This is a genomic window from Terracoccus luteus (genome assembly GCF_003635045.1).
Classification (GTDB): domain Bacteria; phylum Actinomycetota; class Actinomycetes; order Actinomycetales; family Dermatophilaceae; genus Terracoccus; species Terracoccus luteus.
On record NZ_RBXT01000001.1, the window covers coordinates 1,027,804 to 1,143,146 of the forward strand.

General features: G+C 72.9%; 96 protein-coding genes and 1 riboswitch (2 of these 97 only partly in view). Of the genes, 68 read left to right on the forward strand and 28 right to left on the reverse strand.

The features are described from left to right. The 4 genes from pyrH to rlmN all read left to right on the forward strand — a co-directional run. A protein-coding gene (pyrH, locus tag DFJ68_RS04760) for a UMP kinase (RefSeq protein ID WP_121031443.1) crosses the window boundary here: on the forward strand, nt 1–631 show its 3' portion. It extends 98 nt beyond the left edge of the window; 631 of the gene's 729 nt are visible here — the last part of the coding sequence; its start codon lies off the left edge, out of view; it ends in the stop codon at nt 629–631. A 188-nt stretch (nt 632–819) separates the two neighbouring features. Beyond that, nucleotides 820–1,377 (forward strand): ribosome recycling factor, encoded by a 558-nt coding sequence (frr, locus tag DFJ68_RS04765; RefSeq protein WP_121031445.1) that lies wholly within the window; start codon nt 820–822, stop codon nt 1,375–1,377. Nucleotides 1,378–1,407: 30 nt separating this feature from the next. Beyond that, nucleotides 1,408–2,394, forward strand: coding sequence for a phosphatidate cytidylyltransferase (locus tag DFJ68_RS04770; RefSeq protein WP_121031447.1), 987 nt, complete (start codon nt 1,408–1,410; stop codon nt 2,392–2,394). Between the two features lie 130 nt (nt 2,395–2,524). Then, nucleotides 2,525–3,736, forward strand: a complete 1,212-nt coding sequence (rlmN, locus tag DFJ68_RS04775) for a dual-specificity RNA methyltransferase RlmN (RefSeq protein ID WP_121031449.1) — start codon at nt 2,525–2,527, stop codon at nt 3,734–3,736. 18 nt (nt 3,737–3,754) lie between these two features. Here rlmN and DFJ68_RS04780 read toward each other — a convergent pair whose 3' ends face one another. Next, on the reverse strand, nt 3,755–4,594 hold the full coding sequence (locus DFJ68_RS04780) for a GIY-YIG nuclease family protein (RefSeq protein WP_245963473.1): 840 nt from the start codon (nt 4,592–4,594) through the stop codon (nt 3,755–3,757). Nucleotides 4,595–4,693: 99 nt separating this feature from the next. Here DFJ68_RS04780 and DFJ68_RS04785 point away from each other — a divergent pair, with 99 nt between their 5' ends. After that, the gene (locus tag DFJ68_RS04785) at nt 4,694–6,628 is read left to right on the forward strand and encodes an acetate--CoA ligase (protein WP_121031451.1); all 1,935 of its coding nucleotides are present in this window, start codon (nt 4,694–4,696) and stop codon (nt 6,626–6,628) included. Here the strand turns inward: DFJ68_RS04785 and DFJ68_RS04790 are convergent. Then, nucleotides 6,615–7,718, reverse strand: coding sequence for an LOG family protein (locus DFJ68_RS04790; protein ID WP_121031453.1), 1,104 nt, complete (start codon nt 7,716–7,718; stop codon nt 6,615–6,617). The two genes, DFJ68_RS04785 and DFJ68_RS04790, sit on opposite strands and share 14 nt — an antisense overlap. A 113-nt stretch (nt 7,719–7,831) precedes the next feature. Here DFJ68_RS04790 and DFJ68_RS04795 point away from each other — a divergent pair, with 113 nt between their 5' ends. Continuing rightward, nucleotides 7,832–8,770, forward strand: coding sequence for an AEC family transporter (locus DFJ68_RS04795; protein WP_121031455.1), 939 nt, complete (start codon nt 7,832–7,834; stop codon nt 8,768–8,770). Nucleotides 8,771–8,884: 114 nt separating this feature from the next. Here the strand turns inward: DFJ68_RS04795 and DFJ68_RS04800 are convergent, their stop codons facing one another. The 3 genes from DFJ68_RS04800 to DFJ68_RS04810 all read right to left on the reverse strand — a co-directional run bounded on the left by DFJ68_RS04800 (nt 8,885) and on the right by DFJ68_RS04810 (nt 11,705). Then, nucleotides 8,885–9,613: a hypothetical protein gene (locus DFJ68_RS04800; RefSeq protein WP_121031457.1), complete on the reverse strand. Its 729-nt coding sequence runs from the start codon at nt 9,611–9,613 to the stop codon at nt 8,885–8,887. Nucleotides 9,614–9,798: 185 nt separating this feature from the next. Then, nucleotides 9,799–11,238, reverse strand: coding sequence for an aspartate aminotransferase family protein (locus DFJ68_RS04805; RefSeq protein WP_121031459.1), 1,440 nt, complete (start codon nt 11,236–11,238; stop codon nt 9,799–9,801). Continuing rightward, nucleotides 11,235–11,705 carry an Lrp/AsnC family transcriptional regulator gene (locus DFJ68_RS04810; RefSeq protein ID WP_121031461.1) on the reverse strand — a complete coding sequence of 157 codons (471 nt, stop codon included), beginning with the start codon at nt 11,703–11,705 and terminating at the stop codon, nt 11,235–11,237. Before DFJ68_RS04810 ends, DFJ68_RS04805 begins: the two co-directional genes overlap by 4 nt. A gap of 289 nt (nt 11,706–11,994) precedes the next feature. On the opposite strand from DFJ68_RS04810, the gene DFJ68_RS04820 reads away from it, so the two are divergent. From DFJ68_RS04820 to DFJ68_RS04850, 7 genes are all read left to right on the forward strand, one after another. Further along, entirely contained in the window at nt 11,995–13,461 is a 1,467-nt protein-coding gene (locus DFJ68_RS04820; RefSeq protein WP_121031463.1) for a gamma-aminobutyraldehyde dehydrogenase, read from the forward strand. Nucleotides 13,462–13,619: 158 nt separating this feature from the next. Continuing rightward, complete coding sequence (locus DFJ68_RS04825) at nt 13,620–14,849, forward strand: ABC transporter substrate-binding protein (RefSeq protein ID WP_121031465.1); 1,230 nt, start codon at nt 13,620–13,622, stop codon at nt 14,847–14,849. Next, on the forward strand, nt 14,849–16,030 hold the full coding sequence (locus tag DFJ68_RS04830) for an ABC transporter ATP-binding protein (protein WP_121031467.1): 1,182 nt from the start codon (nt 14,849–14,851) through the stop codon (nt 16,028–16,030). The genes DFJ68_RS04825 and DFJ68_RS04830 overlap by 1 nt, the downstream gene beginning before the upstream one ends. Next, a complete protein-coding gene (locus tag DFJ68_RS04835) occupies nt 16,027–16,977 on the forward strand; it encodes an ABC transporter permease (RefSeq protein ID WP_121031469.1) in 951 nt (316 codons plus the stop codon). Before DFJ68_RS04830 ends, DFJ68_RS04835 begins: the two co-directional genes overlap by 4 nt. After that, nucleotides 16,974–17,795, forward strand: a complete 822-nt coding sequence (locus tag DFJ68_RS04840) for an ABC transporter permease (RefSeq protein WP_121031471.1) — start codon at nt 16,974–16,976, stop codon at nt 17,793–17,795. The genes DFJ68_RS04835 and DFJ68_RS04840 overlap by 4 nt, the downstream gene beginning before the upstream one ends. Next, the gene (locus DFJ68_RS04845) at nt 17,792–19,039 is read left to right on the forward strand and encodes a saccharopine dehydrogenase family protein (protein WP_121031473.1); all 1,248 of its coding nucleotides are present in this window, start codon (nt 17,792–17,794) and stop codon (nt 19,037–19,039) included. Before DFJ68_RS04840 ends, DFJ68_RS04845 begins: the two co-directional genes overlap by 4 nt. A 23-nt stretch (nt 19,040–19,062) precedes the next feature. Next, a complete protein-coding gene (locus tag DFJ68_RS04850) occupies nt 19,063–20,529 on the forward strand; it encodes an NAD-dependent succinate-semialdehyde dehydrogenase (RefSeq protein WP_121031475.1) in 1,467 nt (488 codons plus the stop codon). A 39-nt stretch (nt 20,530–20,568) separates the two neighbouring features. Here the strand turns inward: DFJ68_RS04850 and DFJ68_RS04855 are convergent, their stop codons facing one another. Next, the gene (locus DFJ68_RS04855) at nt 20,569–20,934 is read right to left on the reverse strand and encodes a barstar family protein (RefSeq protein ID WP_121031478.1); all 366 of its coding nucleotides are present in this window, start codon (nt 20,932–20,934) and stop codon (nt 20,569–20,571) included. Next, complete coding sequence (locus DFJ68_RS04860; protein ID WP_121031480.1) at nt 20,931–21,380, reverse strand: guanyl-specific ribonuclease; 450 nt, start codon at nt 21,378–21,380, stop codon at nt 20,931–20,933. The genes DFJ68_RS04855 and DFJ68_RS04860 overlap by 4 nt, the downstream gene beginning before the upstream one ends. Before the next feature lie 260 nt (nt 21,381–21,640). Here DFJ68_RS04860 and dxr point away from each other — a divergent pair, with 260 nt between their 5' ends. The 8 genes from dxr (at nt 21,641) to DFJ68_RS04900 (ending at nt 33,326) form a co-directional block, all read left to right on the forward strand. Then, complete coding sequence (dxr, locus tag DFJ68_RS04865; protein ID WP_121031482.1) at nt 21,641–22,882, forward strand: 1-deoxy-D-xylulose-5-phosphate reductoisomerase; 1,242 nt, start codon at nt 21,641–21,643, stop codon at nt 22,880–22,882. Nucleotides 22,883–23,087: 205 nt separating this feature from the next. Then, the gene (locus tag DFJ68_RS04870; RefSeq protein WP_121031484.1) at nt 23,088–24,434 is read left to right on the forward strand and encodes a M50 family metallopeptidase; all 1,347 of its coding nucleotides are present in this window, start codon (nt 23,088–23,090) and stop codon (nt 24,432–24,434) included. Between the two features lie 149 nt (nt 24,435–24,583). Continuing rightward, the gene (ispG, locus tag DFJ68_RS04875) at nt 24,584–25,744 is read left to right on the forward strand and encodes a flavodoxin-dependent (E)-4-hydroxy-3-methylbut-2-enyl-diphosphate synthase (RefSeq protein ID WP_121031486.1); all 1,161 of its coding nucleotides are present in this window, start codon (nt 24,584–24,586) and stop codon (nt 25,742–25,744) included. Then, a complete protein-coding gene (locus tag DFJ68_RS04880; RefSeq protein WP_121031488.1) occupies nt 25,745–26,407 on the forward strand; it encodes a nucleoside/nucleotide kinase family protein in 663 nt (220 codons plus the stop codon). It begins immediately after the preceding gene. A 250-nt stretch (nt 26,408–26,657) separates the two neighbouring features. Further along, nucleotides 26,658–30,677, forward strand: coding sequence for a Pls/PosA family non-ribosomal peptide synthetase (locus tag DFJ68_RS04885; protein ID WP_121035093.1), 4,020 nt, complete (start codon nt 26,658–26,660; stop codon nt 30,675–30,677). Between the two features lie 35 nt (nt 30,678–30,712). Beyond that, nucleotides 30,713–32,020, forward strand: coding sequence for a M1 family metallopeptidase (locus DFJ68_RS04890; protein WP_211333270.1), 1,308 nt, complete (start codon nt 30,713–30,715; stop codon nt 32,018–32,020). Between the two features lie 322 nt (nt 32,021–32,342). Next, the gene (locus DFJ68_RS04895; RefSeq protein WP_121031489.1) at nt 32,343–32,759 is read left to right on the forward strand and encodes an STAS domain-containing protein; all 417 of its coding nucleotides are present in this window, start codon (nt 32,343–32,345) and stop codon (nt 32,757–32,759) included. An 84-nt stretch (nt 32,760–32,843) separates the two neighbouring features. Next, a complete protein-coding gene (locus DFJ68_RS04900) occupies nt 32,844–33,326 on the forward strand; it encodes a nucleoside deaminase (protein ID WP_121031490.1) in 483 nt (160 codons plus the stop codon). Here the strand turns inward: DFJ68_RS04900 and DFJ68_RS04905 are convergent. Continuing rightward, nucleotides 33,292–34,065 (reverse strand): 4'-phosphopantetheinyl transferase family protein, encoded by a 774-nt coding sequence (locus DFJ68_RS04905; RefSeq protein ID WP_147431510.1) that lies wholly within the window; start codon nt 34,063–34,065, stop codon nt 33,292–33,294. The two genes, DFJ68_RS04900 and DFJ68_RS04905, sit on opposite strands and share 35 nt — an antisense overlap. A 73-nt stretch (nt 34,066–34,138) precedes the next feature. On the opposite strand from DFJ68_RS04905, the gene DFJ68_RS04910 reads away from it, so the two are divergent. From DFJ68_RS04910 to DFJ68_RS04955, 10 genes are all read left to right on the forward strand, one after another. Then, on the forward strand, nt 34,139–34,984 hold the full coding sequence (locus DFJ68_RS04910) for a GNAT family N-acetyltransferase (RefSeq protein ID WP_121031492.1): 846 nt from the start codon (nt 34,139–34,141) through the stop codon (nt 34,982–34,984). Then, nucleotides 34,981–35,424 (forward strand): DoxX family protein, encoded by a 444-nt coding sequence (locus DFJ68_RS04915; protein WP_276330690.1) that lies wholly within the window; start codon nt 34,981–34,983, stop codon nt 35,422–35,424. The genes DFJ68_RS04910 and DFJ68_RS04915 overlap by 4 nt, the downstream gene beginning before the upstream one ends. Nucleotides 35,425–35,575: 151 nt before the next feature. Further along, complete coding sequence (locus DFJ68_RS04920) at nt 35,576–36,628, forward strand: GNAT family N-acetyltransferase (RefSeq protein ID WP_170165701.1); 1,053 nt, start codon at nt 35,576–35,578, stop codon at nt 36,626–36,628. A 133-nt stretch (nt 36,629–36,761) separates the two neighbouring features. Continuing rightward, entirely contained in the window at nt 36,762–38,612 is a 1,851-nt protein-coding gene (locus DFJ68_RS04925) for a proline--tRNA ligase (RefSeq protein ID WP_121031496.1), read from the forward strand. Then, complete coding sequence (locus DFJ68_RS04930; RefSeq protein ID WP_121031498.1) at nt 38,612–39,388, forward strand: HAD family hydrolase; 777 nt, start codon at nt 38,612–38,614, stop codon at nt 39,386–39,388. Before DFJ68_RS04925 ends, DFJ68_RS04930 begins: the two co-directional genes overlap by 1 nt. Nucleotides 39,389–39,398: 10 nt before the next feature. Continuing rightward, complete coding sequence (locus DFJ68_RS04935; RefSeq protein ID WP_121031500.1) at nt 39,399–40,181, forward strand: sulfite exporter TauE/SafE family protein; 783 nt, start codon at nt 39,399–39,401, stop codon at nt 40,179–40,181. 141 nt (nt 40,182–40,322) lie between these two features. Continuing rightward, nucleotides 40,323–41,801 (forward strand): ferredoxin reductase family protein, encoded by a 1,479-nt coding sequence (locus DFJ68_RS04940; RefSeq protein ID WP_121031502.1) that lies wholly within the window; start codon nt 40,323–40,325, stop codon nt 41,799–41,801. 131 nt (nt 41,802–41,932) lie between these two features. Next, nucleotides 41,933–42,415 carry an FMN-binding protein gene (locus tag DFJ68_RS04945; RefSeq protein ID WP_245963474.1) on the forward strand — a complete coding sequence of 161 codons (483 nt, stop codon included), beginning with the start codon at nt 41,933–41,935 and terminating at the stop codon, nt 42,413–42,415. Next, nucleotides 42,412–43,209, forward strand: a complete 798-nt coding sequence (locus tag DFJ68_RS04950) for an FAD:protein FMN transferase (RefSeq protein WP_245963475.1) — start codon at nt 42,412–42,414, stop codon at nt 43,207–43,209. The genes DFJ68_RS04945 and DFJ68_RS04950 overlap by 4 nt, the downstream gene beginning before the upstream one ends. Before the next feature lie 189 nt (nt 43,210–43,398). After that, entirely contained in the window at nt 43,399–44,214 is an 816-nt protein-coding gene (locus DFJ68_RS04955) for a class I SAM-dependent methyltransferase (protein WP_121031506.1), read from the forward strand. On the opposite strand, the gene DFJ68_RS04960 is transcribed toward DFJ68_RS04955, so the two are convergent. Together DFJ68_RS04960 and DFJ68_RS04965 are read right to left on the reverse strand one after the other, a co-directional pair. After that, nucleotides 44,201–46,306: a thioredoxin domain-containing protein gene (locus DFJ68_RS04960; protein WP_420823650.1), complete on the reverse strand. Its 2,106-nt coding sequence runs from the start codon at nt 46,304–46,306 to the stop codon at nt 44,201–44,203. The two genes, DFJ68_RS04955 and DFJ68_RS04960, sit on opposite strands and share 14 nt — an antisense overlap. A 44-nt stretch (nt 46,307–46,350) precedes the next feature. After that, entirely contained in the window at nt 46,351–47,739 is a 1,389-nt protein-coding gene (locus DFJ68_RS04965) for an MATE family efflux transporter (protein ID WP_245963476.1), read from the reverse strand. A 323-nt stretch (nt 47,740–48,062) separates the two neighbouring features. Between DFJ68_RS04965 and DFJ68_RS18650 the strand changes: the two genes are divergently transcribed. Continuing rightward, a complete protein-coding gene (locus DFJ68_RS18650; RefSeq protein ID WP_121031511.1) occupies nt 48,063–49,673 on the forward strand; it encodes an HNH endonuclease signature motif containing protein in 1,611 nt (536 codons plus the stop codon). 104 nt (nt 49,674–49,777) lie between these two features. On the opposite strand, the gene DFJ68_RS04975 is transcribed toward DFJ68_RS18650, so the two are convergent. Beyond that, nucleotides 49,778–50,719: an aminoglycoside phosphotransferase family protein gene (locus tag DFJ68_RS04975; RefSeq protein WP_245963477.1), complete on the reverse strand. Its 942-nt coding sequence runs from the start codon at nt 50,717–50,719 to the stop codon at nt 49,778–49,780. Further along, on the reverse strand, nt 50,716–51,861 hold the full coding sequence (locus DFJ68_RS04980; protein ID WP_147431511.1) for a DUF4439 domain-containing protein: 1,146 nt from the start codon (nt 51,859–51,861) through the stop codon (nt 50,716–50,718). Before DFJ68_RS04980 ends, DFJ68_RS04975 begins: the two co-directional genes overlap by 4 nt. A gap of 236 nt (nt 51,862–52,097) precedes the next feature. On the opposite strand from DFJ68_RS04980, the gene DFJ68_RS04985 reads away from it, so the two are divergent. The 9 genes from DFJ68_RS04985 (at nt 52,098) to DFJ68_RS05025 (ending at nt 64,960) form a co-directional block, all read left to right on the forward strand. Continuing rightward, nucleotides 52,098–52,793, forward strand: coding sequence for a ribosome maturation factor RimP (locus tag DFJ68_RS04985; protein ID WP_121031515.1), 696 nt, complete (start codon nt 52,098–52,100; stop codon nt 52,791–52,793). Next, complete coding sequence (gene nusA, locus DFJ68_RS04990) at nt 52,793–54,010, forward strand: transcription termination factor NusA (RefSeq protein WP_170165702.1); 1,218 nt, start codon at nt 52,793–52,795, stop codon at nt 54,008–54,010. The genes DFJ68_RS04985 and nusA overlap by 1 nt, the downstream gene beginning before the upstream one ends. Then, nucleotides 54,000–54,560: a YlxR family protein gene (locus DFJ68_RS18930; RefSeq protein WP_121035099.1), complete on the forward strand. Its 561-nt coding sequence runs from the start codon at nt 54,000–54,002 to the stop codon at nt 54,558–54,560. Before nusA ends, DFJ68_RS18930 begins: the two co-directional genes overlap by 11 nt. 78 nt (nt 54,561–54,638) lie before the next feature. Further along, complete coding sequence (gene infB / locus DFJ68_RS05000) at nt 54,639–57,731, forward strand: translation initiation factor IF-2 (protein WP_121031517.1); 3,093 nt, start codon at nt 54,639–54,641, stop codon at nt 57,729–57,731. 453 nt (nt 57,732–58,184) lie between these two features. Continuing rightward, nucleotides 58,185–58,670, forward strand: coding sequence for a 30S ribosome-binding factor RbfA (gene rbfA, locus DFJ68_RS05005; protein ID WP_121031519.1), 486 nt, complete (start codon nt 58,185–58,187; stop codon nt 58,668–58,670). Beyond that, nucleotides 58,667–59,716: a tRNA pseudouridine(55) synthase TruB gene (gene truB, locus DFJ68_RS05010; protein ID WP_121031522.1), complete on the forward strand. Its 1,050-nt coding sequence runs from the start codon at nt 58,667–58,669 to the stop codon at nt 59,714–59,716. Before rbfA ends, truB begins: the two co-directional genes overlap by 4 nt. A gap of 100 nt (nt 59,717–59,816) precedes the next feature. Then, complete coding sequence (locus DFJ68_RS05015) at nt 59,817–60,785, forward strand: bifunctional riboflavin kinase/FAD synthetase (RefSeq protein ID WP_121035100.1); 969 nt, start codon at nt 59,817–59,819, stop codon at nt 60,783–60,785. A 215-nt stretch (nt 60,786–61,000) separates the two neighbouring features. Next, a complete protein-coding gene (locus DFJ68_RS05020) occupies nt 61,001–62,866 on the forward strand; it encodes an AMP-dependent synthetase/ligase (protein ID WP_121031524.1) in 1,866 nt (621 codons plus the stop codon). A gap of 93 nt (nt 62,867–62,959) precedes the next feature. Further along, nucleotides 62,960–64,960 carry a TIGR03960 family B12-binding radical SAM protein gene (locus tag DFJ68_RS05025; RefSeq protein ID WP_121035101.1) on the forward strand — a complete coding sequence of 667 codons (2,001 nt, stop codon included), beginning with the start codon at nt 62,960–62,962 and terminating at the stop codon, nt 64,958–64,960. Between the two features lie 50 nt (nt 64,961–65,010). Here DFJ68_RS05025 and DFJ68_RS05030 read toward each other — a convergent pair whose 3' ends face one another. Continuing rightward, entirely contained in the window at nt 65,011–66,624 is a 1,614-nt protein-coding gene (locus DFJ68_RS05030; protein ID WP_147431512.1) for a HAMP domain-containing sensor histidine kinase, read from the reverse strand. A 119-nt stretch (nt 66,625–66,743) separates the two neighbouring features. Beyond that, nucleotides 66,744–67,415, reverse strand: coding sequence for a response regulator transcription factor (locus DFJ68_RS05035; RefSeq protein WP_121031528.1), 672 nt, complete (start codon nt 67,413–67,415; stop codon nt 66,744–66,746). A gap of 166 nt (nt 67,416–67,581) precedes the next feature. Here DFJ68_RS05035 and DFJ68_RS05040 point away from each other — a divergent pair, with 166 nt between their 5' ends. Beyond that, a complete protein-coding gene (locus DFJ68_RS05040; RefSeq protein ID WP_121031530.1) occupies nt 67,582–68,421 on the forward strand; it encodes a hypothetical protein in 840 nt (279 codons plus the stop codon). Between the two features lie 376 nt (nt 68,422–68,797). On the opposite strand, the gene DFJ68_RS05045 is transcribed toward DFJ68_RS05040, so the two are convergent. Continuing rightward, complete coding sequence (locus DFJ68_RS05045) at nt 68,798–69,331, reverse strand: NUDIX hydrolase family protein (protein WP_121031532.1); 534 nt, start codon at nt 69,329–69,331, stop codon at nt 68,798–68,800. Between the two features lie 211 nt (nt 69,332–69,542). Here DFJ68_RS05045 and DFJ68_RS05050 point away from each other — a divergent pair, with 211 nt between their 5' ends. Genes DFJ68_RS05050 through DFJ68_RS05060 form a run of 3 tightly spaced genes read left to right on the forward strand, consistent with a single transcriptional unit; the run spans nt 69,543 to nt 70,752 of the window. Continuing rightward, a complete protein-coding gene (locus DFJ68_RS05050) occupies nt 69,543–69,725 on the forward strand; it encodes a hypothetical protein (RefSeq protein ID WP_121031534.1) in 183 nt (60 codons plus the stop codon). A gap of 8 nt (nt 69,726–69,733) precedes the next feature. Beyond that, nucleotides 69,734–70,309, forward strand: a complete 576-nt coding sequence (locus DFJ68_RS05055; protein ID WP_211333271.1) for a PRC-barrel domain-containing protein — start codon at nt 69,734–69,736, stop codon at nt 70,307–70,309. Beyond that, the gene (locus tag DFJ68_RS05060; protein ID WP_121031538.1) at nt 70,309–70,752 is read left to right on the forward strand and encodes a PRC-barrel domain-containing protein; all 444 of its coding nucleotides are present in this window, start codon (nt 70,309–70,311) and stop codon (nt 70,750–70,752) included. Before DFJ68_RS05055 ends, DFJ68_RS05060 begins: the two co-directional genes overlap by 1 nt. 96 nt (nt 70,753–70,848) lie before the next feature. Here DFJ68_RS05060 and DFJ68_RS05065 read toward each other — a convergent pair whose 3' ends face one another. After that, nucleotides 70,849–72,246, reverse strand: a complete 1,398-nt coding sequence (locus tag DFJ68_RS05065) for an FAD-binding oxidoreductase (protein ID WP_121035102.1) — start codon at nt 72,244–72,246, stop codon at nt 70,849–70,851. Nucleotides 72,247–72,494: 248 nt separating this feature from the next. Between DFJ68_RS05065 and ileS the strand changes: the two genes are divergently transcribed. The 11 genes from ileS (at nt 72,495) to pelF (ending at nt 85,602) form a co-directional block, all read left to right on the forward strand. Continuing rightward, entirely contained in the window at nt 72,495–75,929 is a 3,435-nt protein-coding gene (gene ileS / locus DFJ68_RS05070; RefSeq protein ID WP_211333449.1) for an isoleucine--tRNA ligase, read from the forward strand. Beyond that, the gene (locus tag DFJ68_RS05075) at nt 75,926–76,429 is read left to right on the forward strand and encodes a GNAT family N-acetyltransferase (RefSeq protein WP_121031540.1); all 504 of its coding nucleotides are present in this window, start codon (nt 75,926–75,928) and stop codon (nt 76,427–76,429) included. Before ileS ends, DFJ68_RS05075 begins: the two co-directional genes overlap by 4 nt. After that, nucleotides 76,426–77,820 carry a bifunctional folylpolyglutamate synthase/dihydrofolate synthase gene (locus DFJ68_RS05080; RefSeq protein ID WP_121031542.1) on the forward strand — a complete coding sequence of 465 codons (1,395 nt, stop codon included), beginning with the start codon at nt 76,426–76,428 and terminating at the stop codon, nt 77,818–77,820. The genes DFJ68_RS05075 and DFJ68_RS05080 overlap by 4 nt, the downstream gene beginning before the upstream one ends. Nucleotides 77,821–77,840: 20 nt before the next feature. Beyond that, nucleotides 77,841–78,287 (forward strand): hypothetical protein, encoded by a 447-nt coding sequence (locus DFJ68_RS05085; protein WP_121031544.1) that lies wholly within the window; start codon nt 77,841–77,843, stop codon nt 78,285–78,287. Between the two features lie 65 nt (nt 78,288–78,352). Further along, nucleotides 78,353–78,859 (forward strand): DUF4233 domain-containing protein, encoded by a 507-nt coding sequence (locus tag DFJ68_RS05090; RefSeq protein WP_121031546.1) that lies wholly within the window; start codon nt 78,353–78,355, stop codon nt 78,857–78,859. Between the two features lie 9 nt (nt 78,860–78,868). Beyond that, complete coding sequence (gene ndk / locus DFJ68_RS05095; RefSeq protein WP_121031548.1) at nt 78,869–79,291, forward strand: nucleoside-diphosphate kinase; 423 nt, start codon at nt 78,869–78,871, stop codon at nt 79,289–79,291. 145 nt (nt 79,292–79,436) lie between these two features. Next, nucleotides 79,437–80,570, forward strand: coding sequence for an FUSC family protein (locus DFJ68_RS05100; RefSeq protein WP_121031551.1), 1,134 nt, complete (start codon nt 79,437–79,439; stop codon nt 80,568–80,570). A 218-nt stretch (nt 80,571–80,788) separates the two neighbouring features. Beyond that, nucleotides 80,789–81,874, forward strand: coding sequence for a putative glycoside hydrolase (locus DFJ68_RS05105; RefSeq protein ID WP_121035104.1), 1,086 nt, complete (start codon nt 80,789–80,791; stop codon nt 81,872–81,874). A gap of 325 nt (nt 81,875–82,199) precedes the next feature. Next, nucleotides 82,200–83,642, forward strand: a complete 1,443-nt coding sequence (locus tag DFJ68_RS05110; RefSeq protein WP_121031553.1) for a hypothetical protein — start codon at nt 82,200–82,202, stop codon at nt 83,640–83,642. Nucleotides 83,643–83,647: 5 nt separating this feature from the next. Beyond that, the gene (locus DFJ68_RS18225; protein ID WP_170165668.1) at nt 83,648–83,821 is read left to right on the forward strand and encodes a hypothetical protein; all 174 of its coding nucleotides are present in this window, start codon (nt 83,648–83,650) and stop codon (nt 83,819–83,821) included. Then, complete coding sequence (pelF, locus tag DFJ68_RS05115) at nt 83,818–85,602, forward strand: GT4 family glycosyltransferase PelF (protein ID WP_121031555.1); 1,785 nt, start codon at nt 83,818–83,820, stop codon at nt 85,600–85,602. The genes DFJ68_RS18225 and pelF overlap by 4 nt, the downstream gene beginning before the upstream one ends. A gap of 152 nt (nt 85,603–85,754) precedes the next feature. Here the strand turns inward: pelF and mctP are convergent, their stop codons facing one another. Together mctP and DFJ68_RS05125 are read right to left on the reverse strand one after the other, a co-directional pair. Further along, nucleotides 85,755–87,407: a monocarboxylate uptake permease MctP gene (gene mctP / locus DFJ68_RS05120; protein WP_121031557.1), complete on the reverse strand. Its 1,653-nt coding sequence runs from the start codon at nt 87,405–87,407 to the stop codon at nt 85,755–85,757. Further along, complete coding sequence (locus DFJ68_RS05125) at nt 87,404–87,778, reverse strand: DUF3311 domain-containing protein (protein WP_211333272.1); 375 nt, start codon at nt 87,776–87,778, stop codon at nt 87,404–87,406. The genes mctP and DFJ68_RS05125 overlap by 4 nt, the downstream gene beginning before the upstream one ends. 218 nt (nt 87,779–87,996) lie before the next feature. On the opposite strand from DFJ68_RS05125, the gene lpdA reads away from it, so the two are divergent. The 5 genes from lpdA to DFJ68_RS05150 all read left to right on the forward strand — a co-directional run bounded on the left by lpdA (nt 87,997) and on the right by DFJ68_RS05150 (nt 94,211). After that, the gene (lpdA, locus tag DFJ68_RS05130; protein WP_121031561.1) at nt 87,997–89,394 is read left to right on the forward strand and encodes a dihydrolipoyl dehydrogenase; all 1,398 of its coding nucleotides are present in this window, start codon (nt 87,997–87,999) and stop codon (nt 89,392–89,394) included. 118 nt (nt 89,395–89,512) lie between these two features. Further along, nucleotides 89,513–90,343 (forward strand): RAD23 family protein, encoded by an 831-nt coding sequence (locus tag DFJ68_RS18085; RefSeq protein WP_170165704.1) that lies wholly within the window; start codon nt 89,513–89,515, stop codon nt 90,341–90,343. Nucleotides 90,344–90,570: 227 nt separating this feature from the next. Beyond that, a complete protein-coding gene (locus DFJ68_RS05140) occupies nt 90,571–91,269 on the forward strand; it encodes a helix-turn-helix domain-containing protein (protein WP_121031565.1) in 699 nt (232 codons plus the stop codon). Between the two features lie 208 nt (nt 91,270–91,477). Next, nucleotides 91,478–91,747: a 30S ribosomal protein S15 gene (gene rpsO / locus DFJ68_RS05145; RefSeq protein WP_121031567.1), complete on the forward strand. Its 270-nt coding sequence runs from the start codon at nt 91,478–91,480 to the stop codon at nt 91,745–91,747. Between the two features lie 169 nt (nt 91,748–91,916). Then, on the forward strand, nt 91,917–94,211 hold the full coding sequence (locus DFJ68_RS05150) for a polyribonucleotide nucleotidyltransferase (RefSeq protein ID WP_121031569.1): 2,295 nt from the start codon (nt 91,917–91,919) through the stop codon (nt 94,209–94,211). 118 nt (nt 94,212–94,329) lie between these two features. Here DFJ68_RS05150 and DFJ68_RS05155 read toward each other — a convergent pair whose 3' ends face one another. After that, the gene (locus DFJ68_RS05155; RefSeq protein WP_170165705.1) at nt 94,330–95,328 is read right to left on the reverse strand and encodes a cytochrome c oxidase assembly protein; all 999 of its coding nucleotides are present in this window, start codon (nt 95,326–95,328) and stop codon (nt 94,330–94,332) included. A gap of 250 nt (nt 95,329–95,578) precedes the next feature. Between DFJ68_RS05155 and dapB the strand changes: the two genes are divergently transcribed. Beyond that, nucleotides 95,579–96,319 carry a 4-hydroxy-tetrahydrodipicolinate reductase gene (dapB, locus tag DFJ68_RS05160; RefSeq protein ID WP_276330718.1) on the forward strand — a complete coding sequence of 247 codons (741 nt, stop codon included), beginning with the start codon at nt 95,579–95,581 and terminating at the stop codon, nt 96,317–96,319. A gap of 3 nt (nt 96,320–96,322) precedes the next feature. Here dapB and DFJ68_RS05165 read toward each other — a convergent pair whose 3' ends face one another. The 3 genes from DFJ68_RS05165 to DFJ68_RS05175 are packed head-to-tail and all read right to left on the reverse strand — an operon-like array spanning nt 96,323 to nt 98,162. Continuing rightward, complete coding sequence (locus DFJ68_RS05165) at nt 96,323–96,637, reverse strand: AzlD domain-containing protein (RefSeq protein WP_121031573.1); 315 nt, start codon at nt 96,635–96,637, stop codon at nt 96,323–96,325. Then, entirely contained in the window at nt 96,634–97,353 is a 720-nt protein-coding gene (locus DFJ68_RS05170; RefSeq protein ID WP_211333450.1) for an AzlC family ABC transporter permease, read from the reverse strand. Before DFJ68_RS05170 ends, DFJ68_RS05165 begins: the two co-directional genes overlap by 4 nt. A 38-nt stretch (nt 97,354–97,391) precedes the next feature. Then, nucleotides 97,392–98,162, reverse strand: coding sequence for a GNAT family N-acetyltransferase (locus tag DFJ68_RS05175; RefSeq protein WP_121031575.1), 771 nt, complete (start codon nt 98,160–98,162; stop codon nt 97,392–97,394). A gap of 50 nt (nt 98,163–98,212) precedes the next feature. Between DFJ68_RS05175 and DFJ68_RS05180 the strand changes: the two genes are divergently transcribed. From DFJ68_RS05180 to DFJ68_RS05200, 5 genes are all read left to right on the forward strand, one after another. Continuing rightward, nucleotides 98,213–99,025, forward strand: coding sequence for a thymidylate synthase (locus tag DFJ68_RS05180; protein WP_121031577.1), 813 nt, complete (start codon nt 98,213–98,215; stop codon nt 99,023–99,025). Nucleotides 99,026–99,035: 10 nt separating this feature from the next. Next, the gene (locus DFJ68_RS05185; RefSeq protein WP_121031579.1) at nt 99,036–99,530 is read left to right on the forward strand and encodes a dihydrofolate reductase; all 495 of its coding nucleotides are present in this window, start codon (nt 99,036–99,038) and stop codon (nt 99,528–99,530) included. Between the two features lie 330 nt (nt 99,531–99,860). Then, nucleotides 99,861–100,748, forward strand: a complete 888-nt coding sequence (gene dapA / locus DFJ68_RS05190) for a 4-hydroxy-tetrahydrodipicolinate synthase (protein WP_121031581.1) — start codon at nt 99,861–99,863, stop codon at nt 100,746–100,748. Between the two features lie 141 nt (nt 100,749–100,889). Further along, nucleotides 100,890–102,575 carry a ribonuclease J gene (locus tag DFJ68_RS05195; RefSeq protein ID WP_121031583.1) on the forward strand — a complete coding sequence of 562 codons (1,686 nt, stop codon included), beginning with the start codon at nt 100,890–100,892 and terminating at the stop codon, nt 102,573–102,575. 4 nt (nt 102,576–102,579) lie between these two features. Then, entirely contained in the window at nt 102,580–103,572 is a 993-nt protein-coding gene (locus DFJ68_RS05200; protein WP_121031585.1) for an endonuclease/exonuclease/phosphatase family protein, read from the forward strand. Nucleotides 103,573–103,657: 85 nt separating this feature from the next. Here DFJ68_RS05200 and DFJ68_RS05205 read toward each other — a convergent pair whose 3' ends face one another. Further along, nucleotides 103,658–105,043, reverse strand: a complete 1,386-nt coding sequence (locus tag DFJ68_RS05205; protein ID WP_121031587.1) for an aminotransferase class V-fold PLP-dependent enzyme — start codon at nt 105,041–105,043, stop codon at nt 103,658–103,660. 39 nt (nt 105,044–105,082) lie between these two features. Next, nucleotides 105,083–105,213: riboswitch (SAM riboswitch) on the reverse strand. A 216-nt stretch (nt 105,214–105,429) separates the two neighbouring features. Between DFJ68_RS05205 and DFJ68_RS05210 the strand changes: the two genes are divergently transcribed. Next, nucleotides 105,430–108,468, forward strand: coding sequence for a DNA translocase FtsK (locus DFJ68_RS05210; RefSeq protein WP_121031589.1), 3,039 nt, complete (start codon nt 105,430–105,432; stop codon nt 108,466–108,468). Between the two features lie 107 nt (nt 108,469–108,575). On the opposite strand, the gene DFJ68_RS05215 is transcribed toward DFJ68_RS05210, so the two are convergent. The 5 genes from DFJ68_RS05215 to kdpA form a co-directional block, all read right to left on the reverse strand. After that, on the reverse strand, nt 108,576–109,253 hold the full coding sequence (locus tag DFJ68_RS05215; RefSeq protein ID WP_121031591.1) for a response regulator transcription factor: 678 nt from the start codon (nt 109,251–109,253) through the stop codon (nt 108,576–108,578). Then, complete coding sequence (locus tag DFJ68_RS05220; protein WP_170165706.1) at nt 109,250–111,949, reverse strand: DUF4118 domain-containing protein; 2,700 nt, start codon at nt 111,947–111,949, stop codon at nt 109,250–109,252. Before DFJ68_RS05220 ends, DFJ68_RS05215 begins: the two co-directional genes overlap by 4 nt. Nucleotides 111,950–111,996: 47 nt before the next feature. After that, nucleotides 111,997–112,569, reverse strand: coding sequence for a K(+)-transporting ATPase subunit C (gene kdpC, locus DFJ68_RS05225; RefSeq protein ID WP_121031593.1), 573 nt, complete (start codon nt 112,567–112,569; stop codon nt 111,997–111,999). 47 nt (nt 112,570–112,616) lie between these two features. Beyond that, nucleotides 112,617–114,623: a potassium-transporting ATPase subunit KdpB gene (gene kdpB / locus DFJ68_RS05230; RefSeq protein ID WP_121035107.1), complete on the reverse strand. Its 2,007-nt coding sequence runs from the start codon at nt 114,621–114,623 to the stop codon at nt 112,617–112,619. Nucleotides 114,624–114,799: 176 nt separating this feature from the next. Then, nucleotides 114,800–115,343, reverse strand: partial view of a potassium-transporting ATPase subunit KdpA gene (gene kdpA, locus DFJ68_RS05235; RefSeq protein WP_121031595.1) — the end only. 1,103 nt of this gene lie beyond the right edge of the window; 544 of the gene's 1,647 nt are visible here — the last part of the coding sequence; its start codon lies beyond the right edge, outside the window; its stop codon occupies nt 114,800–114,802.

Genomic DNA, 115,343 nt, shown 5'->3' on the forward strand with positions numbered 1-115,343 from the left:
GCACGGCATCGCCAAGCAGATCGCCGCCGCCGTCGAGAGCGGTGTGGAGATCGCCGTCGTCATCGGTGGCGGCAACTTCTTCCGCGGCGCCGAGCTGCAGCAGCGCGGCATGGACCGCACCCGCGCCGACTACATGGGCATGCTCGGCACGGTGATGAACTGCCTCGCCCTGCAGGACTTCCTCGAGAAGGAGGGAGTCGAGACGCGCGTGCAGTCGGCCATCCACATGACGCAGGTGGCCGAGCCCTACATCCCGCGCCGCGCCATCCGCCACCTCGAGAAGAAGCGCGTCGTCATCTTCGGGGCAGGCGCCGGCATGCCGTACTTCTCGACCGACACCGTCAGCGCGCAGCGGGCACTCGAGATCAAGTGCGATGCCGTGCTCATCGCCAAGAACGGCGTCGACGGGGTCTACGACTCCGACCCCAAGGTCAACCCCGAGGCGAAGAAGCTCGAGACCGTCACGTTCGGCGACGCCCTGGCCATGGGCCTGCGGGTCGTCGACGCGGCCGCCTTCAGCCTCTGCATGGACAACAAGCTGCCGATGATCGTGTTCGGCATGGAGGGCGCGGGTAACATCACCCGCGCCCTGTCGGGTGAGAGGATCGGCACGCTGGTCACCAGCGCCTGAGACGCACCACCCGACAGACGGCACGGATGCCGTGAGGTGGCCTCCCGGCATCCGGGACCCCCGCGCGGGGTACGCCGCACGACACGCCGGGCCACCGGCCACACCGCACCACCCGGCGACGCGCACGACCGCCACCACGACGCACGCCAGCACGACGCAGACGACCCACGGGACGAGGACGCACCACCATGATCGACGAGACGATGTTCGAGGCCGAGGAGAAGATGGACAAGGCCGTCGAGGTCCTCAAGGAGGACTTCGCGGGCATCCGCACCGGCCGCGCCAACCCGGGCCTGTTCAACAAGCTCATGGTCGAGTACTACGGGGCGCCGACACCACTGCAGCAGCTCGCCTCGTTCCAGAACCCCGAGCCGCGCACCATCCTCGTCATCCCCTTCGACAAGACGGCGATGGGCGACATCGAGCGCGCGATCCGCGACTCCAACCTCGGGGTCAACCCGAGCAGCGACGGCCACCAGATCCGCTGCGTCATGCCCGAGCTGACCGAGCAGCGCCGCCGCGAGTACATCAAGCTCGCGAACACCAAGGCCGAGGACGCCCGCGTCTCGGTGCGCAACATCCGCCGCAAGGCCAAGACGGACATCGACAAGCTGGTCAAGGACGGCGAGGTCGGCGAGGACGACGGCAGCCGCGCCGAGAAGGAGCTCGACGGCCTGACGAAGAAGCACACCGACCTCGTCGACGGGCTCTTCAAGACCAAGGAGGCCGAGCTGCTCGAGGTCTGACCTCGACGTCAGCCGGGGAGCCGGACAGCGATGACGACCGACCCGCCACCGTCGCAGCCGCCCGTGGGGCACCCCCGGCGGCCTTCCGACCGGCAGCCCGAGGGGCCGCTCGAGGAGCACCACGAGGGGCTGCTCGAGCCGGTGCCGTACGACCCGGCGCTCGACGACGTCGCCGGCATCCCGCCCGAGGAGGTCGTCACCCGGCGGCCCTCCCGCGCCGGGCGTGATCTGCCCGCCGCGATCGGGGTGGGCCTGGGCCTCGGCGTCGTCATCGTCGTCAGCCTCGCCTTCCGCAAGGAGGCGTTCCTCTACGTCGTCGGCGCGGCGGTGCTCATCGGCATCTGGGAGCTGCGGGCGGCGCTGCGGCAGGCGAGCGTCCACGCGCCGCTGCTGCCGGCGGCCGTCGGCTCGGTCGCCATGATCTGGGCGGCGTACACCCACGGGCCGGGGGCGCTGACCGTCGCCTGGGCCCTGACGTGCGCGGCGACGCTGCTGTGGCGCGGCGTCGGGCCCGTCGAGGGCGCCGGGCGCGACGTGCTCGGCGGCGTCTTCGTCGCGACCTATCCGACCTACCTCGTCGGCTTCGCCATCATGCTGCTGGCGCCCGAAGACGGGGTCGGGCGCATGCTCGTCTTTCTCATCACGACCGTCTGCAGCGACGTCGGCGGCTACGCCGCCGGGGTGCTGTTCGGCCGGCACCCCATGGCGCCGTCGATCAGCCCGAAGAAGTCGTGGGAGGGCTTCGGAGGCTCGGTGCTGCTGTGCATCGTGGGCGGGTCGGTGACCGTGCACCTGTTCCTCGACGCCTCGTGGGTCGTCGGCATCGCCCTCGGCATCGGTGTCGCCTGCCTCGCCACGCTCGGTGACCTCATGGAGTCGCTCATCAAGCGTGACCTCGGGATCAAGGACATGTCGAACATCCTCCCCGGCCACGGCGGCATCATGGACCGTCTCGACTCGCTCATCGTCGTCGCGCCGGTCGTCTGGGCCGTCCTGGCGCTGCTCGTCCCCGCCTGACGCGCACCCGGCGTCGGCCCTGTGAGGCGGCCACCCGGCATCCTGAGGTCGTCGGCCGCCTCGGCGCGGTGTGCGCCGGCAGGTGCGCGATTGCGTGCCCGACCCGCTCACCTGAGACACTGGAGGGGCGATGACCGAGACGCCTGACACCACCCCCGCCCCGCAGCCCGTGGCCCTGCCCGAGCCGACCACGTCGGCTCCGCGGCCGGGCCAGCTGACCTTCACGGCCCCCCGACGGGGCAAGCCGCCGAGGCACCTCGCCGACCTCACGCCGGCCGAGCGCAAGGATGCCGTGGAGTCGCTGGGGCACAAAAGCTTCCGGGCCAAGCAGCTCTCGACCCACTACTTCGAGCGGCTCGAGGACGACCCCGAGCGGATGTCCGACCTGCCCAAGGCGGTACGGGGTCAGCTCGTCTCCGACCTGCTGCCGCCGCTGCTGACGCCGATCGTCGAGCGCAAGGCCGACGACGGCCAGACGATGAAGTACGCGTGGCGCCTGCACGACGGGGCCATCGTCGAGTCGGTGCTCATGCGCTACCCGAAGCGGGTCACCATCTGCATCTCGAGCCAGGCGGGCTGCGGCATGAACTGCCCGTTCTGCGCGACCGGGCAGGCGGGGCTCACCCGCAACATGTCGACCGCCGAGATCGTCGAGCAGGTCGTGTGGGCGGCTCGGGCTCTGCGCCGGGGCGAGCTGGCCGGCGGCTCCGACGACGAGCGCGACAGCGACCGCGAGACGCCCCTGCGGGTCAGCAACGTCGTCTTCATGGGCATGGGGGAGGCGCTGGCCAACTACAAGGCGTCGATCGGCGCCATCCGGCGGCTCACCGACCCGGCGCCCGACGGGCTCGGGATCTCCGCCCGCGGCGTCACGATGTCGACCGTCGGGCTCGTCCCCGGCATGGACAAGCTGACCGCCGAGGGCATCCCGGTGACGCTCGCGCTCTCGCTGCACGCTCCCGACGACGAGCTGCGCAACGAGCTCGTCCCGATCAACACCCGCTGGTCCGTCGACGAGGCGCTCGACGCCGCCTACCGCTACTTCGAGGCGACCGGCCGCCGGGTCTCGATCGAGTACGCCCTCATCCGCGACATCAACGACCACGGCTGGCGCGCCGACCTGCTCGGCGAGAAGCTCAACCGGCGCGGTCGCGGCTGGGTGCACGTCAACCCCATCCCGCTCAACCCCACGCCGGGCTCGAAGTGGACCGCCTCACGCCCCGGGGTGGAGCAGAACTTCGTCGAGCGCCTGCGGTCGGCCGGCATCCCGACGACGATCCGTGACACCCGCGGTCAGGACATCGACGGCGCCTGCGGCCAGCTCGCCGCCTCCACCGCCTGACCTCGGCCCCCCGGGGGTTCAGTTGCGGTTGAGGCCGTGACGCCGCGTGTCGAGAGCGCGCTTGAAATGGCTCTCGGCCGCGTCGATCTCCCGCATCGGTGTCGACGGGTCGAAGACGCGGAGCAGTGAGAACCTGAAGCTGGACGGGTCGAGCGCCCGCAGCTCGACGTTGCCCCCGTGCCCGTTGGTGGCATAGGCGCCCCATCGCTGCCGGATGCTCTCTGCGCCGTCGGCCTTGCCGACGTAGTGGCGACCGTCCCTTGTGTCGGTGATGAGGTAGACACCGGCGACGGAGGCGAGCGCGGTCCGCCACGACGCGTACCGGTGCTCGCGCATGACGGCCTGCAGCTGAGCGTGTTCGAGTGTCAGAGCGTCGAAGCCGGGGAACGGGATCGGCTGTGAGTCGGCGATCTCCACCACGGGGTAGGACCCCGCGGTCGATGCACTGAGACGCCAGGTGCGCGGGGAGCGCCACCCGATCACGAGACGGTTGGTGAGGTCCTGCATCCGCTGTGACCGCGAGACGGCGAACCGTCGGCGGACACCCTCCACGCCGACCTCGCCGTGGTTGTCGACGACGCCCCAGGGACGGGCCCGGTCCCCGCCCTCCGCGAGGAAGACGACCCACGTCGACGGGGGACGTGTGGGGAAGATCCGGGGGTTCGTCGAGTGGACGGCCGTGTACTCGAGCACCTCGTCGTCGGTGGAGTCGGCGTGGATCCCGCTGGATCCGTCCGCGTGCTCGCGCACGTAGGCATGACGGATCACCAGGGCGTCGCGCGGTTCGATGCCGGCGCTCTCGAGCACTGCGGCGAGGGTCAGCGTCAGGGTCGAGGGCGACGTCTCGGTAGTCGGCATGGCCGCAACCGTATGTCGCGGAGGGCGGGCATCGCCGGCGTTCGTGTCCAACGGCGGCCAAGGGTGGTGGACGGGCCCGCCTGCGGGCACAGTGGGCGCATGAGCGACGACGCCGTCAGCCGGTACCGACAGGTCTACCGACGCAGCCTCGACGAGCCGGAGTCGTTCTGGCTCGAGGCCGCCGACGGGATCGACTGGGTGAGCCGGCCGACGCGGGCCCTCGACGACTCGAACCCGCCGTTCTACCGCTGGTACCCCGACGGCGAGCTCAACGTCTGCTTCAACGCCCTCGACCGGCACGTCGCCGCGGGGCGGGGCGGGCAGCCGGCGCTGCACTACGACTCGCCCGTCACCGGCATCCGGCGCACCTACTCGTACGACGAGCTGCTCGCCCGCGTCGCCCGGTTCGCCGGCGCTCTCTCGAGCCTCGGGGTCGAGAAGGGCGACACCGTCGTCGTGTACCTGCCGATGGTGCCGGAGGCCGTCATCACGATGCTCGCGTGCGCCCGCCTCGGCGCCGTGCACTCTGTCGTCTTCGGCGGCTTCGCCCCGGCCGAGCTCGCGGCCCGCATCGACGACGCGAAGCCCAAGGTGGTCGTGTCGGCCAGCTGTGGCGTCGAGCCCACTCGCGTCGTCGAGTACAAGCCGATGCTCGACGCCGCCCTCGGCCGCAGCGCGCACAAGCCGGAGTCGGTCATCGTGCTCCAGCGTGAGCAGTGCCCCGCAGCGGTAGGTGAGCGCGACACCGACTGGGAGGAGATGACGTGGGACGAGGTCGATGCGGACGCCGAACCCGCCGACTGCGTCACCGTCGCCGCGACCGACCCCCTCTACGTGCTCTACACGTCGGGCACGACCGGCCGACCGAAGGGTGTCGTCCGCGACAGCGGCGGGTACGCGGTGGCCCTCGCCTGGTCGATGGGCAACCTCTACGACGTGCACCCGGGGGAGACGATGTTCACCGCCAGCGACGTCGGCTGGGTCGTCGGCCACTCGTACATCGTCTACGGGCCGCTGCTCGCCGGCGCGGCCACCGTGCTGTACGAGGGCAAGCCGGTCGGCACCCCGGATGCCGGGGCGTACTGGCGCGTCGTCGACGACTACGGCGTCGTGGCCCTCTTCACCGCTCCCACCGCCTTCCGCGCCATCAAGAAGGAGGACTCCGCTGCCGAGCTCGTGGGCAGGTACGACCTGTCCAGCCTGCGCGCACTCTTCCTCGCCGGTGAGCGCCTCGACCCCGACACCTACCAGTGGGCCACCGACGCGCTCGGCGTGCCCGTCATCGACCACTGGTGGCAGACCGAGACGGGGTGGCCGATCGCCATCAACCCCAAGGGGATCGGGCTGATGCCCCTCAAACCGGGGTCGCCGACCGTCGCGGCGCCGGGCTTTGACGTGCGCGTGCTCGACGACCGGGGCGACGAGCTCCAGGCCGGGCAGGAGGGGGCCATCTGCGTGCGGCTGCCGCTGCCGCCGGGGACGCTCCCGACCCTGTGGAACGACGACGAGCGCTATGTCTCCGGCTACCTGTCCACCTACCCCGGCCACTATCTCACCGGCGACGGCGGGCACGTCGACGACGACGGCTACCTCTTCGTCATGGGGCGCACCGACGACGTGCTCAACGTAGCCGGGCACCGGCTCTCGACCGGCTCCCTCGAGGCGGCGCTGGCCGGCCATCCCGCCGTCGCCGAGTGCGCGGTCATCGGCGTCGCCGACGACCTGAAGGGACAGGTGCCCCGGGCGCTCGTCGTGCTCAAGGCCGGGGTCGACGCCGCGACCGACGGCGAGCTCATCCGGGCCGAGCTCGTCGCCCGCGTGAGGGAGGAGGTCGGCCCGGTCGCCGCCCTGCGCCGGGTCGACGTCGTCAGCGCCTTGCCCAAGACCCGCTCGGGCAAGATCCTGCGACGCACGATGCGTGAGCTGGCAGACGGCGGGTCACCCACCGTGCCCGCCACGATCGAGGATGCCGGTGTGCTCGACGCGCTCGCCCCCGTCCTGCGCGACGGCGGGGGAGCGGTCAGCCCCGGATGAGGTCGGGGACGTCCGCGACGTCGTCGACGAGGTGGACGGCATCCGCCATGGGGCGCCCGGCGGCCAGGGCGCGCAGGGCCGGCCAGACGGGGACGGTGTCGGTCCAGTGCTCGTGGCCGACGAGAACGAGCGGGGGCAGCGGCGCCTCGCCCGTGGCGTAGTAGAGCGGCGTCACCGCCTGGAAGATCTCCTGTACGGTGCCGGCCGCCCCGCCGAGCACGACGACGCCGCCGGTGCAGCGTGCGAGCAGACCGTCCTCGCGGATGGCGTTGGAGAAGTACTTCGCCACCGCGTCGCAGAAGACGTTGGGCGGCTCGTGGCCGTAGAACCACGTCGGGATGCCGAGCGAGCGGGCGGTGGAGCCCATCGCCGTGCCGACGCTGCGGTGCGGCACGCCGAGCACGTCCAGCCGCACCTCGAGGGCGCGGCGGGCCCACGGGGTGACGTCGGGGCGGAACGACGGGACGTCGGCGAGGTGGTCGAGGGCGGCGTCGAGACGGTCGGCGTCGTCGGTGAGGGCGCCGAGGTTGGCCGCCTCCATGGCGCCGGGCCCACCGCCCGTGGCCACGAGGTGGCCGTGCTCCGCCAGCCGGTGACCGAGCAGCGCGGCCGCCCGGTAGTCAGCGGAGCCCCGGTGCAGCGCATGGCCGCCCATGACCCCGACGACGCTTCGGGCGTCGACGAACTCGTCGAGCGCGTCGGTGACGGAGTCGTCGTGGATCGCCCGTACGAGGGTGGCGTAGGCGTCCGTGCGCATCGCCGCGTCGACGAACCACCGGTAGGCGCGCGCGTCGGGGGTGCCGGCGTAGCCCTGTTCGACGCCGGCGTAGAGGTCCTCGGGGGCGTAGAGACCGCGCCACGGGTCGACCGGCGCGTCGGCGAGACCGGGGAAGACGATGGCGCCGCCGGCGAGCAGCACCTCCGTCACGTCGGTCGGCACGGTACCCCCGAGCACGACGAGCCCGGTGAGGTCACGGCCGACGAGACGCGGCCCCCAGCCGGTGAGGTCGAGGTGCTGCAGCCGCAGCCCGCGCAGGGGAGCCCCGTCGGCGAGCCGGTCGTCCAGGGCGGCCAGCGACTCGATCTCCATCCCGGCATCATGCCGGTCGCCGCCGGTCCGCCCGTCGGCGCCCGCCCGGCGGGTGAGCGCACACGTGGCGGACCCGCGCACCGCGCCCCCCGGCATCCTGCGACGATCGCCCCATGGTGGGGGTGCTCGAGGGGTTCGCGACGATCGCGGTCATCGTCGCCGTCGGGTGGCTCCTCGCGCACTACCGGGTGCTCGACGAGGGCGCGCAGGTGACGCTGAGCAAGCTCGCCTTCCACGTCGCCTCGCCCGCCCTGCTGCTCACGGTCATGCAACGCACCCCACTCGACGCCGTGCTGAGTCGCAACCTGCTGGCGTCGCTGCTCGCGTTCGTCATGGTCGTCGGCCTCTACCTGCTGTTGGCCCGCTGGCGCTGGCCCACCGCCACGCTGGGCTCGCGCGTCATCGGCGGTCTCTCGGCGGGCTACGTCAACGCCGGCAACCTCGGCATCCCGATCGCGCTCTACGTGCTCGGTGACGTCGCCTGGGTCGCGCCGACCCTGCTGCTGCAGCTGCTCGTCATCACGCCCGTCGCCATGGCCCTGTTCGACAACGACGCACGGGGCGAGCGCCCGTCGCTCGGGCGCTCGCTGCGCCGCATGGCCACCAACCCCATCACCCTGGGCGCCGTCGCCGGGCTGCTCATCGCGGTGCTGGACGTGCAGCTGCCGCGTGTCATCGCGTCGCCCGTCGAGCTGCTCGGCGGCATGGCCGTGCCCTCGATGCTCGTCGCGTTCGGGATCTCGCTGCGCCGCGGTCCGCGCCCGGCGGCCGGCCGGAGCGCCGGCCATGTCTGGACCGTCGTCGGCCTCAAGGTGCTCGTCATGCCTGCGGTCGCCCTCGGCATCGGACTGGCGCTCGGGCTGCGCGGCCAAGGCCTGTTCGCCGTCGTCGTCACCGCGGCGCTGCCGACGGCGCAGAACGTCTTCACCTACGCGGTCCGCTACCGCCGTGAGGTCAACCTCGCCCGTGACGTCATCTTCATCAGCACCTTCGTGTCGGTGCCGGTCATCGTCGCGATCGCCGGCCTGTTCCACGCCGTCGCCGGCGTCTGAGCCCGGGCACGCCGACGGGGGCGGCGCGGGTGCGCCGCCCCCGTCGGAGCGCAGGGGTGGCGCACCCGCGCCAGGGCCCCGTCGTCAGGCGCCGGTACTCAGACCGGATGCCGGTCAGAACCCGCCGAAGTCCCCGCCGCCACCGAAGTCGCCTCCGCCACCGAAGTCCCCGCCGCCGAAGCCGCCCCCGCCACCGAAGTCTCCGCCGCCGCCGTCACCGGCGAAGTCGGACCCACCGGCGCCCCCGGCGTCACCGCCCGCATCGCCGCCCGCGTCACCGCCGTCGCCACCGTCTGCGCCGCCGGCGTCGCCGCCGTCACCGGCATCGCCCGCGTTGTCCTGGGCGTCGGCCGCCTCCGGCGAGTCGTTGTAGCCACCCATGAGGGCGTTCGCGATGCTCGAGCCGATGACGACACCGGCGATGGTGCCGAGCATCGAGCCGGCGATCATGCCGCCCATCCCCATGCCGCCACCGCCGCCGAAGCTGCGCTGCATGTAGCCGGGCTGGCGCAGCTCCGCGCGCGTCGCGCTGCGGGCGAGGTCGGCGGGCTGGTCGCTCGCGGGACGCTCCGACTGGGGGAGGTCCTCGTTCATCCGCTGCAGCACCTGCTGGCGCTGCTCGGGGCTCAGCTGCTGGAAGGCCTCGGCGTGCACCTTCTCGATGTCCTCGGGCGGCGCGGTGCGCAACAGGTACTTGTAGCGCGCGATGGCCTTCTCGTCCTCGACCGATGCCCCGCCGCGCGGCTCGGGCGTCGCGTACGGCTGTCCGGTCGGGGCAGGCGGTTGCTGGCGCTGGGTCTGCTGCAGTGGCTCGCGCCCCAGCAGCTTGTCGAGGAACCCCACGGTGATCTCCTTGCGTCGGCGTCGCAGGCGCCGGACGGGTGTCCGACGGCATCGTTCGTCCTACCCAACGAACGCCCCCGGTCCACCGTTCCGCCGAACGCAGCCACCCGGCATCCGTACGGTCACGGATGCCGGGTGGCCGGCGTGCGTCGGGAAGCGGCCTCTCGACGGGTGGGGGTGCGGGGTCAGAGGTGGTTCTCGGCCTCCGTCAGCACCGAGCGCAGCCGCGACTCGATGTCGTCGAACTGCTCCTGGCCCATGATGAGCGGGGGCGCGAGCTGCACGACGGGGTCGCCGCGGTCGTCGGCGCGGCAGTAGATGCCGGCCTCGAAGAGCGCCTTGGACAGGAAGCCGCGCAGCAGGCGCTCGGCCTCGTCGTCGTTGAAGGTCTCACGCGTCGTCTTGTCCTTGACGAGCTCGATGCCGTAGAAGAACCCGGCGCCGCGGACGTCGCCGACGAGCGGCAGGTCGAGCAGCTTCTCGAGCGTCTTCTTGAAGGCCGGCCCGTTCTGCTTGACGTGGTCGTTGAGGCCCTCGCGTTCGAAGATGTCGAGGTTGGCCATCGCGACGGCGGCCGACACCGGGTGACCACCGAAGGTGTAGCCGTGCGGGAAGGAGGTGTGGCCCTTCTTGAACGGCTCGAAGAGGCGGTCGCTCGCGATCATCGCGCCGATGGGGGAGTAGCCGCTCGTCATGCCCTTGGCGCAGGTGATGATGTCGGGCACGTAGTCGAAGTCGTCGCACGCGAACATCGAGCCGATGCGCCCGAAGCTGCAGATGACCTCGTCGGACACGAGCAGCACGTCGTACTCGTCGCAGATCTCGCGGACCCGCTCGAAGTAGCCGGCGGGCGGCGGGAAGCAGCCGCCCGAGTTCTGCACCGGCTCGAGGAAGACGGCGGCGACGGTGTCGGCGCCCTCGAACTCGATCGCCTCGGCGATGCGGTCGGCAGCCCAGCGGCCGAAGGCCTTCTCGTCGTCGCGCAGGTGCTCGGGGGCGCGGTACATGTTCGTGTTCGGCACCTTGTGGCCGCCGGGCACGAGCGGCTCGAACATCGACTTGGCCGCGGGGATGCCGGTGATCGACAGGGCGCCCTGCGGGGTGCCGTGGTAGGCCACGGCCCGCGAGATGACCTTGTGCTTGGTCGGCTTGCCGGTCAGCTTGAAGTACTGCTTCGCCAGCTTCCACGCCGACTCGACGGCCTCGCCGCCACCGGTCGTGAAGAAGACGCGGTTGAGGTCACCGGGGGCGTACGCCGCGAGGCGCTCCGCGAGCTCGATTGCCTTGGGGTGGGCGTAGCTCCAGAGCGGGAAGAAGGCGAGCTCCTTGGCCTGCTTGGCGGCCGCCTCGGCGAGCTCCTCGCGGCCATGGCCGACCTGGACGACGAAGAGGCCGGCCAGGCCGTCGATGTACTCGTTGCCCTTGTCGTCCCAGATCTGCCAGCCCTTGCCCTTGGTGATGATGGGCACCGACTGGCCGAGGCCGCCGTGGGCGGTGTCCTCGAAGACGGAGTGGCGGGTGAAGTGCATCCAGAGGTGGTCGCGCGCGGCCTCCGCGTGCGGCGTGCCGGCCGGGGTGCGCGAGGCACTGGCGTCGGTGGTGAGGTCCTGCGTCGTCGTGGTCATCGTGTTCCCCAGTTGTAGAGCTGTTTGTTGAGTTTCAGGTAGACGAACGTCTCGGTGGCGGTGACGCCGGCGAGGGTGCGGATGCGGGTGGTGAGCAGGTCGAGCAGGTGCGTGTCGTCCTCGCAGACGACCTCGGCCAGCACGTCGAAGCTGCCGGCGGTCGTGACGACGTAGGTCACCTCGTCCATCGCCGAGAGCGCCTCGGCCACCGGCGTCATGTCGCCCTCGACCCGCAGGCCCACCATGGCCTGGCGCTGGAAGCCGACCTGCAGCGGGTCGGTGACTGCGACGATCTGCATGACGTCGGCGTCGAGCAGCCGCTGCACCCGCTGGCGCACGGCGGCCTCGGAGAGCCCCACGTGGGCCGCGATGGAGGCGTAGCTCTTGCGGCCGTCGTGCTGCAGCAGCTCGATGATCTGCTTCGACACGTCGTCGAGGGTCGTCGAGCTGCGGCTGCCGCGGCGCATCGGCGTCGGAGTGGAGGCCGTGGACGACGGGCCCGCGGCCGCGTGGCCGACGCCGTTTCTGCCGGTGCTGCCGGTGCTGCCGGTGCTGCCGGTGCTGCCGGTGCTGCCGGTGCTGTCGAGCCGTCTCGACGGCGCGGATGTCGGCGTGGCGGGCTGGGTGCCCCGGATGGTCGCCATGTCCACATGGTGACCTGTGGATCACGTCGTTGGCAAGCCCTGTAGATGCGGATTCCGAAGTTTCTCTGCGAGAAGCCTTCCGATTCCACCAGTGCGTGTCTAGCATGCCGCCATGACCTCAGCGCCTCCCCAGACCTCGACACCCCGACGTCTTCGCAACTTCGTCGGCGGCACCTACGTCGACCCCGAGACCGAAGCGACGACCGACATCGTCGACCCCTCGACCGCCCAGGTGGTCGCCCACGCGCCGGTGAGCAGCAAGGCCGACGTCGACGCGGCCTACGGCGCGGCGGCGACGGCCTTCGAGACGTGGGGCGAGACGACGCCGAGCGAGCGTCAGCAGGCGCTGCTGAAGTTCGCCGACGCCATCGAGAAGCGCGCCGACGAGTTCGTGCACCTCGAGGCCGAGAACACCGGCAAGCCCTACGCCCTGACGGCCAGCGAGGAGCTCCCTCCGATGGTCGACCAGCTGCGGTTCTTCGCCGGCGCCGCCCGGGTGCTCGAGGGCCGGGCCGCAGGTGAGTACCTCGCCGGTCACACGTCGTTCGTCCGGCGCGAGCCCATCGGCGTCATCGGCCAGGTCACCCCGTGGAACTACCCGATGATGATGGCGGTCTGGAAGATCGGCCCCGCCCTCGCCGCCGGCAACACCGTCGTGCTCAAGCCGTCCGACACGACGCCCGAGACGACGCTGCTGCTGGCCGAGATCGCCTCGGAGTTCCTGCCCGAGGGCACCTTCAACGTCGTGACCGGCGACCGCGACACCGGCCGCCACCTCGTCGAGCACCCGACCCCCGCGATGGTCGCCATCACGGGGTCGGTGCGGGCCGGCATCCAGGTGGCGCAGAGCGCGTCGCACGACGTCAAGCGCGTGCACCTCGAGCTCGGCGGCAAGGCCCCGGTCGTCGTCTTCGACGACGCCGACATCGAGGCCGCCGTCGAGGGCATCGCGACGGCGGGCTACTTCAACGCCGGTCAGGACTGTACCGCCGCCACCCGCGTGCTGGCGGGCCCGCGGATCCACGACGACTTCGTCGCGGCGCTGGCCGAGTACGCCAAGGGCTCGGCCAAGGTCGGCCGCCCCGACGACGAGGACGCACTGTTCGGGCCGGTCAACAACGTCAACCAGATGGGCCACGTCTCCGGCATGGTCGACCGGCTGCCCGACCACGCCCGGCTCGTCACCGGCGGCTCCCGCGTCGCCGCCCTCGGTGAGGGGTTCTACTACGAGCCGACGGTCCTCGCCGGCCTGCGCCAGGACGACGAGCAGATCCAGGACGAGATCTTCGGCCCGGTCATCACCGTGCAGCGCTTCACCGACGAGGCCGAGGCGCTCGCCTGGGCCAACGGCGTGCAGTACGGCCTCGCCTCGAGCGTGTGGACCCGCGACTTCGGCCGCGCCATGCGCATGAGCAGGAAGCTCGACTTCGGCTGCGTCTGGATCAACACCCACATCCCGCTCGTCGCCGAGATGCCGCACGGCGGCTTCAAGCACAGCGGCTACGGCAAGGACCTGTCGATGTACGGGTTCGAGGACTACACGCGCATCAAGCACGTCATGGCCAACATCGAGTCCTGACGACGGGTGGTCCCGACCCGCGGGTCGGGACCACCGCCACAGGGCTGCACCACTCGGGGAGCACCACCTGCACCACCCGCCACCGACCGACGTCTGCTCGGGGGCGGGCCGCCTCCGGCCGCCCGGCTCGGGGGAGACCCCTGCACGAAGGAGCAGACGTGAGACGACGACCTCCCGCCGACCCGGCGGTGCGAGCCCTCGCCGGGCTCGGCGCCACCGGGCTCAGCCGGCGAAACCTGCTGCGCGGCGGCGCACTCGGGGCGGCCGCCCTCGGGCTCGCTGCCTGCGCGCCGCCGCTGCCCCCGGCCGGCGGCGCGGCCGCGCTCACGCTGCCGAAGGACCTGTCCGAGACGGAGAAGACCGTCGCCTTCGCCAACTGGACCGCCTACCTCGACCAGGACGAAAGCGCGACGCGCTACCCGACCCTCGAGGCGTTCCAGAAGGCGACGGGCATCAAGGCGACGTACGCCGTCGACATCGAGGACAACGACTCGTACTTCAACAAGATCGCGCCGCAGCTGAGGGCCAAGCAGGACATCGACCGCGACGTCTTCGTCTTCACCGACTGGATGGCCAACCGCATCATCCGCGACCAGCTCGTGCAGCCGCTCGAGCTCATCCGGATGCCGCACGTGGGCAACATGCGCGACTCGCTCAAGGACGTCTCGTTCGACCCGGGCCGCGAGCACTCCATCACGTGGCAGTCGGGCTTCGCCGGCATCGGCTACGACAAGTCGAAGGTGGGTCGCGAGCTGAAGTCGCTCGACGACCTGTGGGCCGACGACCTCAAGGGACGCATCGTCGTGCTCAGCGAGTTCCGGGACACCGCAGGGCTGGTCATGCAGCAGCAGGGGGTCGACATCTCCGGCGCCTTCGACAAGGCGGCCGTCGAGAAGGCCTTCGCCGAGATCGACAAGCGCGTCCGCGACGGCTTCATCCGCCGTATCAAGGGCAACAGCTACCTCGAGGACCTCAAGAGCGGCAACGCCGTGGCCGGGATCGTCTGGAGCGGAGACCTGTTCGTGCTGCGCGCCGAGACGGGAAACGACAACTGGCAGTTCGTCATCCCCGAGTCGGGCGGCACGATCTGGTCGGACAACATGATGGTGCCGATCACCTCGACGCACCGCCGCAACGCGATGGCGCTCATGGACTGGTACTACCGCCCCGACATCGCGGCGCAGGTCGCGGCCTACGTCAACTACGTCTGCCCCGTCGACGGTGCGAAGGAGGAGATGGAGAAGATCGACCCCGACCTCGCCGACAGCCCCTTCATCTTCCCCAGCGAGAGCTACATCAAGGACAACAACATCCAGGGCTTCCGGGCCCTCAGCTCCCAGGAGGACAGCGACTACAGCGCCGCCTGGGCGAAGGTGGTGGGCAACTGATGGCCGATTCCGGTTTCCGCAGCGCGACGGGCGACCTGCACCTCGACGCCGTGACCAAGTCGTTCGCGTCCTTCACCGCCGTCGACGACCTCACCCTCGACGTGCCGCGCGGCTCCTTCTTCGCGCTGCTGGGCCCCTCGGGGTGCGGCAAGACGACGACGCTGCGCATGGTCGCGGGCCTCGAGCAGCCCACGAGCGGCCGCATCCTCATCGGTGAGACCGACCTCACCGGGTCGCGCCCCTACGAGCGGCCCGTCAACACGGTGTTCCAGAGCTACGCGCTCTTCCCGCACCTGACCATCCGCGACAACGTCGCCTTCGGGCCGAAACGCCGCAAGCAGAAGGATGCCGGGTCGCTCGCCGACGCCGCCCTCGACCTCGTGCAGATGTCCCACCTCGCCGCACGCAAGCCGACACGGCTCTCCGGTGGCCAGCAGCAGCGTGTCGCGCTGGCCCGCGCGCTCGTCAACCGGCCCGAGGTGCTGCTGCTCGACGAGCCGCTCGGCGCCCTCGACCTCAAGCTGCGCCGCGAGATGCAGGTCGAGCTCAAGCGCATCCAGACCGAGGTGGGTCTGACCTTCATCCACGTGACGCACGACCAGGAGGAGGCCATGACGATGGCCGACACCGTGGCCGTCATGAACGCTGGGCACATCGAGCAGATGGGGGCGCCCGAGGAGCTCTACGACCTGCCCCGCACCGCCTTCGTGGCCAACTTCCTCGGGCAGTCGAACCTCGGTGAGGCCCGCGTCACCGGCCGCGACGGCGACCACCTCGTCGCGGAGGTCGCCGGCACGAGCGTCCGTGTGCTGCAGTCGCGTTCGTCGGCGACCGGCGACGACCTCGTGTTCGGCGTGCGGCCCGAGAAGGTGCGCATCCACGAGGACCGCCCCGAGGGGGTCGGTAACGACGTGCGCGGCACCGTGACCGACGTCAGCTTCACCGGCGTCGCCACCCAGTACCTCGTCCGGGTCGCCAGCGGCGCGACGTGGGCGGTCTACGAGCAGAACCTCGACGTCGAGCGCGGCACCATCCACCGGGGCGACGAGGTGTGGCTCGCGTGGGACCCCGGGCACGCGTTCGCCGTGCCGGCGACCGACCGGGTGCCGGCGACCGTCGGGTCGGCCGACTCGCCCGACGACGTCGACGACGAGGCGCGCGCCGTGGCGGCCGCGTCATGAGCGTCGCCCTCGCCTCGCGTCCGGCGGGGACGCCCGGCGCCCCCGGAGGACCTGCCGGCGGCCCGCCCGACGGGGGCCCGGACCCCGCAGCCACGCGCCGCGGCCGTCGCTGGCTGCCCTACGCGCTGCTGCTGCCCGGGATGCTCTGGCTCGCGGTGTTCTTCGTCTGGCCGCTCGTGCAGCTGGGTGCGGTGTCGCTGCAGTCGCAGTTCCCCGGCTACCCGGGCTACTACTACCGCGACGTCAACGTCGGCAACTACTGGAGCGCCTTCACCGAGTTCGCCGGCCACTTCGGGCGGTCGTTCCTCTTCGCCGGGCTCGCGACGTTCTTCGCCTTCGCCCTCGCCTACCCGTTGGCCTACGCCATGGCCTTCAAGGCCGGGCGGTGGCGCAACATCATGCTCATCTGCGTCGTGGCGCCGTTCTTCACCTCGTTCATCCTGCGCACCATCGCCTGGCGCCAGATCCTCGCCGACGAGGGGCCGGTGGCCAGCACGCTCAACGCACTGCACCTGCTGCCCGGCGGCCACATCACCGAGACGTGGGTGGCGGTGGTCGCCGGCCTCACGTACAACTTCCTGCCCTTCATGGTGCTGCCCATCTACGCGTCGCTGGAGCGGGCCGACCCCAAGGTCATCGAGGCCGGGGGAGACCTGTACGCCAACGGGTTCACGACCTTCCGCACCGTGACGCTGCCGATGAGCATGCCCGGGGTCATCGCCGGCACGCTGCTCACCTTCATCCCGGCGGCGGGCGACTACGTCAACGCCGAGCTGCTCGGCAGCGACCGCAGCACGAAGATGGTCGGCAACGTCATCGAGAGCCAGTTCTTCCGCGTCCTCGGCGGCTTCCCGACGGCGGCGGCCCTGTCGTTCACGCTCATGGCGATCATCCTCGTCATGGTCTTCCTCTACATCCGGCGCTTCGGGACGGAGGAGCTCGTATGACCGCCCTCACCTCGGCCAAGCGCTGGGTGGCCGACCACGTCGCGATGATCGTCGCGCTGCTCGTGCTCGTCTACCTCTTCGTGCCGGTCGCCTACACCTTCGCCTTCTCGTTCAACGACTACCGCAAGTCGAACATCACGTGGGTCGGCTTCACCTTCAAGCACTGGCAGAACCCCTGCGGGGCGCCCGGGGCGTGCGACTCCCTCGTCGTCTCGCTGCAGGTGGGGGTCATCGCCACCCTCGTCGCCACGGCGCTGGGCACGATGATCGCCTTCGCCCTCGTGCGCCACCGCTTCCGCGGCCAGTCGACGAGCAACCTCATCATCTTCATCCCCATGGCCACCCCCGAGATTGTGCTCGGCGCCAGCCTCCTCACGATCTTCGTCCAGGGCTTCGGCAGCACCGGCCTACGGCTCGGGTTCTGGACCATCGTCATCGCGCACATCATGTTCTGCATCAGCTTCGTCGTCGTCACCGTGAAGGCCAGGCTGCAGAGCCTCGACCCGCGGCTCGAGGAGGCGGCGCAGGACCTCTACGCGGGGCCGGGAGGCACCTTCTGGCGGGTGACCTTCCCGCTCGTGCTCCCCGGCATCGTCTCGGCGGCCCTGCTCGCCTTCTCGCTCAGCTTCGACGACTTCATCATCACCAACTTCGTCTCGGGCGACGAGACGACGTTCCCGAAGTTCGTCTACACCTCCTACCTGCGCGGGATCCCCGCCCAGGCCAACGTGATCGGCTTCTCGATGTTCCTCATCGCCGTCCTGCTCGTCATCGGCGCCCAGGTCGTCGGCAACCTCCGGAGGGCGAAGACCGCATGAGGGTCCTCATGGTCGGCTCCGGCGGTGTCGGCGACGCCGCCGCCCGCATCGCCGCCGAGCGCGGCTTCTTCGAGCGGTGGGTCGTCGCCGACTACGACCTCGCGCGGGCCGAGCGCACCGTCGCGGACGTCACCGACCGGCATCCGGGGGAGTCACGCTTCGTCGCCGCGCGGGTGGACGCGTCGTCGGCGGATGCCGTCACCGCGCTCGCCCGCGAGCACGGGGCCACCCACGTGTTCAACGCCGTCGACCCGAAGTTCGTCATGCCGATCTTCGAGGGGGCGATGGCGGCCGGCGCCGACTACCTCGACATGGCGATGAGCCTGTCGCAGCGCCACCCCGAGAGGCCCTTCAGCGAGACCGGGGTCAAGCTCGGTGACGAGCAGTTCGCGGCCGCGGGGGACTGGGAGGCGCAGGGCCGCCTCGCGCTCGTCGGCATCGGGGTGGAGCCGGGCCTCTCCGACGTCTTCGCCCGGTACGCCGCCGACCACCTCTTCAGCGAGATCGACGAGCTCGGCGTGCGGGACGGCGCGAACCTCGTCGTCCGCGACGACGACGGCAACGAGGTCTTCGCCCCGAGCTTCTCCATGTGGACGACGATCGAGGAGTGCCTCAACCCGCCCGTCGTCTGGGAGCAGGGCCGGGGCTGGTTCACGACCGAGCCCTTCAGCGAGCCCGAGGTGTTCGACTTCCCCGAGGGGATCGGCCCGGTCGAGTGCGTCAACGTCGAGCACGAGGAGGTGCTCCTCATGCCGCGCTGGGTCGAGGCGAAGCGGGTCACCTTCAAGTACGGGCTCGGTGACGAGTTCATCGGCATCCTCAAGGTGCTCAGCGCTCTAGGTCTCGACCGCACCGAGCCGGTGACGGTCAAGGGGGTGCAGGTGAGCCCCCGCGACGTCGTGGCCGCCGTGCTGCCCGACCCCGCCACGATCGGGCCGCGGCTGACCGGCAAGACCTGCGCCGGGCTCTTCGTCACCGGCACGGGCACGGACGGGCAGCCGCGCCGCACCTACCTGCACCACGTCGTCGACAACACCTGGTCGATGGAGCGCTACGGCGCCCAGTGCGTCGTCTGGCAGACCGCCGTCAACCCCGTCGTCGCGCTCGAGCTGCTCGCCACCGGGGTCTGGTCGGGGTCGGGTGTGCTCGGCCCCGAGGCGTTCGACGCCGAGCCGTTCCTCACCCTGCTTGCCGCCCCACAGCCGGCCGGGTACGGCTCCCCGTGGGGCCAGGACGAGCGCTGAGCGGGGATGAGTAGGGTGCGAGCATGGCAGCAGCAGTGACGCAGGAGTCGGTCCTCGAGTCGGTCCCGACGGGTCTCTTCATCGGTGGGCAGTGGCGGGAATCGGCCTCGGGCGACCGCATCGACGTGCACGACCCGTCGACGGGGTCGGTGCTCGCGACGGTGGCCGACGCGACCGTCGAGGACGGCCGCGCCGCCCTCGACGCCGCCGTGGCGGCTCAGGCCGACTGGGCGAGGACGCCCCCGCGCGACCGCGGCGAGCTGCTGCGGTCGGCCTTCGAGCTCATCTCCGAGCGGGCCGAGCAGTTCGCGCTGCTCATGACGCTCGAGATGGGCAAGACCCTCGCCGAGTCGCGGGGCGAGGTCACCTACGGCAGCGAGTTCTTCCGCTGGTTCTCGGAGGAGGCCGTGCGCATCGGCGGCCGGTACGCCACCGCCCCCAACGGCGCCACGCGCCTGCTCACGACCAAGCAGCCGGTCGGGCCCACGCTGATGATCACGCCGTGGAACTTCCCCCTCGCGATGGGGACCCGCAAGATCGGCCCCGCCATCGCCGCGGGCTGCACGATGGTCGTCAAGCCGGCGACCCAGACCCCGCTGACGATGCTCGCGCTCGCCGACCTGTTGCGCGAGGTCGGCCTGCCCGACGGCGTGCTCAACGTCGTGACGACGAGCCACACCGGCGACGTCATGGAGCCGCTCATCCGCGACCCCCGCCTGCGCAAGCTGACGTTCACCGGCTCGACCCCCGTGGGCCGCACGCTCATGGAGCAGGCGGCGGGCGGCATCCTGCGGGTCTCGATGGAGCTCGGCGGCAACGCGCCGTTCCTCGTCTTCGAGGACGCCGACGTCGACAAGGCCGTCGAGGGCGCGATGCTGGCCAAGATGCGCAACATGGGTGAGGCCTGCACGGCGGCCAACCGGTTCTACGTCCACGCCTCGGTGGCCGAGGAGTTCACGTCCAAGCTGACGCAGCGCATGGGCGCCCTCACCGTCGGTCGCGGCACCGAGCAGGGCGTCGACGTCGGCCCGCTCGTCGACGAGAAGTCGCGCGACAAGGTGAGCTCGCTCGTTCAGGACGCCGTCGGCAAGGGCGCCCGCGTCCTCGTCGGCGGGGAGGTGCCGAGCGGAGCGGGCTGGTTCTACCCGCCGACCGTCATCGCCGACGTCCCCCCGGACGCCGAGATGGCCAAGGAGGAGATCTTCGGCCCCGTCGCCCCGGTGTCGACCTTCACCGACGACGACGAGGCGGTGCGCCTCGCCAACGACACCGAGTACGGCCTCGTCGCCTACCTCTTCACCCGTGACGTGTCACGCGCGCTGCTCGTGGCCGAGGCGCTCGAGTACGGCATGGTCGGGGTCAACCAGGGCATCGTCAGCAACCCGGCCGCGCCGTTCGGCGGGGTCAAGAGCTCGGGCGTCGGCCGTGAGGGCGGCTTCGAAGGCATCGACGAGTACCTCGAGACGAAGTACATCGGCCTGCAGCTCTGAGACGGCTCTGGGACGGCTTTGAGACGGCTCTGAGGCGGGTCAGCGGGCGACGACCGTCACGGTGAGGTCGTCGCGCTCGTGCTCGACCTCGTCGAGCACGTCGAGCAGCGTGCTCCACGTGTGGGAGTCGGTGTCGCGCAACGTCTTCGCGTGGTCGACGACGAGCTCGACCGGCCGGCCCAGCCGCGCGCTGCGCCCCTCGGGACCGTCGTAGTCGCGCAGCGCGTCAGCGAGGGCGTCCCAGTTGTGGCCGAACCACGTCGGCAGGTCGAGCGCGCGGGCGAAGGCGTCGAGCGTGGTGGCCTTGTCGACGCCGGCCGTGACGACGATGACGTCGTGCCCGCGGATGCGCAGGGCCTCGAGGTGGTCGTCGACCTCGGCGTGGGCGCCGAGCAGGGTGGTCACGACCCCTCCCGGATGCGGCTGAAGGAGTCGTAGTGGTCGGCGGTCCAGTACTTCTCGCCCTCGCGTCCGGTGATGATGCGGCGCGCCCCGCGGTCGCCCTCGCCGGGGGTGATCACCGTGTACTCGCGGTAGTAGCCGCTGGGCTCGCGGGGCAGCAGCCGCTCCCGGTTGCCGAACGTCTTGTCGTCGTTGCGTGGGTAGGGGTACGGGCCGCCCGCCCGGATGAGGGCGAGCGTCTGCCGGGCCTGGGCCGGCAGGGCCGACTCGGCGATCCAGGGCAGCCCGGATGCCGGGTCGGTCGACGACGCGACCGCGCCGGGTCGCGCGTCGGGCTGGCCGGCATCCGGGCCCGACCCTCCGGCGGACCGGACGACGAGCCAGGCCAGCACGAGGACGGCGACGGCCAGCACCGCGAGCAGGGCGGGGCGGTTGCGGGTGGAGGGCACGACGCCATCCTGCCCGAGACACCCGGCATCCGCCCCGGTCGACGGCCCGGCTCCGCCCCGCCCGCCCCCCTGATTTCCCCAACCTGGCCACCCCGCCCCCGCTTACTCGAACAAACCGTTAGAGGTCGAACGCGTTGTTGGTGCTCGAACGCGTCGGTGCACGGGCGCGTTCGACGCCCGCCGGCGCGCTCGACCTCGAACGGTTTGTTCGAGGAGCAAGCCGGCGCGCGGGGGGCGGGCAGCATCGGAGCTTTCCGGGGATGCGCGAGACTGTCCGGGTGACGGATGCCGTGCAGCCCACCAGTCCCTCCGGCGAGCGCGCGCGCCGCGTCGTGCTGCTCGGCTCGACCGGCTCGATCGGCACGCAGGCCATCGACATCGTGCAGCGCAACCGCGACCGGTTCGAGGTCGTCGGGCTGTCGGCCGGCGGCAACGTCACCCTGCTGGCCGAGCAGGCCGTGACGCTCCGGGTGCCGGTGGTCGCCGCCGCCTCGGCCACCAGCGACGAGCTGGCGTCGGCGCTCGCGGCGGCCGCCGACCGTGCCGGCGTCCGCGGCTACGACCCCGAGCTGCTCGTCGGCGACCGGGCCAGCACCGAGCTGGCCGGGCGCGAGGCCGACGTCGTCGTCAACGGCATCACCGGCGCCATCGGGCTCGAGCCGACCCTCGCCGCCCTGCGCGCGGGCACGACCCTCGCCCTGGCCAACAAGGAGTCGCTGATCATCGGGGGCCCCCTCGTCAAGGCGGTCGCCGGGGCCGACCAGATCGTGCCGGTCGACAGCGAGCACTCCGCCATCGCACAGTGCCTCCGCGGGGGCCGGTCGCAGGAGGTGCGGCGGCTCGTCGTCACGGCCAGCGGCGGTCCGTTCCGGGGCCGGTCACGGCCCGAGCTGGCCGACGTCACCCCGGCCCAGGCGCTCGCGCACCCGAACTTCTCGATGGGGCGGGTCATCACGACGAACTCGGCCACGCTCGTCAACAAGGGCCTCGAGGTCATCGAGGCGCACCTGCTCTTCGACGTGCCGTTCAGCGCCATCGAGGTCGTCGTGCACCCGCAGCAGATGATCCACTCCATGGTCGAGTTCGTCGACGGCTCGACCATCGCCCAGGCCGGTCCGCCCCGCATGCTCGTGCCCATCGCCCTCGGCCTCAGCTGGCCCGAGCGGGTCGCGGACGCCGACGTCCCCGTCGACTGGACGAAGGTGCAGTCGTGGGACTTCGAGCCGCTCGACGACGAGGCGTTCCCGGCCGTGGCCCTCGCCCGTCGGGTGGGGGAGGCGGGCGGCACCTGGCCGGCCGTCTACAACGCTGCGAACGAGGTCGCCGTCGACGCGTTCCACGAGGGTCGGCTGGGGTTCGTCGACATCGTCGACACCGTGACCGCGGTCGTCGACGCGTACGGCGCCGAACCGGCATCCGACCGCGACGCCGATCTCACCCTGCAGGACGTGCTGGCCGCCGACGCGTGGGCCCGGGAAGCGGCATCCGCCCGGACGGCCTAGCCGCCTGTGAATCAGGCCCGGCGGCTGTCGAGCCGTCAGCGTGTGACGCCCCGCACGGGGGGCGCACGTCGCTGGGCGTCGCCGGGCATCGCCGGCCCCTGACGTGCGCGGCTGCGTGCGAAAGCCCGCGGGGTGCAAAGGGCCACCGCACGCACCCCCCGGTCGAGCGGATCGGTTTCACAGCGTGGCGGTGTGAGAATGGGCCGTGCTCTTCGTCCTCGGCGTCCTCATCGTGTTCGCGGGGGTCGCCCTGTCCATCGCGCTCCACGAGATCGGCCACCTCCTGCCGGCCAAGAAGTTCGGCGTCAAGGTGACGCAGTACATGGTCGGCTTCGGGCCGACGGTCTGGTCACGCCGCAGGGGGGAGACCGAGTACGGGGTCAAGGCCATCCCGCTCGGTGGCTACGTCCGCATGATCGGCATGCTGCCTCCACGACCCGGCGACCGGCCCGGCGAGCTGCGCGAGCTCTCGACCGGGCGCTTCAGCCAGATGGTCGACCAAGCCCGCAACGACTCGATGGTCGAGATCCAGCCGGGCGACGAGGACCGCGTCTTCTACAAGCTGCACCCCGCCAAGAAGATCGTCATCATGCTCGGCGGGCCGATGATGAACCTCGTCATCGCCTTCGTGCTGCTGACCGGCGTCATCACGCTGTACGGCCTGCCGCAGGTCGTGCCCAAGGTGGGACTGCTGTCGTCGTGCGTCCCGACGGCCGCCCCGACCCTGCAGGTGCCGCAGCCGAAATGCGCGACGGGCGACCCGCAGTCGCCGGCCGCGGCCGGTGGGCTGAAGGCGGACGACCGCATCGTCTCCGTCAACGGTCAGTCGATCTCGACGTGGGACCAGGTGACCGCCCTCATCCGCGACAGCGCCGGCACGCCGCTGCGCCTCGTCGTGCAGCGCGGCGACGCGCAGGTGCCGCTCACCGTCACCCCGGCGGCGCTGCAGCGACCCACCTTCGACGCCCAGGGACAGCCGGTCACCCGCGACGGCCAGCTCGTGCTGAGCCGCGTCGGGTTCCTCGGCGTCACCCCGGCGCAGGAGCTGGTCAAGAAGCCGATCTACGACGCACCCGCGTTCGTCTGGGAGCAGACGGTGCAGACGGCATCCGTCGTCGTGAAGATCCCGCAGAAGATGGTCGGCGTCGTGCAGGCCGCCTTCGGCTCGGGGGAGCGCGACCCCAACGGACCCATCTCCGTGGTCGGCGTCGGCCGCATCGGCGGCGAGGTCGCGGCGCTCGACGTGCCCGCCGACGAGGGCGGCAACTGGCTCAAGCTCGCCCAGCTCGTGCTGCTCATCGCCTCGCTCAACCTCGCGCTCTTCGTCTTCAACCTCGTGCCGCTGCTGCCCCTCGACGGCGGGCACGTCGCCGGCGCCCTCTGGGAGTCGGTCAAGCGCGCGGTGGCCCGGGTGCGCGGGCGCCCCGACCCCGGCTACGTCGACGTCGCCAAGGGCCTGCCCATCGCGTACGGCATGTCGCTCGTGCTCATCACGATGTCGGTGCTCCTCATCTACGCCGACATCGTCAAGCCGATCGACCTCTTCGGCTGACAGCGCGCCGAGCCGACCACGTGCGGATGCCGGTCGGCCCGGTCGCGTGACTCGGCTCGGGCTCGCGTGGGCGGTGACGCCTGCCACAGCGGGCTCCGTGGGGCCACCGCGGTGGGGTCTCGCGGCGACACCCGCGCCATACTGGAGGCATGAGCGTCTCCCTCGGCATGCCGCCGCTGCCCCCGCCGGTCCTCGCACCGCGGCGGCCCACCCGCCAGATCCAGGTCGGCAAGGTCGGGGTCGGCAGCGACTTCCCGGTCTCGGTGCAGTCGATGACGACGACGCCCACCACCGACATCAACGCCACGCTGCAGCAGATCGCCGAGCTGACGGCCTCCGGCTGCGACATCGTGCGCGTCGCCTGCCCGAGCCAGGACGACGCCGACGCCCTGCCGGCGATCGCCCGCAAGAGCCAGATCCCGGTCATCGCCGACATCCACTTCCAGCCGAAGTACGTCTACGCGGCCATCGACGCCGGCTGCGCCGCCGTGCGCGTCAACCCGGGCAACATCCGCCAGTTCGACGACCAGGTCAAGGAGATCGCCCGCGCGGCCAAGGACGCCGGCGTCTCGATCCGCATCGGCGTCAACGCGGGCAGCCTCGACAAGCGGATCATGGAGAAGTACGGCAAGGCGACGCCCGAGGCGCTCGTCGAGTCGGCGGTCTGGGAGGCCAGCCTCTTCGAGGAGCACGACTTCCACGACTTCAAGATCTCGGTCAAGCACAACGACCCCGTCGTCATGGTGCGGGCCTACGAGCTGCTCGCCGAGCGCGGCGACTGGCCGCTGCACCTCGGCGTCACCGAGGCCGGCCCCGCGTTCCAGGGCACCATCAAGTCGGCCACCGCCTTCGGCGCCCTGCTGAGCAAGGGCATCGGCGACACCATCCGCGTCTCGCTCTCGGCCCCGCCGGTCGAGGAGGTCAAGGTCGGCAACCAGATCCTCCAGTCGCTCAACCTGCGCCCGCGCAAGCTCGAGATCGTCTCGTGCCCGTCGTGCGGTCGTGCCCAGGTCGACGTCTACACCCTCGCCGACCAGGTGACCGCCGGCCTCGAGGGCATGACCGTGCCGCTGCGCGTCGCCGTCATGGGCTGCGTCGTCAACGGCCCGGGTGAGGCGCGCGAGGCCGACCTCGGTGTCGCGTCCGGCAACGGCAAGGGCCAGATCTTCGTCAAGGGCGAGGTCATCAAGACCGTCCCCGAGAGCCAGATCGTCGAGACCCTCATCGAGGAGGCCATGCGCCTCGCCGACGAGATGGGCGAGCCCGTCGACGAGGAGTCGGCAGGGACGCCGTCGGTCACCGTCGGCTGAGTGTCCACGACCTCACCGCAACGGGATGCCGTCGTGCGCAGTCTGCGCGACGGCATCGTCGCGCTCCGGCCCCGTGAGCGGGTGGCGGTCGCCGTCGACGGTGTCGACGGGGCCGGCAAGAGCGTGCTGGCAGCAGAGCTCGCCGCCGAGGTCGCCCCGCACCGCCGGGTGCTGCACCTGACGGTCGACGGCTTCCACCGGCCGCGTGCGCAGCGCTACCGCACCGGCCGGGGGCCCGAGGGCTTCTACCGCGACTCCTACGACTACGACGCGCTGCAGGCGCTGGTGCTGCAGCCCTTCCGGGCCGGACGGCCGGTCATGACGGCCGTGCGCGACGTCGCCACCGACCGCGCCCTGGGGCCCGAGCCGGTGCCCGTCGGGGCCGACACGGTGCTGATCGTGGACGGCATCTTCCTGCAGCGCCCCGAGCTGGCCGGCGCGTGGGACGCCGCCGTGTTCGTCGACGTCCCGTTCGCCGTCTCGGTGCCGCGGGGCAACGACCGCTTCGCCGGCGACCACGACCCCGACCCGGAGGCGGCGTCGAACCGGCGCTACGTCGAGGGCCAGCGGCTCTACCTCGCGGACGCCGACCCGCGCGCGTCGGCGACGTGGGTGGTCGACAACACCGACCTGGCCCATCCGGTCCTGCTGAGCCGCCCGTGACCGGGCGCCGCGCCGCCTGAACCGTCGAGGCCGGGAGGGTCCGAGCGGTACCCGGCCTCGGCTGGTCTGCCACCGAGGGCGCCGGTGGGCTCGTCGACCGCGACGGCGCCCACCGGCATCCGGCGACCATTCGACGAGGGCTACGCGCCCTCTTGACGGGAGGGCGGCGGGACGGGACACCGGGTGTTCACCTGCTCTCACTACACTCCGCGACGACCGCCCAGCCGGGGCGCCGGACCGAGGAGTGCGCGTGACCGACCCGCTGCTGGCCGCAGAGCGGGCCGCCGCGCCACGCACCCTCGTCGACGTCCTCGCGGCGACCGTCGCGGCACACCCCGACGCTCCGGCGCTCGACGACACCCGGTCGGTGCTCACCTACGCCGAGCTGGCCGAGCACGTCGAGGCGATGGCGTCCGCACTGCTCGCGGCGGGCGTGCGACCCGGCGACACGGTCGGGGTGCGGGCGCCGTCGGGCACCCACGACCTCTACGTGTCGATCCTCGGCATCCTGCGTGCGGGGGCCGCCTACGTGCCCGTCGACGCCGACGACCCGCAGGAGCGGGCCGACCTCGTCTTCGGCGAGGCGCGGGTGAGCGCCGTCGTCACGGCCGGGCGCACCATCGAGCGGACCAACACACGCACCGGCACCGGCACCGGTACAGAGACAGGCGAACCCCTCGACGCGGCAACGGAACCCGCTGCACCCGCCCTGCCCGACGTGCAGCCGGCCGACGACGCCTGGGTCATCTTCACCTCCGGCTCGACGGGGGTGCCCAAGGGCGTCGCCGTGACCCACCGCTCGGCCGCCGCGTTCGTCGACGCCGAGGCGCGGATCTTCCTGCAGGACAGCCCGATCGGGCCCGACGACCGCGTGCTCGCCGGCCTGTCGGTCGCCTTCGACGCGTCGTGTGAGGAGATGTGGCTGGCGTGGGCGCACGGGGCGTGCCTCGTGCCGGCGCCCCGCGCCCTGGTTCGCACCGGCATGGACCTCGGCCCGTGGCTCGTGGCCCAGGGCATCACCGTGGTCTCGACGGTGCCGACCCTGGCCGCGCTCTGGCCGGTCGAGGCGCTCGAGCCCGTGCGCCTGCTCATCTTCGGCGGGGAGGCGTGCCCGCCCGACATCGTGGCCCGTCTCGCCACGCCGGAGCGCGAGGTCTGGAACACGTACGGCCCGACCGAAGCCACCGTCGTCGCGTGCGCCGCGGTCATGACGGGCGACGGCCCCGTGCGCATCGGCCTGCCCCTCGACGGCTGGGACCTCGTCGTCGTGGGGGAGGACGAGCGACCCGTCGAGCCCGGCGCCACCGGTCAGCTCATCATCGGCGGGGTGGGCCTGGCCCGCTACCTCGACCCGGCCAAGGACGCCGAGAAGTTCGCGCCGATGCCCACCCTCGGGTGGGAGCGTGCCTACCGCTCAGGCGATCTCGTCGTCAACGACCCCGACGGCCTCGTCTTCGTCGGACGCGCCGACGAGCAGGTGAAGCTCGGTGGGCGACGCATCGAGCTCGGGGAGGTCGACGCGGCCCTGCAGGGCCTGCCCACCGTCACGGGGGCGGCGGCGGCCGTCAAGACGACCCCGAGCGGCACGCAGGTGCTCGTCGGCTACGTCGTGCCGGTCGACCCCTCCACGTTCGACGCGGCCGACGCCACCGCGCGGCTGCGTGACGAGCTGCCGGCCGCGCTCGTGCCGCTGCTCGCCGTCGTCGCCGAGCTGCCCACCCGCACCTCCGGCAAGGTCGACCGGGCCGCGCTGCCGTGGCCGCTGCCCGGCGCGGCCGGTGGCGCCGACGACGGCGACGACGACGCGCTTACCGGTACCGAGGGGTGGCTGGCCGAGCAGTGGACGAGCGTGCTCGGCGCCCGCGTCACCTCGGCCGACGCCGACTTCTTCTCGCTCGGCGGCGGCAGCCTGTCGGCCGCGCAGCTCGTCTCGCTGCTGCGCCGTCGGGCGCCCACCGTCACCGTCGCGGACCTCTACGACCGGCCGCGGCTCGCGGCCCAGGCCGAGCTGGTCGAGGCGTCGCAGCCGAGGGAGGGCGAGGGCGCACCCACGCGCCACGTCCGCCGCATCCCCCGTCGTACGCAGCTCGTGCAGACCGTCGTCTCGCTCGTGCTGCTCACCGTCAAGGGCCTGCAGTGGGTCGTGGCGCTGGTCACCGCCACCGAGCTGCTGCGACTGCTCGACCTCGCCCCCTGGGCGAGGCCCACCTCGTGGTGGGTGCTCGCCGTCGGCTGGGTCGCCTTCGTGACGCCGGTGGGGCGGATGTCGCTGTCGGCGCTGGGCGCCCGCATCCTGCTGCACGGTGTGCGACCCGGCACCTACCCCCGGGGTGGGCGGGTGCAGCTGCGGCTGTGGGCCGCCGAGCGGCTCACCGAGGCCCTCGGCGCCGTCTCCATGGCCGGCGCCCCGTGGATCCTCGTCTACGCGCGTGCCCTCGGAGCGAGGGTCGGCCGCGGCGTCGACCTGCACAGCGTGCCCCCGGTCACCGGGATGCTGACCCTCGGCGACGGAGCCAGCATCGAGCCCGAGGTCGACCTCTCGGGCTACTGGATGGACGGCGACGTCGTGCACGTCGGCGCCATCCATGTCGGGGCCGGCGCGAGCGTCGGTGCCCGAAGCACCATCGGCCCGGACGTGCGCATCGGTCGCGGCGCGCTCGTCGAGGCCGGGTCGACCGTGCTCTCCGACGTGTCGGGGGCGACCACCGTGGCCGGGTCACCGGCCCGCCGCGTCGGTGGCGGCGGCAGCGGCTCGGGCCGCTGGCCCTCGGAACGGCCGTCGCGACGCGTGGCCTGGGTGCCGGTCTACGGGGTCTCGTCGGTCGGGCTCGCCCTCGTGCCGCTGCTGTCGCTGCTGCCCGCCCTGCTCGTGCTCGCCCCGATGCTGCGCGGGGCGACGTCGTACGCCGACGCCGCCGGCACCCTGTACGCGGCCGTACCGCTCGTCACGGTGCTCGCCTTCCTCACCCTGGCTCTCGTGACGGTCGTCGTCGTGCGGCTGCTCGGTCTCGGCCTGAGCGAGGGTTTCCACCCCGTGCGCGGCCGGGTGGGCTGGCAGGTGTGGATGACCGAGCGGCTGCTCGACCAGGCCCGCACCATGCTCTTCCCCGTCTACGCCAGCCTCGCCACCCCGACGTGGCTGCGGCTGCTGGGCGCCCGCATCGGCAAGGACGTCGAGGCCTCGACCGTGCTGCTGCTGCCGCGCATGACGACGGTCGCCGACGGCGCCTTCCTCGCGGACGACACCCTCGTGGCCGGCTACGAGCTCGGCCGCGGCTGGATGCGCATCGAGCGGGCCAAGATCGGCAAGCGCGCCTTCCTCGGCAACTCCGGCATGACCGCGCCCGGTCGCCGGGTGCCGAAGAACGGGCTCGTGGCCGTGCTGTCGGCCGCGCCGCAGAAGTCGAAGGCGGGCTCGAGCTGGCTGGGCAGCCCGCCGGTGCGCCTGCGCCGCGCGGCCCAGGGCGGTGACGACGAGCGCACCTTCGCCCCGCCCACCCGCCTCAAGGTGCTCCGCGGTCTCGTCGAGCTGTGCCGCATCGTGCCCGTCATGGTCACGGTCGCCCTCGGCGTCACCGTCCTCGTCGCGCTGGCCTGGGTCGTCGACCGGATGGGCCTCGTCGTGGCCGCCCTGCTGTCAGGGGTGGTGCTGGCCGCCGTCGGCGCCGTCGCCGCGGCGGTGACGACGGCGGCCAAGTGGGCGGTCGTCGGGCCGATCCGCGCGGTCGAGCACCCGTTGTGGAGCTCGTTCGTCTGGCGCAACGAGGTCGTCGACACCTTCGTCGAGATGGTCGCCGGCCCCTGGTTCGCGTGGACGGCCACCGGCACCCCCGCCATCAACGTCTGGCTGCGCACGCTCGGCGCCCGCATCGGGCACGGCGTGTGGTGCGAGACGTACTGGCTGCCCGAGGCCGATCTCGTCACCCTCGGCGACGGCGTCACGGTCAACCGGGGCTGCGTCCTGCAGACGCACCTCTTCCACGACCGCATCATGGCGATGGACGCCGTGACGCTCGGACAGGGGGCGACGCTCGGCCCGAACGGGGTGATCCTCCCCGCCGCCGCCATCGAGCAGGGGGCGACCGTGGGGCCGGGCTCGCTCGTGCTCCGCGGGGAGTCGGTCCCGCCCGGCAGCCGGTGGACGGGCAACCCCATCGCCCCCTGGCCGCTCGACGCGACGGCCACCACGACGGCATCCGACCCGGGGGTGGGTGCACTCGGCGGCCGATCGCCGGACGGGCGGGCCACCGACGTCGGGGCCGTCCGCTGACCGCGTCCCGCGCGCCACGTCATACGCTGGGCGCCGTGTCCGCCACCCCCGCCGACCCCTACGTCCCGACGAGGGGCGACGCGTCGTACGGCGTGGAGCACTACGACCTCGACCTCGACTACCGCGTGTCGACCAACCGGCTCGCCGGGCGCGCGCGGCTCGACGTCGTGGCGCACGAGCCGGTGCGGCGCCTGCGGGTCGACCTCGTGCACCTGCGCGCGACGAAGGTGACGGTCGGGCGCACGGCGGTGAAGTGGGCCCAGCGCGGCCCGCACCTGACCGTCACACTGCCCCAGGCGCTGGCGGTGGGGGAGCGGGCGGAGGTCACCGTCACCTACTCCGGCAACCCTCGCCCGGTGCGCTCGAGCTGGGGCGAGGTCGGCTGGGAGGAGCTCGACGACGGCGTGCTCGTGGCCAGCCAGCCGACGGGCGCCCCGACCTGGTTCCCGTGCAACGACCACCCGCGGGACAAGGCGACCTACCGCATCGCCTTCGAGTGCGACTCTCCCTACGCCGTCGCGGTGACCGGCACGCTCGTCGAGCAGCGGGTGCGCGGCTCGCGCACCCGGCACGTCTTCGAGCAGCGCCACCCGATGGCCACCTACCTCGCCACGGTCCACGTCGGGCAGTACGAGCAGGTCGTGCTGGCGGACGGCCCGGTGCGCCAGGTGCTCGTCGCGCCGGTGCCGCTGCGTGCGCAGGTCACGACGGAGCTGTCGCGCCAGCCGCGGATGATGGAGCTGTTCACCCGGCTCTTCGGGCCCTACCCCTTCGACGACTACACCGTCGTCGTCACCGCCGACGAGCTCGAGATCCCCCTCGAGGCCCAGGGCATGGCGACGTTCGGCCCGAACTACCTCAGCGGTCGGCGCACCCACGAGCGGCTCGTCGCGCACGAGCTGGCCCACCAGTGGTTCGGCAACAGCCTGACGGTGAAGGCGTGGCGCGACATCTGGCTCAACGAGGGGTTCGCCTGCTACGCGGAGTGGCTGTGGTCGGAGGCGTCGGGCAGCCAGACCGCGAACGCCCTCGCGTCGCAGCACTGGCGCCGGCTCTCGCTGCTGCCGCAGGACCTGGTGCTCGCCGACCCGGGCCCGGCGACGATGTTCGACGACCGGGTCTACAAGCGGGGCGCGCTCGCCCTGCACGCGCTGCGCGCCCACCTCGGCGACCCGACCTTCTTCGAGGTCGTCGCGACGTGGGTGGCCGCCAACCGCTACGGCTCGGTCTCGACCGCCGACTTCCTCGACCACGTCGACGACCTCGACGCCGACGGGGACGCCGTGCCGCTGCTCGACGCCTGGCTCTGGCAGACGCCGCTCCCGGCGCTGCCCCGCATCTGAGGCCTGACCCGGGTCAGCCGACGGTCACGAGAGGCGTGCTTCCCGCGGTCGGTCTCACCCACCTCCACCCACCGGCTGCGCCGAACGAACCGTTCGAGGCCGAGCGCGCCGCGGGGTGACGAACGCGGTGGTGCACGGGCGAGTTCGACAGCCGGCGAGCCGTTCGACCGCGAACGACTCGTTCGACGCGGCGAGAGGGGGGCCGAGTTCGGGCCGAGGCCCTGTTTCGGCCGGGTTTCTGCGGGTAACCGACACGTGCGGCACGACTCCGTGCGCTTGCCGCCGCCGACCACGAGGCGGTGCTCGACCCGAGAAGGACCCGATGCCCGACCGCGCCACCCGCACACCCACCGGCCACTCCACCGACCGCCCCACCCCACTCGACGGCTCCGACGAGCGGGTCGGTGGCCGACGGCCGGTTCACCCGACGATGACGACCGTGCTCGACGACGGTCCGCCGCGACTGCTGCACGTCAGGGGTCGCGTGGACGGCGCGACGGCCTCCACGCTGGGTGAGCAGATCGACGAGGCGTCGCGACGCGGGTTCTACCGACTGCACCTCGACCTCACCGGTGTCGACGAGCTCGCTGACGAGGCCGTCGCTGCGCTGAGGCGGGCGCATCGCCATCATGCGGCCCACAGCACCGAGCTGTCCGTGCTGACGGCCGCGGGCACCGAGGTGGACGAGGTCGTGGCGGCCGCCGGTCTGCCCCGCACCCCGGTGAGCGTCGCCGGATGAGAGGCCCACTCGCACGTCGCGGCTGCCGACACCGAAGACCGGCGGCCTGATTCTTCTGCCGCCGTCGCCGGGTACGACCGGGCGATGACAGACGCACAGCAGACGTTCATCGACCTCGCCGTCCACCTCGCCCTCCAGAACGTCGAGGAGGGCGGCAAGCCCTTCGGCTGCGTCGTCGTGCGCGACGGCGAGGTCGTCGTCCAGGCGACCAACCACGTCGCCCAGACCGGCGACCCGACCGCCCACGCCGAGGTCATGGCGCTGCGGGCGGCAGCCGAGCAGGGCGTCACGAGCCTCGAGGGCCACGACGTCTACGTCACCGCCTACCCGTGCCCCATGTGCCTCGGCGCGCTCTACTACGCCCAGCCCGACCGGGTCTTCTTCGCCGCCACCCGTGAGCAGGAGGGCGAGCACTACGAGGACGGCAACCGCCTCATGACCCTCGCCACGTTCTACGACGAGTACGCGAAGCCGGTCGAGGAGCGCAACCTCGCCGCCGAGCAGCTGCCGGTGGCCGACCCCGCCGCGCCCTTCACCGCGTGGAAGAGCCGGCACCCCGACGAGTGAGCTCGCCTGTCGCAGAGACGTTCTCGTCCGTGTCGCGAGCGGCGGCCGCGACGAGGGCGAGGGCGCAGACGTGCCCGTCGACCGGGGTGGCGACGTCGTGCACCACGACCGTCGGTGACCTCGGCACGACCGTGAGCGGGACCCCGGCGCGCGGGGTCGTCATGGATGCCGGGTCGACGCGCAGCCCCACGCCGAGCGACTTGAGTGCCGCCTCCTTGCGCACCCACGACACTGCGTCGGCCACCCTGCCCGCAGGACCCAGCGCACCGGCATCCGGTGGGTGTCGCTCGTCCGGGTGGAGCGCGACCTCGGCGAACCCGTCGAAGGCCACGCCGTCGACCCGCTCGACGTCGACGCCGACCGGCCCTCGGCGTGTGGCGGCCACGACGACGAGCGAGGTCGTGCGTGAGAGGGACAGGTGCAGCCCCGGGTGGTCGAACAGCCGGGGCCGCCCGTGCGGTGCGGCGCAGTCGGGGCAGTCACGCGCGACGCGCACGTCACGGGGCCGGATGCCGGTCAGCCCGGCCACGAGGTCACGGGCCAGCAGGTGCGCGGTCGCGTAGGAGGCAGCGGTCGGCGGGTGCCGCAGGACGCCGAGGCGCTCCCGCTCGACCGGGTCGAGGTCGTCGAGACGGTGCCGCCAGCGGGCGGGCTCGGGCGTCGCGAAGGCGACGGCCACCCCGTCGACGACCTCGCGCGCCACACCGTCGGCGGTGGGGGAGGGCGGGGTGGGTGGCACCGGACCAGCCTGCCGCATCTCGCCACGGCGCGGCCGAGGTGACACGGCCGGTCCCGGCAGGCAGGCTGAGGGGGTGCTGCGCCAACGCTCCCCGGTACGGCCGCTGTCGTCCGCCGACCGCGACGCCGCCCTGGCGCTGTGCGCCCGGAACCGCGTGGCCAACGTGTTCGCCGCCGCCCGCATCGGCGAGGGAGCGCTGCGCGGGCACCCCAACTCCGTGCTCGGCCACTGGGGCGAGGGCGGGCTCCGCGGGCTGGCCTGGGTCAGCGCCAACGTGGTCCCCGTCGAGCTCGACGACGACGGGGTCGCCGCCGTGGCCCACCGCATCTCTCGGCAACGACGCCAGTGCGCCTCGATCTTCGGTCCGACGGAGCAGGTCGAGGGCCTGTGGGAGCGTCTCGGGCCCACCTGGGGTCCGCCCCGCTCGGTGCGTCGTCACCAGCCGCTGCTGACGACGACGACCCCGCCGTCGCGGCTCGGGGTCGAGGTCGACCCGCGCGTGCGACCCGCCCGCCCCGACGAGGTCGACCTCGTCCTGCCTGCGGCCGCGCACATGTTCACCGAGGAGATCGGCTACCCGCCCTACTTCGGCTCGGACCGGGCCTACCGCGGCGGCATCTCGGCGCTCATCCGGGCCGGGCACACCTTCGTGCGGGTCGAGGACGGCGAGGTCGTCTTCAAGGCCGACGTCGGCTCGCTCGCGCTGGGCTGCGCGCAGATCCAGGGCGTGTGGCTGCACCCGCGGCTGCGCGGTCACGGGCTGGCGCTGCCCTCGATGGCCGCCGTCGTCGAGCTGGTCCTCGACGGGATGGCCCAGGAGGTCTCGTTGTACGTCAACGACTTCAACCATGCAGCGCGCCGCCTCTACGAGCACTGCGGCTTCACCGAGGTCGGCTCGTTCACGACGGTGCTGCTGTGAGCGCACGCGCGTCGGATGCCGGATGGCGCGGCCTCGACCGCGGCGCCCGCGGGCTCGTCACCGCCTTCGCGGTCTCCGGTGTCATGCACTTCGTGCGCCCCGCGCCGTTCGAGGCGATGGTGCCGCGGGCGCTGCCCCGTCGTCGTGCGCTGGTCCACCTGTCGGGGGCGGCCGAGCTCGCCTGTGCCGCAGGTCTGCTCGTACCCCAGACCCGTCGGGTCGCGGGCATCGCCGCTGCCGCGGTGCTGGTCGGGGTCTTCCCGGCGAACGTCGAGATGACACGTCAGGCGGCGCGCCGGCTGCAGCGTCACCCGCAGGACAACGCCGCTCGCGGGTTCCTCGCCGCCACCGTCGTGCGACTGCCGCTGCAGTGGTCGCTGGTACGGGTCGCCCTGCGGGCCGCCGGCGTCACCGGGCGTCGTCGGCCCGGGCGTCGCTGACGCCTGCGACGACCGCGCTCGCGTCGAGGCGCGCGGGTGCGTCGGGGGAGGCCCGGCATCCGGTCGCCTCGTGACCACTCGACGGGGGCTACGCGCCCTCTCGACGGTTATGCGTTTGCGGGGGGTGGCCGAGACTCTGGAGGATGCCGGGGTGACCGACCTCCCCGACGAGCCCACCGCCCGTGCCGCCCTCGACTCGTTCACCGGCATCCGGTGGCGTCCGCTGGAACGGGACGACCTCCGCGCCGTCGCCGACTTCTACCGGGAGTGCGAGACCCACGACGCCAACCCCGAGCGGACCGCGCTGTCGGACCTCGAGGAGTACTGGGACTCCGAGCGGTCGGTGCCTGAGGAGGACACCCTCGTCGCATGGGACGACGACGGTGCCGTCGTCGCCGTGGCCTGGTCGGGGTGCAACCGGGCGGTGACCGAGCGGCGCGGCGTTCACCTCGGGGGAGCGGTCCACCCGCAGCACCGTGGTCGGGGCATCGGGCGGGCGGTGCTGCGGTGGCAGATCGCCCACGCCGTCGCGTGGGACCGTCGCACTCGCACCGCGGGATTCGGCCCGCTCGTCGTCCGTCTGGCCGCGCCATCCGACCAGGCCGACGTGCGCGACCTCGCCGCGCGTCACGGGATGCCCACGGAGCGCTACTTCTTCGAGATGTCCCGACCGCTGACCGGGCTGACCGGGCTGTCCGACGTACCGTCGCCCACCGGCATCCGGCTGACGGGGTGGGCACCCGAGCGCAGCGCCGAGGTGCACCACCTGCTCAACGTCGCCTTCCGTGACCACTGGGGCCACGTCGACTCGACGCCGCAGATGTGGCAGGAGCAGACGGGCTCGAGCGCCTTCCGCCCCGGGTGGTCCGTGCTCGCGGTCGACGAGGCGAGCGACGAGGTCGTGGGCGCCGCCCTCAACACGGCCTACGAGCAGGACTGGGAGCCCCAGGGCTTCACCGAGGGCTACACCGACATGCTCGGGGTGGCCCGTGACCACCGCGGCCGCGGCATCGCCTCCGCCCTGCTGCTCGCGTCGATGCACCGCTTCCGCGAGGCCGGGCTCGAGGCCGCGGGGCTCGGCGTCGACTCAGACAACCCGTCCGGGGCGCTACGGCTCTACGAGGGACTGGGGTACCGGCGCACGGCGAGCACCGTCGTGCACCAGCTCGCGGTGGACGACGCCCGCGGGCCGGGCGAGGGCTGAGCGCACCCGTCGCCCCCGGCCGATATCCTGCCGGGGGCGCGGTCGCGCGCCCGCCTGCACGCCAGTCTGCCGTCCTTCTCTGCCCGTCCGCCTGCCCTGCGACCGCCGTCGTCCCAGCCCGAGGAGCGCCCCCGTGGCCCTGCACATGTCGTCCCTGTTCCTGCGCACCCTCCGCGAGGACCCGGCCGACGCCGAGGTGCCCAGCCACCGCCTGCTCGTGCGGGCCGGCTACGTCCGGCGCGTCAGCCCCGGCATCTACACGTGGCTGCCCCTCGGCCTGCGCGTGCTGCGCAACGTCGAGCGCATCGTGCGCGAGGAGATGGACGCCATCGGCGCCCAGGAGCTGCTCTTCCCGGCGCTGCTGCCCAAGGAGCCCTTCGAGGCGACGGGCCGCTGGACCGAGTACGGCGACAACATCTTCCGCCTGCACGACCGCAAGGGGGCGGAGTACCTGCTCGGCCCGACCCACGAGGAGATGTTCACCCTCACGGTGAAGGACCTCTTCAGCAGCTACAAGGACCTGCCGCTCTCGATCTACCAGATCCAGACCAAGTACCGCGACGAGGCACGTCCGCGCGCCGGCGTGCTGCGCGGCCGTGAGTTCGTCATGAAGGACAGCTACTCCTTCGACGTCGACGAGGCCGGCCTCGACAAGAGCTACCAGGCCCACCGCGACGCCTACGTGCGCATCTTCGACCGGCTCGGCTTCCACTACGTCATCGTCGAGGCGATGGCCGGGGCGATGGGCGGCAGCAAGAGCGAGGAGTTCCTCGCCACGGCCGAGGTCGGCGAGGACACCTACGTGCACTGCGCCTCGTGCGGCTACGCCGCGAACGTCGAGGCCGTCCGCGTGCCGACGCCGGACCCCGTCCCCCTCGACGGCCTCGCCGCCGCGCACGTCGAGGACACCCCGGACACCCCGACGATCGAGACGCTCGTCGCCCACCTCAACGAGCGCTTCCCCCGCGACGACCGCCCCTGGGCCGCCGGGGACACCCTGAAGAACGTCGTCGTCATGCTCGCCCACCCCGACGGCACGCGCGAGCCCCTCGCCATCGGCGTGCCCGGCGACCGCGAGGTCGACGAGAAGCGGCTCGGCGCGCAGGTCGAGCCGGCCGAGGTCGAGGCCTTCACCGAGGCCGACTTCACGGCCAACGCGGCCCTCGTCAAGGGCTATATCGGGCCCGGCGCGCTCGGCTCGGAGGGCTCGACCGGCATCCGCTACCTGCTCGACCCGCGCGTCGTCGAGGGCACGGCGTGGGTGACGGGTGCCAACGAGCCCGGACGCCATGTCGTCGGTCTCGTCGCCGGGCGTGACTTCACCGCCGACGGCACGATCGAGGCCGCCGAGGTGCGCCCCGGTGACGCCTGCCCCCGTTGCGACGGCACGCTCGAGGCGGCCCGCGGCATCGAGATGGGCCACGTCTTCCAGCTCGGCCGCAAGTACGCCGAGGCGCTCGACCTCAAGGTGCTCGACCAGAACGGCAAGCTCGTCACCGTCGTCATGGGCTCGTACGGCGTCGGGGTCTCGCGCGCCGTCGCCTGCGTCGCCGAGGGCAACCACGACGAGCTCGGTCTCGTCTGGCCCCGCGAGCTGAGCCCCGTCGACGTCCACGTCGTCGCCACCGGCAAGGACGAGGAGGTCTTCGTCAAGGCCGAGGAGATCGCCCGCGAGCTCGAGGCGCACGGGGTGAGCGCGCTCGTCGACGACCGGCGCGGCGTCAGCCCCGGCGTGAAGTTCAAGGACTCCGAGCTCATCGGGGTGCCCACGATCGTCGTCGTCGGCCGGGGTCTCGCCGACGGGCAGGTCGAGGTCAAGGACCGTCGCACGAACGAGCGCCGCTCGGTGGCGGTCGACGACGTCGTGCCCACCGTGGTCGCCGAGGTGCGCGGGACGGCATCCGTCGCCGGGGTGTCGGGCGGCACGGGCGACACGGGCGACACGGGCGCGACGGGCGCGACGGCCACCGACGGCGAGGCCTGATGGGCGCCACGGGCACGGGGCGACCCGTCGACGCGGTCGTCTTCGACTGGGGCGGCACGCTGACTCCCTGGCACGAGGTCGACCTCCCGCAGCAGTGGCGCGTCTTCGCGCGCGAGGTGCACGGCCTGCCCGTCGACGACCCGAGGATGCCGGTCGACGAGATCGCCGAGGCCGACTCGCTCGCGCTGCGGCTGGGTGAGGCGGAGGAGCGCGCGTGGAAGCGCGGGCGCGAGAGCCACGAGAGCGCGTCGATCGCCGCCATCCTCGAGGAGGCCGGGGTCGACCCCGCCCACGACCGCCACCACCTCGCCCTCGCCGCCTACCAGCGGTTCTGGGAGCCGCACACCCACACCGACCCGCAGGTGCGGCCGCTGTGGCAGGCCCTGCAGGCCATGGGGGTGCGCGTCGGGGTGCTGTCGAACACCATCTGGACGCGGGAGTACCACCGCGAGGTGTTCGCCCGCGACGGCGTGCTCGACCTGCTCGACGGCGACGTCTACTCGTCGGAGATCCACGTCGTCAAGCCGCACCGAGAGGCGTTCCTGCTCGCGTGCGAGGCGGTCGGGGTGGCTCCGGAGCGGGCCGTCTACGTCGGCGACCGGGTGTTCGAGGACGTCTATGGGCCCCAGCAGGTCGGCATGCGGGCGGTGCTCGTGCCGCACTCCGACATCCCCGAGAGCCAGCGGGTGGCGGTCGAGGCGCAGCCGGACGCCGTCGCCCACGAGCTCATCGACGTCGCCGAGATCGTCGACCGCTGGATCAGCGCGGCACTGTGAGCGCGTCGGCGTGAGCGACCCGACCCTCACCACCCTCGCCTTCCTCGGCGCCGCCGCCTTCGTCGCGGGCTGGATCGACGCCGTCGTCGGCGGCGGTGGGCTCGTGCTGCTGCCGGCGCTGCTCGTCGGGCTGCCGGGGGCCAGCCCCGCCCAGCTGCTCGCGACGAACAAGCTGGGCTCGATCTTCGGCACCGCCACGAGCTCGGTCACGTACTACCGGCGCGTGCGCCCCGACCTGCGCACGGCGCTGCCCATGGCAGGCGTCGCCTTCGTCGGGGCGGCCGGCGGTGCCCTCATCGGGCTGCACATCCCCAAGTCGGCCTTCAACCCGATCATCCTCGTGCTGCTCCTGCTCGTCGGCGCCTACACGCTGTTCAAGCCCGACCTCGGCTCGGAGGCGATCCGCAGGTTCCACGGCGCCCGGCACACCGCCCTGGCCATGCTGACGGGGTTCGTCATCGGGGTGTACGACGGGGCGCTCGGGCCCGGCACCGGCAGCTTCCTCGTCTTCACCCTCGTCGGGCTGCTCGGCTACACGTTCCTGCAGGCCAGCGCCAAGGCGAAGATCGCCAACTTCGCCACCAACCTCGGGGCGCTGGTCATCTTCGTGCCCATGGGGCTCGTCATCCTCAAGGTCGCCGTCGTCATCGCCGCCGCCAACCTCATCGGCAGCTACGTCGGCGCCCGCACGGCGGTGGCGCGGGGGAGCGGCTTCGTGCGCGTCGTCTTCGTCGTCGTCGTCAGCGCCTTCATCGTCAAGATCGGCGGCAGCCTGATCGGCTGGTGGGCCTGACCCGCGACGCGGGACCCGGGGCAGTGAGCCGGGGCAGTGAGCCGGGGCAGTGAGCCGGGGCAGTGAGCCGGGGCGCGGCTCACACACCCCTCCTTCGGCCACCACAGGATCGGCACAGCGGGGGTCGCGACGCTCGTCGTCATGAGCGCAACCGCCGTCGCGGGCCCACCACCTGGCCCCGAGCCCGCCGACCTGCCGGACGCGGGGTACGCGGCCGTACCGACCCGCATCCCCGACCGCGTCCCCGACCGCATCCTCGGACGTCGTGGCCCCCTGCCGCGGTGGTGGCGTGACGTCACGGCCGCGGCCGCGTGGGCACTCGTGCTGTTCGTCGTCGCCCTGTGGGTCGCCGCCGGCGGGCTGCAGCTGCTCGACGGTGCGGGCGACGGGCTCACCTCCGTGGGGCGCCTCGCCGGGCTGCTCGCGTCGGTGCTCATCCTGCTGCAGGTGCTGCTCATGGCCCGCATCCCCGTCGTCGAGCAGGCGTGGGGGCAGGACGAGCTCGCCCGGGTGCACCGAATCGTCGGCTTCACCTCCTTCTCGCTCATGCTCGGACACATCGCGCTCGTCATCGTCGGCTACAGCGTCGGCACCGACGCCGGGGTGATCGGCACATTCGTCGACGAGGTGCTGCACAGCCCCGGCATGCTGCTCGCGCTCGCGGGGGCGATCGCCCTCGTCATGGTCGTCGTCACCTCGGTACGCCGCGCCCGCCGACGGCTGCGCTACGAGTCGTGGCACCTGCTGCACCTCTACGCCTACCTCGGGGCCGGTCTCGCCCTGCCGCACCAGCTGTGGACCGGCCAGGACTTCCGCTCCAGCGCGGTGGCCACGGTCTTCTGGTGGGGCCTCTACGCGGCGGCCCTCGTCGCCGTGCTGGCCTACCGCGTCGCCGTGCCGCTGTGGCGCTCCCGCCGCCACGCACTGACGGTGTCGCACGTCGTGGCCGAGTCGCCCACCGTGACCTCGGTGGTCGTCACCGGTCGCGACCTGCACCGGATGCCGGTGCGCGCCGGGCAGTTCCTGCAGTGGCGGTTCCTCGACGGCCCGGGATGGACCCGCGCCCACCCGTACTCGCTGTCGGCCGCCCCCGACGGGCGGTCGCTGCGGATCACCGCGGCCGCGGTGGGCGACGGCAGCAACCGCCTCCGCGCCCTGCGACCCGGGACCCGGGTGCTCGTCGAGGGCCCCTACGGGCGGCTGCACGGCGGCGTACGCACCCGGCAGCGGTCGGTGCTCATCGGGTCCGGCATCGGCATCACCCCGCTGCGCTCGCTGCTCGAGGAGCTGCCCGCCGCCCCCGACGGGGTGGTCGTCGTGTACCGCGTCGGGACGCTCGACGAGGCGGTGCTCGCCGACGAGCTGCTGGCCCTGACGGCCGAGCGCGGCGGCCGGGTCGTCGCGGTCGTCGGCCATCGGCACCCGTCGAGGAGCAGCTGGCTGCCCGCGAGCGCCGGGGACCTCGACGACGCCGAGGCACTGCTGCGCATCGTCCCCGACATCGCCGAGCGCGACGTCTTCGTGTGCGGTCATCCGGCGTGGATGGACACCGTGCTCGCCGCCGCGCACCGGGCGGGCGTGCCGCGAGACGCCGTGCACCACGAGCGCTTCGCGTACTGACCGCGTACCGACCGCGTACCGACCGCGTTCTGACCGCCGACACCTCTGTCCTCCTCGACCGTTCTGCAGCACCCCTGCCGGCCGCCCCACCGAAAGCGAGACCCACGATGCGTCGCATCGGCCTCTGGGCCATGAGCACCCTGACCGTGCTCGTCCTGCTCTTCAGCTACAGCACCTCCCGCGGCGCCACCGCCACCGTCGTCACGGCCGAGACGCGCAGCGTCACGGCCACGAGCCGGCAGGACGCCGCCACGTCCGACGGGTCGGCGTCGACCACCCAAAAGCCCGCCTCGGGCGGTGACGGCACCACGTCGGCATCCTCGGGCTCGTCGGGCACCACGACCTACGACGGTGACGCGGTGTCGACCCGGTACGGCGACGTGCAGGTGCGCATCACCGTCACCGACGGGCGCATCACCGCCAGCGACGTGCTGCAGGTGCCGATGGAGGACCGTCACGACCAGATGATCAACAGCCAGGCGGTCCCGGTGTACGACCAGGAGGCCGTGCAGCAGCAGTCGGCGCAGATCGACGTCGTCAGCGGGGCCACGGTGACGTGGGAGGGCTACACGCAGTCGCTCCAGTCGGCCATCGACCAGGCGCACCTCTCGTGAGCACCACGACGCGCGCCACGCGACCCGCACCATCGGAACCCGCCCGCCGCGCGTGGGTCGAGCACGTCATGGGGATGCCGGTCAGCATCCACCTGCGCGCCGCCGACCCCGGGTGCGACCCGGGGTCGCGGGCCGCCACGGCGGCCGTGGCCGGGGCCTTCCAGACCTTCCGCGAGCTCGACGCGGTCTTCTCCACGTACCGCCCCGACTCGCAGCTGATGCGGCTGCGGCGCGAGGAGGTCGGCCTCGAGGCCTGCAGCTCGCTGCTGCAGCAGGCGCTCGCCATCGGCGAGCGGGCCGAGATCGTCACCCGACGTGCCTTCACGACCCTGCTCCCCACCGGAGAGGGCGACCTCGCCTTCGACCCCACGGGTCTCGTCAAGGGCTGGGCCGTCGACCTGGCGTCCGAGCACCTGACGACCCTGCCGGGGCTGTCGTGGTGCATCAACGCGGGCGGGGACCTGCGCGTCGGCGCCCACCCGGACCTGCCTCGCACCGGGGCCGAGGCGGTCCGGTGGCGGGTCGGTGTCGAGGACCCGCGCGACCGCACCCGCATGGCGGAGACCGTGACCCTCGTCGAGGGAGCGGTCGCCACCTCCGGCACGGCGGCGCGCGGGGCACACCTCTACGACCCCACCCTCGGCAGGGCGGTCGACCGACCCGGCTCGGTGACCGTGGTCGGTCCGACCCTGCTGTGGGCCGACATCTGGGCCACCGCGCTGTTCGTCGGCTCGGCTACCACCCACGACGCCTTCTCGGTCGAGGCCCCGCAGTACCGCAGCGTCAACCTCTAGCGCTGCGGCACTGGTCAGGCACGGGCGAGCGGAGGCGCTGGCGAGGGGTGCGGGCACGGTACCGGGCGAGGGGTGGGCACAGTGCCGGGCGAGCGGTGCGCGAGAGGCCGGTGAGATGTCGGTGACCTGTCGTCGCCGCCACGTGAACGCGTCGGCGGGCGACCGAGGGCGACGGGTAGCGTCGCGCGCGTGAACGGCAGCTCCACGTCATCCGGCTACACCCACGGCCACCACGAGTCGGTGCTCACCTCGCACCGGTGGCGCACGGCCGAGAACTCGGCCGCCTACCTGCTGCCGTACCTGCGGCCCGGGCAGTCGCTGCTCGACGTCGGGTGCGGGCCGGCCACCCTCACCGCGGACCTCGCGACGCGGGTGGCGCCGGGGCGGGTCACCGCCACCGAGACCGGACCGGCACCACTGGGGCTCGCGCGCGACGAGCTGAGGCGACGGGGGATCACGGCCGACGTCGTCGTCGCCGACGTGCACGCCCTCGACCTGCCCGACGACGCGTTCGACGTCGTGCACGCGCACCAGGTGCTGCAGCACGTCGCCGACCCCGTGCAGGCCCTGCGTGAGATGGCGCGGGTCTGCCGGCCCGGCGGGGTGGTGGCGGCGCGCGACGCCGACTACGCCGGCTTCACGTGGTTCCCCCGGCTGCCCGGGCTCGACGAGTGGCTGGCCCTGTACGAGGCCGTGGCCCGCTCCAACGGCGGCGAGCCGGACGCCGGCCGTCACCTGCTGTCCTGGGCGCACGCCGCCGGGCTCGCCGACGTCGAGGTGTCAGCCTCCGTCTGGTGCTACGCCGCCCCTGACGACCGGGGGTGGTGGGGGCGCAGCTGGGCGCAGCGCATCCTCGAGTCGGACGTCGCGACAGTGGCGCTCGAGCGCGGCCTGGCCAACCGGGCTGACCTGCAACGGATCTCGGACGCGTGGCTCGAGTGGTCGGAGCACCCCGACGGGTGGTTCACCGTGCCCCACGGGGAGATCCTCGTCAGCCCTCGCTGAGGGTCGCCGCGCCTGCGTCCGCCGGCGCACTGGCCGGCGGTGTGGCCAACGCTGCGGCCAGCTCGGCGGGGTCGGTGACGGGCCGGTCGCACACGAAGCCGCGACAGACGTAGGCGGCCGGTCCGCCGTCGACGAGCGGGCGCCCCTCCAGCAGCGGGATGCCGGGGGAGTCCGGCTGGCCGTGGACGAGGACGAGACCGGGGCTCGACGATGAGCGCGCCACGGCCAGCAGCCATTCCGCGTTCACGCTGGTGGCGGCGCCAATGTAGGTGCTGGTGTCGGCGCCGGTGCTGTTCGCGGTGCTGGTGTCGGTACCGGTCTCGGGGGCCGTCGCGGCGACGACGGCCACCTGCAGGGGTCCGGCGACGAGCGCCTCGGCGACCGCGAGCGTCCAGCCCCCGAACCGCGGCTCACGCGTGGCGAGGCCGAGCCCGGCCTCGGTGGCCCGACGGCCGGCCTCGATCGCGGCGGCGGAGCCGGTCAGCGCGCCGAGGGTGACGAGCGCGCCTGCCAGCGCGGCCTGGCCGGACGGCTCGGCGTTGTCGGAGGCGCTGCGCGGCCGGAGGTAGAGCTGCTCGGCGTCGGAGCCCGAGTCGTGGAAACCGCCGTCGTCGGCGGCGAACCGCTGCGTCGCGTCGTCGAGCAGCCCACGGGCGGCGTCGAGCCAGCGCGCCTCACCGGTGGCCTGGTGCAGCGCGAGCAGACCCTCGGCCAGGTCGCCGTGGTCGTCGGCGACGGCGAGGGCGGCACCCACCCGACCGTCGCGCGACGCCCGCCGCAGCCGGCCGTCGACGACGTGGGTGTCGAGGACGAACTCGGCGCACCGCCGGGCCTGCCGCACCCACTCCGGCTCGTCGAGCAGCGCACCGGCGTCGGCCAGCGCCGCGACGGCGAGACCGTTCCAGGCGGTCACCACCTTGTCGTCCCGACCCGGCTGCGGCCGGGTGGCACGGTGCGCCGCCAGTCGCGCCCGGACGTCCGCGAACCACGGCGTGTCGTCGGGGTCGGCCTGCAGCTGCAGCGTCGAACGACCGTGCTCGAAGCTGCCCTCGTCCGTGACGCCGAACAGCTCGGCGGCGTGCCGCCCGTCCTCGTCGCCGAGCACCTCGACGAGCCCATCCGGTGTCCACACGTAGGTGAGCCCCTCGACGCCCTCGGTGTCGGCGTCGAGCGACGAGGCGAACCCGCCCTCGTCGGTGCGCAGCGCCGTGAGCAGGAACTCGGCCGTCTCGCGAACGACCCTCTGCGCCAGGGGGTTCCGCGTCAGCCGCCACCAGTGCGCGTACACCCGCAGCAGTTGCGCGTTGTCGTAGAGCATCTTCTCGAAGTGGGGGACGACCCACCGGGCGTCCACCGCGTACCGGGCGAAGCCGCCGCCGAGCTGGTCGTAGGTGCCGCTGCGGGCCATCGCCGTCAGGGTGCGGTCCGCCATCCGCAGCGACAGGTCGTGCCCGGTCCGCGCGTGCTGACGCAGCAGGAACTCGAGGACCATCGACGGCGGGAACTTGGGCGCGCCACCAAACCCACCGGCATCCGCGTCGAAGGTGCGGGACAGCACCTCGACCACCTCGTCGAGCGACCCGGCATCCACCTGCCCCGGCGCCTCGGGGCGCAGCAGGTCACCGAGGGTCCCGGCCACGTGGGCACCCGAGGCGCGGACCTGCTGCTCCTGGGTGCGCCACGCCTCCTCGAGCGCCGCCAGGACGCGGAGGAGGTGGTCGCGCGGGAAGTACGTGCCGCAGAAGAACGGGTCGCCCTCGGGGGTGAGGAAGACCGTCATCGGCCACCCGCCGTGCCCCGTGGTGGCGGCGACGGCCGACATGTAGACGGCGTCGATGTCGGGTCGCTCCTCGCGGTCGACCTTGACGGCCACGAACCGCTCGTTCACGGCGGCCGCGACGGTGTCGTCCTCGAAGGACTCGTGCGCCATGACGTGGCACCAGTGGCACGCCGCGTAGCCGACGGACAACAGCACCGGCACGTTGCGGGCCCGCGCCTCGGCGAAGGCCTCCTCGCCCCACTCCTGCCAGTCGACGGGGTTGTCGCGGTGCTGCAGCAGGTAGGGGCTGGTCGCGTCGGCGAGGCGGTTCATCACCCCACGCTAGGCGACGGGGGACGGCGGTCGGGGATGGCGGGTCAGGCCGCCTGGGCGACGAGGGCGTCCCAGCGGATGCGGCGGGCGCGGTAGCTGAAGATCGCGAGCTTGGCGAACTCCTCGACGATGCGCGCCGCGAAGATGCCGGCGAACCCCAGTGGCGTGTACAGGCCGAGCAGCACCGCGAGGGGGAGGCCGACGACGAAGGCGCCGATGACGTCACCCAGGATGACGCCGCGGACGTCGTTGCCGCTGGGCAGCACTCCGGCACCGACGATCATGTTGCGCACCTTGACGACCTGGAACGCGGCGTTCATGAGGATGCCGACCGCGGCCATCCAGCGCACGTCCGGTCCCGCCTCGCCGAAGAGCGGCTCGAGCAGGACGAGCGAGCCGGCGAAGAGGAGGCCGAACGCGACCGCGGTGCCGATGCCGGCGCGCTTGACGCGACGCACCCAGGCGACGGCGGCGACGATGTCGCCGCTGCCCACCGACCGACCGACGAGGGTCGTCGTGGCCGCCATGAGGCCGATGCTGCCGACCACGAAGATGCCCTCGAGCGTGGTGACGATCTGCGCGGCGGCCAGGGCCTCGTCGCCGAGCTGCTGGAAGACGACGTTGTAGAGGAAGGTGCCCACGGTCCAGAAGAGCTCGGTGATGCCGAGGGGGAGGGCGAGCACGAAGAGGGGCACGATGACGGCCCGCCACTGGGCGCGGCCACCCGGCAGGCTCCAACGGACGATGCGGCGGGCGTGCGAGCCGAACACCATCCACGCGAGGATGAGCGTCTTCGCGACGGCGGTCACGAGGGTGGCCCAGCCGGCCCCGGCTACGCCCAGGGCGGGCAGCGGCCCGAGCCCGGTGACGAGCGAGTAGGCGATCGCGGAGTTCGCCACGACCGTCACGGCGGTCGCGACCATCGGGCTCGACGGGCGGCCCGCGGAGCGCAGCACACCCGCGAGGACGGCGCTCAGCATCACGGGCAGGGTGGCGAGCACCGTGAGCCGGAAGTAGTCGGTCCCGGCGGCGGCGACCGAGGGGGAGGCGCCGACGAGCGAGAGGAGGTGGTCGGCGAAGAGCCACGGCACCAGGGAGACGACGGCCCCGAGACCGAGGGCCACCGTCACGGCGGCCGTCACGGTGTGGTCGAGCGTCTCGCGGCGACCGGCGCCGACGGCTCGCGCGACGAGGATGGCGACCGACGTGCCGAGGGCGCCGAGCGTCACGCCGAGGATGAACGTGAGGCTGTTGCTGAACCCGACGGCGGCGATGGCGGTGGCGCCGAGCACCCCGACGACGATCTGGTTGACGAAGTTGAGGACGAGCATGAGGACGAACTCCATGCTCACCGGGACGGCGATGCGGGCGATCTCCCGGACCGAGGACGATGCGGCCAGACGTGGGCGGGCGGGCATCGTGAGGTGGGACATGGGGTGGCTCTCTGGACGTGGCGGCGGGACGGCTGGTCCAGCGTAGGGCGATAAACCTTCGAAATCGAATTGTTTGTCGAAACGATTGATGGACGGACGGCGAACGGGGGTCGCCGGTGGTCGGGCCGCGCCTGTCGCGGCATGGCGTGGGTGTGGTGGCGTGGCGACGGTGGCGGGGCGACGGTGGCGGGGCGACGGTGGCGGTGGCGGGGCGACGGTGCCGTCGTCCACACCCCCACGGGGCGGGCTCGGCCGAGGGACCCTCGTCCACAGGGGATTTCGTGGCACCGGGGCGCGGCGGCACCCGGTCATAGCGTCGGGTCATGGAGGCAGACGGCAGCGTTCTCGACGGGCTCAGGTCGCGGTTGACCGAGCTCGAGGCGCGCCAGCGTGCCGCCGGGGGAGCGACGTCCGCCTTGGGATCCGAGCCACCCGACGCTGATGCGAGCGGTGGTTCGAGCGGTGGTTCGAGCGGTGGTTCGAGCGCGACCTCGACCGGCGAACCGGGTTGGGGCGCGACGAGCGGCGAGCACGACCGCGACCTGCTCACGGAGGTCGCCGACCTCGGGCAGGTGCAGCAGCAGCGTGAGATCGCCCTGGTCCGAGCCCTGGTGGAGATCGAGGGCAGGGGAGTGCCCTCGCCGGGTGGCCTGCGACGCTGCGACTGGTTGCGCGCCACCGACCCCACGTTGAGCGGAGGCCAGGCCAGGGCCCTCGTCACCGTGGCCACGGCGTTCACGCACTCGCGCTGGCAGTCGCTGCGTGAGCAGTTCTTCTCCTACGCGGGAGACGTCGACCCCTCGACCGACACGGATGCCGTCCGGCCGGTCGAGCGCCTGACCGTGGCCAAGGCGGCGGTCGTCATCGACTTCTACGAGCAGCTGCGGCGTGTAGCCGACCCGTCCGAGCTCGACCACGCGCTCGACCACCTCGAGGGCGAGGCGCCCACGTCCCGGGTCGAGGTTCTGGCCCGGCTGGCGCGCCGCTTCGGTGAGCAGCTGCGGCCGCCCCCGGACGCCGAGGACCGCGCGCGCAAGCAGCGCGAGTCCCGAGGCCTGTGGTGGCAGCAGCCGACGGCGGCCGGGATGGTGGGTCTGCGCGGCGTGCTCGACCCCGAGGGGGCCGCCATCGTGCGCTCGGCCCTCGAACCCCTGGCCGCGCCGGCACCACTGCTCGACGACGAGGGTCGGAAGATCGCCGACGACGAGCGGCCGGCCCACCGACGTCGCGCCGACGCGCTCATCGACATCGTCATGCGCGGGGTCTCGGCGCCCGGCGACAGCCCCACGACCGACAAGGCGCGCGTCGTCGTCACGGTCGACTTCGACACGCTCGCCGACGACCTCTCGGGCGCCGGACCGTCCGCCGGTCGAAGGTGGTCCGCCCCTGACGAGCCGCCCGCCGACGAGCCCTCTGCCGCCTACGAGCCCTCTGCCGGCGACGAGCCCTCGGTCTCGGCCTCGGGTCACGGCCACGGCGGTGCCTTCAGCCGGCCCGCGACGGGCCACGGGACGTGCGACTCGGGCGACGTCCTGTCGCCCGCCACCGTGCGACGGCTCGCCTGCGACGCCGGCATCCTGCCCGTCGTGCTGGGCCGCGACGGCGAGCCGCTCGACGTGGGACGCGAGCAGCGCCTCGTCACGCGCTCGATGCGCCACCTGCTGTGGGTCAGGGACGCCGGTTGCACGTTCCCCGGGTGCACCGCACCGCCGGGATGGACCGACGCCCATCACATCGTGCACTGGGCGCGTGGAGGACCGACGAGCGTGGCGAACCTCGCCCTGCTCTGTCGTCGACACCACCAGCACGTGCACCAGCTGGATCTCACCGCCACGGTCACCGACACGGGCGTCACGTGGCACACGTGGCAGCAGTGGCAGACGGCTCCACGTACGAGTCCCACGGCCGACGACGACCGTCAGGAGTCAGGATGACCGCCCGGTCGTGCTGTTCGGTGGTCGCGAAGCCGGACGCCCCGTCGCACGCCCCGTCGGACACCCCGTCGGTCGCCTCGTGGGTCGTCATGCCCACCGCTCCGTCAGTCGTTCATCGCCTTGATGATCATGACGGCCAGGCTGATGCGGTCGCGCACCTCCGCGACGAGGGCGTCGTCCGCGAGCTCGAGGGCGTTGTCGGCCTCGCGGACGATCGTCCAGGCCCGCGCACGGCCCTCGTCGATGCCGGCTCGCTCGCAGATGATCTCGAGGCGTCGGCGCAGCGACCACCGGATCTGCGAACCCGTTCCGAGCTCGTCGGCGCGATTCCACAGCGCCGGGGCCACCTCGAAGGCCACGTCCCCGGCCATGGGCTTGGGGTCGATGGCCAGCCACGGTGCCCGATACGCGCCGAGGACGTTCTCGTAGTGCAGGTCGGTGTGCAGCAGCCGGTCCTCGGCCGGTCGCCGGGTGACGAGCTCGGAGGCCAGCGCGGCGGCCTGGTCGAGGTAACGGCGGGGGATGACGGGAGGGGCAGCGCTCAGCTCGACCACCTGCCTCCGCGCGTAGTCGTCGAGCGACGGCAGCCGCGGGTGCGGGGGCCTCCGCAGCGCGCTGAGGAGGTCACCGATGACCCCGCAAGCGTCGTCGATGTCGACACGGGTGAGGTCGCGGTCGTGCAGTCGCTCGAGCAGCAGCGCCCACCGGCCCGGGTCGGCCCGCACGAGCCGCACGGCCCCGTGGCCGTTCCACGTCTGCAGAGCCAGGGCCTCGGTGGCGGCCTCGGGGTGTGGCCACGTCACCTTGAGCACGCCTTCGCCGCTCACTCCGACGGCCTCGCGGCCCTGCCCCGTCAGGCGCACGGGCAGTGCGACGGAGCACGAGCCGCTGGCGGCGCGACCGATGGGCTCGAGCTCCCACTCGGCCAGCAGGTCGTCGAGCAGGTCGGGCAGGTCGAGCACCCACTCCTCGCCCGACATCCACCCCTGGGGCGGGTAGCCCGCGACGCGGTGGGCGAAGTGGGCGGGAACGAGCTCGACGCTCACGACCGCATCCCCGCGAACGGTTGGAGGGCCGTTCCCCACGGCTGGGCGAGCAGGGCGACCCGGCTGCCCCAGCGGGCGAGGTCGCCGAGCGACGCCGCGTCCGGGGGACCGCTCGGGCGTGAGGTCGAGGTGGCGGATGCCGTCGGCGTCGCGGGCGCCGACGACGCGGCACCTGTGCCGGGTGCGGACGGGATGTGCCCGGACACGGTCGGCACGGCCGCGAGCGCGTTCGTCATCACCTGGCGGGCGAGCCGGGCCGCCTCCGCCGTCGACGTGACGGGGAAGGGAAGCGCCCAGCCGGTCGGTGACGCGGGCGTGTCGGCCGCGGTCTCCCTCTCGAGCTCACGCAGCCGGGCCAACGTGTCGACGGCACGTCGCCGCTGCGCGCCGGTCGACTGCGCCGCCACGACCTCGAACGCGTAGACGAGCGGCTGGGTGAGCTCGACGAGCTGAGCGCGCAGGGGCGAGGGCGCCGGCGTGTCGACGACGACCCCCAGCCGTCCTGCACACGCGAGACGGGCAGTGAGGGCGCAGGTGAGCAGGGCACGGGTGGCGGCGTCCTGCGCGCCCGACACCGTCGCCCACTCGGTGGCCGGCACCGCGGCCAGCCGTGACGCCAGCTCAGCGTCGTTTTTCGGTGCGCCCGCGCCGCCCGAGGCGGGCGCCCCGGCCGCGCCGGGGTTGTCGGATGCCGAGGGGTCCGGGGCGCGCACGGACCCGGACGTCGAGGTCGCGGAAGTTCCCGGCGTCGCGGCTGAGGCGGAGGCGGCCACCGCCGTGTCGATCTCGGCGGTGGGCACGCCGGCGTTCGTGAGCCGCCCGGTGAGCACGTGGTCCTGCGTCCGGAGAAGGCTGGCCACCGCCGGGGTCCGCGCATCGGCCGAGCCAGCGCGGACGAGGGACTCGGCGGCCGTGGCCAGCCTGCGGGCGGTGGCGACGGCCTCGAGCAGGCGCGCCTCGTCGACCGCCCGACGGCGGGTCGGCGTCGGCGCCGGGGGCGGCGGCACGTCGAGCCGCAACCCGCATCCGGTCAGGCTGCCGCCCGCAGTGAGGGCCGCGACGCCGGTGACGGCGGTGCCGACCATGGTGCGAAGGACGCTCCGCCGACCCGGGCCGCGTGGGGGCGGCGGGGTCCGGCTCATGCGGCGATCCTCGCACGCGACGGACTCCCGGCCCCGCAGCGACGTCGCCCGGGGCCTGCCGCTGCCGATACAGTGGACGAACGCCCTGTTCCGCAGGGCGGCCCTGCCGTGCATCCCGCGTGTGGTGCGACGACCCCTGAGGACGCGCCACCGACCCACCGACGTCCTCGTCGGGCGCCGGAGCCGAGGCCGCCACGGACACGGGTGACAGGTACTCGAGAAGACAGGAGGGGTCGATGAGCACGGCTCACGACATCAGGGAGGCGGTCGCGCCGGCCCTCGTCCCTCTCGGACTGGTCGTCGCCGACGTGTCGGTCTCGCCCGCCGGCCGCCGACGGGTGGTCCGGGTGCTCGTCGACCGAGACATCTCCGCGCTCGACCCGGCCGACACGGCATCCACCGTCGTGCCGCTCTCGCTCGACGAGGTCGCGGACGGCACCCGGGCGGTCAGCGACGCGCTCGACGGCCCGGGCGACTCGCCCGAGAGCGACGTCATGGGCGCCACGCCCTACGTGCTCGAGGTGTCCTCTCCCGGTGTCGGTCGGCCCCTGGTCACCCACGAGGACTTCCGGCGCCAGGTCGGACGGCTCGTCGAGGTCCACCGGCGCGGCGAGGGCGGCACGGAGACCGGCCGGCTGGTCGAGGTGACGACCGACGAGGTCGTGCTCGGGATCCCCGCGAGCAAGAAGGTGCCCGCCCGCACGGTGCGTCTCGCCCTCGGCGAGGTCGAACGCGGGGTCGTGCAGGTCGAGTTCACGCGGCGTGCGTCCGAGCCCGGCACCGACGGCGACCCACGCGACGACGACGAGGACGACCTCGCTGACGACGAGGACCTCGACGAGGTCGAGCACCACCACGACCACGAGCACGACCACTCCGGCGACGACGCCGACCACGACAGCCACACCCTGCGCGACCACGAGGAGAACTGATGGACATCGACCTGGCGGCCCTGCGCGCCCTCGAGCGCGAACGCGACATCAGCCTCGAGGTGCTCATCCCGGCCATCGAGCAGGCGCTGCTCGTCGCCTACCACCGCACCGAGGGCAGTTACCGCCTCGCGCGCGTCGAGCTCGACCGCAAGACCGGCCACGTGGTGGTGCTCGCCCGCGAGGAGGGCGACCTGCTGCCCGCCACCGACGACGACGAGCGCCCGCAGCGCGGGGAGCCCGGCCCCGAGTTCGACGACACTCCCGAGGGCTTCGGCCGCATCGCCGCCTCGACCGCGCGTCAGGTCATCGTGCAGCGACTGCGCGACCTCGAGGACGAGGCCATCCTCGGCGACTTCAAGGGCCGTGAGGGTGACGTCATCTCCGGTGTCATCCAGCAGAGCCAGGACCCGCGCAACGTCCTCGTCGACTTCGGCACGGTCGAGGGCATCCTGCCGCTGGCCGAGCAGGTGCCCGGTGAGCGGTACGTGCACGGTGAGCGGCTGCGCTGCTTCGTCGTCAGCGTCAAGAGGGGGCCCAAGGGCCCGCAGGTCGGGCTCTCCCGCACGCACCCCAACCTCGTCCGCACCCTGTTCCGCTTCGAGGTGCCCGAGATCGCCGACGGCACCGTCGAGATCGCGGCGCTCGCCCGTGAGGCCGGCCACCGCACGAAGATCGCCGTCCGCAGCAAGGTCGCCGGCGTCAACGCCAAGGGCGCCTGCATCGGCCCGATGGGCGCCCGCGTGCGCGCCGTCATGACCGAGCTGCGGGGCGAGAAGATCGACATCGTCGACTTCTCCGAGGACCCCGCGTCGTTCGTCGCCGCCGCGCTCTCCCCGTCCAGGGTGCAGAAGGTCGAGATCGTCGACGCCGCGGCGCGCGCCGCTCGGGTGACGGTGCCCGACTACCAGCTCAGCCTCGCCATCGGCAAGGAGGGGCAGAACGCACGCCTCGCCGCCAAGCTCACGGGTTGGCGCATCGACATCCGTCCCGACACCGTCGCCGACGGCGGTGACGGTGCCGCTCTCGCCCGGGCGGCCGCCGGCGGGGCCCGGGACAGCGCCCGTGCCGGTGGTGCCGGTGGTGACCGCGCCGGGTTCCGGGGCGGTCAGCGCGGTGGCGACCGAGGTGGCGACCGCAGTGCCGACCGCAGTGCCGACCGTGGCGGCGACCGTGGCGACCGTGGCGCTCGCGGCCCCGGCCGTCCGGATGCCGGCTGAGCCGGTCCGCGGCGAGGCTCGGTGGGCGCCCTCCCGGGCGTCGCGGGTACTCACCCCTCCCGGTGACCCGATCGACCCCGAGCACGCGCTAGACTGGTCTGTGACCGACCGGACTGGACTCCGCAGCGAGCCGACCCGCACCTGTGTGGGTTGTCGCGCCACGGATAGCCGGTCGGCCCTGCTGCGAGTCGTCGCGGAGACGTCACGAGAGAACCCCCGCCCCGGTGGTGGGGTCACCCTCGTGCCCGACCCGAGACACCGGATGCCGGGTCGCGGTGCCTGGGTGCACCCACGGGCCGTGTGTCTCGAGCTGGCGGTGCGCCGAAAGGCGTTCGGACGTGCCCTGCGACTGCAGGCCGCGGTCGACCTCACCGCCGTCACCGGGCACATCGACACGAAGCACGTCAGCTCGAAGCACGACGGCACCACGCACGACGGAAACACGCACGTCAGCAACCAGGACGCGCAGCAGCATCACGCACGTCACGCAACGTCAACGATCCACGAGAACGAACCACAAGGCGGGTCAAACGCGATGAGCACCCGATGAGTCCTCAGCGATGAGCAAGCCCCAGCATTAACGACGGTTCGGCCACTTCCTGTCAGGCCGGACCAAGACAGGAGAGATGTGGCTAAGGTCCGGGTCTACGAGCTCGCGAAAGAGCTCGGAGTCGAGAGCAAGGCTCTGCTCGCACACTTGAAGAGCCAGGGAGAGTTCGTCCGGTCGGCATCGTCGACCATCGAGCCCCCCGTCGTCCGCAAGATCAAGGAGCAGTTCCCCGACGAGCTGCGCAACGGTGGTGCCGGCAAGTCCGGTGCCGCGACGCCTGCTCGTCCGGCGGGACAGGGTGCACCGACGCCCGGTGCTCCCTCACGTCCGTCTGCGCCGCGCCCCTCGGGTGCGACGCCGTCGGCTCCCGGCACGTCGTCCCCCGCCGGAGCGTCCGCTCCCGTGGCGCGCACGTCCGGGTCGGCACCCACGCCCGGTCCGGCCAGGCCGGCGGCCACCCCGTCGAGCCCGGCACCGACCGGCGCGACCACCCCCGCGAACACCCCCGCGGCACCCGCCGCCGGTGGTACGTCCGCTCCCGCACGCCCGGGTTCGGCCCCGTCGTCCGCTCCGTCCGGCACGCCGTCGTCCACCTCGGGTGCGACGCCGGGCCGCCCGGCCGCACCGGGTGCCGGCTCGTCCCAGTCGTCCTCGCCGACGCCTGCGACCCCGATGTCGCCGGCCGCCCCGGCCGCGTCCGCTCCCGAGCGGGTGCAGAGCGCCCGTGACGGTGGCCAGCAGGGTCCCGGCGTACCGTCGTCGCCCCGTCCGGCCCCCCGTCCGGGTCAGCCGCGCCCCGGCAACAACCCGTTCGCGCCGAGCCAGGGAATGGGTCAGACCCGTCCGCCCCGTCCCGGTGGCGACGCGGGCCCGCGACCGGGCAACAACCCGTTCAGCCAGAACCAGGGGATGCCGCGTCCGCAGCAGCGGGCAGGGTCCCCCCGTCCCGGCGGCACCGGTGGCGCTGGTGGTCCCGGCGGGCCCCGTCCGGCCGGCCCCGGCGGTCCCCGTCCGGGTGCTGCCGCCGGTGGCGCCCCGCGTCCCGGCGGTCCGCGCCCGAGCCCGGGCATGATGCCCGAGCGCAGCACGGTCGGTCGTCCCGGGCAGCGTCCGGCTCCCGGCCGCGGTGGCCCCGGTGGCGCGCCCGGTCGTGGCGGCTTCGGCGGTGGCCCCGGTGGTGCACCCAACCGTGGTGGCTTCGGTGGCCCCCGCGGTGGTGGCGCGGGTCGTGGCTCGACCGCCGGTGCGTTCGGTCGCGGTGGCGGCCGTCCGGTCCGTGGCCGCAAGTCCAAGCGCGCGAAGCGCCAGGAGTTCGAGCAGATGCAGGCGCCGTCGATCGGTGGCGTCACCGTCCCGCGCGGTGACGGCAAGACGACCATCCGCGTGCGTCGTGGCTCGTCGCTGACCGACTTCGCCGACAAGATCAACGCCAACCCGGCCTCGCTCGTCACGGTCCTGTTCCACCTCGGTGAGATGGCCACGGCGACGCAGTCGCTCGACGAGGACACCTTCAAGGTGCTCGGTGTCGAGCTCGGCTACGACATCCAGGTCGTCTCCCCCGAGGAGGAGGAGAAGGAGCTCTTCGACTCCTTCAACATCGACCTCGAGACGGGCATCGAGGGCGAGGAGGACGAGGACCTCGAGGCGCGTCCCCCGGTCGTCACGGTCATGGGCCACGTCGACCACGGAAAGACCCGCCTGCTCGACGCGATCCGCAACGAGGACGTCGCCGGTGGCGAGTCCGGTGGCATCACCCAGCACATCGGTGCCTACCAGGTCCGCAAGGAGCACGAGGGCGTCGAGCGCGCCATCACGTTCATCGACACCCCTGGTCACGAGGCGTTCACCGCCATGCGTGCCCGTGGTGCGAAGGTCACCGACATCGCGATCCTCGTGGTCGCGGCCGACGACGGCGTGATGCCTCAGACCATCGAGGCGCTCAACCACGCCCAGGCGGCCGACGTGCCGATCGTCGTCGCGGTCAACAAGATCGACGTCGAGGGGGCCAACCCCTCGAAGGTCCGTCAGCAGCTGACCGAGTACAACCTCGTGGCCGAGGAGTACGGCGGCGACACGATGTTCGTCGACGTCTCCGCTCGTCAGGGTCAGAACATCGACAGCCTGCTCGAGGCGGTCCTGCTCACGGCCGACGCGGCGCTCGACCTGCGTGCCAACCCGGACCGTGAGGCCCGTGGTGTCGCGATCGAGGCCAACCTCGACCGCGGTCGCGGCGCGACGGCGACGGTGCTGGTCCAGACCGGCACGCTGCACGTCGGCGACTCGATCGTCGCCGGATCGGCCTACGGCCGCGTCCGCGCCATGCTCGACGAGCACGGCGAGAACGTCACCGAGGCCGGCCCGTCGCGGCCCGTCCAGGTGCTCGGTCTGTCGTCCGTGCCGCGCGCCGGTGACACCTTCGTGGTGGCCCCCGACGACCGCACGGCCCGTCAGACCGCGGAGCGCCGCGAGGCAGCCGACCGCCAGGCCGTGCTCGCCAAGAGCCGCAAGCGCATCTCGCTCGAGGACCTCAACGAGGCTCTCGCCGCGGGACGCGTCGAGACCCTCAACCTCATCCTCAAGGGTGACGTGTCGGGTTCGGTCGAGGCGCTCGAGGACGCGCTGCTCAAGATCGACGTCGGCGACGACGTGGACCTGCGCATCATCGACCGCGGCGTCGGTGCCATCACGATGAACAACATCAACCTCGCGATGGCCTCGAGCGCGATCATCGTCGGCTACAACGTCCGCGCCGAGGGCCAGAACGCCGACTACGCCGAGCGCGAGGGCGTGGAGATCCGGTACTACTCGGTCATCTACCAGGCCATCGACGAGGTCGAGGCGGCGCTGAAGGGCATGCTCAAGCCGGAGTTCGAGGAGGTCGAGCTCGGCACGGCGGAGATCCGCGAGATCTTCCGTTCGAGCAAGTTCGGCAACATCGCCGGTTCGATCGTGCGCAGCGGCGAGATCCGCCGCGGCACGAAGGCCCGCATCACCCGCAACGGTGTGGTCGTGTCCGAGAACGTCGAGGTGGCCGGTCTGCGCCGCTTCAAGGATGACGTCACGGACGTCCGCGAGGGCTTCGAGTGCGGTATCAACCTCGGGTCGTACAACGACCTGCAGCTCGGTGACCTCATCGCCACCTACGAGATGCGCGAGAAGCCGCGCGCCTGACGCGCAGCAGCACGTACCGGATGCCGGTCGCCCAGTCGGGCGGCCGGCATCCGGCGTTCTTGGCGGTCAACCCGGGGGGCCGTCGCGCCGGTCGAGGTCGATGGGCCGGAAGGGGCGCTCCACGGAGCCGACCCGGGACGGGCTGCTCCACGGTCGAGCGGAACGTGGGGACCCCGCATGAGGCTCCGGCTGCGAGATGGCATCGGCCCGTGGAGGCTCCGCGGGAGGTCGTCGTCGTCAGGACCGCGACGACCCTCCACGGGCCGTGCTGCCACCGAGCGGGAGTGGGCCTGGCCTCGTCGGGCGAGGCGGCGCCACCTCGTTAGGGTGGTGTCGAGCGGTGGCCGGGTGAGTCACCCACGCGACCGGCACAGTCCTCCGCAGTGCGTTGGTGGAGCCGTGCCGGGCGCGCGTCGCCGCTCACGACCCGTCCCGACGTCCCCGGAGGCAGCTATGGCCGACCCAGCCCGCGCCCGCAAGATCGCCGACCGCATCAAGGTCATCGTCGCGGAGCACCTCGAGTTCCGGATCAAGGACGAGCGGCTCGGCTTCGTGACGATCACCGACGCGCGCGTCACCGGTGACCTTCAGCACGCCTCCGTCTTCTACACCGTCTTCGGCTCCGACGAGGAGCGCCAGGCCACCGCCCAGGTGCTCGAGGCCAACAAGGGCCGCATCCGCTCCGCGGTCGGCAAGGGCATCGGCATCCGCCTCACCCCGTCGATCGAGTTCATCGCCGACGCCCTGCCCGAGGGTGCCGCGCACCTCGAGGACCTCGTGGCCCAGACCCGCGCCCGCGACGAGGAGCTCGCCCGTGCCGCCGCCGGCGCCCGCCACGCTGGCGACGCCGACCCGTACCGCAAGCCGGTCGACCGCGACGGCGAGGACGACGCCGACGGCACCGCCGACGCAGCCGCGACGGACGTCGAGGTCAGGTGACCCGCAGCCGGACGGCATCCGCGACTCCCGCCGCCTCGGGGCTGCTCGTCGTCGACAAGCCGGCCGGGTGGACCAGCCACGACGTCGTCGCGCGGGCCCGTCGCCTGTGCGGCACCCGTCGCGTGGGGCACGCCGGCACCCTCGACCCGATGGCGACCGGGGTGCTCGTGCTCGGCGTCGAGCGCGGGACGAAGCTGCTGACCTTCCTCGTCGGCTGCGACAAGTCGTACCGGTCCACGATCCGGCTCGGGCAGGACACCGTCACCGACGACGCCGAGGGTGACGTCGTGACCGCCACCGGCGTAACGGACCCCGACGACCTGCTGGTCGCCCTGCCGGGCCGGGTGGCCGCCCTCACCGGCGACATCGAGCAGGTGCCGAGCTCGGTGAGCGCCATCAAGGTGGACGGGGTGCGCAGCTACACGCGCGTCCGTCAGGGGGATGCCGTCGAGCTCGCCGCGCGGCCCGTGACCGTCTCGCGCTTCGACCTCCTCGCCACCCGCACCGCGACCACGCCGGACGGACTCGCGGTGGTCGACGTCGACGTCGAGGTGGACGTCTCGTCGGGCACCTACGTACGGGCGCTCGCCCGCGACCTGGGCGCGGCCCTCGGCGTCGGCGGGCACCTCACGGCGCTGCGCCGCACCCGGGTGGGACGGTTCGGCCTCGACCAGGCCGCTGACTTCGCCGCCCTCGTCGCGGCCCAGACCGCCCCGGCGGACGGTGACGCCGACCCGGCCACCGCCACGGCTCCCGTCACCGCTCCGTCACCGCTGCCGCTGATCCCCCTGGCCGAGGCGGCACGGGCCCAGCTGCCTGTGCACGAGCTGACCGAGGCCGAGGCCGTGCGCATCGGCCACGGACAGCGGGTGCCGAGCGCGCACCACGGCGCTCCCGGTGATCCCGGTGATCCCGGCGCTCTGAGAGCTTCCGGAATGGACGCGGTCGCCGCGCTCGACCCCGCCGGCCGCCTCATCGCCGTCCTCGACGAGACCGGCCCGACCGCCAAGGCGCGAGTCGTCTTCGAGACCGCACCGCCGCGCTGAGCCGGCGACCCGGCATCCGGGCACGGTCGAAGGGCGAGGTGGCCGTCGTCACGACCGTCCGGCGACATGGGCCGCGGGGGCGGCCACTACAGTGAACGACGTGCAGCGCTGGTTCGAGGTGGGCGAGGTCCCGCAGGGTCTGGGCCCGACGGTCGTCACGCTCGGCAACTTCGACGGCGTGCACCGCGGGCACCGGGAGGTGCTCGGTCGCGTCGTGCGCGAGGCCGCCGAACGCGGCGCCACCCCCGTGGCCGTCACCTTCGACCCGCACCCCGTCGCCGTGCTCTACCCCGACCGCGCCCCGGCCGCCGTCATGAGCCTCGCCCAGCGGCTCGACGCCCTCGAGACCGTCGGGCTGGGCGCGACCCTCGTCATCGAGTTCACCCGCGAGTTCGCCCAGCAGACGCCGGAGGAGTTCGTCGAGTCGGTGTTCGTGCGGGCCCTGCACGCGTCCGTCGTCGTGGTCGGCAAGGACACCCGGTTCGGCGTCCGCAACTCCGGCGACGTCGAGACGCTGCGCACGCTCGGTCGCGCCCACGGGTTCGAGGTCATCACCCTCGAGGACGTCGGCGACGGTGACGAGCGCGCCCGCTGGAGCTCGACCCAGCTGCGGGCCGAGCTGCTCGACGGGTCGGTCGAGCACGCCGCCGAGATCCTCGGTCGGCCGCACGTCGTCAGCGGCACCGTCGTGCACGGCGACCACCGCGGGCGCGAGCTCGGCTACCCGACGGCCAACCTCAGCCAGGACCACGAGGGCCTCGTGCCGAGCGACGGTGTCTACGCCGGCTGGCTGCTGCGTCGCGACCTGCCCGTCGACGCGCCCGACCGCACCCTGCCCGCGGCCGTGAGCGTGGGGACCAACCCCACCTTCGACGGCCAGCAGCGCCGCGTCGAGGCGTACGTGCTCGACCGCACCGACCTCGACCTCTACGGCGAGCGCGTCTCCGTGGAGTTCGTCTCGCTGCTGCGACCGACCCTGCGGTTCGACTCGATCGACGAGCTCGTGGTGCAGATGGAGCAGGACGTCGCGCGCTGCCGCGAGATCCTCTCGGCCATCGTCCCGTCCTGACCCGACGGCGCCGGGGCGGCTGTCCATCGGTTGACGTCGTGTGGAGCCGTGGTCGCCGCGGGTGGGCGTGGATGGCTCGGGTGGTTACCGACGGGTCACGGGACGGTCACCGTCGGGCCCGCCGGCACCCACACCGCCCTGATCTTTGACACCATGCGGCCAGGGCGGGGCCGCCGACGCCGAGGACGCGCCCCGCTGCGACGAAGGAGTCCGCCATGCCCCAGCTGTCCCTCGCCGACCGGCACGTCGACCAGGCGGTGCTCGACGGACGGGCGCCCAGCGTCGGCGCCCTCTTCCGCTCGCGTGTGCAGCGCACGCCCGACGCGCCCGCCTACCTCTACTTCGCGGGGGGCGGCACCGACCTGACCACCCTCACGTGGCGCGCCACCCACGAGCGGGTCCAGGAGTGGGCGGCCGGCCTCGTCGACCTCGGCGTCGAGGTGGGCGACCGCGTCGCCATCGCCTCGACGACCCGCGTCGAGTGGGTGCTGGCCGACCTCGCCGTCGCCTGCGCGGGCGGGGCCACGACGACCGTCTACCCGACGACGATCGCCGAGGACGTCGCCTACATCCTCAGCAACTCCGGCAGCGAGGTCGTCTTCGCCGAGGACGCCGAGCAGGTGGCCAAGCTGCAGGCCGTGCGCTCGGAGGTGCCCGGCGTGCGGCGGGTCGTCGCCCTCACCGGGCCCGGCAGCGACGACGGGTGGGTCGTCACGACCGACGAGCTCGCCGCGCTCGGCCGGCGTCGCATCGAGCAGGAGCCGGGCCTGGTCGACGCCCGCATCGACCGCCTGGGCCCCGAAGACCTCGCCGTGCTCATCTACACCTCCGGCACGACGGGGCGGCCCAAGGGCGTGCGCCTCGTGCAGGACTCCGTCGTCTACGAGGGCGCCGTCATCGAGGCGCTCGGCACCTTCACCGTCGACGACCTGCAGTTCCTGTGGCTGCCGCTGTCGCACGTCTTCGGCAAGATGCTGCTCGCCACCGGCTTGCAGATCGGCTTCCCGACCGCGGTCGACGGGCGGGTCGACAAGATCGTCGAGAACATGGGCGTCGTCAAGCCCACCTTCATGGCCGGCCCGCCCCGCATCTTCGAGAAGGCGCACGGCCGCATCGCGCTGATGTTCGCGCAGGAGACCGGCGTGAAGAAGTCGCTCATCGACTGGGCCCTCAAGGTCGGGGCCGAGATGCGCGACACCCTCGAGAACGGCGACACCCCGTCGACGGCGCTCGCGCTGCGGCACAAGGTCGCGACCAAGCTCGTGCTGCACAAGGTGCAGGAGCGCTTCGGCGGGCGGGTCCGCTTCATGATCAGCGGGTCGGCGCCGCTCAACGCCGACGTCGCCCGCTGGTTCGGCGCCGTCGGCCTGCTCGTCAACGAGGGCTACGGCCTGACCGAGACCTCGTCCGGCACGACGGTCAACCCGCCCGACCCCGGCAGCTACCGCTACGGCTCGGTCGGCTGGCCCATGCCGGGCACCGAGGTGCGGGTCGCCGACGACGGCGAGCTGCTCGTGCGCGGCCCCGGCGTCATGCGCGGCTACCACGACAACCCCGAGGCGACGGCCGAGGTGCTCACCGACGACGGCTGGTTCCACACCGGCGACATCGGCAGCATCGACGAGCGCGGCTTCGTGCACGTCACCGACCGCAAGAAGGACCTCTTCAAGACCTCGGGCGGCAAGTACGTCGCCCCGGCCGAGATCGAGGCCCGCTTCAAGGGCCTGTGCCCGTTCGTCAGCCAGTTCCTCGTGCACGGCGCGGGCCACAACTACGCCACCGCGCTTGTCACCCTCGACCCGGATGCCGTCGCCATGTGGGCTCCCACGGTCGGCCTCGAGGGCCGGCCCTACGCCGAGGTCGTGACGAGCCCGCAGGCGCGGGAGCTCGTGCAGGGGTACGTCGACCGCCTCAACGCCGGGCTCAACCGGTGGGAGACGATCAAGCGCTTCCACGTGCTCGACCACGACCTCACCGTCGAGGCCGGCGACCTCACGCCCAGTATGAAGCTGCGCCGCCGCGCTGTCACCGAGAAGCACCGCAGCGAGCTCGACGCCCTCTACGCCGACGCGGACGCCTGACGGGCGCGCACACGGCCGTCATGTCATCCCGGCCCGCTCCCGACCCCGCCCGACGTTTCGGGCGGGGCGGGGGCCCGCCGTAGCATGGTCGGCATGTCCGGTGAGTCGCTGTTCCCTGCCCTCGAGCCGCTGCTGGAACGGGTCAGCAAGCCGATCCAGTACGTCGGCGGTGAGCTCAACTCGACGGTGAAGGACTGGAACGTCGGTGGCCTCGGCGACGACGGCGTCGAGCTGACCACGCGGTGGGCCCTGATGTACCCCGACGCGTACGAGGTCGGGGTGCCGAACCAGGGCGTCATGATCCTCTACGAGGTCCTCAACGAGCGCCCCGACGCCCTCGCCGAGCGCACGTACGCCGTGTGGCCCGACATGGAGGCGCAGCTGAGGGATGCCGGCCTGCCGCAGTTCACGGTCGACGGGCACCGGGCCGTCGGCGACTTCGACCTCTTCGGCCTGAGCTTCTCGACCGAGCTCGGCTACACGAACATGCTGACCGCGCTCGACCTCGCCGGCATCCCGCTCCACAGCGCGGACCGCGGCGTCGAGCACCCGCTCGTCATCGCGGGCGGGCACGCCGCGTTCAACCCGGAGCCCGTGTCCGACTTCATCGACGCGGCCATCGTCGGCGACGGCGAGCAGGCGGTGCTCACGGTCACCGACATCGTGGGCGAGTGGAAGGCGCAGGGCCGCCCCGGCGGTCGTCGCGAGGTGCTGCTGCGCCTCGCCCGCACCGGTGGCGTGTACGTGCCCGCCTTCTACGACGTCGACTACCTGCCGGACGGGCGCATCCGACGGGTCGCCCCGGCATCCGACGCCCCCGGCGTGCCCTGGCGCGTGTCGAAGCACACCGTCATGGACCTCGACGCGTGGCCCTACCCGAAGCAGCCGCTCGTGCCGCTGGCCGAGTCGGTGCACGAGCGCATGTCGGTCGAGATCTTCCGCGGCTGCACGCGCGGCTGCCGGTTCTGCCAGGCGGGCATGATCACCCGCCCGGTGCGCGAGCGGTCGATCACGGGCATCGGCGAGATGGTCGAGAAGGGCCTGGCCGCGACCGGCTTCGAGGAGGTGGGGCTGCTCTCGCTCAGCTCGGCCGACCACTCGGAGATCGCCGAGATCACCAAGGGCCTGGCCGACCGCTACGAGGGGACGCAGACCGGTCTGTCACTGCCGTCGACCCGCGTCGACGCCTTCAACATCGACCTCGCCAACGAGCTGACCCGCAACGGGCGGCGCTCGGGCCTCACCTTCGCCCCCGAGGGCGGCAGCGAGCGGATCCGCAAGGTCATCAACAAGATGGTCAGCGAGGACGACCTCATCCAGACCGTCGCGGCGGCGTACGGCGCCGGCTGGCGCCAGGTCAAGCTCTACTTCATGTGCGGCCTGCCGACCGAGACCGACGAGGACGTGCTGCAGATCGCCGAGCTGGCCAAGCGCGTCATCGAGACCGGCCGCCAGGTGTCCGGGCGGCGCGACATCCGCTGCACCGTCTCGATCGGCGGGTTCGTGCCCAAGCCGCACACCCCCTTCCAGTGGGCCTCGCAGCTCGGGGTCGAGGAGACGGACGCACGGCTGCTCAAGCTGCGCGAGGCGATCCGGGCCGACAAGCGGTACGGCAGCTCGATCGGCTTCCGCTACCACGACGGCCAGCCCGGCATCGTCGAAGGGCTGCTCTCGCGCGGCGACCGTCGTGTCGGGCGGGTCATCGAGGCGGTGTGGCGCGACGGCGGCCGGTTCGACGGCTGGAGCGAGCACTTCTCCTACGAGCGCTGGATGCGGTGTGCGGCAGCGGAGTTCGCGGCCATGCCCTGGGACGTCGACCTCGCCTGGTACACCACCCGCGAGCGCGACCAGAACGAGGTGCTGCCGTGGGACCACCTCGACAGCGGCCTCGACAAGGACTGGCTCTGGGAGGACTGGCAGGACGCCCTCGACGAGACCGAGGTCGACGACTGCCGCTGGACCCCGTGCTTCGACTGCGGCGTCTGCCCCCAGATGGGCACCGAGATCGAGATCGGGCCCACCGGCAAGACGCTGCTGCCGCTGACCGTGCTCGGCACCGGCCGCGAGGCCCTCGTCGAGGCGCACCAGCACTGATCCGGGGCTCCCGGCGCTGACGGCTCGGCCAGTCGGCTCCGTGCGTCGGCTCAGACCTTCACCGGCACCGGATGCGAGGCGGTAATAGGCGGCGAGGTCGGCGTGCTCGGCGTGCTCGTGGCGCTGGCCACCGGGTCGGTCGTGGTTGGCGTCGTGGATGTGCCCCCCGTCGGCGCGTCGGTCGTGCTCTCGGTTGGCTGACGGGTGAGCGGCAGGGTGAGCCGCAGGCGCGCGCCCCGTCCCGTGGTCGGCTCGAGCGCGACGAGGTCGCCTCCGTGGGCCCGGGCGATGCCTCTCGCGATGGCGAGACCGAGGCCGGCGCCGACGCCCGGTCCCGTGCCAACGCCGGGTCCCGTGCCGCCCGCGGATGCCGTCGCCTCCTGCACCGCGCGGGCCTCGTCGAGGCGCACGAGCCGTTCGAAGACCCGCTCCCGGTCGCCCGGCGGGATGCCGGGCCCGTCGTCGGCGACGTCGACGACGGCGAGGGCGCGCCCACCGGCATCCGTCTCGTTCGACACCGTGACGCCGACGTGGCCGCGCGGGCCGGCGGCGCGCACGGCGTTGTCAAGGAGGTTGCCGACGACCTGCGCGAGGCGGTCGGGGTCGGCCTGCGTGACGAGCGGCGGACCGTCGACGACGAGGGTGGCGTCGGGGTGACGCAGGCGGCGGGGCTCGACGGCCGACGCGGCGACCGCGGTGAGGTCGACGGCCCGCGGGCGCAGCTCGAGGCCGCGGTCGATGCGGGCCATGAGCAGCATGTCGTCGACGAGGCGGCCGGCGCGGCGTGACTCGCGGACGAGGGTGAGCAGGGTCTGCTCACGCTCCTCGCGCGGCGGGTCGCTGCGCAGCAGGTGCTCGCTCGCCGCCTGCAGCCCGGCGATGGGTGTGCGCAGCTCGTGGGCGGCGTCGCTGAGGAACACCCGGAGCCGTCGCTCGGCCTCGAGCGCCTGGCTCTCGGCGCCCTCGACGGCGTCGAGCATCCCGTCGAGGGCGTGGGCGGTCGCCCCGATCTCGGTGTCGGTGCGTTCGGGGCGCAGCCGGCCGCCGCGGTCGCCCTCGCGGATGGCGCGGGCGAGAGCGGTCACCCGGTCGAGCGGTCGCAGGGTGCGGGCCACGACGGGGCGTACGACGAGGCCGCAGAGGGCGAGGACGGCGAGGGCCCCGACGAGCAGGGCGATCCGGGTCTGGTCGAGCACCCGGCCGACCTCGGTCGTGCTCGCCGAGAGCACGAGGGTCGCCCCGTCGCCGACCTCACGTGTCACCTCGATGCGGTCGTCGTACTCGGTGAGCTGCGACTGCGTCGACGCCGCCACCGGGGGAGCGGTGGGCGCCGGTCGCTGGGCGCGGCCGCCGCCGGGACCGGCCGGCCCGACCCGCCCGGGGTCAGCGCCGGGCGGGGGACCCTCGACGTAGGCGGTGCCGTCCTTGGCGAGGACGAGCACCGACACGGTGCCGTCGCTGAGGCGCTTGGCGAGGTTCTCCGGGTCGAGCTGGTCGGCCAGCTGGGACGCGACCTGGGCCCGGTCGAGCAGGCGCTGCTGCAGCTGGGCGTCGAGGCGGCCCCGGAGCACGACGTCGGTCGTCACGCCGAGCACACCGAGGGTCACCGCGACGAGGACGAGGACGACGACGGTCAGTCGACGCCGCAGGGACGGGGTGCGCATCACCGGCCCACCGGCATCCGACGGGGTGGGGCGGGGACGCTCCGGGCGCAGCGGCGGTCGGAACGGCAGACGGCGTGGCAGGCGCAGTGGCAGACGTGGGCGGGGTGTCACAGGGGCGCTCACGGGGCCGTCGCGCGGAGGACGTAGCCGAGGCCGCGGACGGTGTGCACGAGGCGCGGGCCGTGTTCCTCCATCTTGCGGCGCAGCGAGCTGACGTGCGTGGGCACGAGGTTGTCGGAGTAGTCGTCGTAGCCCCAGACCTGCGTGAGCAGCTGGGTGGCGGACAGGACGCGTCCCCGGTTCTCGGCGAGGTAGGTCAGCAGGCGGAACTCGGTGGCGGTGAGGGGGAGGGCGACGCCGGCGCGCGTGGCGCTGCCACCCGCCTCGTCGACGACGAGGTCGGCGACCTCGACGGTCGCGGGGACGGCGCCGAGGCGGTGGAGCAGGGCGCGGGTGCGGGCGACCAGCTCGGCCATCGCGAAGGGCTTGGGCACGTAGTCGTCGATGCCGGCGGCGAAGCCCTGGAGACGGTCGTCCACCCCCTCGCGGGCGGTGAGCATGATGATGCCCGCGCTCCCGGTGCCGCGCACGACGCGGGCCAGGGTGGGCCCGTCGCGGCCGGGCAGCATCCAGTCGAGCACGACGACGGAGGGCTTGAAGGCGGCCAGGTGGTCCTCGAGGCCCTCGCCGGAGCGCAGCGTGCGCACCTGCAGCCCGCAGTCACGGAAGGCGGCGCCGACGGCGTCACGGATGGCGGGTTCGTCCTCGACCACGAGCACACGAGCGTTCATGACTCCATTAGTGCCGCCCGTTCTCAAGAAACGCTCAAGATCCAGCCGTCAGGAGCCTGTGCTTGATCTCGTCTTGAGATGGGCCTCCCACCGTGGTCATCACACCGACGGGCCCGACCCGCCGACACCGTGACCGCACCGGTCACCGACACGAACGGAGCTCGACATGAACGGCTACCCCACGGAGGACCCCCGCGAGCAGCTGCGTCGCCTCGCCGAGAAGCAGGAGCGCGAGCGCCTGGCCGACGCCCAGCCCGTCCCCGCCACCTTCACGGCCCAGCCGGCGGTCCCGTCGTCCGCCTCGGCCGCCCGGCCGGGGAAGCGCGGCGGGCTGTGGCGCGGACTCGCCATCGGCGGCGTCGCCGGCATCGCAGTGGCGCTCGCCGTGCCCGCCATCGCCTCGCAGAACGCGTCGACGCCCACCCGGGTCGAGTCGGCGGCGGCGACGACGAGCCTGACGGCCGGAGGTGACGGCGGCGCGGGCTCGACGGGCTTGGGCTCGGGCTCGACGGGCTCGACGGGCTCGACGGGCTCCGGTGACTCGGGCACGTCGACTGGCTCGGACGGCTCGACGGCGCCCACCGGCGGCGACGCCGGCGCCGCGGGCGGTCAGGACGGCTCCGCCGTGCCGGCCCCGCCCGCAGGCGGTCCCGGCGCGGACGCCAAGGGCGGACCTGCGGGTGGCCCCGCCGGTGGACCTGGCTGTGGCCCGGCCGCCGGCGCACCGGCCCCCGAGGCCGCAGGGAAGCACGCAGCGCCGAAGGCCGGTGAGAAGCCCGCCGCGCCGAAGGCCGGTGAGGCCCCCATGCCGCCCAAGGACGGCCAGGCCCCGACGCCGCCCGCGGCGCCGAAGGACGGCCAGACGCCCACCCCGCCGAAGGCCGGCGAGGCGCCGATGCCCCCCGAGGACGGTCAGGCCCCGACCCCGCCCGCGGCGCCGAGCGACGCCCCGAGCGGCTCGGGCCAGTCCGGTCAGTCCGACCAGGGCGAGAGCTCGGGCAGCTGAGGACCCGCGTCGGTCGGGGGTCGGGTCAGGTCCGACCACCGACCGGCGCGCTCATGAGAACCACGAGGCCACGTCCGGTCCGCCACCTCCTCGGCGGACCGGGCGTGGTCTCGTCTCGCACCCACCGCCTGCCGCGGCTGGCAAAGGAGCACGGCCACGCGGCATCCGGGCTCGTGAGGCCCGCCGCGGCTGGGAAAGGGGCAGGGCCACGCGGCATCCGGGCTCATGAGTCCCGCCGCGGCTGGGAAAAGTGCAGATGCCATGTCCGGTATCGGGCCGTGGCGCGGTCCGGGACGTCGGCCCGAGCGTGAGGGTGTCCGAATTCGGGCCGTGGCGCGGTTCGTGACGGGACCGTGCGCCCGGACCCGCCGTCGGGTCAGACGGGGTAGCCGACGTGGGCGAGGGCCTGGCGGACGAGGACTCCGTGCGACCCGCCCAGCTCTCCGGTCGCGGCGAGCGTGGCCGCCTCCTGCGGGGTGACCCACGAGAGGTCGAGCGCGTCCTGCTGCGGACGGCAGTCGCCCATGACCGCGACGACGAAGGCGAGCGAGACCGCGTGCTGGCGCGGGTCGTGGAACGGGGTCACCCCGGGCGTCGGGAAGAACTCCGCCACGGTGAACGGCTGCGGCGACAGCGGGATGCGCGGGAGGGCCATGGGCCCGAGGTCGCTCTCGAGGTGCCGCACGAGCGCGTCGCGGATCTTCTCGTGGTAGAGCACGCGCCCCCCGACGACCTCCTGGCCGATGGTGCCGTCGCCGTCGGCGCGCATGAGCAGCCCGATGTGGGTGACCACGCCCTTGTCGTCGCAGCGCACCGGGACCGCGTGCACGTAGAGCATCGGCAGGCGGTCACGGGCGTTGTCGAGGTCCTCGCGGCTCAGCCACGCGCCCGTCGTCTCCACTTCGGTCATGGCCCGATCATGCCAAACGGTGTGCACGCCGCCCCGGCCCCCGTCCCACCGCCCACGCCACTGCCTACGCCACCGCCCACCCCACCGCCCACGCCACCACCCGCCCCACCGTCGTGGTGCCCGGCCCGACCGCCCCCGCTGGCCTAGGCTGTGGACACCCGGGACGGCACCGCCGCACCCGACGAGATCCCTGCGAAGAGAGCGGTGTCCGATGGAGTGGTGGGGCTGGTTGGTCCTCGTCGTGGTGGTGGTCGCGCTGCTCGTGGCCGCCGTCGCGTTGATCCAGAGCCGCCGTCGACGTGGGGGCGTCATCATCGAGCGCGGCAGCACCACCGGCGGCACCGGTGACGCGGGCGGCAACAGCACCGGCAGCAGTTCCGGCGGCTCCGCATGAGCCGCCTCATGCGCAGCAGCGAGCTGGCCAAGCGCCCCGTCGTCACCCTCGCCGGTGACGACATCGCCCAGCTCAAGGACATCGTCTACGCCGCCGACGGCGGCTCGGTGCACGGCTTCACCCTCGCCGGTCGCGGGCTCTTCGCCGGACCCCTGTCGACCGTGCTGCCGTGGTCGTCGGTCACCGCACTCGGCAACGACGCCGTCATGGTCGACGACGACACCGCCCTCGTCGACAAGAGCGTCCTCGCGCAGTCGGCCGCCGGGTCCGGGGGAGTGCGCGGCGACGTCCTCGGCTCCCGCGTCCTCACGGATGCCGGGACCGACCTCGGCAAGGTCGTCGACGTCGTCGTCGAGGTGCGCGGCAGCAGCGACCAGTGCGACGTCGTCGGCTACGAGATCGAGTCCTCGCCCGCCCTCGAGAACGCCGGGCAGAAGGTCCTCATGCCGCTGCCCGACACGATGGCCGCGTCGGGCGAGCACCTCATCGTCCCGGCCTCGGCCACGCAGTTCGTGCGCCACGACCTCGCCGGTTTCGGCGCCGCCATCGACGACTTCCGCCGCCAGCTGCGAGGAGGTGCCTGATGCTCTTCTCCCAGGCCCGCAAGCACAAGATCGTCAGCACGACCAGCGCCGAGACCGTCGGCCGCGTCAGCGGCTTCGTCGTCGACCCCGCCACCCGCGCCGTCGTCGCCCTCGAGGTGAAGAAGAACAAGGAGGGCGACACCCTCGCCTGGCGTGACGTCGCGGGCTTCGGGCCGGATGCCGTCACGGTCGGCTCCCCGGGCAGCATCCGTCACGCCGACGACGAGGTCGCAGCCCTGCAGGGCAAGAAGCACGCCGTGCTCGGCAAGCAGGTGCTGTCGAGCGACGGCGACCGTCTGGGCGAGGTCACCGACGTCGACTTCGACCCCGAGACCGGGCGACTGGTCTCGGTCCTCGTCGACAAGAACCCCGTCGACGCCGCCCGGCTGCTCGGCGTCGGTTCCTTCGCCGTCGTCGTGCGGGCCCAGGCCGCCGTCGCCTGAGCGCTACTCACCTCGGCGCCTGACGGCGCCGAACCCGTCGGCCCCGAGCCCCTCGGTCCCGAACCCCTCGGTCCCGAACCCCTCGGTCCCGAACCCCTAGGCCTCGAACACGACCCCGGGGTTCATGATCCCGCCTGGGTCGAACACCGCCTTGAGCCGTCGCTGCCGCGCGACCTCGGCGCGCCCGAGCTCCTCCTCCAGCCACGGCGCCTTGAGGGCCCCCACCCCGTGCTCGCCCGTCATCGTGCCGCCGAGGCTCCACGCCAGCCGCACGATGCGGTCGAAGGCGCGCATCGCCCGCCGCACGGCATCCGGGTCGGTGGGGTCGTAGACGATCGACGGGTGCAGGTTGCCGTCGCCGGCGTGCCCGCCCACGGGGACGAGCACCTGCTCGTCCGTCGCCACGGCCTGGATGCCGCGGACGAGGTCGGCCAGCCGGCCGACCGGGACGCACACGTCCTCGGCGATGCGGCCACCCATCGCCTCGAAGGCCGTGCTCATGACGCGGCGACCCTCGAGCAGGGCCTGCGACTCCTGCTCGTCGTCGGCCACCGCGACGTCGGTCGCCCCGGCCGCCGACAGCAGCTCCGCGTAGCGCGCCACGTCCTGCGCCACGTGGCCGGGCCGGTCGGCCTGCACGAGCAGCACCGCCTCGGCGTCGTCGGGGAACCCGTGGTCGCCGAAGGCCTGCACCGCCCGCACGCTCGTGCGGTCCATGAGCTCGAGCAGGCAGGGCCGGTGCCGGTCGGCCCGCAACGCGGCCACCCCCGCGACCGCGGCGTCGAGCGAGTCGAAGACGCCCAGCGCCGTGAGGGCCGGGTCGGGGGCGGGCCGCAGCCGTACGACCACCTCGGTGACGACGCCGAGCGTCCCCTCCGACCCGACGAGCAGGCCGGTGAGGTCGTAGCCGGCCACGCCCTTCGCGGTCCGGTGCCCCGTGCGCATCACCTCCCCGCCCGGCAGCACGACCCGAAGCGCCGTCACCCAGTCGGCGGTGACGCCGTACTTGACGCAGCACAGCCCGCCGGCGTTGGTGGCGACGTTGCCGCCGATGGTGCACGTGCGCCACGACGCGGGGTCGGGCCCGTAGAAGAGGCCGGCGGCGGCGGCCGCGGCCTTGAGGTCGGCGTTGACGAGTCCCGGGCCGACGACGGCCAGGCCCTCGAGCGGGTCGAGGTCGCGCACCCCGCCGAGGGCCTCCACGTTGAGCACGATGGCGCCGTCGAGGGCGCCCGCACCCGCGGCCCGCGAGGTGCGCGCGCCCTGCGGCACGACGGGTGTGCCGGTGGCCTGGGCGTGCTCGAGCACCGCCACGACGTCGCCCTCGTCACGGGCCCGCACGACCGTGAAGTCGTCGGGCGCCGGCCGCGGGGGAGCGGTGGCGTCGGTCGCGTACGACCGCGCCACGTCGGCATCCGAGACCACCCGGTCGCCGAGCCGCTCACGGAGGACGGCGGCTCCATCGGGGCCCGGGACGACGTGCGGCGTGCTCACCACCTCAGGCTAGACTCGCCACACAGGCGTTCGAGCCGTCATCAGCGGCGAGCCTCCGGAGGAACAGGGCGAGAGCCCCCAGTAGAACCGGACGGGTGGGCCCGTCACAGCCTTCGGCAAGAGCGGTCGGATGCCGTCACCCCTCGCGGGTGCGCCAGCCGGCAAGCGGGGTGGTACCGCGGCAGCTCCCCTCGGGGAGGGTCGTCCTCGTGGCAGACGAGACGACCGCGACCGCAGGAGAGACCGCCATGACCTACCCCAAGGTCACCATGAACGCCGCCGACGGCCAGGGCGCTGACGGAGCTGACGGCACTGACGGCACTGACGGCACTGACGGCACCCCGGGCGTGGACGGCGCCACCGGCCGGCCTGCCGGTGTCCCGTCGAACCCGCGCTTCCCTCAGGTCGAGGAGCGGGTGCTCGCCTACTGGCAGGCCGACGGCACGTTCGCGGCCTCCGTCGAGAACCGTGACGCGGGCACCGACGGCGACAACGAGTTCGTCTTCTACGACGGCCCGCCCTTCGCCAACGGGCTGCCCCACTACGGACACCTGCTCACCGGCTACGTCAAGGACATCGTCCCGCGCTACCAGACGATGCGCGGGCGCCGGGTCGAGCGCCGCTTCGGCTGGGACACCCACGGCCTGCCCGCCGAGCTCGAGGCGCAGCGCCAGCTCGGGCTCAAGACGAAGCAGGACATCGTCGACCTCGGCATCGACCGGTTCAACGACGCCTGCCGCAGCTCGGTGCTCAAGTACACCGGCGAGTGGCGCGACTACGTGACGCGCCAGGCGCGCTGGGTCGACTTCGACCACGACTACAAGACCCTCGAGCCCGGCTACATGGAGTCGGTCATCTGGGCCTTCAAGCAGCTCTACGACAAGGGCCTGGTCTACGAGGGCTTCCGCGTGCTGCCCTACTGCTGGAACGACCAGACGCCGCTGTCGAACCACGAGCTGCGCATGGACGACGACGTCTACAAGATGCGCCAGGACCCGGCCGTGACCGTCGGGCTGCGCCTCGAGACCGGCGAGCTCGCCCTCGTCTGGACGACGACGCCGTGGACCCTGCCGGCCAACCTCGGCATCATGGTCCACCCCGACATCGACTACGTCGTCGTCGAGACCGACGTGCCGACCGGCACGAGCGAGCGCTACGTCATCGGCGCCGCCCGGCTCGCCGCCTACGCCAAGGACCTCTTCGGCCCCGACGTCGACACCGCCACCCTCGACGAGCGGATCGTGCAGCGGCTCAAGGGATCTGACCTCCTCGGGCGCTCGTTCACGCCGCCGATGGGCTACTACCTCGGCCACGAGAACGCCCACCGCGTCTTCCCGGCCGAGTTCGTCACCACCGAGGACGGCACCGGGCTCGTGCACACCGCCGGCGCCTTCGGTGAGGAGGACAAGATCGTCACCGACGCCGCGGGCATCACCCCCGTCGTGCCGGTCGGCCCCGACGGCCGCTTCACCTACCCCGTCACCGACTACGAGGGCATGCACGTCTTTGACGCCAACGCCCACGTCATCGACCACCTGCGCGCCGAGACCCGCGGGTCGGGCGAGACCGGCTCGGTGACGCCGGGCACGGTGCTGCTGCGCCGCGAGACCTACGACCACAGCTACCCGCACTGCTGGCGCTGCCGCGAGCCGCTCATCTACATGGCCGTCTCGAGCTGGTTCGTCGAGGTGACCAAGGTCAAGCAGCGCATGCTCGAGCTCAACCAGCAGATCGAGTGGACGCCGTCGCACATCAAGGACGGCCAGTTCGGCAAGTGGCTCGAGAACGCCCGCGACTGGTCGATCTCACGAAACCGCTTCTGGGGCAGCCCGATCCCCGTCTGGCGATCCGACGACCCGCAGCACCCGCGCATCGACGTCTACGGCTCGTTCGCCGAGCTCGAGCGGGACTTCGGCGTCGAGGTCACCGACCTGCACCGCCCCTTCATCGACTCGCTGACGCGCCCCAACCCCGACGACCCCCGCACGCCCGAGCAGGGCGGGTCGACAATGCGCCGCGTCGAGGACGTGCTCGACGTCTGGTTCGACTCGGGCTCGATGAGCTTCGCCCAGGTGCACTACCCCTTCGAGAACGCCGACTGGTTCGAGCACCACTTCCCCGGCGACTTCATCGTCGAGTACATCGGCCAGACGCGCGGCTGGTTCTACACGCTGCACGTGCTCGCCACAGCGCTGTTCGACCGGCCCGCCTTCAAGACGTGCGTCAGCCACGGCATCGTGCTCGGGTCCGACGGGCAGAAGATGAGCAAGTCGCTGCGCAACTACCCCGACGTGTCGGAGGTCTTCGACCGCGACGGCGCCGACGCCATGCGGTGGTTCCTCATGAGCAGCCCCATCCTGCGCGGCGGCAACCTCGTCGTCACCGAGCAGGGCATCCGCGACGGCGTGCGCCAGGTGCTCATCCCGCTGTGGAACGCGTGGTCGTTCTTCGCCCTGTACGCCAACACCGCCCGGGGCGGGGAGGGGTACGAGGCGCGCTGGTCGACCGAGCCGGACGACGTCCTCGACCGCTACCTGCTCGCCAAGCTGCACGACACGGTCACCGACCTCACCGAGCAGCTCGACGGCTACGAGGTGGCCGCCGCCTGCGACACGATGCGCTCGTTCGTCGACGTCCTGACCAACTGGTACATCCGCCGCTCGCGCGACCGCTTCTGGGGCGGCGAGTCGCCCGAGTCGCACCGCGCCTTCGACACCCTCTACACCGCCCTCGAGACGGTCACCCGGGCGGTGGCCCCGCTGCTGCCGCTCGTCACCGAGGAGATCTGGCGCGGGCTGACCGGCGGGCGCTCGGTGCACCTCACCGACTACCCGCTCGCGGCCGACCTGCCGGCCGACCCCGGCCTCGTCGCGGCCATGGACCGGGCCCGTGACGTCTGCTCGGTCGGCTCGAGCCTGCGCAAGGCGCGCTCGCTGCGCGCGCGGCTGCCGTTGGCCCGCCTCACCGTCGTCACGCCCGACCCGGCCGCGCTCGAGCCCTTCCGGGCCCTCGTACAGGACGAGCTCAACGTCAAGGAGGTCGTCCTTGTCGACCTCGGCGCCACCGGCGACGACGACTTCGGCGTGACCCAGCGCCTCACCGTCAACGCCCGCGCGGCCGGCCCCCGCCTGGGCCGCGACGTCCAGAAGGCCATCAAGGGCAGCAAGAGCGGCGACTGGGAGGTCGCCGCCGACGGCACCGTCACGGCCGGGGGCCTCGCCCTCGTCGAGGGGGAGTACACGCTCGAGACCGTCGTCGCCGACGGCGCGACCGGCGCGACCGGCGCGACCGGTGCCACGGGTGCCACCGGCGCCGTAGGTGCCACGGGTGCGTCCGGCGCCGAGCGCGCGACGGCGATGCTCCCGGGTGGCGGCTTCGTCGTGCTCGACACGACGGTCACGCCCGAGCTGGCCACCGAGGGCCTGGCCCGCGACCTCGTCCGGGCCGTGCAGCAGGCCCGGCGTGACGCCGGCCTGCACGTCAGCGACCGCATCCGCCTGACGATCTCGGGCAGCGAGCCCGTCTTCGAGGCGACGGTCGCCCACCGCGACCTCATCGTCGACGAGACGCTGGCCGCCGCCTTCGCCGCCGGCGGGCCGCAGCACCCGTTGCCCGCCGGGGTGGGTACGACCGTCACCGTGGGTGACGGCCAGAGCGCCACCGTCGTGGTGGAGAAGCAGTGAGCGACCTCGAGGTCCGGCTCGCGCGCGGTGACGACCTCGCCGGCATCCTGTCGGTGGGGCACCGCACGTGGCTGGCGACGTACGAGCCGATCACCGGCCCCGAGTACGTCGCCCTCGGCCTGGCGAAGTGGTGGACGGCGGATGCCGTGACCCCCACCATCCGCTCGGGGCGCACCCTCGTCGCGGTCGTCGACGACGAGGTCGTCGGCGTCGCCACCCACGGCATGCTCGGCGAGGACGTCGTGCTGTGGAAGCTCTACGTGCTGCCGCAGCACCACGGCGCCGGTATCGGATCTCGGCTGCTCGCGGCCGTCGAGCAGCACGCCGTCGAGCACGACCACGCCCGGATCGTGCTCTCGCACATCGCGGGCAACGACGACGCCGCCCGCTTCTACGCCCGCAAGGGCTTCACCGAGACCCACCGCGAGGAAGGCGGCTCCGGCATGCCCGACCAGGTCTGGATGGCCAAGACCCTCACCGCACCCGAGGAGCAGGCATGAGCCCCAGCGGCCGCCCCGACGCCGCGGCGGTCGAGGCCGCGCACACCCTCGAGGCGATGAAGCGCATGCGCGAGGTCGAGGAGGAGATCCTCGCCCGCGCCCCGGAGAACGACATCGGGCCGAGCCTCGAGCGCATCCGGGCGGTCATGGAGCTCGCCGGCGACCCGCAGCGCCAGTACCCCGTCGTGCACCTCACGGGGACCAACGGCAAGACGTCGACGAGCCGCATGGTCGACACGATCCTCACCGAGACCGGGCTGACGACGGGGCGGTTCACCTCCCCGCACCTGCACGACATCCGCGAGCGCATCAGCATCGGCGGCAAGCCGGTCTCGCGCGAGCGCTTCGTCGCCGCCTACGAGGAGGTGCTGCCGCTCGTCGAGCTGGTCGACGCCCGCTCGCTCGAGTCGGGCGGCCGCCGCCTCAACTTCTTCGAGGTGCTCGTCGCCGTCGCCTTCGCGGCCTTCGCGGACGCCCCCGTCGACGTGGCGGTCATCGAGGTCGGCCTCGGCGGCTCGTGGGACGCGACCAACGTCGCCGACGGGCAGGTCGCCGTCATCACCCCCATCGACCTCGACCACACCCACCTGCTCGGCGACGACGTCAGGTCGATCGCCGAGGAGAAGAGCGGCATCATCAAGGCCGACGCCATCGCCGTCGTCGGGCCGCAGGAGAACGACGCCGTCGAGGTGCTCGCGACGCGGGCCGAGGAGGTCGGCGCTCGTCTCGTCGTCGAGGGGACCGACTACGGCGTCACCGCCCGCGAGGTCGCCATCGGCGGCCAGCAGGTGTCGCTGCGTGGTCTCGCCGCCGAGTACCCCGACCTCTTCCTCCCGCTGCACGGCGAGCACCAGGCCGCCAACCTCGCCACCGCCGTCGCGGCCGCCGAGGCCTTCCTCGGCGGCGGCACCCAGCCGCTCGACGAGGAGCTGCTGCGCAGCGCCGTCGGCCGGATGACCTCGCCCGGACGCCTCGAGGTGGTGCGTCGCTCACCGACCGTGCTCGTCGACGCCGCGCACAACCCGCACGGCGCCCGCTCCCTCGTCGCGGCCATGGGCGAGGCGTTCGCCTTCACGCGGCTCGTGGGGCTGGTCGGGATCGTCGCCGACAAGGACGCCGTCGGCATCCTCGAGGTGCTCGAGCCCGCGCTCGACCACCTCGTCGTCACCCGCAGCTCGTCACCGCGGGCCCTGTCGCCCACCCGGCTCGGCGAGCTCGCCACCGAGCTCTACGGCGAGGGCCGGGTGACCGTCGTCGACTCGCTGCCCGACGCCCTCGAGACCGCGGTGACGCTGGCGGAGCAGGACGGCCTCGGCGGCGGGGTAGTCGCGACCGGCTCGGTCATCACGGCGGCCGAGGTGCGGATGCTGCTCGGCACGACCGACGTCTGAGCCTCGCCTACGCTGGGCCCATGCCTCCCGTCGTCAAGGTCGTGCTCGTCCTCGCGGTCGTCGCGGTCGTCGTCATCGTCTACGGCCGCGTCGTCGGCCGACGCGACCCCGAGCGGCGGCGCACCGGCCTCACCGACGCCGTCCGCTCGGAGGTCAGCCACGAGATCTCGGCGGGCCACAAGGTGAACGCCATCAAGGTCTACCGCGACGCGACCGGCGCCTCGCTCGTCGACGCCAAGACCGCCATCGACAGCTGGTTCGTGCCGGGGCGCGGCCCCGGGGTCCGCGACGCGGCCAGCTCGTGGTCGGAGGGGCGCCTGACCGACGAGGCCCGGTCCCGCATCAGCGAGCTCGTCGTGGCGGGCCGCCGGGAGGACGCGATGCGTCTCTACGCCGACGCGACGGGGGCGAGCAGCACCGAGGCGCAGGCGATCATTCGCAGCTGGGACGTCAACCAGAACTACTGACGGGCCGCTCGCTCACCCACCCGACCCGCCCGCCCACCCGCCCGACAAAACGACCGGAGGAACCGATGCGCGGTCTCGTCTTCCACGGGACGCTCGGCAAGTTCACGTGGCGCATGCTCGCCACCGTGCTCGGCGGGCAGGCGCTCGTGCTGTTCTTCGCCACCCTCGTCGCCCGTTCGATCGCGGCCGCCCAGTCCGGCGGCGGCACCGAGGGCGGCACGGCGCAGCTCGTCATCGGCTGCGGGGTCGCCCTGCTCGCCGTGGTGGCCGCCGGCACGGTGCGCCGCCCGTGGGGCGTCAGCCTCGGCTGGGCCGTGCAGGCGCTGACCCTCCTCGGTGGCCTGTTCGTGCAGACGATGGTCGTCGTCGGTGTCGTCTTCCTCGCCCTGTGGGTCACCTGCCTCGTGCAGGGCGACAAGGTCGACCGGGCCCAGGCGGCCCGCGAGGCGCAGTGGGCCGCCGACGAGGCCACGGCCGGGGGCACGGATGCCGGTGGGCCGGGTCCCGACGGCACGGGTCCCGACGGCACGGGTGCCGACGGCGTGGGCCGCGGCGCCGGAGCCGCCCGCTAGGGTGGGCGCGTGACCACCGAACGCTCGCTCGTGCTCGTCAAGCCCGACGGTTTCCGTCGCGGACTCACGGGGGAGGTGCTGCGCCGCATCGAGGCCAAGGGCTACACCCTCGTCGCGCTGTCCGTGCTCACCCCGACCCGCGAGGCGCTCGAGCGCCACTACGCCGAGCACGAGGGCAAGCCCTTCTACGAGCCGCTCGTCGAGTTCATGGGCTCGGGCCCGGTCACCGCGGTCGTCATCGAGGGTGACGACTGCATCAAGGGCTTCCGCAGCCTCGCCGGCGCCACGAACCCCACCGAGGCCGCACCCGGCAGCATCCGGGGTGACCTCGGCCGCGACTGGGGCCTGAAGGTGCAGCAGAACATCGTCCACGGCTCCGACTCGCCCGAGTCGGCGCAGCGTGAGATCGGCATCTGGTTCCCCTCGCTCTGACCCGGTGACGGACCGGTCCTGAGCCGCTTCGCTGCCTGCTCAGGCACTTGGTCCAGCACCTGCTCGGGCACCCCGTCCGGTGTGCTGTCCGGCTCGTCCTGAGACGAGGGCGGCCCGGGCGCGGGCCGATGCGCGAGGATGAGGCGTGGACGACTACCTGAGGTCAGACGCGCCGGTCGTCGACACGCTCGACCGCGCCTGGTCGCGCAGCCGGCTGTCGGTGCGCACCCGCCTGGCCCGGCTGCGCGGCGCCGCCTTCTTCATCGTCCAGTCCGCCGTCGCGGCGGGCGTGGGCTGGTGGGTGGCGACCGACGTCCTGGGCCACCAGTCGCCGTTCTTCGCCCCGATCGTCGCCGTCGTCTGCCTCGGCATGTCGTACGCGCAGCGCCTGCGCCGGGTCGTCGAGGTCGCGATCGGCGTCGCGGTCGGGGTGTTCACGGCCGACGTCTTCGTGCAGGTGGCCGGCTCCGGGCCGTGGCAGATCGCCGCGGTCGTGCTCGTGGCCATGAGCTTCGCGCTGCTGCTCGACGGCGGACGGCTGCTCGTGACCCAGGCGGCGGTGCAGGGCATCGTCGTCGCCGCCCTCGTCGCGAGCCCGGGGCAGGCGTTCACGCGCTGGACCGACGCCCTCATCGGCGGCGCCGTCGCGCTCGTCGCGGCCACGGTCGTGCCGCAGGCGCCGCTGCGCCGCCCCCGGGTCGCGGCCGCCGAGGTGGTCCGCAAGATCGCCGAGCTGCTGCGGCGGGCCTCCGCGAGCGCGACCGACCGCGACGTCGACGAGGCGGCCGAGGTGCTCGCCTCGGCGCGCGGCACCGAGTCGCTGCTCCGTGGCCTGCGGGAGGCGGCCGACGAAGGGCTGGCGGTCGTGCGGTCCTCACCGTTCTCGCGCCACCACGCCGCCCGGGTGCGGTCGATGGCCGACCTCGTCGAGCCGCTCGACCGGGCGATGCGCAGCACCCGGGTGCTCGTGCGTCGCGTCACCATCGCCGTGGGCCGCGACGAGGCACTGCCGCCCGGCTACACCCACGCCATCGAGGCCCTCGCGGACGCCACCGACGTCGCGGGCCGGCTGCTGTCGGAGAACGGCTCGCCCGAGGGGGCCCGGCCGAGCATGCTCGTGGCCGCCCGGCTCGTGGCCGAGCTGCCGCGTAGCGGAGACCTCGCCGTCGAGACGGTGCTCGCCCAGCTGCGCTCGCTCGTCGTGGACCTGCTCCAGGTCACGGGCCTCGAGATCGACGCGGCGACCGAGGCCGTGCCGCCCGAGCGGCCCCGCGACTGACACTGGTCGACACAGACCGACACGAACGGACACCGAGCACCGGGCTGACACGGACCGACACGGAGTGACACCGGCCGACCCGGACTGACACCGGGCCCGGCATCCGACACAATGTGCCGACCGCGCCGGCGCCTCCACCGGGCCCACCGACCGCGCCGACGACACCACTGACGACACCACTGACGACACCGCTGACGAGACCGACCGAGGAGGGCGACGTGACCCGTTCGCACGGCGCGTGGGTGCGCTACCAGGACCCCGTGACCCCCGACCAGGTCGAGTTCGCCATCGATCACTACCGGGCGGCGATCCTGCAGCCGTGGGAGCAGGAGGTCGCGGCCCGCCTCAAGGACGCCCGGCCCGACATGACGGTGCTCGCCTACCAGTGCCTGAGCTCGACCCGTGACTACGAGCCGGGCCCGATCTACACCTCGGGGGTGTGCCTCGAGGAGGCCGAGGAGTCGGGGGAGCACTGGTTCGCCCACCGTCTCGACGGCAGCCGCATCCAGTGGAACGGCTACGGCGGGCACTGGCAGATGGCGACGTGGGAGGAGGAGTACCAGCAGCGCTGGTGCGACAACGTCGGCGACCTGCTCGAGGACAGTCCCTTCGACGGCGTCATGGCCGACAACGACGTGTTCGACGACTACTACGGCATCGACCCGCCCATCGAGGGAGGTCGGACGATGGCAGACCTGCGCGAGGCGCTCGGGCGGCTCGTCCCTCGCGCGGGTCGCCACCTCCAGGAGATGGGCAAGCTGCTCGTGCCCAACATCGCCGAGTCGCGGCGCGAGCCGGGCCGGTGGGAGCGCCACGCCGCGTACGGCGGCGGCTTCGAGGAGGTCTGGCTCGCCTGGGGCCCCGACGACCACCTCGACCCGCAGACGGCCCTCGCGCAGATGGCGCAGCTGCACGGGCCCGGCCTGACGATCGTGCGCGTCGCGAGCGACGGCACCGACGACCACCCCAACTTCCGCTACGGCCTCGCCGCCTACTGGGTCTTCGGCGGCGGCGAGGCGGACGCCGCGTACACGGCCACCTCGCACGACGGCTACTCGGGCACCCCGTTCGTGCCCGAGCTCGACTGGGACCTCGGGCGGCCGCTCGAGGAGCCCCGTCAGCGCGGCAACGGCTGGTCGCGGCGCTTCGCCGACGGCTTCGCCGCGGTGAACCTCAACGGGGGGAGGAGGCGCTCGGTGCGCTTCCCCGTCCCGGACGGTCTGGCCGACCGTGACGGACGTCTCGTCGAGGGCTCCGTCGTCCTCGCCCCGCACGAGGGCATCGTGCTCAGGAAGGCCCGCTGACCGGCATCCGACCGGGGGTCAGGCCGGGGGAGATCCCCTGAACGCGACCTGCCAGGGTGCTGAGTCTTTACGGTTTCTTTGCCAAAACCTGTCATCTCGTGGTCCAATCTTCTTGATCATTCAACTGGTCGACACCGCCCGTGGGGGGCGGTGCCGTGCGCTCCGGTGGCTGACCTGACGACGACGTCCTGACTCGACGGCATGGGGGCTGTGCGGCGGGTCGCACCCGGGATCCGCCGCGTCAGCATCGGCCGGACCGGGCCCAACGCAGCACGACCACCACCCACTCGTCGAGCCCTCCGACACGCATCACCGGAGGAATGACGTGCTCAACCTGATGTCCTCGTGGCGGGCCCCCGTGGCCGCCACCGTGCTGGCGCTCGCGCTGGCCCTGCTCGTGCCCGTCGAGGGCGGTGCGGCCCGGTCGGCCGCCGTCCTCGTGGCCGCCATCGCCTGCGTCGTCGCGGCGCTGGCCCTCATGGTGCTGACGCGCCGGGGCCGTCCCGGCATGCGCCACGAGCTCGCCGCGACCCAGCGTGGAGTGTCGCTGCGCCGCTCCGGTCGCTCGCTCGGCCAGCTCGCGCTGCACCTGTCGCCCGTCCTGCTGCTCACCGCCGCCTTCCCGTTCGCCGCGACGCGCTTCATCGGCCAGAGCGTCGGCGGCACCAGCCTCGGCGAGCTGCTCCTCGCGTCGTCGGTGACGGTGCCGTGGCTGAGCCAGGCGGCGGCGATGCCCATCTACCGCGGCATCGGCCACCTCATCAACAACGCGCCCATCGAGCGCGTGCGGGAGACGTTCGCCGGCCTGTGGGTCGCGACCTTCGCCCAGACGCTGCTGCTCGTGCCCGTTTTCGCGGCCGTCATGGCCCTCGTGCTCGGGTGGTCGCTGACGACCACGGCCGCCTACGTCGCGCTCAGCGTGCTGCACATCCTCTTCGCGCAGTCGCTCGTCGTCGCCAACGTCGGCCGGATGCGGTGGGCCTGGGCCAGCGCGTGGGGCGCCTACGCGGTCGCCCTCCTCGCCGCCCCCACCCTGTGGTTCCTGCCCGCCATCGCGGGCACGCTCACGCAGCTCTACGTGCTGCGTCGTGAGCTCGGCCTCCTGCGCCGGCTCCAGCGCCTCGACCTGCGTGACACGGCGGCCGACCTCGCCCGCGGGCTCCTGCTCGGCGGGGTGCTCTGGGCCGACAAGCTCGTCCTGTTCCTCGTCACCGACGGCCGCTTCGCGGTGCAGCTCGTCTTCGCCGCGCTCATGCCCGCGGTCATCGCCTACAACTACTACTTCGTCCGGCTCGCCCCGTGGATGGACGGCGCCATCGGCCGCGTGCGCAGCACGCTCGAGTCGCGTCCGTCCCGCGAGCTCGGCGCCCCGTCGCGCGAGGTCGTCAGCTCCGTCGTCGTCGCCCTGTCGCGCACCGGGCTCATCGGCGCCGTGCTCGTCCTCGCCGCCGTGTGCTTCACGCTCGCCCTCGCGCCGGCCGACCTCGGTCTCGTCGCCGCTGTCGCCTCGGCGTCCTGGGCGTTCATGATGGTGACCGTGTCGACCTACCTGCTCGACTACATCGGCGAGCGCACGTGGTCCCAGCTCATCGGCGGCCTGCACCTCGTCTTCGTCCTCGTCGCCTTCCTGACCCTCAGCGGAGCCGCGACGTACACCGCCCTGTTCGGGGTCGAGCTGCTCCTGCTCGTCGGCGCCCTGACTGTGACCATCCGCCACTGGAGCGTGCCGGAGTACACCCTCTTCTGGCGTCACGCCGTCTCGTGGTGACCTCGATGGCCACCACCCCGACCGCCGCCGTCAGCGCCGCCGTCAGCGCCACCGTCAGCGCCGCCGTGAGCGACGCCGTCAGCGCCACCGTGAGCGACGCCGTCAGCGCCACCAAGGACGCGCCGGAGGGCGCGACGAACCACGCCACCGACTTCCGCCCGACCGAGGACCGACCATGAGCACCACCCTTCCCAGCACCACCGTCGCCCCGTCCTACGAGGACGTCGACGTCGCCATCGTCATGGAGTCGACCTACCCCTACCTCAAGGGCGGGGTGTCCGCGGTCGTCCACGACATCGTCAAGGGCAACGACGACCTCACCTTCGGCATCATCCACATCTCCTGGGACCGTGAGTCCCCGGCGGAGGACCTCTACGGGATGCCGTCGAACGTCAAGTGGGTCAAGCCGGTGTTCCTCAGCATGCAGGAGCACCGCGAGGACTTCCTCAGCCTGCTGCCCCGAGACCTCGGCATGGGCCGCAAGTCGCGCAAGCGCCTGGCCACGAGGCTGTTCGACGCCCTCGAGTCCGTCGTCGCCGGCGACGTCGAGCCGCTCTGGTCGCTCTACGACGAGGGCATGAACCCGCGCACCCGCCACTACCCGATCTGGGCGGCGCTGGGGACCAAGGAGTTCATGAAGCTCTGCATCGAGCGCACCGCCGGCCTGGGCATGTCGCTGTCGGAGACGTTCTGGACGATGCGCGAGTTCTTCTCGCTCAGCGCCGCCCTGCTCGACGAGGACTACCCCAAGGCCGGCGTCTACCACGCCCACACGACCGGCTACGCGTCGCTCGTCTCGGCCGCGGCCGCCCGTCAGAACGGGACGCGGTTCCTGCTCACCGAGCACAACCTCTACGTCCGCGACACCGTCAACACGCTGCTGGGGCGCAACATGGCCCTGCCGGTCACCGCAACCGACTACCGGACCTTCGACGTCACGCCCGTCGAGCGCGCCTGGATGGCGTGGTGGACCGAGATGGGCCGCTTCTGCTACCCCAGCGCGGAGGCCATCACCTTCCTCTACCCGTCGGCGATCTCCGAGGCGGCCGACCTCGGGGCCCCGATCGACAAGGCCGTCGTCATCCCCAACGGGATGACGGTGGGCGAGTTCGAGAACGCCTACCGGCTCCGCCAGGCCCAGGTCGAGATGATCGCCGCGGGAGACCCCGACCGGGTGTGGCGTCTGGCCTACATCGCCCGCGTCGTGCCGATCAAGGGCATGCTCGACCTCATCGAGTCGATCCGACTGCTGGGGGAGCGCGGCATCCACAACGTGCGTCTCGACGCGCTCGGGCCGACCGAGCACCTGCCCGAGTACTACGAGGCGTGTCTCGCCAAGGTCGAGGAGTACGGGCTGCAGGACAAGATCACCTTCCGCGGCACCGTGAACGTGCGCGAGATGCTCTCGGACTTCGACCTGCTCGTGCTGCCCAGCTACAACGAGGGCCAGCCCATCGTCGTGCTCGAGGCCATGACGGTCGGCATCCCGACCGTGGGCACGGCCGTCGGAGGCATGGCCGAGCTCATCGGCGACGTCATCACCACACGTGAGGGCGAGTCGTGGGGTGCGGCCGGTGTGCTCACCGAGGCCGGTGACGTCGTGCAGATGGCCGACGGCATCCAGTCCGTCATCAGCGACCCCGAGGCGTACGGCCGGTACTCGCGCGCGGCACGTGGCCGGGTCGTCAACTTCTACCAGCTCGGCGACGTCGTGGCCGCCTACAACTCGCTCTACCGCGAGTTCGGCGGCCTGCCCCCGCGCCCGGACGCGGCCACCAAGGTCGTGCGCACCGGGCCGGTCCCCTCGCAGGACGAGGAGCTGCTGCGTCCGACGTCCGACCCGCAGGCGGCCCAGCACCGGGTCCGGGCACCGTGGGAGCAGGTCGGTCCGCTCGACGACGCGGACGAGGACGCCGCCTCCTACCCGTCGCGGATCGGCGACTACCGCCACGTCGGCTGAGGTCAGCCTGACGACCCGCTGACGCAGACCCGTTCACGCAGACGGTCGTGCACCCCGATGTCCGGGGTGCACGACCGTCGTCGTGTCGGTGCCGCTTCAGTGCCTGGTCTCTGCCTGACCGACGCCCTGGTCAGGGCGTGATCAGTGCGTGATCAGTGCGCCGGCGGGGCCGCGGGAGCGGCCGGGTCCAGCTTCTCGACCCGCGGGTCCCCGGCATCCGCGAAGTAGTCGGCGGGGATCGTCGCGTCCTTGCCCTCGGGCGCCTTGACGACGTAGCGCATGACGAGGGTGAGCACGACCGTCACGACGAGGTTGAGCACGAACGCCGTGATGGCGATGTAGCCCATCTGGCCCAGGCCCGGGATCTCGGCCGTCGAGCCGCCGAAGTTGGCCTTCGTCACCGGGTTGACGACGTTGTACGCGGCGACGGTGCCGTAGACCATCCCGACGGCCCAGCCGCCGAGCAGCGCCCAGCGGTGGAACCAGCGCGTGTAGAGGTAGAAGACCACCGACGGGAACGTCTGCATGATCCAGATTCCGCCGAGCAGCTGGAAGTTGATGGCGTTGCTCTTGTCGAGCAGCAGCACGAAGAGCAGCGCGAACAGCTTGACGACGAGCGAGGTGTTCTTCGAGACGCGCGCTTCCTGCTTGGCCGTCGCGTTCGGCCGCAGCCAGGCCTTGTAGATGTTGCGGGTGAAGGTGTTGGCCGCGGCGATCGACATGATGGCCGCCGGGACGAGGGCGCCGATGGCGATGGCGGCGAAGGCCACGCCGGCGAACCACGACGGGAAGAAGTCCTCGAACAGCTGCGGCACGACGAGCTGCGGGTTGGGCTTGCCGTCGAGACCGATCGGCTTGGTGCCCGCGGCGATCGCGACCCAGCCGAGCAGGGCGAGCAGCCCGAGCAGGAACGAGTAGGCCGGGAGGATCGAGGCGTTCTTGCGGATCGTGTTGCGGCTCTTGGCCGACAGGGTCGCCGTGATCGAGTGCGGGTACATGAACAGCGCCATGGCCGAGCCGAGGGCGAGCGTGGCGTAGGCCCAGTACTGGCCGGGGCCGGGGGTGAAGACGCCGGTGGGCTTGCCGGTCGCCGCGTTCGTCGTCTCCATCTTGCCCTTGGCGGCGTCGAAGATCGTGCCCCAGCCGCCGACCTTCGACGGCAGGTAGATGACCGCCACGATGATGACGATGTAGATGAGGATGTCCTTGACGAAGGCGATGATCGCCGGCGCGCGCAGGCCCGAGGTGTAGGTGTAGAGCGCGAGCACGAGGAAGGCGATGAAGATCGGCGCGTCCTTGGCGACGATGTTGTCGCCGCCCCCGACGCCCGCCACCTCGAGCACGGCCTGGATGCCGACGAGCTGGAGGGCGATGTAGGGCATGGTCGCGACGAAGCCGGTCACGGCGACGGCCAGCGAGAGCCCGCGCGAGCCGGAGCGGCCCTCGACGAAGTCGGCCGGGGTGACGTAGCCGTGGCGGTGCGAGACCGACCACAGGCGCGACATGAAGATGAAGATGATCGGGTAGAGCACGATCGTGTAGGGCACGGCGAAGAAGCCGCTCACGGCGCCGGCCGAGAACATGGCCGCCGGCACGGCGACGAAGGTGTAGGCGGTGTAGAGGTCGCCACCGAGCAGGAACCAGGTGACCCACGTGCCGAAGGAGCGACCGCCGAGGCCCCACTCCTCGAGGCTCTCCATGCTCTGGGGGCGGCGCCAGCGGGAGGCCCAGAAGCCGGCTGCGGCGACGACGACGAAGAAGAAGATGAGGACGGCGAGCGCGACGCCGTTGACGCCGGTGTTCATCGGGTCCCTCCCTGGGGGCCGGTGGAGTCAGGGTCAGAAGCGCCCGGAACGCCGGGGGCGCCGGGGGCGCCCGCGCCGCCGCGGGGGTCGGACGCGTCGGAGTCGAGGAACTCGGTGCCGTCCTGGGTCATCGGCACGTGCGGCCGCGCCTTGAGCACGATGCGGTAGGCGGTGTACGTCGCGGCGGAGCAGATGATGACCCAGAGGAACTGGTACCAGATGAAGAAGGGCCAGTCGCCGAGGCGCGGCTCCTCCTTCGCGTACGTGCCCACGAGCATGAGGGCGATGATCGGGATGGCGAGCAGCACTCCTGCGAGGGCCAGCAGGCCCTTGTTCGCAGGAGGCGCCTCGCGCCGGTGTGGACTGCTCACGGGGACCTCCGTTGGTCGTGGCGGGCGCTGGTGCGGGATCCGGGTAGGGAAGGGCGCCGGGTGCGTCGTCCCCTGTGCTGCAGCGGGGCCGGACCGGAGCGGCATCGCGTGCGACGGGGAACTTACTCCTGCAACGGGGCCGGGTGTGGCCAGCGACACGGCTCGGTCGGGTCGGACCGCTCTCCGCCGCGTGCTCGCCCACCGATAGAGTTGGACCCATGGCTGATTTCGATGTCGTTGTGCTCGGTGCCGGTCCCGGTGGCTACGTCGCGGCGATCCGCGCCTCGCAGCTCGGCAAGAAGGTCGCCGTCGTGGAGAAGCAGTACTGGGGCGGCGTCTGCCTCAACGTCGGCTGCATCCCGAGCAAGGCACTGCTGAAGAACGCGGAGCTGTCGCACACGCTGACGCACGAGAAGGCCAAGTTCGGCATCGAGGGCGACGTCACGATGTCGTTCGGCCCGACCTTCAAGCGCAGCCGCCAGGTGTCCTCGGGCATCGTCAAGGGCGTCCACTTCCTCATGAAGAAGAATAAGATTGAGGAGATCGATGGCTGGGGCACCCTCACCGGCGCCAGCTCGATGGACGTCGCGCTCAACGACGGCTCGTCGCGCAGCATCACCTTCGACAACCTCATCGTCGCCACCGGGTCGGTGACCCGCATGATCCCGGGCGTCGAGGTGAGCAAGAACGTCGTCACCTACGAGGAGCAGATCCTCGACGAGAACCTGCCCGGCTCGATCATCATCGCCGGCTCGGGCGCCATCGGCGTCGAGTTCGCCTACGTCATGAAGAACTTCGGTGTCGATGTCACCATCGTCGAGTTCCTCGACCGCATGGTCCCCACCGAGGACGCCGACGTGTCCAAGGAGCTGCTCAAGCACTACAAGAAGCTCGGCGTGAAGGTCATGCTCGGCACCAAGGTCGAGGCCGTCGAGGACACCGGCTCCGGCGTCAAGGTCACCGTCAGCCCCGCCGCCGGCGGCGACCAGCAGGTGCTCGAGGCCGACCGTCTCATGTCGGCCATCGGGTTCGCCCCGCGCACGCAGGGCTACGGCCTCGAGGCCGCCGGGGTCGAGCTCACCGAGCGCGGCGCCATCGCCATCGACGAGTACTGCCGCACGAACGTGCCCAACGTCTACGCCATCGGCGACGTCACGGCCAAGCTCATGCTCGCCCACGTCGCCGAGGCCATGGGCATCGTCGCCGCCGAGACGATCGCGGGCGCGGAGACGATGGCCATCGACTACGCCTTCATCCCGCGGGCCACCTACTGCCAGCCGCAGATCGGCTCGATGGGCCTGTCGGAGCAGCAGGCGAAGGATGCCGGCCACGACGTCAAGACGGCCACGTTCCCCTTCTCGGCCAACGGCAAGGCGATGGGCCTGGGCGACGCCGTCGGGTTCGTCAAGATCATCGCCGACGCGGAGCACAACGAGATCCTCGGCGCCGCCATGATCGGCCCCGACGTGACCGAGCTGCTGCCGGTGCTCAACCTCGCGCAGACGTGGGACCTCACGGCCGACGAGGTGTCGCGCACCGTCTTCGCCCACCCGACCCTGGGCGAGGCCGTCAAGGAAGCCGTTCACGGCATCGCCGGGCACATGATCAACTTCTGAGTCCCATCGGCCCGGGTGTCGGGGTGACGCGGTCCTCGTGACGGGGCAGCGCCACCCCGCCCCCGGGCCGCGCCATGCGCGGTGGAGGCGCAGGCTCGTTCTCACCGCCACGGCCTCGGTGTCGGCCCTCGTCCTGGTGGCCGCCTGCACCGGCACGACCCAGCGCACGAGCACCATCGCGTCCGGTGGTCCTACCGCGCCTGCCGCGTCTGCCGGCCTGACCTCGGCGTCTCGTCAGGTCTCGACCCCGCCCTCGGCGGGGGCAGCCCCGTCGCCCGGCATAGCGCCCAAGCGCTCGGCGGCGGCCAGCGAGCCGACGCCCACGGCATCCGGCTTCACCCCCGTCGCGGAAGCCGTCACCTGCGTGCTCGAGCGCCCGTCCGACCCGCTCGTCACGGTGGGTGAGCTCTGGCCCGGCGTGCTGCGCGGCGGCGCCGGGACCCGCGGCCTCGTCCGGTTCGACGGCCCCGGGTGCTCGGATCCCGCTCCGGTCGCCGACTCGTGCACCGGCGCCCTCCCATGGCGCCCCTTGTCGGGGCGTGTCCTTGTGCTCCGCTCTCGCGCCCAGCGTTGGCTCGAGGGGCGTGTCGTTGCGGACCTCCCGGCCGGAGCGGTGGGTGCCCAGGCCGACGACACGAGCCTCGACTACTCCGCCCTGCTGTACGGGTCAGCGTCAGCCTCGGCATCCGGCACCGTCGCGCCCGAGACGCTTCGGGCTCTCGAGGCGGCCGCGGTGTCATGCCTCGGCGCCCGTGAGGGACGCGTTGGCGGTCGCCCGGCGCTCGTCGGCTCGGTGCTGTCGGTGCGCGAGCCCGGCACCCGGGCCGTCGTCGCGCTGGTGCGGTCGCCGCGTGCCGTCGTCACGCTCCGCTTCGACGGCGGGGGCTGGGACGCTGCCGAGCGCAACCGGGTCGCCGCGGCGGTCCTCCCTCGGCTCCTCACCCCCTGAGCCCTCCGTCACTGCTCCGCCCCACGGAGCAGTGGGTCCCACTGCTCCGCGTGGCGGGGCAGTGGGACCCACTGCTGCGTCTGGTGGGGCAGTGGCTGAGGGGGCGGGGTGGGTTGTGGCCGGGTCGGCCGGGATGGGTGGGTTGTGGATGGCGGTCGGCGAGCTGGTGGGGCGTTGTCGGTGGGGGCTGGCAGGGTGCGTGGTGGGGGCAGGAAGGCAGTGAGCGCATGGAGTCCGAGGTCGATGTCGCCCGGATGGTGATGCGGGTACGGCGCCTGGCGGACCTGAGCCAGCGGGACCTGGCCGCGCGGGTCGGGCTCTCGCCCTCGACGATCGCGCGGATCGAGACCGGGCAGGGTGCGGTGTCGGTGGGGTTGTTCGGGCGGCTGCTGGCCGTGGCCGGGCTGCGGCTGCTCGTGTGCGCCGCCGACGAGGACGCCGGCGCCGGGCGTGAACCAGCCGGCCAGGGGGCAGGGTCACGCGGTCCGGCGCCGGGGTCGGGGCAGGACGAGGGCCCGCAGTCACGGGGTGAGCGGGTGTGGCCGGTGCCGGCGGACGGGGTCCGTGACAACGGGGGCCGCCGGTTCCCGGCGCACCTGGACGTCGACCCGCCCGACGAGGTGCCCGCGCTGCGCCGGTTGATGCCGCGCTACGACCGGCCACCGGCCAAGGGCTGGTACCGCCACCGCCCCGAACGTGACCGCCGACGCGCACGAGAGGGCACCCCGGCCGACCACCCCACCGCCGCCGAGCTGCGCGCCCGGCAGGCCCGCCGGCGCGAGAACGAACGCCGCCTGCGGGCGATGCTTGCGGCCGCGGCGCCACTCGCCCCCGAGTGCACCTGCCTCGACGGGTGCCACGAGGTGGCCGCGTGCCTGACCGGCTGTCCCTGCCAGTGCGAACCCGACCCCCACCGGCGAGAATGAGCCACGCGACCCGAGGTGTGAGGGGCTCCGTCGACATGGGGCACAAGCGCGTGCGGTGGGCGTGCACCGGGGCGGACTCGGCCGATTAGGGACGACCCGTCCCTCGCTGTTAGCCTTGGAGACGCCGTAGACCGGCCGCGGATCGACAGAGCCCAGGTGGACATGCCCTGGTGCACCGCGCAACGAGTGAGAAGGAGTCGGTGCATCCATGCCTTTGGAAGCTGACGTCAAGCAGAAGATCATGACCGAGTACGCCACCACCGAGGGCGACACCGGTTCCCCCGAGGTCCAGATCGCGATGCTCACGCAGCGCATCAAGGACCTCACCGAGCACTCCCGGGCGCACAAGCACGACCACCACAGCCGTCGTGGTCTGCTCCTGCTCGTGGGTCGGCGCAAGCGCATGCTGCGCTACCTCGAGTCGACCGACATCGAGCGCTACCGCTCGCTGATCAAGCGACTCGGTCTGCGTCGATGAAATCGTGACGAGAGGCGGTCACCGCGCATGCGGAGACCGCCTTTCGTCATAGGTGCCCCCGGGTCGGCCGCCGGCCGGCCGTGGCACCAGGACCAGATGGTCCGAAGCAGCACCACGCACACAACGACGATGTGCGCGGGAACTTGAGAAAAAGAAAGCGAGGGCCCACATGGAGGGTCCAGACATCACCTTCGCCGAGGCCGTCATCGACAACGGTCAGTACGGCACCCGCACGGTCCGGTTCGAGACCGGTCGCCTGGCCAAGCAGGCCGGCGGCGCGGTCACCGCGTACCTCGACGACGACACGATGCTCATGTCGACGACGACCGCGGGCAAGACCCCGAAGGACCAGTTCGACTTCTTCCCGCTGACGGTCGACGTCGAAGAGCGCATGTACGCCATCGGCAAGATCCCCGGCAGCTTCTTCCGCCGCGAGGGCCGCCCGTCGACCGACGCCGTCCTCACCTGCCGCCTCATCGACCGCCCGCTGCGCCCGACCTTCAAGAAGGGTCTGCGCAACGAGGTCCAGGTCGTCATCTCGGTGTTCTCGCTGAACCCCGACCACCAGTACGACGTGCTGGCCATCAACGCCGCCAGCGCCTCGACGCAGATCTCCGGCCTGCCGTTCTCCGGCCCCGTCGGCGGCGTCCGCGTCTCGCTCATCGACGGCCAGTGGGTCGCCTTCCCGAACTTCTCCGACATCGAGAAGTCGGTCTTCGACATGGTCGTCGCCGGCCGCGTCGTCACGAACGCCGACGGCGTTGACGACGTCGCCATCATGATGGTCGAGGCCGAGTCGACCGAGTCGACCTGGGACCTCGTCAAGACGATGGGCAAGCAGGCGCCGACCGAGGAGGTCGTCGCCGAGGGCCTCGAGGCCAGCAAGAAGTTCATCAAGCAGCTCTGCGACGCCCAGGCCCAGCTCGCTGCCGAGGCGGCCAAGCCGGTCCAGGACTACCCCGTCTTCCTCGACTACCAGGACGACGTGTACGCCGCGGTCGAGGCCGCCGTCTCCGACGAGACGGCCGCCGCCCTGACCATCGCCGGCAAGCAGGAGCGCGAGGACAAGCTCGACGAGATCAAGTCGTCGCTGCACCTCAAGCTCGTCGGCGACGCCGACCCGGTGCAGGGCACCGGCACCGCCGGTGAGTTCGCCGGTCGCCAGAAGGAGGTCTCCGCCGCCTTCCGCGCCGTGCAGAAGAAGCTCATCCGCCAGCGCATCCTGCGCGACAAGGTGCGCATCGACGGCCGTGGCCTCGCCGACATCCGCGCCCTCGGCGCCGAGGTCGAGGTGCTGCCGCGCGTGCACGGCTCCGCCATCTTCGAGCGCGGAGAGACCCAGATCATGGGTGTCACCACGCTGAACATGCTCAAGATGGAGCAGCAGCTCGACACCCTCTCGCCGGTGACGCGCAAGCGCTACATGCACAACTACAACTTCCCGCCCTACAGCACCGGTGAGACCGGCCGCGTCGGTTCGCCGAAGCGCCGCGAGATCGGTCACGGCGCCCTGGCCGAGCGTGCGCTCATGCCGGTCCTGCCGAGCCGCGAGGAGTTCCCGTACGCGATCCGTCAGGTGTCCGAGGCCCTCGGCTCCAACGGCTCGACGTCCATGGGCTCGGTCTGCGCCTCCACCCTGTCGCTGCTCAACGCCGGGGTGCCGCTGCGCGCCCCGGTCGCCGGCATCGCCATGGGCCTGGTGTCCGACACCGTCGACGGTGAGACCCGCTACGCGGCCCTCACCGACATCCTCGGGGCCGAGGACGCCTTCGGCGACATGGACTTCAAGGTCGCCGGCACCAAGGAGTTCGTCACGGCCATCCAGCTCGACACCAAGCTCGACGGCATCCCCGCCTCGGTGCTCGGAGGCGCGCTGACCCAGGCCCGCGACGCCCGCCTGCACATCCTCGACGTCATGGCCGAGGCCATCGACGTGCCCGACGAGATGAGCCCCTACGCGCCGCGCATCATCACGGTGAAGGTCCCCGTCGACAAGATCGGTGAGGTCATCGGCCCGAAGGGCAAGATGATCAACCAGATCCAGGACGACACGGGCGCCGACATCTCGATCGAGGACGACGGCACCGTGTTCATCGGTGCGGTCGACGGCCCCTCGGCCGAGGCGGCTCGCGCGGCGGTCAACGCCATCGCGAACCCGACGATGCCGGAGGTCGGTGAGCGCTTCCTGGGCACCGTCGTCAAGACGACGACCTTCGGGGCGTTCGTCTCGCTGCTGCCGGGCAAGGACGGCCTGCTGCACATCTCCGAGGTGCGCAAGCTCGTCGGCGGCAAGCGGATCGACAACGTCGACGACGTCGTCAAGATCGGCCAGAAGATCCAGGTCGAGCTCAAGGAGATCGACCCGCGCGGCAAGCTCAGCCTCGCCGCGGTCGTCGCCGACGACGCGAGCCAGGACGGCGCCGCCGAGGCGTCCGACGCGGCCGCAGAGCCGGCCGACGCCTGATCGCAGCCCGATCGCGCAGTGGGTCCGACCGGACCTCGCGACGGCCCGTCACCCCTCGGGGTGGCGGGCCGTCCGCGTTCCCGTCGTGCCTCGGTCGGGCCGGGCGTGGCCTGAGGCCTCAGGCCCTCGGTCGGAACCGACCCTGCAGCCTCGGGTCCGACTCCCACCACAGGACCGGGGCGGCGACGGAGTCGTCCGGGTCGGCAGCCGGACCGGTCGCCGGATCCGCCGACCTGACAGCGACCGGATGGTCGGCGGCGTCGAGGGCGCGGTCGGTCGCGGCGGCCTCGCGGTCGTCGCTGCGGACCCACTCGACGAAGACTGCGGCGATGACCGGCAGCCCCACCGCCTCCGCGACGGCGAGCAGGGCCCCGCCGCCGAGGCGTTGGTCGAGGTCCGGCGCCAGCCCCGACACGGCGCCGACCCCGCCGGCCGTCAGGTGGGTCCAGCCCGGGAAGGTCGGCGCCACCAGCCCGCTCGCCGTCATGAGCAGGATGCCGGGGATGGCGTCCGCGAGGCCGTCGACGAAGGCGAGCGCCGTGCGCACGGCCGGGGTCGCCCACCGGGGGAGCAGCCCGTCGACCATGAGCGGCAGGACGAAGAGCAGACCCGTGACGACGAGGGCGAGGTCGAGCAGCGCCTCCGCCACCGTTGAGCGGGTGGAGGCCGCGAAGGCCGGCGTCCAGAACACGGCGATGAGGGTCCCCACGGCGAGAGCCGTGCCGACGGCGGGGAACATGAGCAGGCGGGCGAGCCGGGTCGACAGCAGCCTGAGCAGCGGATGCCGGCCGGCGGGGTGGAGCGTGCGCAGCAGCCGCACGGGGTCGCCGAGCGCGAGCCCGACCGGCGTGAGCGAGGCGAGCGCGCCGACCTGCAGCGCCCCGACCCAGAACACGCTGTCGCGGTACACGGCGAGCGGACCGCACACGGCGTAGGCCAGGGTGCCGACGCCGAGCAGGAGGAACAGCGCGGTACGCCAGCGCGACCAGGCGTGACCGGAACGCCGGGCCCGGTGCACCCAGCCGAGGTAGGCGCCGCCCACGACAGCCACCGTGATCAGGCCGCCGGGCGAGAGCTCCCAGGCGGTGAGCAGTCGCGAGGCGTCGAACGGGGGCACGGCGGCATGCTCCGACACCTGCCTGAACGCCCGGTGGGAGTGGCGGACGCCCGGCGGGCGGCGCGGATGCGCTGGCTACGCTGACGCCGTGACCGACACGAGCAGCGCGACGACCTCGGCCGACGACCGCCCCGCCCCCGGAGTGGCGGGTTCCAGCTCGACCGCCGCCGCCGCGGTCGCCGACGCGGCCGCCGCCGCGTCTTCCGCCGCTCGGCCCACCGCGGCCGGGCGCGACCTCACCGTCGCCGTCATCGGTGCCGGTGGGCGGATGGGCGCCGAGGCCGTCCGCGCGGTCGAGGCGACACCCGGGCTGCGGCTCGTCGGCCGCTACGGCTCCGCTGACGAGCTCGGCGACCTCGGCGGGGCCGACGTGGCGGTCGAGCTGACGGTGCCGGCAGCCTCACCCGGCAACGTCGCCCACTGCGTCGAGCGCGGCGTGCACGTCGTCGTCGGCACGACGGGTTGGGACGAGGCCCGTCTGTCCACGTTGCGCGAGCAGCTGGCCGCGGCCCCGCCGGCGGCCACCGGCGCCGGGGTCGGCGTGCTCATCGCCCCCAACTTCGCCGTCGGCGCGCTGCTCATGATGGCCTTCGCGGCCAAGGCGGCGCCGTTCTTCGAGTCGGTCGAGGTGGTCGAGCTGCACCACCCCGCCAAGGTCGACGCCCCGTCGGGGACCGCCGCGCGCACGGCCGCGATGATCGCGGCCAGCCGCGCCGAGGCCGGGACGCCGGTTCCTCCGGACGCGACGACGAGCGACCCGGACGGGGCGCGCGGGGTCAGCGTCGACGGCATCCACGTGCACTCGGTGCGGCTGCGGGGCCTCACGGCCCACCAGGAGGTGCTGCTCGGCAACGCGGGGGAGCAGTTGACCCTGCGCCACGACTCCTTCGACCGCACGTCGTTCATGCCCGGTGTCATCGCGGCCGTGCGGGCGGTCGCCGACCACCCCGGGCTCACCGTCGGGCTCGAGCACTACCTCGGGCTCGACTGAGGCTCAGGCGAACCCGGCCGCCCGCAGCACCGCCGCGGTCAGGGCGCCCAGCACGACGACGAGCAGGAAGGGCGCCCGCAGCAGCAGCGCCACCGCCGCCACGGCGACCGCGGCGAGACGGGCGTCGACGACGAGCGAGCCACCGGCGCCGGTCGCCGTCTGGGTGACGACGAGCGCCGCGAGCAGCGCGACCGGTAGTGCGCCGGTCACCCGGCGCACGCGCGGACGCTCGAGCACGCCGGCCGGCACGAGGTGCCCGGCGACCTTGGTGCCGAACGCGATCGCGGTGGCCACGGCGATGGCCAGCCAGGCGTTCACGCCGCGGCCCTGTCGGGATTTGCGGTCGCGCGGGGCGCCCGCAGCGCCAGCAGGGCCGCCAGCGAGGCGACGACGACGGGGATGCCGGGGGGCAGGGCCGGCGACAGGAGCAGGGCCACCAGCCCGCCGAGCACGGCGACGGCCACGGCGTCGCGGCTGCGCAGGCGCGGCCACAGCAGGGCGGTGAAGGCGGCGCAGGCCGCGGCGTCGAGGCCGTAGGTGCGCGGGTCGCCGATGGCGTTGCCGACCAGGGCCCCGGCGAGGGTGGTGAGGTTCCACAGGACGAAGACGCTGAGCCCGGCGACCCAGAAGCCGAGCCGGGCGCGCGGCGCGTCGGGCTGGGCCACCGCGACGGCGGTCGACTCGTCGATCGTCAGGTGCGCCGCGAGCAGCCGGCGCACCCCGCGCACCCCGAGCAGGTGCGTCAGCTCGAGTGCGTAGAGGCCGTTGCGGATGCCGAGCATCGAGCTGGCCGCGATGGCGGACGGGGCGGCGGCGAGGCCACCCGAGGCGACGATGCCGACGAAGGCGAACTGCGAGCCGCCGGTGAACATGAGCAGGGACAGGGCGCAGGCCTGCCAGACGTCGAAGCCGGCGGCGACGGCGAGGGCCCCGAAGCTGATGCCGTAGGCGCCTGTCGCCAGTCCGACCGACAGGCCCTGGCGCGCGACGGGGCGACGGTCGGCGGGCGCCACCGGGCCCGGCGGGTCGGTCACGCCGCTCGGCTCGCTCGGCTCGCTCGGCTCCGGCACGGTCAGTCCGTCGCGATGGAGGCGCGCAGCCGCACCTCCGGCACGGCGGCGCCGTCCGTGCCGCCCGGTGCGCCCGTCTCGTCGACCGGGTCGGTCGGGTCGGTCGGGTCGGTCGGGTCGAGCAGCCGGCGCCGGGTGGCCCCGTCGGGTTCGAGGCCGGACCCGGTGAGGAAGGTGAGGGCCTCCTCGTCCGCGGCCGGCACCCAGGCGCAGACCGCGCTGCGGCCCCGCCCCCGGCTGACGTCGACGGCCGCGTTGAGCAGCCGCGAGCCGTGGCCGGCCCGTCGCGCCTCGGGGTGGACGGCGAGCACGAGCAGCTCGGTGGCGCCCTCGGACAGCGCGTCGGGATCGGGGCTCGGGCCGACGGCGGCGAGCCCGACCACCTGCTCACCCGCGCACGCCACGAGCAGGACGTGGTCAGGCGACGGGGGCCGCTCCAGCGACGCACGCCAGGCCGACGCGAGCGTCCGCGCCTCGAGCAGCCCCTCGCGCTCGAGGCTCGCGAGGCGGTCGGCGGGCAGCACCGACCCGAGCGTCTCGCGCAGGACGACCGCCTGCACGAGCCCGACCGCCGGGGCGTCGGTGGCGCGGGCCAGCCGCACGCTCGCGTCGGCGACGACGGGAGCGGGCCCACCGGCATCCGTGCCGTGGTCGTGCGGGTGGTCGTGCGGGTGGTCCTGCGGGTGGTCGTGCGGGTGGTCGTGCGGGTGGTCGTGCGCGTGCCCGCCGCCGTCCCCGTGGTCGTGAGCGGGGCCGTGAGCGTGCGTGTCCATGACCGAATCCTCGCAGCCGGGGTGTCGGCCCCCGCGGCTACCCTTGCGGCGTGCGCCAGTACCTCGACCTCCTCGACCACGTCCTGACCCACGGGCAGCAGAAGTCCGACCGCACCGGTACGGGCACGTTGAGCGTCTTCGGGCACCAGATGCGCTTCGACCTCGCCGACGGCTTCCCGGCGATGACGACGAAGCGGCTGCACCTGCGCTCGATCATCGGCGAGCTGCTGTGGTTCCTGCGCGGCGACACGAACGTGCGCTGGCTGCAGGAGCGCGGCATCTCGATCTGGGACGAGTGGGCCGACGATAACGGCGACCTCGGGCCCGTCTACGGCCACCAGTGGCGCTCGTGGCCGACTCCCGACGGCCGTCACGTCGACCAGATCGCGAAGGTCATCGACGCGATCCGCACCGACCCCGACAGCCGGCGCCTCATCGTCTCGGCCTGGAACGTCGCCGACGTCGACGACATGGCCCTGCCGCCCTGCCACACGATGTTCCAGTTCTACGTCTCCCCGGCGGGGCCCGACGGCCGGCGGCGGCTGTCGTGCCAGCTCTACCAGCGCAGCGCCGACATCTTCCTCGGCGTGCCCTTCAACATCGCCTCGTACGCCCTGCTCACGCAGATGATCGCGCAGCTCACCGACCTCGAGCCGGGGGAGTTCGTGCACACGCTCGGCGACGCCCACCTCTACCTCAACCACCTCGAGCAGGCCCGCGAGCAGCTGACCCGCACGCCGCACCCGCTGCCGACGATGCACATCACGCCCGGCAAGCCCGGCATCGACGACTTCGACCTCGACGACTTCGAGCTGCGCGACTACGTCGCCGAGCCGGGCATCCGCGCCCCCATCGCGGTCTGAGGTGACGCAGGTGGATGCCGGTCCGCGGGTCACGCTCATCGCCGCGGTCGCGCGCAACGGCGTCATCGGCGACGGCACCTCGATGCCGTGGCACCTGCCCGCCGACCTGCGCTTCTTCAAGCGCACGACGATGGGCCACCCGATGGTCATGGGCCGGCGCACCTTCGACACGATGGGCGTGCTGCCGGGGCGGCGCTCCGTCGTCGTCACCCGCGACCCCGGGTGGTCGGCCGACGGGGCCGAGCGGGCCGGCTCGCTCGAGGAGGCCCTCGCGGTGGCCGCCACGGCGCCCGACGGCTCCCGCGTCGACGAGGTGTTCGTCGTCGGGGGCGGCGAGATCTACCGGCTCGCGCTGCCGACGGCCGACCGGCTGCTCGTCACCGAGGTCGACCTCGAGCCCGAGGGGTCGGTGACCTTCCCGGCGATCGACCCGCAGCAGTGGCGCGAGACCGCCCGGGAGGCCGGCGACGGGTTCGCCGTCGTGACGTGGGAGCGCAGGGTCTGAGGCGGTTCGGCCGACGGGACGAAGAATTTTCAAAGAAATCTCCGCTCGGCTGTAACGACCCCGAGGGTTACGCGATAGTAGGGGTGGCGGGGCACTACTCGGACCCCCGAGCGAGTGGTGCCCCGTCCCACAGCCTCCCGCCCCGGTGGACGAGGTCGATGGTCTCGTCGGCCCCGACCTGAAGGGTGCGGTCGAGGCTCACGCGGCGTCCGTTGCCGGACGCGGCCCCGTCAGCGGGTCGCCGTCCACGACGTCCGGCCGGCTGTCACCGCGGGCCACGGCGGCCCGGCGTGCGGGGCCCTCCCGGCCGCTGGCGCTAACCTTGGGCCCATGGCAGCCGCACCCCCGTTCGGACGGGTCCTCTCCGCGATGGTCACGCCGATGCGGGCCGACGGCACCCTCGACCTCGACGCGGCGCAGCGCCTGGCCACCCACCTCGTCGACGCCGGCCACGACGGCCTCGTCGTCTCCGGGACGACGGGGGAGTCGCCCACGACCTCCGCCGACGAGAAGGACGAGCTGCTGCGGGCGGTGCTCGACGCCGTCGGCGACCGGTGCACCGTCATCGCCGGGGTGGGCAGCAACGACACCGCCAAGAGCGCCGAGAACGCGCAGCTGGCGCAGAAGGCCGGCGCGCACGGCGCCCTCGTCGTCACCCCGTACTACAACAAGCCCCCGCAGGCCGGCCTCGTCGCCCACTTCCGCGCCATCGCCGACGCGAGCGACCTGCCGGTCATGCTCTACGACATCCCCGGCCGCTCGGGCATCGCCATCGCCCGTGAGACCTATCTCGCCGTGTCCGAGCACGAGCGCATCGTCGCCGTGAAGGACGCCCGCGCCGACCTCGCCCTCGCCGGCGAGCTCATGGCGAGCACCGGCCTCGCCTGGTACTCCGGCGACGACGCGATGAACCTCACCCACTTCGCGAACGGCGCCGTCGGGTTCGTCGGCGTCACCTCGCAGGTGGCCCCGGCCGCCTACCGTCGTCTCGCCGACGCCGCCGTGGCCGGCCGGTACGACGAGGCCCTCGAGCTGCACCGGGGCCTCGGCCCGATCGTGCACGCGGTCATGGACGTGACCCAGGGCGCCATCACGGCCAAGGCCGCCCTCGTGCTGCAGGGGCACCTCGCCGACCCCGCCGTGCGCCTCCCGCTCGTCCCCGCCGACGAGGATCAGACCGCGTTGCTGCGCCACGCCCTCACCACGATCCCGGGCTGACCACCCGCCGGGCCACCCGGCATCCGTCACGACCGTCCCACCCGAAGACTGTGATCCACCCGTTCCACCCGACCGACCGAACAGACCGACCGAACAGACCGACCGAGCCGCGCACCGCGCGGACGCCACGACAGGACACCTGTGAGCCATCCCCACCCCGAGCTGACCACCCCGCCGCCCCTGCCCGACGACGCCCTGCGGGTCGTGGCGCTCGGCGGCCTCGGCGAGGTCGGGCGCAACATGGCCGTGCTCGAGACGAAGGGCCGGCTGCTCGTCATCGACTGCGGCGTGCTCTTCCCCGAGGACCACCACCCCGGCGTCGACCTCATCCTCCCCGACTTCAGCTACATCCGGGACCGCCTCGACGACATCGAGGCCATCGTGCTCACGCACGGCCACGAGGACCACATCGGCGCGGTGCCCTACCTGCTGCGCCTCAAGGGCGACATCCCGCTCATCGGCTCGACCTTGACGCTCGCCCTCATCGAGGCCAAGCTCAAGGAGCACCGGATCCGGCCCTACACGATGGCCGTCAAGGAGGGCCAGCGTGAGCGCCTCGGCGTCTTCGACCTCGAGTTCGTCGCCGTCAACCACTCGATCCCCGACGCGCTCGCCGTCTTCGTGCGCACCGAGGCCGGCACGCTGCTGCACACCGGCGACTTCAAGATGGACCAGCTGCCGCTCGACGGCCGCCTCACCGACCTGCGTGCCTTCGCCCGCCTCGGCGAGGAGGGGGTCGACCTCTTCCTCACCGACAGCACGAACGCCGACGTGCCGGGCTTCACCACGCCCGAGCTCGAGATCGCCCCCGCGATCGACAAGGTCATGCGCCACGCCCAGCGGCGTGTCATCGTGGCCTGCTTCAGCAGCCACGTGCACCGCGTGCAGCAGGTGCTCAACGCGGCCGAGAAGGCCGGCCGCAAGGTGGCCATGGTCGGCCGCTCGATGGTGCGCAACATGGGCATCGCCGCCGAGCTGGGCTACCTGCACGTGCCCGACGGCATCCTCATCGACATCAAGCGCATCGACAGCCTGCGCGACGACGAGGTCGTGCTCATCTGCACCGGTTCGCAGGGCGAGCCGATGGCGGCGCTGTCGCGCATGGCCAACCGCGAGCACCGCATCGACGTCGGCGAGGGCGACACCGTCCTGCTCGCGAGCAGCCTCATCCCCGGCAACGAGAACGCCGTCTACCGCATCATCAACGGGCTCATGCGCCTAGGCGCGGACGTCGTGCACAAGGGCAACGCGAAGGTGCACGTCTCGGGCCACGCAAGCGCCGGTGAGCTGCTCTACTGCTACAACATCGTCAAGCCCCGCAACGTGCTGCCGGTGCACGGCGAGTGGCGTCACATGTACGCCAACGCCGAGCTGGCGAAGATGTCGGGGGTCCCGGCCCAGAACGTCGTGCTGGCCGAGGACGGGGTCGTCATCGACCTGGTCGAGGGTCAGGCGTCCATCGTGGGCGTCATCGAGGCCGGCTACACCTACGTCGACGGGAGCAACATCGGCGGCACCGACGAGGCGCTGCTCAAGGACCGCCGCATCCTGCGTGACGAGGGCTTCATCACGTGCATCGTCGTGCTCGACGCGGCCACCGGCAAGATCGCCAGCGGCCCGGAGATCACGGCTCGCGGCTTCGTCGAGGACGAGGAGATCTTCAAGCAGGTCATCCCGAAGGTCGAACGGGCCATCGAGGACGCCGTCGCCGGAGGGGTCCGCGACGACCACCAGCTGCAGCAGGTCATCCGCCGCACCGTGGGCTCGTGGGTCGGCGGCAAGATCCGCCGCCGGCCGATGATCATCCCGGTCGTCCTGCAGGCCTGAGGGCGTGGGGGACAGGCACGCGCGACGCGGGGCCCACCCGCGGTGGCGGCGGGCCGGCGACGTCGCGGTGCTGCTCGTGCTGCTCGCCCTCGTGCTCGTCGGAGCGGCGCGCTTCGTCGACACGACGTGGGCGCCCGTCGTCGTGGCGCAGACCGCCGGACCGTTCGTGGTCGTCGGCCTCGTGCTGCTGCTCGTCGGCGCCGCCCTGCTGCGCCGTTGGTGGACCCTGCTGCCGGTCGGGGCGGCCCTCGCCGCCTCGCTCGTCGTCGCCGGGCCGACGTTCGTCGCGCACACCTCGCCCGGGGCGAAGGTGAACCTGACCGTCGTCGCGCAGAACATGCGCTTCGGCGGGGCCGACAGCGACATGCTCATGGATGCCGTCCGGTTGCGCAGCGCCGACGTGCTCGTCGTCACCGAGCTGACCCCGGAGGCCGCCGACCGGCTCGCGGCCTCGGGCGCGACCGACTGGTTCCGGTACCAGGTGGGCGAGCCGGTGGAGGACTCCTTCACCGGCACCCGCGTCTACTCCCGCTACCCGCTCACGACGGTGACCGAGGGCGACGACCCGTCGGTCGAGCAGACCCCGAGCCACCAGCCCGAGGTGCTCGTCGACGTGGGCGGCACGGCGGTGCGGCTCAAGGCGGTGCACGTCGTCGCGCCCATCACCCGGTCCACGCCGGAGTGGCGGGCCGGCCTGACCGCCCTCGCGGACTGGTCGCGGCGGCAGAGCGAGGACGCGCCGCTGGTCCTCGCCGGCGACTTCAACTCCGGCTTCGGCCACCCCGGGTTCCGGCAGGCCGCCTCGGGCCTGCTCGACGCCGAGCGGGAGGCCGGGCTCGGCTGGGTGCGCACGTGGCCGTACCTCGGCCAGCGCGTGCCGGCCTACGTCCAGATCGACCACGTGCTCACCCGGGGGCTCGTCCTCGTCGCGGCCGGGCACACCGTCGTCCACGGCACCGACCACGCCCTCGTCTGGGCGAGCTTCTCCCTGCGCTGACCGCCGCAGGGGCGGCCCGCCGCCACCCCGACGACCGGGCGGGCCAAGCGGGCCGCTGACCGCTCCGGCCGCGAGCCCGACGGTCTCACCAGGGTCGGGCGACCTCGGCGTCGCGGGGGTCCTCGCCCTCGATCTGCCAGCCGCGCTCGCCGCGCACCCACGTCGCGGCCGGACCCTGCTCGACGAGCAGCGTCACGCCGCGCACGAGCCGGTCGACGCCCTCGGCGGTCGAGGCGAGACCGAGGCTGACCCGCACCGCCGTCGTCGAGCGCTCCTGCCACGGGTCGTCGAGCAGCTCGTCGACGAGCAGGTGGGCGCAGAACTTGCCGTCGCGCACGCCGATGCCGTGCTCGACCGAGAGCACCTGCGAGACGAGGGAGGAGTCCCAGCCCTCGAGGGTGAAGGCGAGCACGCCGACGCGGTCGTGGTCGTCGCCGAAGATCGAGAGCAGCTCGAGCCCGGGCACCGCCTCGAGCCCGGCCCGCAGGCGCGCGAGCAGCTCGGCCTCGTGGGCCTCGATCGCCTCGCGGTGGGTGCGGATCGTCGCGCACGCCGCGGCGATGGCGACGGCGCCGATGACGTTGGGGCTGCCGCCCTCGTGGCGTGCGGGGCCGGTCGCCCAGGCCGTGCCCGCCTCGGTGACGGCGGTCGTGGCCCCGCCACCGAAGAGGTAGGGCGTGCCGGCGTCGAGCCAGTCGGAACGTCCGACGAGCACGCCCGCGCCGAAGGGGGCATAGGTCTTGTGGCCGGAGAAGGCGACGTAGTCGGCGTCCCAGGCGGCGAGGTCGATCTCGCGGTGGGCCGAGAGCTGGGCGGCGTCGACGGCGATGCGGGCCCCGTGCCGGTGGGCGAGCTCGGCGAGGCGGGCGACCGGCCAGACCTCGCCCGTGACGTTCGAGGCGCCGGTGACGACGACGAGGCGGTGGCGGGCGGGGTGGTCGGCCAGCGCCTCCTCGAGCAGTGCGGCAGCGTCGTCGGGCGACTGCGGGACGGGCAGGCGCACGGTGCGCGAGCGGCCCCACGGCAGCAGGGTCGAGTGGTGCTCGGAGCCGAAGACGAAGACCGTCGTGCGGCCGGGGAGCGCCTTGCTCAGCAGGGCCCACGAGTCGGTCGTCGTGCGGGTGAAGAGCACGGTGTCGCCCTCGCGTGCCCCGACGAACCGGGCCACCTCGGCGCGGGCCTGCTCGTACCACGCGCTCGTCACCCGCGAGGCGTACCCGGCCCCGCGGTGCACCGAGGCGTACGTCTCCAGGGCTCGGTCGACGGCATCCTTGACGGTGCGCAGGGCCGGCGTGGATGCCGCGTGGTCGAGGTTGGCGTAGGGCTGCGGACCGCTGAGGGTCGGCACCTGCAGGGCCGAGCCGACGGTCTCGGGGAGGGTGCCGGGGGAGGCGACGACGCGCAGGGCGCGGGTCCGCAGGACGGGCAGGGCCGGCTGGCAGCGGCTCGTGGTGCTGGGAAGGACCGACATCGGGGTACTCCTGTGGGGCCAGGGGACCCACCGGGTGCAGGTCCGCGCTTGCCGGCCCTGCTGCTCGTGCTGCGAGCGTGAGGGGACGGCCGGGTCGTCACCCGGAGCACCCCACCGCGGAGGAGGGTTGCCGACCAGCGAGCCGGGGCTTGTCACTGGCACTCATGACCTGCGTCGAGGGTAGGCGGGCGCGCGCGAACCTGTCCACCGTCGCCCGAGGGCGTGTCGTCATCTGAGACGCGGCGCCCGAGGGGCGGACAGGACCGCCGAGCCCGGGGGTCGGGGATGCGCCGCACCGGATGCGGACCGGATGCGGACCGGACGCGGACCGGTGTTGCCTGTGTGGCGGGTGGGTTCGGCGGGGCGTTTCCCGTACGGTTCCGACCATGGCGACACGTCCGTCCGGCTCCACGCGCTCCACCCCGCGCGCCGCTCCGCGCTCCTCGGGGGGCAGCTCCACGTCCGCGCCCCGGTCGACCGGCCGCAGCGGCTCGCGACCCGCCGCCCGCTCGGGACGTCCGGCCGCTCGCAAGCCCCCGGCCAAAGCCACCCGCAAGACCCGCGACGGCGGCCTGCCGCTGCCGCTGCGGGCCGTGCGCAACACGTGGATGGGCGTCTCCCACCTCGCCGGTGGCGCGGTGCGCCGGGTCGGCACGACGGCCGCCGACCTCGAGCCGGAGCACCGCCGCGACGGGCTCGGCTTCGCCCTCATCGCGCTGTCGATCGTCGTCGCCGCCCGTGAGTGGTGGGGGGTGCCCGGGGTCTTCGGCGACGTCGTCCACGCCGTCTTCGCCGGCACCTTCGGGCGGGTCGCCTACGCTGTCCCCCTCGTGCTGCTCGTACTCGGGCTGCGCCTGCTGCGTGTGCCGCACGACGACGCCGCGACGAGCCGCATCAGCCTCGGCCTGCTCGCCCTCACGTTCTCGGCGTGCGGCCTGGCCCACCTCGCCGACGGCATCCCCAACCCGCCCGACGGTGCCGACGGCATGCGCGCCGCCGGCGGCATCATCGGCTTCCTCGCCTCGAGCCCGGTGGCCGCCGCCGTCTCCAGCTACGGCGCGGTGGCCCTGCTCGTGCTGCTCGGCCTCTTCGGGCTGCTCGTCGTCACGGCCACCCCGGTCAACCTCATCCCGTACCGCTTCGCGCAGCTGCGCGACCTCGTCGTGCGCCGTGACCTCCATGACGACCACGAGGGCCACGACGACGACGAGGATGCCGGTCGCTCCCGTCCCGCCCGCCCCCGCGGGCGCAAAGCGGTCGAGCTCGACGAGCGTGACGGCGACGAGGCCTTCCGCAAGGCGGCCGAGGTCGTGCACGACGGTGCCGCCTCCGCCGACGGGCCCGCACGCCCCGCGGGTCAGCCCTGCGGCAGGGCGAACGGCCCGCGCCCCGGCCAGAAGCGACCCACCGCCCCGGGGGTCCTCGCCCCCGGCGCCGGCGAGGGCTCCGCAGGCGGGACGGGCGCGGCGGGCGCGGCGGGTGCGAAGGCCGGCCGACCGGCATCCGTCGACCCCGCCTCGATCGGCCCCAAGGCCGAGCTCGTCCCCCCGCCCACGACGCAGCTGCCGGCGCGGGTCGAGCAGCTCAGCCTGGGCGGCGACATCACCTACCGGCTGCCCGACCAGGCGATGCTCACCCCCGGCGCGCCGCACAAGACGCGAAGCGAGACCAACGACCGCGTCGTCGAGTCGCTCACCCACGTCTTCGAGCAGTTCGACATCGACGCCGCCGTCACCGGCTTCACGCGAGGGCCGACGGTCACCCGCTACGAGGTCGAGCTCGGCGCCGGCACCAAGGTGGAGCGGGTGACGGCGCTGTCGAAGAACATCGCCTACGCGGTGGCGTCGGCCGACGTGCGCATCCTCAGCCCGATCCCCGGAAAGTCGGCCATCGGCATCGAGATCCCGAACCTCGACCGCGAGAACGTCGCCCTCGGTGACGTGCTGCGCAGCCACACGGCGCGCAGCAACGAGCACCCGATGGTCATGGGCGTCGGCAAGGACGTCGAGGGCGCGTACGTCATCGCCAACCTCGCGAAGATGCCGCACCTGCTCGTCGCCGGCGCCACCGGCTCGGGCAAGAGCAGCTTCGTCAACTCGATGATCACCTCGATCCTCATGCGGGCCACGCCCGAGGAGGTCCGGATGATCCTCGTCGACCCCAAGCGCGTCGAGCTGACCGCGTACGAGGGCATCCCGCACCTCATCACGCCGATCATCACCAGCCCCAAGAAGGCCGCCGAGGCGCTCGCGTGGGTCGTCAAGGAGATGGACCAGCGCTACGACGACCTCGCCGCGTTCGGGTTCAAGCACATCGACGACTTCAACAAGGCGGTCCGGGCCGGCAAGGTCAAGCCGCTGCCCGGGTCCGAGCGGCAGCTGACGACCTACCCGTACCTGCTCGTCGTCGTCGACGAGCTCGCCGACCTCATGATGGTCGCCCCGCGCGACGTCGAGGAGTCGGTCGTGCGCATCACGCAGCTCGCCCGCGCCGCCGGCATCCACCTCGTGCTCGCCACGCAGCGCCCGTCGGTCGACGTCGTCACCGGCCTCATCAAGGCCAACGTGCCCAGCCGCATGGCCTTCGCGACGAGCTCGCTCGCCGACTCGCGCGTCGTGCTCGACCAGCCGGGTGCCGAGAAGCTCATCGGTCAGGGCGACGCCCTCTTCCTGCCCATGGGGGCGAGCAAGACGATGCGCGTGCAGGGGGCGTGGGTCAACGAGTCCGAGATCCACGAGGTCGTCAAGTTCGTGACGACGCAGCTCAAGCCGAACTACGTCGAGGACGTCACCGTCGCGGCGCCGAAGAAGCAGATCGACGACGACATCGGCGACGACCTCGACGTGCTGCTGCAGGCCACCGAGCTCGTCGTCACGACGCAGTTCGGCTCGACGTCGATGCTGCAGCGCAAGCTGCGCGTCGGCTTCGCCAAGGCCGGCCGGCTCATGGACCTGCTCGAGTCGCGCGGCATCGTCGGTCCGAGCGAGGGCAGCAAGGCCCGCGACGTGCTCGTGCGCCCCGACGACCTCCCGCAGACCCTGGCCCTGCTGCGCGGCGACGAGGTGGTGGTCGCGCCCGACGTCGAGGTGCTCGACGAGGGCCCGTACGCGGCCGACACCGCGGTGGCGCGCGAGGTGCCGGGTGAGGACTCTGTCGACGCGTCGGACGACGCCCTGGGCGACGTCGACCTCCTCGGCGACCTCGGGGACCTCGACGACGACGGGTCGGACGACGAGGATGCCGGTCGGCCGGCCACCCGCACCGCGTCCGTCGTCGCCGAGCGCGGTGAGCGACGCGAGCGGGCGGCGGCGGGCTGGACCCCCGGGGACATGACCCCGACGGTCACCGAGGACGACGACGAGGAGTCCGAGGACGCCTGGGGTCTGACCGACCGCGGCGACCGCGGCTACCGCGAGCGCTTCTGACCCACCCCCCGCCCGCCCGCTCCACCGTCGAGAGGCCAGTTCGTGACGCCCGTGTGGTGTCGGGAACTGGCCGCTCGACGGTGGAGGTCGGGGTGTCCCAGGGTCCGTCAGGGGACGAAGCGGTAGCCGAGACCGGGTTCCGTGAGCAGGTGCTGCGGGTGCGCGGGGTCCGGCTCGAGCTTGCGGCGCAGCTGGTTGGCGTACACCCGCAGGTAGTTCGACTCCCGGCCGTACGACGGTCCCCACACCGAGCGCAGCAGGTCCTGCTGCGAGACGAGGTGCCCGGGCTCGCGGCACAGCGTCTCGAGCACGCGCCACTCCGTCGGGGTGAACCGGACGTCGGCGCCGTCCACCCGGGCGCGCCGCTCGGAGAAGTCGAGCCGGAAGTGGTCGTTCTCGAGCACCCCGAGGCTGCGCCCGAGGTCGCCGCCCCGGCGTACGGCGGCGCGCACCCGGGCCAGCAGCTCCTCGACGCCGAAGGGCTTGGTGACGAAGTCGTCCGCGCCGAGGTCGAGCGCCTCGACCTTGTCCTCGCTCTCGTGCCGGGCCGACAGCACGATGACGGGCACCGCCGAGGTCTGGCGCAGCCGGCTCAGCACCTCGGTGCCGTCGAGGTCGGGCAGCCCGAGGTCGAGGATGACGACGTCCGGCTCGTCCTCGGCCGCCACCTGCAGCGCGGTGCGTCCGTCGGCCGCGGTCAGCACCTCGTGGGAGTGGGCGCGCAGGGCGATCGAGAGGGTGCGCTGCAGCCGCGGGTCGTCGTCGACGACGAGCACCCGGCTCACGAGCGGACCTGCGACGGCTCGGGGCGGGCGGTCCCGGCCGACGCGGCGAGCGAGTCGCCACCACCCGCCCCCCCGCCCGGTCCGTCGGGGCCGTCGGGGCCGTCGAGGCCGTCGAGACCGTCGAGGGAGGATGCGGCGACGGCGTCGTGCGCGCCCGGCTCGTCACCGGCATCCGGCTCGTGGGCGACGGGGAGCTCGACCAGCATGGTGAGCCCGCCGCCGAGGGTGTCGTCGGCCACGAGGGTGCCGTCCATGACCGTCATCAGACCACGCGCGACCGCCAGACCCAGGCCGAGGCCGTCGCCCTGCGGCGTGTCGCCGACGCGCTGGAAGGCCGAGAAGATGCGCTCCTTGTCGGCGTCGGCCACCCCGGGGCCGCGGTCGCTGATGCGCAGCTGCACCGTGTCGGCGTCGGTGTCGACGAGCCGGGTCGCGGTGATGCGCACGTCGGCGTCGCCCCGGTGGCGCAGGGCGTTCTCGACGAGGTTGGCCACGACGCGGTCGAGCAGCCCGAGGTCGGCGACGACGGGCGGCAGGTCGCCGTCGAGGCGCACGTCGACGTGGCGCGGGTCGGTCGTCGTGCGCACCGTCGCGTGCACGGCGTCGAGCAGGTCGACGGGGTGGCTGTGGGGGCGGACGGCACCGGTCTGCAGCCGCGAGAGGTCGAGCAGGTTGCCGATGAGGGCGTCGAGCCGGTCGGTCGACTCCTCGACCGACTCGAGCAGCTCGACCCGGTCCTCCTCCGGCAGCGGGACGCTCGTCTGGCGCAGCATCGACACCCCGGCCTTGATGCTCGACAGCGGCGTGCGCAGGTCGTGCGACACCGCGGCGAGCAGGGTGGTGCGGGCGGCGTTGTCGCGGGCCAGCCCGGCGGCCTCGCGGGCCGCCTTCGACAGCGACTCGCGCGCGAGCAGGATCGAGGCGTGGGTGGCGAAGGCGCTGACGAGCCGCTGGTTCTCGGCGGCCACCGGAGGTCCGGCGAGCAGCAGGTGCGCGCCCTCGTCGAGCGGTGCGTCGACCGAGAACTCGCCGACGGCCGACCGGGCCACGACGTCGCCGGGGGTCGTGCCGGGCAGGGTGCTCGCGACGACGGTGAGGGTGCGACCCGGCGCCGGCACGGCGAGCACGGCGCCGCGCATCCCGAGCGCCGCGGTGGCCGTCTCGAGCAGCACCGGCAGCGGCTTCGGCTGCGCGAGCAGGTCGCGGCTCAGGGCGGCCAGGGCCGACGACTCGCGCTGGGCGGCGAGAGACTGCTCGGTGCGTCGCGCCGCGACGTTGACGACGGACGAGACGCCCATCGCGACGAGGACGAACACCCCCAGGGCGAGGGCGTTCGGGGGGTCGCTGATGGTGAGGGTGCCACGCGGCTCGGTGAAGAACCAGTTGACGACGAGCGAGCCGACGAGCGCCGCGAAGAGGGCGGGGAACATGCCGCCGACGAGGGCGCTGCACACCGTGAGGGCGAGGTAGAGCAGCAGGTCGAGCGAGAGCTCGTGCCGCTCGCGGCTGGCCACGAGCACCAGGGTGAGCAGCGCCAGCCCCACCGTCGACAGCAGCCAGCCGAGCAGCAGCCGCCGCCCGCTGAGCGCGCCCGCCCGACGCCGCCTCGTGCCGACGCGCGAGCCCTCGTGCGACACGAGGTGGACGTCGATGTCGCCCGACCGGTCGGCCACCTCGGAGGCGATGCTCGGGCGCAGCAGGGCCTGCCACCGGGCGCGCCGGCTCACGCCGACGACGATCTGGGTGGCCTGCACGCCGCGGGCGTGGTCGAGCACGGCCGTCGCGACGTCGGCCCCCGTCACCTCGTGGAACTCGCCGCCGAGGTCGCGGGTCAGCCGCTTCAGGCGCTCGATGGCGACGGGGTCACCGCCGGTCAGCCCCTCGGCCGAGCGGACGTGGCAGGCGATGAGGTCACCGCCGGCGGACCGGGTGGCGATGCGCGACCCGCGCCGCAGCAGGGTCTCGCTCTCGGGCCCTCCGGTGAGCGCGACGACGACGCGTTCGCGGGTCGGCCACTGCGCGTCGATGCCCTGGTCGGCCCGGTAGCGGGCGAGGGCCTCGTCGACCTTGTCGGCCAGCCACAGCAGCGCGATCTCGCGCAGCGCGGCGAGGTTGCCGACCCGGAAGTAGTTGGCGAGGGCCGCGTCGACCTTCTCGCGGCCGTAGATGTTGCCGTGGGCCATGCGCCGCCGCAGCGCCTCGGGTGTCATGTCGACGAGCTCGACCTGGTCGGCGCCGCGCACGACGGCGTCGGGCAGGGTCTCGCGCTGGCGCACCCCCGTGATGGCGAGGGCGACGTCGTTGAGCGACTCGAGGTGCTGGATGTTGATCGTCGAGAGCACGTCGATGCCCGCGTCGAGCAGCTCCTCGACGTCCTGCCAGCGCTTGGCGTGCCGTGAGCCCGGCGCGTTGGTGTGGGCCAGCTCGTCGACGACCGCGATCTCGGGTCGGCGCGCGAGCAGGGCGTCGACGTCGAGCTCCTCGAGCGTGCCGCCGCGGTGGGCGACGACGCGCCGCGGCACGACCTCGAGCCCCTCGACGAGCGCCGCCGTGTAGGGCCGGTCGTGGGTCTCGACCCAGCCGACGACGAGGTCGGTGCCGCGCTCGAGCCGACGGTGCGCCTCGTCGAGCATCGCCACCGTCTTGCCGACGCCCGGCGCCGCCCCGAGGTAGATGCGCAGCTGCCCACGTGCCATGACCCGATCCTCCCGCATCCCCACCCCTCCTCGCGGCCGTCCCGCGGTCAGGCGCCCTTCGTGGGCGCGAGCGCCTGCAGCGCGAGGTTGAGGCGCAGCACGTTCACCCGCGGCTCGCCGAGGAAGCCGAGCTGACGCCCCTCGGTGTTCGCGGTGACGAGCTGCTGCACCTCGGATGCCGGGAGGCCCCGTGCCGCGGCCACGCGGGCCACCTGCGCGGCCGCGTTCTCGGGCGAGACGTGCGGGTCGAGGCCGCTGGCCGACGCGGTGAGCGCGTCGGGGGCCGCCGTGCCGACGGTGAGGCCCGCAGCCCGGGCCCGCTCGGCGACGGCGGCGTCGAGGTCGGCGCCCGGGCCGAGGTTGGTGCCGCCGCTGACGTCGCCGCTGGAGTCGCTGGCCGACGGACGCGAGGCGAACCACGCGTCGCCCGTGAACTGCTGGCCGAGCAGGGCGGAGCCGACGGTGCGCCCGTCGGCCTGGACGAGGGAGCCGGCGGCCTGGTCGCGGGCGGCCACCTGGCCGACCCCCCAGACGACGGCGGGGTAGAGGACGCCGAGCAGGACGGTCATGACGATCATGAGCCGGAGCCCGGCCAGCGTCTGCCTGGTGAAGCTGTTCATGGGTTGCCTTCGTTCGGGTGTGGCGGGAGGTGCGGTGCGGCGTCGGGTCAGAGCGGCAGGTGGCTCACGAGCAGGTCGATGAGCTTGATGCCGATGAAAGGGGCGATGACGCCGCCGACGCCGTAGAGGAGGATGTTGCGGCGCAGCAGGGCCGTGCTGCTGCTGGGCCGGTAGCGGACGCCCCTCAGCGACAACGGGATCAGCGCGATGATGACGAGCGCGTTGAAGATGACGGCCGAGAGCATCGCCGACTGCGGCGTGGCCAGCTGCATGACGTTGAGGGTGTCGAGGCCGGGGAACAGCGTCACGAACATCGCCGGGATGATGGCGAAGTACTTGGCGATGTCGTTGGCGATGGAGAAGGTCGTCAGCGCGCCGCGGGTGATGAGCAGCTGCTTGCCGATGGCGACGATGTCGATGAGCTTGGTCGGGTCGGAGTCGAGGTCGACCATGTTGGCCGCCTCCTTCGCGGCCGACGTGCCCGTGTTCATCGCGACGCCGACGTCCGACTGGGCCAGAGCCGGCGCGTCGTTGGTGCCGTCGCCGGTCATGGCGACGAGCCGGCCGCCCTCCTGCTCGCGCTTGATGAGGGCCATCTTGTCCTCGGGAGTGGCCTCGGCGAGGAAGTCGTCGACACCGGCCTCGGCGGCGATGGACCTGGCCGTGAGCGGGTTGTCGCCGGTGATCATGACGGTGCGGATGCCCATGGCGCGCAGCTGGTCGAAGCGCTCCTTCATGCCGGGCTTGACGACGTCCTTGAGGTGCACGACACCGAGCGCCCGGGCGCCGGCGCCGGCCGTCTGCGACGCGACGACGAGCGGCGTGCCGCCACCGGTGGCGATGCGGTCGACGTCGGCGAGCACCTCGCGGGGCACCTGCCCCCCCTGGGCGCGCACCCAGGCCACGACGGCATCCGCCGCGCCCTTGCGCACGACCGTGCCGTCGGCGAGGTCGAGGCCCGACATGCGCGTCTGCGCGGTGAACTCCACTGCGGTGCAGCCGGTCTCGGTCGACCGGTCGAGGCCCGACCGCGTCTCCTCGTCGAGCGACTGGCCGGCCAGCTCGACGATCGATCGACCCTCGGGGGTCTCGTCGGCAAGGCTCGCGAGGTAGGCGTGCCGCACGAGGTCGCCCTCGTCGACGCCGGGGGCGGGGACGAGCTCGGTCGCCCGACGGTTGCCGAAGGTGATGGTGCCCGTCTTGTCGAGCAGCAGGGTCGACACGTCGCCCGCGGCCTCCACGGCGCGGCCCGACATGGCGAGGACGTTGTGCTGCACGAGGCGGTCCATGCCGGCGATGCCGATGGCGGACAGCAGGGCGCCGATCGTCGTCGGGATGAGGCAGACGAGCAGGGCGACGAGCACGACGGTCGGCTGGGCGGCGCCCGAGTAGATCGACAGCGGCTGGATGGCCATGACCGCCAGCAGGAAGATGATCGTCAGGGTCGTGAGCAGGATCGTCAGCGCGATCTCGTTCGGCGTCTTCTGCCGGGCGGCGCCCTCGACGAGGGCGATCATGCGGTCGATGAAGGTCTCGCCGGGCCGGGTGGTGATGCGCACGACGATGCCGTCGGACAGCACCGTGGTGCCGCCGGTGACGGCACAGCGGTCGCCACCCGACTCGCGGATGACGGGGGCGGACTCGCCGGTGATGGCCGACTCGTCGACGGTGGCCATGCCCTCGACGACGTCGCCGTCGCCGGGGATCACCTCGCCGGGCGAGACGACGACGAGGTCGTCGATGGTGAGGTCGGCGGCCGACACCTGCTCGGTCGTGCCGTCGGCGAGCCGGCGCCGGGCCAGCGTGTCGGTGCGGGTCGCCCGCAGCGTCGCCGCCTGGGCGCGACCGCGGCCCTCGGCGACGGCCTCGGCCATGTTCGCGAAGAGCACCGTGGCCCAGAGCCACACGGTGATGAGCCAGGCGAACCACGACGGTGACACGACCGCCACGACGGTCGTCAGCAGTGAGCCGACCCACACGACGAAGACGACGGGGGAGTGCCACACGTGGCGCGGGTCGAGCTTGCGCACGGCCTGGGGGAACGTGGCGACCATCTGGCGCGCCAACGACGTCGAGCTGCCGGGGCGCGTGGCGTCGGTCACCGACGGGGCGGATGCCGGGTCGCCGGCACCGTGGGCACCGTGGGCACCGTGGGCACCGGGGGCACCCGCGGTGGGGCCGTCGCCGCCCGCGGCGGCGGGACGGGTCGAGGTGGTGGACGGGGTGGGGGTCATGCGAGTGCCTCCGCGAGGGGTCCGAGAGCGAGGGCCGGGAAGAAGGTGAGGCCGGTGACGACGACCGCCACCGCGACGAAGAGCCCGGCGAACGTGGGGGTGTGGGTGGGCAGGGTGCCCGCGATGGTGGGGCGCCGGCGCTGGGCCACGAGTGACCCGGCGAGCGCCAGGGTCAGCACGATCGGCACGAAGCGGCCGAGCAGCATGGCGAGGGCCAGCGTGAGGTTGAGGTAGGGCGTGTCGGCGCTGAGGCCGGCGAACGCGCTGCCGTTGTTGTTCGAGGCCGACGTGTAGGCGTACATGACCTCGGTGAGGCCGTGCGGCCCCGACGCGAGCATCTGCGACGACACGACGGGCGCCACCATGGCGATGCCGGTGAGCGACAGCACGAGCGCCGGCATGACGAGCAGGGCGAGGGCGGTGAGGGTGATCTCGCGCCGGCCGATCTGCTTGCCGAGCAGCTCGGGGGTGCGTCCGACCATGAGCCCGGACAGGAACACGGTGAGCACGGCCAGCAGCAGGGCGCCGTAGAGGCCCGTG

What these genes read in the sequence shown, in the direction of transcription:
- frr (WP_121031445.1), top strand. Translation starts at nt 820, where the DNA reads ATGATCGACGAGACGATGTTCGAGGCCGAGGAGAAGATGGACAAGGCC.
- DFJ68_RS04770 (WP_121031447.1), top strand. Translation starts at nt 1,408, where the DNA reads ATGACGACCGACCCGCCACCGTCGCAGCCGCCCGTGGGGCACCCCCGG.
- rlmN (WP_121031449.1), top strand. Translation starts at nt 2,525, where the DNA reads ATGACCGAGACGCCTGACACCACCCCCGCCCCGCAGCCCGTGGCCCTG.
- DFJ68_RS04780 (WP_245963473.1), bottom strand. Translation starts at nt 4,594, where the DNA reads ATGCCGACTACCGAGACGTCGCCCTCGACCCTGACGCTGACCCTCGCC.
- DFJ68_RS04785 (WP_121031451.1), top strand. Translation starts at nt 4,694, where the DNA reads ATGAGCGACGACGCCGTCAGCCGGTACCGACAGGTCTACCGACGCAGC.
- DFJ68_RS04790 (WP_121031453.1), bottom strand. Translation starts at nt 7,718, where the DNA reads ATGGAGATCGAGTCGCTGGCCGCCCTGGACGACCGGCTCGCCGACGGG.
- DFJ68_RS04795 (WP_121031455.1), top strand. Translation starts at nt 7,832, where the DNA reads ATGGTGGGGGTGCTCGAGGGGTTCGCGACGATCGCGGTCATCGTCGCC.
- DFJ68_RS04805 (WP_121031459.1), bottom strand. Translation starts at nt 11,238, where the DNA reads ATGACCACGACGACGCAGGACCTCACCACCGACGCCAGTGCCTCGCGC.
- DFJ68_RS04810 (WP_121031461.1), bottom strand. Translation starts at nt 11,705, where the DNA reads ATGCGCCGCGGCAGCCGCAGCTCGACGACCCTCGACGACGTGTCGAAG.
- DFJ68_RS04820 (WP_121031463.1), top strand. Translation starts at nt 11,995, where the DNA reads ATGACCTCAGCGCCTCCCCAGACCTCGACACCCCGACGTCTTCGCAAC.
- DFJ68_RS04830 (WP_121031467.1), top strand. Translation starts at nt 14,849, where the DNA reads ATGGCCGATTCCGGTTTCCGCAGCGCGACGGGCGACCTGCACCTCGAC.
- DFJ68_RS04835 (WP_121031469.1), top strand. Translation starts at nt 16,027, where the DNA reads ATGAGCGTCGCCCTCGCCTCGCGTCCGGCGGGGACGCCCGGCGCCCCC.
- DFJ68_RS04840 (WP_121031471.1), top strand. Translation starts at nt 16,974, where the DNA reads ATGACCGCCCTCACCTCGGCCAAGCGCTGGGTGGCCGACCACGTCGCG.
- DFJ68_RS04845 (WP_121031473.1), top strand. Translation starts at nt 17,792, where the DNA reads ATGAGGGTCCTCATGGTCGGCTCCGGCGGTGTCGGCGACGCCGCCGCC.
- DFJ68_RS04850 (WP_121031475.1), top strand. Translation starts at nt 19,063, where the DNA reads ATGGCAGCAGCAGTGACGCAGGAGTCGGTCCTCGAGTCGGTCCCGACG.
- dxr (WP_121031482.1), top strand. Translation starts at nt 21,641, where the DNA reads ATGCGCGAGACTGTCCGGGTGACGGATGCCGTGCAGCCCACCAGTCCC.
- ispG (WP_121031486.1), top strand. Translation starts at nt 24,584, where the DNA reads ATGAGCGTCTCCCTCGGCATGCCGCCGCTGCCCCCGCCGGTCCTCGCA.
- DFJ68_RS04895 (WP_121031489.1), top strand. Translation starts at nt 32,343, where the DNA reads ATGCCCGACCGCGCCACCCGCACACCCACCGGCCACTCCACCGACCGC.
- DFJ68_RS04900 (WP_121031490.1), top strand. Translation starts at nt 32,844, where the DNA reads ATGACAGACGCACAGCAGACGTTCATCGACCTCGCCGTCCACCTCGCC.
- DFJ68_RS04930 (WP_121031498.1), top strand. Translation starts at nt 38,612, where the DNA reads ATGGGCGCCACGGGCACGGGGCGACCCGTCGACGCGGTCGTCTTCGAC.
- DFJ68_RS04940 (WP_121031502.1), top strand. Translation starts at nt 40,323, where the DNA reads ATGAGCGCAACCGCCGTCGCGGGCCCACCACCTGGCCCCGAGCCCGCC.
- DFJ68_RS04945 (WP_245963474.1), top strand. Translation starts at nt 41,933, where the DNA reads ATGAGCACCCTGACCGTGCTCGTCCTGCTCTTCAGCTACAGCACCTCC.
- DFJ68_RS04960 (WP_420823650.1), bottom strand. Translation starts at nt 46,306, where the DNA reads ATGAACCGCCTCGCCGACGCGACCAGCCCCTACCTGCTGCAGCACCGC.
- DFJ68_RS04965 (WP_245963476.1), bottom strand. Translation starts at nt 47,739, where the DNA reads ATGTCCCACCTCACGATGCCCGCCCGCCCACGTCTGGCCGCATCGTCC.
- DFJ68_RS18650 (WP_121031511.1), top strand. Translation starts at nt 48,063, where the DNA reads ATGGAGGCAGACGGCAGCGTTCTCGACGGGCTCAGGTCGCGGTTGACC.
- DFJ68_RS04980 (WP_147431511.1), bottom strand. Translation starts at nt 51,861, where the DNA reads ATGAGCCGGACCCCGCCGCCCCCACGCGGCCCGGGTCGGCGGAGCGTC.
- DFJ68_RS04985 (WP_121031515.1), top strand. Translation starts at nt 52,098, where the DNA reads ATGAGCACGGCTCACGACATCAGGGAGGCGGTCGCGCCGGCCCTCGTC.
- nusA (WP_170165702.1), top strand. Translation starts at nt 52,793, where the DNA reads ATGGACATCGACCTGGCGGCCCTGCGCGCCCTCGAGCGCGAACGCGAC.
- DFJ68_RS18930 (WP_121035099.1), top strand. Translation starts at nt 54,000, where the DNA reads ATGCCGGCTGAGCCGGTCCGCGGCGAGGCTCGGTGGGCGCCCTCCCGG.
- rbfA (WP_121031519.1), top strand. Translation starts at nt 58,185, where the DNA reads ATGGCCGACCCAGCCCGCGCCCGCAAGATCGCCGACCGCATCAAGGTC.
- DFJ68_RS05020 (WP_121031524.1), top strand. Translation starts at nt 61,001, where the DNA reads ATGCCCCAGCTGTCCCTCGCCGACCGGCACGTCGACCAGGCGGTGCTC.
- DFJ68_RS05025 (WP_121035101.1), top strand. Translation starts at nt 62,960, where the DNA reads ATGTCCGGTGAGTCGCTGTTCCCTGCCCTCGAGCCGCTGCTGGAACGG.
- DFJ68_RS05030 (WP_147431512.1), bottom strand. Translation starts at nt 66,624, where the DNA reads ATGCGCACCCCGTCCCTGCGGCGTCGACTGACCGTCGTCGTCCTCGTC.
- DFJ68_RS05035 (WP_121031528.1), bottom strand. Translation starts at nt 67,415, where the DNA reads ATGAACGCTCGTGTGCTCGTGGTCGAGGACGAACCCGCCATCCGTGAC.
- DFJ68_RS05040 (WP_121031530.1), top strand. Translation starts at nt 67,582, where the DNA reads ATGAACGGCTACCCCACGGAGGACCCCCGCGAGCAGCTGCGTCGCCTC.
- DFJ68_RS05045 (WP_121031532.1), bottom strand. Translation starts at nt 69,331, where the DNA reads ATGACCGAAGTGGAGACGACGGGCGCGTGGCTGAGCCGCGAGGACCTC.
- DFJ68_RS05050 (WP_121031534.1), top strand. Translation starts at nt 69,543, where the DNA reads ATGGAGTGGTGGGGCTGGTTGGTCCTCGTCGTGGTGGTGGTCGCGCTG.
- DFJ68_RS05055 (WP_211333271.1), top strand. Translation starts at nt 69,734, where the DNA reads ATGCGCAGCAGCGAGCTGGCCAAGCGCCCCGTCGTCACCCTCGCCGGT.
- DFJ68_RS05060 (WP_121031538.1), top strand. Translation starts at nt 70,309, where the DNA reads ATGCTCTTCTCCCAGGCCCGCAAGCACAAGATCGTCAGCACGACCAGC.
- ileS (WP_211333449.1), top strand. Translation starts at nt 72,495, where the DNA reads ATGACCTACCCCAAGGTCACCATGAACGCCGCCGACGGCCAGGGCGCT.
- DFJ68_RS05080 (WP_121031542.1), top strand. Translation starts at nt 76,426, where the DNA reads ATGAGCCCCAGCGGCCGCCCCGACGCCGCGGCGGTCGAGGCCGCGCAC.
- DFJ68_RS05085 (WP_121031544.1), top strand. Translation starts at nt 77,841, where the DNA reads ATGCCTCCCGTCGTCAAGGTCGTGCTCGTCCTCGCGGTCGTCGCGGTC.
- DFJ68_RS05090 (WP_121031546.1), top strand. Translation starts at nt 78,353, where the DNA reads ATGCGCGGTCTCGTCTTCCACGGGACGCTCGGCAAGTTCACGTGGCGC.
- DFJ68_RS18225 (WP_170165668.1), top strand. Translation starts at nt 83,648, where the DNA reads ATGGCCACCACCCCGACCGCCGCCGTCAGCGCCGCCGTCAGCGCCACC.
- pelF (WP_121031555.1), top strand. Translation starts at nt 83,818, where the DNA reads ATGAGCACCACCCTTCCCAGCACCACCGTCGCCCCGTCCTACGAGGAC.
- mctP (WP_121031557.1), bottom strand. Translation starts at nt 87,407, where the DNA reads ATGAACACCGGCGTCAACGGCGTCGCGCTCGCCGTCCTCATCTTCTTC.
- lpdA (WP_121031561.1), top strand. Translation starts at nt 87,997, where the DNA reads ATGGCTGATTTCGATGTCGTTGTGCTCGGTGCCGGTCCCGGTGGCTAC.
- DFJ68_RS05140 (WP_121031565.1), top strand. Translation starts at nt 90,571, where the DNA reads ATGGAGTCCGAGGTCGATGTCGCCCGGATGGTGATGCGGGTACGGCGC.
- rpsO (WP_121031567.1), top strand. Translation starts at nt 91,478, where the DNA reads ATGCCTTTGGAAGCTGACGTCAAGCAGAAGATCATGACCGAGTACGCC.
- DFJ68_RS05150 (WP_121031569.1), top strand. Translation starts at nt 91,917, where the DNA reads ATGGAGGGTCCAGACATCACCTTCGCCGAGGCCGTCATCGACAACGGT.
- DFJ68_RS05175 (WP_121031575.1), bottom strand. Translation starts at nt 98,162, where the DNA reads ATGGACACGCACGCTCACGGCCCCGCTCACGACCACGGGGACGGCGGC.
- dapA (WP_121031581.1), top strand. Translation starts at nt 99,861, where the DNA reads ATGGCAGCCGCACCCCCGTTCGGACGGGTCCTCTCCGCGATGGTCACG.
- DFJ68_RS05205 (WP_121031587.1), bottom strand. Translation starts at nt 105,043, where the DNA reads ATGTCGGTCCTTCCCAGCACCACGAGCCGCTGCCAGCCGGCCCTGCCC.
- DFJ68_RS05210 (WP_121031589.1), top strand. Translation starts at nt 105,430, where the DNA reads ATGGCGACACGTCCGTCCGGCTCCACGCGCTCCACCCCGCGCGCCGCT.
- DFJ68_RS05220 (WP_170165706.1), bottom strand. Translation starts at nt 111,949, where the DNA reads ATGGCACGTGGGCAGCTGCGCATCTACCTCGGGGCGGCGCCGGGCGTC.
- kdpC (WP_121031593.1), bottom strand. Translation starts at nt 112,569, where the DNA reads ATGAACAGCTTCACCAGGCAGACGCTGGCCGGGCTCCGGCTCATGATC.
- kdpB (WP_121035107.1), bottom strand. Translation starts at nt 114,623, where the DNA reads ATGGTCGCCACGTTCCCCCAGGCCGTGCGCAAGCTCGACCCGCGCCAC.